The 113242-nt window shown below is 63.7% G+C and carries 109 protein-coding genes and 1 tRNA gene (1 of these 110 only partly in view); 53 read left to right on the top strand and 57 right to left on the bottom strand.

Features of this window, described 5'->3' with window-relative positions:
- Positions 1–59 precede the first annotated feature (59 nt).
- Both IVB28_RS16355 and IVB28_RS16360 read right to left on the bottom strand, forming a co-directional pair.
- Positions 60–287, bottom strand: a complete 228-nt coding sequence (locus tag IVB28_RS16355; RefSeq protein WP_247527504.1) for a hypothetical protein — start codon at positions 285–287, stop codon at positions 60–62.
- Positions 281–514, bottom strand: a complete 234-nt coding sequence (locus IVB28_RS16360) for a hypothetical protein (RefSeq protein WP_247527505.1) — start codon at positions 512–514, stop codon at positions 281–283. The genes IVB28_RS16355 and IVB28_RS16360 overlap by 7 nt, the downstream gene beginning before the upstream one ends.
- A gap of 95 nt (positions 515–609) precedes the next feature.
- On the opposite strand from IVB28_RS16360, the gene IVB28_RS16365 reads away from it, so the two are divergent.
- The 6 genes from IVB28_RS16365 (at position 610) to IVB28_RS16390 (ending at position 6251) form a co-directional block, all read left to right on the top strand.
- Positions 610–801, top strand: coding sequence for a DUF3072 domain-containing protein (locus IVB28_RS16365; RefSeq protein ID WP_247527506.1), 192 nt, complete (start codon positions 610–612; stop codon positions 799–801).
- A 58-nt stretch (positions 802–859) separates the two neighbouring features.
- The gene (locus IVB28_RS16370; RefSeq protein WP_247527507.1) at positions 860–1012 is read left to right on the top strand and encodes a hypothetical protein; all 153 of its coding nucleotides are present in this window, start codon (positions 860–862) and stop codon (positions 1010–1012) included.
- A gap of 34 nt (positions 1013–1046) precedes the next feature.
- Positions 1047–1199 carry a hypothetical protein gene (locus IVB28_RS16375; protein ID WP_247527508.1) on the top strand — a complete coding sequence of 51 codons (153 nt, stop codon included), beginning with the start codon at positions 1047–1049 and terminating at the stop codon, positions 1197–1199.
- A gap of 788 nt (positions 1200–1987) precedes the next feature.
- Positions 1988–3583, top strand: a complete 1596-nt coding sequence (locus IVB28_RS16380; RefSeq protein ID WP_247527509.1) for a tannase/feruloyl esterase family alpha/beta hydrolase — start codon at positions 1988–1990, stop codon at positions 3581–3583.
- A 166-nt stretch (positions 3584–3749) separates the two neighbouring features.
- The gene (locus IVB28_RS16385; RefSeq protein WP_247527510.1) at positions 3750–5351 is read left to right on the top strand and encodes a DUF262 domain-containing protein; all 1602 of its coding nucleotides are present in this window, start codon (positions 3750–3752) and stop codon (positions 5349–5351) included.
- Positions 5352–5579: 228 nt separating this feature from the next.
- On the top strand, positions 5580–6251 hold the full coding sequence (locus tag IVB28_RS16390) for a hypothetical protein (protein ID WP_247527511.1): 672 nt from the start codon (positions 5580–5582) through the stop codon (positions 6249–6251).
- A 14-nt stretch (positions 6252–6265) separates the two neighbouring features.
- On the opposite strand, the gene IVB28_RS29415 is transcribed toward IVB28_RS16390, so the two are convergent.
- On the bottom strand, positions 6266–6394 hold the full coding sequence (locus IVB28_RS29415) for a hypothetical protein (RefSeq protein ID WP_256466991.1): 129 nt from the start codon (positions 6392–6394) through the stop codon (positions 6266–6268).
- 621 nt (positions 6395–7015) lie between these two features.
- On the opposite strand from IVB28_RS29415, the gene IVB28_RS16395 reads away from it, so the two are divergent.
- Both IVB28_RS16395 and IVB28_RS16400 read left to right on the top strand, forming a co-directional pair.
- Complete coding sequence (locus tag IVB28_RS16395; protein ID WP_247527512.1) at positions 7016–7468, top strand: VOC family protein; 453 nt, start codon at positions 7016–7018, stop codon at positions 7466–7468.
- A 299-nt stretch (positions 7469–7767) separates the two neighbouring features.
- The gene (locus IVB28_RS16400; protein ID WP_247527513.1) at positions 7768–8406 is read left to right on the top strand and encodes a glutathione S-transferase; all 639 of its coding nucleotides are present in this window, start codon (positions 7768–7770) and stop codon (positions 8404–8406) included.
- Positions 8407–8566: 160 nt separating this feature from the next.
- Here the strand turns inward: IVB28_RS16400 and IVB28_RS16405 are convergent, their stop codons facing one another.
- From IVB28_RS16405 to IVB28_RS16415, 3 genes are read right to left on the bottom strand one after another with little or no spacing between them, the layout of a single operon-like run.
- Complete coding sequence (locus IVB28_RS16405; RefSeq protein WP_247527514.1) at positions 8567–8734, bottom strand: hypothetical protein; 168 nt, start codon at positions 8732–8734, stop codon at positions 8567–8569.
- Positions 8735–8739: 5 nt separating this feature from the next.
- On the bottom strand, positions 8740–8985 hold the full coding sequence (locus IVB28_RS16410) for a hypothetical protein (RefSeq protein ID WP_247527515.1): 246 nt from the start codon (positions 8983–8985) through the stop codon (positions 8740–8742).
- A 57-nt stretch (positions 8986–9042) separates the two neighbouring features.
- Positions 9043–9297 carry a PilZ domain-containing protein gene (locus IVB28_RS16415; protein WP_018323099.1) on the bottom strand — a complete coding sequence of 85 codons (255 nt, stop codon included), beginning with the start codon at positions 9295–9297 and terminating at the stop codon, positions 9043–9045.
- 222 nt (positions 9298–9519) lie between these two features.
- Between IVB28_RS16415 and IVB28_RS16420 the strand changes: the two genes are divergently transcribed.
- From IVB28_RS16420 to IVB28_RS16450, 7 genes are all read left to right on the top strand, one after another.
- Positions 9520–9594, top strand: a tRNA-Glu gene (locus IVB28_RS16420).
- Positions 9595–9806: 212 nt separating this feature from the next.
- A complete protein-coding gene (locus IVB28_RS16425) occupies positions 9807–10433 on the top strand; it encodes a PilZ domain-containing protein (RefSeq protein WP_247527516.1) in 627 nt (208 codons plus the stop codon).
- A gap of 120 nt (positions 10434–10553) precedes the next feature.
- A complete protein-coding gene (locus tag IVB28_RS16430; RefSeq protein ID WP_247527518.1) occupies positions 10554–11561 on the top strand; it encodes an acyl-CoA desaturase in 1008 nt (335 codons plus the stop codon).
- Positions 11562–11696: 135 nt separating this feature from the next.
- Positions 11697–11957 (top strand): hypothetical protein, encoded by a 261-nt coding sequence (locus tag IVB28_RS16435; protein ID WP_247527520.1) that lies wholly within the window; start codon positions 11697–11699, stop codon positions 11955–11957.
- Between the two features lie 294 nt (positions 11958–12251).
- Complete coding sequence (locus tag IVB28_RS16440) at positions 12252–13292, top strand: PrsW family glutamic-type intramembrane protease (RefSeq protein WP_247527522.1); 1041 nt, start codon at positions 12252–12254, stop codon at positions 13290–13292.
- Between the two features lie 69 nt (positions 13293–13361).
- Entirely contained in the window at positions 13362–13940 is a 579-nt protein-coding gene (locus IVB28_RS16445; RefSeq protein ID WP_247527525.1) for an HdeD family acid-resistance protein, read from the top strand.
- Positions 13941–14175: 235 nt separating this feature from the next.
- Positions 14176–15261 (top strand): 3-deoxy-7-phosphoheptulonate synthase, encoded by a 1086-nt coding sequence (locus IVB28_RS16450; RefSeq protein WP_346730737.1) that lies wholly within the window; start codon positions 14176–14178, stop codon positions 15259–15261.
- Positions 15262–15315: 54 nt separating this feature from the next.
- Here the strand turns inward: IVB28_RS16450 and IVB28_RS16455 are convergent, their stop codons facing one another.
- The 3 genes from IVB28_RS16455 to epmA are packed head-to-tail and all read right to left on the bottom strand — an operon-like array spanning position 15316 to position 17770.
- Positions 15316–15570, bottom strand: coding sequence for a hypothetical protein (locus IVB28_RS16455; RefSeq protein ID WP_247527526.1), 255 nt, complete (start codon positions 15568–15570; stop codon positions 15316–15318).
- A 44-nt stretch (positions 15571–15614) separates the two neighbouring features.
- Positions 15615–16709 carry a lysine-2,3-aminomutase-like protein gene (locus IVB28_RS16460; RefSeq protein WP_247527527.1) on the bottom strand — a complete coding sequence of 365 codons (1095 nt, stop codon included), beginning with the start codon at positions 16707–16709 and terminating at the stop codon, positions 15615–15617.
- The gene (epmA, locus tag IVB28_RS16465; protein ID WP_247527528.1) at positions 16706–17770 is read right to left on the bottom strand and encodes an EF-P lysine aminoacylase EpmA; all 1065 of its coding nucleotides are present in this window, start codon (positions 17768–17770) and stop codon (positions 16706–16708) included. Before epmA ends, IVB28_RS16460 begins: the two co-directional genes overlap by 4 nt.
- Before the next feature lie 162 nt (positions 17771–17932).
- On the opposite strand from epmA, the gene efp reads away from it, so the two are divergent.
- The 3 genes from efp to IVB28_RS16480 all read left to right on the top strand — a co-directional run bounded on the left by efp (position 17933) and on the right by IVB28_RS16480 (position 21213).
- Positions 17933–18499, top strand: coding sequence for an elongation factor P (efp, locus tag IVB28_RS16470; RefSeq protein WP_211375016.1), 567 nt, complete (start codon positions 17933–17935; stop codon positions 18497–18499).
- Between the two features lie 24 nt (positions 18500–18523).
- Positions 18524–20125 (top strand): M23 family peptidase, encoded by a 1602-nt coding sequence (locus IVB28_RS16475; RefSeq protein ID WP_247527529.1) that lies wholly within the window; start codon positions 18524–18526, stop codon positions 20123–20125.
- Positions 20126–20226: 101 nt separating this feature from the next.
- The gene (locus tag IVB28_RS16480) at positions 20227–21213 is read left to right on the top strand and encodes a DUF808 domain-containing protein (protein ID WP_247527530.1); all 987 of its coding nucleotides are present in this window, start codon (positions 20227–20229) and stop codon (positions 21211–21213) included.
- 31 nt (positions 21214–21244) lie between these two features.
- On the opposite strand, the gene IVB28_RS16485 is transcribed toward IVB28_RS16480, so the two are convergent.
- Complete coding sequence (locus tag IVB28_RS16485; protein ID WP_247527531.1) at positions 21245–21748, bottom strand: cupin domain-containing protein; 504 nt, start codon at positions 21746–21748, stop codon at positions 21245–21247.
- 21 nt (positions 21749–21769) lie between these two features.
- Positions 21770–22249: a carboxymuconolactone decarboxylase family protein gene (locus tag IVB28_RS16490; RefSeq protein WP_247527532.1), complete on the bottom strand. Its 480-nt coding sequence runs from the start codon at positions 22247–22249 to the stop codon at positions 21770–21772.
- Between the two features lie 54 nt (positions 22250–22303).
- Between IVB28_RS16490 and IVB28_RS16495 the strand changes: the two genes are divergently transcribed.
- The gene (locus IVB28_RS16495) at positions 22304–22831 is read left to right on the top strand and encodes a MarR family transcriptional regulator (protein ID WP_247527533.1); all 528 of its coding nucleotides are present in this window, start codon (positions 22304–22306) and stop codon (positions 22829–22831) included.
- Positions 22832–22854: 23 nt separating this feature from the next.
- Here the strand turns inward: IVB28_RS16495 and IVB28_RS16500 are convergent, their stop codons facing one another.
- From IVB28_RS16500 to IVB28_RS16510, 3 genes are all read right to left on the bottom strand, one after another.
- Positions 22855–23046, bottom strand: a complete 192-nt coding sequence (locus IVB28_RS16500; RefSeq protein ID WP_247527534.1) for a hypothetical protein — start codon at positions 23044–23046, stop codon at positions 22855–22857.
- Positions 23047–23131: 85 nt separating this feature from the next.
- Positions 23132–23383, bottom strand: coding sequence for a hypothetical protein (locus IVB28_RS16505; protein ID WP_346730746.1), 252 nt, complete (start codon positions 23381–23383; stop codon positions 23132–23134).
- 60 nt (positions 23384–23443) lie between these two features.
- Positions 23444–23704, bottom strand: coding sequence for a hypothetical protein (locus tag IVB28_RS16510; RefSeq protein ID WP_247527537.1), 261 nt, complete (start codon positions 23702–23704; stop codon positions 23444–23446).
- 146 nt (positions 23705–23850) lie between these two features.
- Between IVB28_RS16510 and IVB28_RS16515 the strand changes: the two genes are divergently transcribed.
- The gene (locus IVB28_RS16515; protein WP_247527538.1) at positions 23851–25080 is read left to right on the top strand and encodes a lytic murein transglycosylase; all 1230 of its coding nucleotides are present in this window, start codon (positions 23851–23853) and stop codon (positions 25078–25080) included.
- 56 nt (positions 25081–25136) lie between these two features.
- Here the strand turns inward: IVB28_RS16515 and IVB28_RS16520 are convergent, their stop codons facing one another.
- From IVB28_RS16520 to recJ, 3 genes are all read right to left on the bottom strand, one after another.
- On the bottom strand, positions 25137–25934 hold the full coding sequence (locus tag IVB28_RS16520; protein WP_247527539.1) for an aldolase: 798 nt from the start codon (positions 25932–25934) through the stop codon (positions 25137–25139).
- 96 nt (positions 25935–26030) lie between these two features.
- Positions 26031–26840, bottom strand: coding sequence for a glucose 1-dehydrogenase (locus IVB28_RS16525; protein ID WP_247527540.1), 810 nt, complete (start codon positions 26838–26840; stop codon positions 26031–26033).
- A 94-nt stretch (positions 26841–26934) separates the two neighbouring features.
- Entirely contained in the window at positions 26935–28776 is a 1842-nt protein-coding gene (gene recJ / locus IVB28_RS16530; RefSeq protein WP_247527541.1) for a single-stranded-DNA-specific exonuclease RecJ, read from the bottom strand.
- Positions 28777–29058: 282 nt separating this feature from the next.
- Between recJ and IVB28_RS16535 the strand changes: the two genes are divergently transcribed.
- The 7 genes from IVB28_RS16535 (at position 29059) to IVB28_RS16560 (ending at position 34200) form a co-directional block, all read left to right on the top strand.
- A complete protein-coding gene (locus IVB28_RS16535; protein ID WP_247527542.1) occupies positions 29059–30135 on the top strand; it encodes a methyl-accepting chemotaxis protein in 1077 nt (358 codons plus the stop codon).
- Positions 30136–30380: 245 nt separating this feature from the next.
- Positions 30381–30818 carry a hypothetical protein gene (locus IVB28_RS16540; RefSeq protein WP_247527543.1) on the top strand — a complete coding sequence of 146 codons (438 nt, stop codon included), beginning with the start codon at positions 30381–30383 and terminating at the stop codon, positions 30816–30818.
- Positions 30811–32043, top strand: a complete 1233-nt coding sequence (locus tag IVB28_RS16545; protein WP_247527544.1) for a biotin/lipoyl-binding protein — start codon at positions 30811–30813, stop codon at positions 32041–32043. The genes IVB28_RS16540 and IVB28_RS16545 overlap by 8 nt, the downstream gene beginning before the upstream one ends.
- 203 nt (positions 32044–32246) lie before the next feature.
- On the top strand, positions 32247–33665 hold the full coding sequence (locus IVB28_RS16550) for an OFA family MFS transporter (protein ID WP_247527545.1): 1419 nt from the start codon (positions 32247–32249) through the stop codon (positions 33663–33665).
- Between the two features lie 25 nt (positions 33666–33690).
- The gene (locus IVB28_RS16555) at positions 33691–33849 is read left to right on the top strand and encodes a hypothetical protein (RefSeq protein WP_247527547.1); all 159 of its coding nucleotides are present in this window, start codon (positions 33691–33693) and stop codon (positions 33847–33849) included.
- A gap of 4 nt (positions 33850–33853) precedes the next feature.
- Positions 33854–33979, top strand: a complete 126-nt coding sequence (locus IVB28_RS29420) for a hypothetical protein (protein WP_256466992.1) — start codon at positions 33854–33856, stop codon at positions 33977–33979.
- Positions 33980–33990: 11 nt separating this feature from the next.
- The gene (locus IVB28_RS16560; RefSeq protein WP_247527548.1) at positions 33991–34200 is read left to right on the top strand and encodes a hypothetical protein; all 210 of its coding nucleotides are present in this window, start codon (positions 33991–33993) and stop codon (positions 34198–34200) included.
- Positions 34201–34214: 14 nt separating this feature from the next.
- Here the strand turns inward: IVB28_RS16560 and IVB28_RS16565 are convergent, their stop codons facing one another.
- From IVB28_RS16565 to IVB28_RS16595, 7 genes are all read right to left on the bottom strand, one after another.
- Positions 34215–35108: a LysR family transcriptional regulator gene (locus IVB28_RS16565; RefSeq protein WP_247527549.1), complete on the bottom strand. Its 894-nt coding sequence runs from the start codon at positions 35106–35108 to the stop codon at positions 34215–34217.
- Positions 35109–35220: 112 nt separating this feature from the next.
- Positions 35221–36231: a 4-hydroxythreonine-4-phosphate dehydrogenase PdxA gene (locus tag IVB28_RS16570; RefSeq protein WP_247527550.1), complete on the bottom strand. Its 1011-nt coding sequence runs from the start codon at positions 36229–36231 to the stop codon at positions 35221–35223.
- A complete protein-coding gene (locus IVB28_RS16575) occupies positions 36228–37766 on the bottom strand; it encodes a tripartite tricarboxylate transporter permease (protein ID WP_247527551.1) in 1539 nt (512 codons plus the stop codon). The genes IVB28_RS16570 and IVB28_RS16575 overlap by 4 nt, the downstream gene beginning before the upstream one ends.
- Positions 37767–37777: 11 nt before the next feature.
- On the bottom strand, positions 37778–38260 hold the full coding sequence (locus tag IVB28_RS16580; RefSeq protein WP_247527552.1) for a tripartite tricarboxylate transporter TctB family protein: 483 nt from the start codon (positions 38258–38260) through the stop codon (positions 37778–37780).
- A 205-nt stretch (positions 38261–38465) separates the two neighbouring features.
- Positions 38466–39458, bottom strand: coding sequence for a tripartite tricarboxylate transporter substrate-binding protein (locus tag IVB28_RS16585; protein ID WP_247527553.1), 993 nt, complete (start codon positions 39456–39458; stop codon positions 38466–38468).
- Between the two features lie 63 nt (positions 39459–39521).
- Positions 39522–40781 (bottom strand): CoA transferase, encoded by a 1260-nt coding sequence (locus IVB28_RS16590; RefSeq protein ID WP_247527554.1) that lies wholly within the window; start codon positions 40779–40781, stop codon positions 39522–39524.
- Between the two features lie 9 nt (positions 40782–40790).
- Complete coding sequence (locus IVB28_RS16595) at positions 40791–41585, bottom strand: enoyl-CoA hydratase/isomerase family protein (RefSeq protein ID WP_247527555.1); 795 nt, start codon at positions 41583–41585, stop codon at positions 40791–40793.
- Positions 41586–41702: 117 nt separating this feature from the next.
- Here IVB28_RS16595 and IVB28_RS16600 point away from each other — a divergent pair, with 117 nt between their 5' ends.
- Both IVB28_RS16600 and IVB28_RS16605 read left to right on the top strand, forming a co-directional pair.
- Complete coding sequence (locus IVB28_RS16600) at positions 41703–42368, top strand: GntR family transcriptional regulator (protein ID WP_247527557.1); 666 nt, start codon at positions 41703–41705, stop codon at positions 42366–42368.
- A 304-nt stretch (positions 42369–42672) separates the two neighbouring features.
- Positions 42673–43644 carry an MBL fold metallo-hydrolase gene (locus IVB28_RS16605; RefSeq protein WP_247527558.1) on the top strand — a complete coding sequence of 324 codons (972 nt, stop codon included), beginning with the start codon at positions 42673–42675 and terminating at the stop codon, positions 43642–43644.
- Positions 43645–43713: 69 nt separating this feature from the next.
- On the opposite strand, the gene IVB28_RS16610 is transcribed toward IVB28_RS16605, so the two are convergent.
- From IVB28_RS16610 to IVB28_RS16630, 5 genes are all read right to left on the bottom strand, one after another.
- Positions 43714–44433, bottom strand: a complete 720-nt coding sequence (locus IVB28_RS16610; protein WP_247527559.1) for a haloacid dehalogenase type II — start codon at positions 44431–44433, stop codon at positions 43714–43716.
- Positions 44434–44585: 152 nt separating this feature from the next.
- The gene (gene glpX / locus IVB28_RS16615) at positions 44586–45587 is read right to left on the bottom strand and encodes a class II fructose-bisphosphatase (RefSeq protein WP_247527560.1); all 1002 of its coding nucleotides are present in this window, start codon (positions 45585–45587) and stop codon (positions 44586–44588) included.
- Between the two features lie 162 nt (positions 45588–45749).
- Positions 45750–47066, bottom strand: a complete 1317-nt coding sequence (locus IVB28_RS16620) for a homoserine dehydrogenase (RefSeq protein ID WP_247527561.1) — start codon at positions 47064–47066, stop codon at positions 45750–45752.
- A 29-nt stretch (positions 47067–47095) separates the two neighbouring features.
- Positions 47096–48316, bottom strand: coding sequence for an LL-diaminopimelate aminotransferase (locus tag IVB28_RS16625; protein ID WP_247527563.1), 1221 nt, complete (start codon positions 48314–48316; stop codon positions 47096–47098).
- A gap of 214 nt (positions 48317–48530) precedes the next feature.
- The gene (locus IVB28_RS16630) at positions 48531–48806 is read right to left on the bottom strand and encodes a hypothetical protein (protein WP_247527565.1); all 276 of its coding nucleotides are present in this window, start codon (positions 48804–48806) and stop codon (positions 48531–48533) included.
- Positions 48807–49061: 255 nt separating this feature from the next.
- Between IVB28_RS16630 and phaC the strand changes: the two genes are divergently transcribed.
- From phaC to IVB28_RS16645, 3 genes are all read left to right on the top strand, one after another.
- Positions 49062–50870, top strand: a complete 1809-nt coding sequence (gene phaC, locus IVB28_RS16635) for a class I poly(R)-hydroxyalkanoic acid synthase (protein ID WP_247527566.1) — start codon at positions 49062–49064, stop codon at positions 50868–50870.
- A 63-nt stretch (positions 50871–50933) separates the two neighbouring features.
- On the top strand, positions 50934–51332 hold the full coding sequence (locus IVB28_RS16640; protein WP_247527569.1) for an MAPEG family protein: 399 nt from the start codon (positions 50934–50936) through the stop codon (positions 51330–51332).
- A 197-nt stretch (positions 51333–51529) separates the two neighbouring features.
- The gene (locus tag IVB28_RS16645) at positions 51530–52297 is read left to right on the top strand and encodes an outer membrane beta-barrel protein (RefSeq protein WP_247527570.1); all 768 of its coding nucleotides are present in this window, start codon (positions 51530–51532) and stop codon (positions 52295–52297) included.
- Positions 52298–52431: 134 nt separating this feature from the next.
- Here the strand turns inward: IVB28_RS16645 and argC are convergent, their stop codons facing one another.
- The 3 genes from argC to IVB28_RS16660 form a co-directional block, all read right to left on the bottom strand.
- Positions 52432–53415, bottom strand: coding sequence for an N-acetyl-gamma-glutamyl-phosphate reductase (argC, locus tag IVB28_RS16650; RefSeq protein ID WP_247527571.1), 984 nt, complete (start codon positions 53413–53415; stop codon positions 52432–52434).
- Positions 53412–54077: an FMN-binding negative transcriptional regulator gene (locus IVB28_RS16655; RefSeq protein ID WP_247527572.1), complete on the bottom strand. Its 666-nt coding sequence runs from the start codon at positions 54075–54077 to the stop codon at positions 53412–53414. The genes argC and IVB28_RS16655 overlap by 4 nt, the downstream gene beginning before the upstream one ends.
- A gap of 224 nt (positions 54078–54301) precedes the next feature.
- On the bottom strand, positions 54302–54832 hold the full coding sequence (locus IVB28_RS16660) for a DedA family protein (RefSeq protein ID WP_247527573.1): 531 nt from the start codon (positions 54830–54832) through the stop codon (positions 54302–54304).
- Between the two features lie 272 nt (positions 54833–55104).
- Between IVB28_RS16660 and parE the strand changes: the two genes are divergently transcribed.
- The 4 genes from parE (at position 55105) to IVB28_RS16680 (ending at position 59550) form a co-directional block, all read left to right on the top strand.
- Positions 55105–57147, top strand: coding sequence for a DNA topoisomerase IV subunit B (gene parE / locus IVB28_RS16665; RefSeq protein ID WP_247527574.1), 2043 nt, complete (start codon positions 55105–55107; stop codon positions 57145–57147).
- A 440-nt stretch (positions 57148–57587) separates the two neighbouring features.
- Complete coding sequence (locus tag IVB28_RS16670) at positions 57588–58355, top strand: outer membrane beta-barrel protein (RefSeq protein ID WP_247527575.1); 768 nt, start codon at positions 57588–57590, stop codon at positions 58353–58355.
- Between the two features lie 217 nt (positions 58356–58572).
- Positions 58573–58758: a hypothetical protein gene (locus tag IVB28_RS16675; protein ID WP_027557870.1), complete on the top strand. Its 186-nt coding sequence runs from the start codon at positions 58573–58575 to the stop codon at positions 58756–58758.
- 21 nt (positions 58759–58779) lie between these two features.
- Positions 58780–59550: a glucose 1-dehydrogenase gene (locus IVB28_RS16680; RefSeq protein WP_247527576.1), complete on the top strand. Its 771-nt coding sequence runs from the start codon at positions 58780–58782 to the stop codon at positions 59548–59550.
- Between the two features lie 101 nt (positions 59551–59651).
- Here the strand turns inward: IVB28_RS16680 and IVB28_RS16685 are convergent, their stop codons facing one another.
- From IVB28_RS16685 to IVB28_RS16695, 3 genes are all read right to left on the bottom strand, one after another.
- Complete coding sequence (locus tag IVB28_RS16685) at positions 59652–60416, bottom strand: outer membrane beta-barrel protein (protein WP_247527577.1); 765 nt, start codon at positions 60414–60416, stop codon at positions 59652–59654.
- Between the two features lie 179 nt (positions 60417–60595).
- Positions 60596–61843 (bottom strand): FAD-dependent oxidoreductase, encoded by a 1248-nt coding sequence (locus IVB28_RS16690; RefSeq protein WP_247527578.1) that lies wholly within the window; start codon positions 61841–61843, stop codon positions 60596–60598.
- Positions 61844–62877: 1034 nt separating this feature from the next.
- The gene (locus IVB28_RS16695) at positions 62878–63267 is read right to left on the bottom strand and encodes a response regulator (protein WP_247527580.1); all 390 of its coding nucleotides are present in this window, start codon (positions 63265–63267) and stop codon (positions 62878–62880) included.
- 224 nt (positions 63268–63491) lie between these two features.
- Here IVB28_RS16695 and IVB28_RS16700 point away from each other — a divergent pair, with 224 nt between their 5' ends.
- Entirely contained in the window at positions 63492–63716 is a 225-nt protein-coding gene (locus IVB28_RS16700) for a hypothetical protein (RefSeq protein ID WP_247527581.1), read from the top strand.
- Between the two features lie 130 nt (positions 63717–63846).
- Here the strand turns inward: IVB28_RS16700 and IVB28_RS16705 are convergent, their stop codons facing one another.
- Positions 63847–65358 carry a caspase family protein gene (locus IVB28_RS16705; protein ID WP_247527583.1) on the bottom strand — a complete coding sequence of 504 codons (1512 nt, stop codon included), beginning with the start codon at positions 65356–65358 and terminating at the stop codon, positions 63847–63849.
- 701 nt (positions 65359–66059) lie between these two features.
- Between IVB28_RS16705 and IVB28_RS16710 the strand changes: the two genes are divergently transcribed.
- From IVB28_RS16710 to fabA, 3 genes are all read left to right on the top strand, one after another.
- A complete protein-coding gene (locus IVB28_RS16710; RefSeq protein ID WP_247527585.1) occupies positions 66060–67574 on the top strand; it encodes a DEAD/DEAH box helicase in 1515 nt (504 codons plus the stop codon).
- Between the two features lie 162 nt (positions 67575–67736).
- Positions 67737–68804: a GGDEF domain-containing protein gene (locus tag IVB28_RS16715; protein WP_247527587.1), complete on the top strand. Its 1068-nt coding sequence runs from the start codon at positions 67737–67739 to the stop codon at positions 68802–68804.
- 103 nt (positions 68805–68907) lie between these two features.
- Positions 68908–69438, top strand: coding sequence for a bifunctional 3-hydroxydecanoyl-ACP dehydratase/trans-2-decenoyl-ACP isomerase (gene fabA, locus IVB28_RS16720; RefSeq protein ID WP_247527589.1), 531 nt, complete (start codon positions 68908–68910; stop codon positions 69436–69438).
- 101 nt (positions 69439–69539) lie between these two features.
- Here fabA and IVB28_RS16725 read toward each other — a convergent pair whose 3' ends face one another.
- From IVB28_RS16725 to IVB28_RS16765, 9 genes are all read right to left on the bottom strand, one after another.
- The gene (locus IVB28_RS16725; protein WP_247527590.1) at positions 69540–69983 is read right to left on the bottom strand and encodes a TfoX/Sxy family protein; all 444 of its coding nucleotides are present in this window, start codon (positions 69981–69983) and stop codon (positions 69540–69542) included.
- A gap of 151 nt (positions 69984–70134) precedes the next feature.
- On the bottom strand, positions 70135–70545 hold the full coding sequence (locus tag IVB28_RS16730; RefSeq protein WP_247527591.1) for an iron-sulfur cluster assembly accessory protein: 411 nt from the start codon (positions 70543–70545) through the stop codon (positions 70135–70137).
- A 63-nt stretch (positions 70546–70608) separates the two neighbouring features.
- Entirely contained in the window at positions 70609–70980 is a 372-nt protein-coding gene (locus tag IVB28_RS16735; RefSeq protein WP_247527592.1) for an SUF system Fe-S cluster assembly protein, read from the bottom strand.
- Entirely contained in the window at positions 70977–72224 is a 1248-nt protein-coding gene (locus tag IVB28_RS16740) for a cysteine desulfurase (protein WP_247527593.1), read from the bottom strand. The genes IVB28_RS16735 and IVB28_RS16740 overlap by 4 nt, the downstream gene beginning before the upstream one ends.
- Complete coding sequence (sufD, locus tag IVB28_RS16745; RefSeq protein WP_247527594.1) at positions 72221–73525, bottom strand: Fe-S cluster assembly protein SufD; 1305 nt, start codon at positions 73523–73525, stop codon at positions 72221–72223. Before sufD ends, IVB28_RS16740 begins: the two co-directional genes overlap by 4 nt.
- Before the next feature lie 10 nt (positions 73526–73535).
- Positions 73536–74285: a Fe-S cluster assembly ATPase SufC gene (gene sufC, locus IVB28_RS16750; protein ID WP_247527595.1), complete on the bottom strand. Its 750-nt coding sequence runs from the start codon at positions 74283–74285 to the stop codon at positions 73536–73538.
- Positions 74286–74418: 133 nt separating this feature from the next.
- Entirely contained in the window at positions 74419–75915 is a 1497-nt protein-coding gene (gene sufB, locus IVB28_RS16755) for a Fe-S cluster assembly protein SufB (protein WP_247527596.1), read from the bottom strand.
- Between the two features lie 113 nt (positions 75916–76028).
- Complete coding sequence (locus IVB28_RS16760) at positions 76029–77168, bottom strand: cysteine desulfurase family protein (RefSeq protein ID WP_247527597.1); 1140 nt, start codon at positions 77166–77168, stop codon at positions 76029–76031.
- Positions 77086–78414 (bottom strand): acyltransferase family protein, encoded by a 1329-nt coding sequence (locus IVB28_RS16765; protein WP_247527598.1) that lies wholly within the window; start codon positions 78412–78414, stop codon positions 77086–77088. The genes IVB28_RS16760 and IVB28_RS16765 overlap by 83 nt, the downstream gene beginning before the upstream one ends.
- A gap of 179 nt (positions 78415–78593) precedes the next feature.
- Between IVB28_RS16765 and IVB28_RS16770 the strand changes: the two genes are divergently transcribed.
- Both IVB28_RS16770 and IVB28_RS16775 read left to right on the top strand, forming a co-directional pair.
- Entirely contained in the window at positions 78594–79433 is an 840-nt protein-coding gene (locus IVB28_RS16770; protein WP_247527599.1) for a LytTR family DNA-binding domain-containing protein, read from the top strand.
- Between the two features lie 348 nt (positions 79434–79781).
- Positions 79782–80429 (top strand): alpha/beta hydrolase, encoded by a 648-nt coding sequence (locus IVB28_RS16775; protein WP_007591562.1) that lies wholly within the window; start codon positions 79782–79784, stop codon positions 80427–80429.
- A 10-nt stretch (positions 80430–80439) separates the two neighbouring features.
- Here the strand turns inward: IVB28_RS16775 and IVB28_RS16780 are convergent, their stop codons facing one another.
- The 3 genes from IVB28_RS16780 to IVB28_RS16790 form a co-directional block, all read right to left on the bottom strand.
- Complete coding sequence (locus IVB28_RS16780) at positions 80440–80763, bottom strand: multidrug efflux SMR transporter (RefSeq protein WP_247527600.1); 324 nt, start codon at positions 80761–80763, stop codon at positions 80440–80442.
- 10 nt (positions 80764–80773) lie between these two features.
- Positions 80774–81451 (bottom strand): glutathione S-transferase family protein, encoded by a 678-nt coding sequence (locus tag IVB28_RS16785; protein ID WP_247527601.1) that lies wholly within the window; start codon positions 81449–81451, stop codon positions 80774–80776.
- Between the two features lie 96 nt (positions 81452–81547).
- Positions 81548–82651, bottom strand: coding sequence for an anhydro-N-acetylmuramic acid kinase (locus IVB28_RS16790; protein WP_247527602.1), 1104 nt, complete (start codon positions 82649–82651; stop codon positions 81548–81550).
- Positions 82652–82815: 164 nt separating this feature from the next.
- Here IVB28_RS16790 and tyrS point away from each other — a divergent pair, with 164 nt between their 5' ends.
- From tyrS to IVB28_RS16805, 3 genes are all read left to right on the top strand, one after another.
- Positions 82816–84069, top strand: a complete 1254-nt coding sequence (gene tyrS / locus IVB28_RS16795) for a tyrosine--tRNA ligase (RefSeq protein ID WP_247527603.1) — start codon at positions 82816–82818, stop codon at positions 84067–84069.
- Between the two features lie 58 nt (positions 84070–84127).
- Positions 84128–85390: an MFS transporter gene (locus tag IVB28_RS16800; RefSeq protein ID WP_247527605.1), complete on the top strand. Its 1263-nt coding sequence runs from the start codon at positions 84128–84130 to the stop codon at positions 85388–85390.
- A 221-nt stretch (positions 85391–85611) separates the two neighbouring features.
- Positions 85612–86022, top strand: a complete 411-nt coding sequence (locus IVB28_RS16805; protein WP_247527607.1) for a DoxX family protein — start codon at positions 85612–85614, stop codon at positions 86020–86022.
- Between the two features lie 64 nt (positions 86023–86086).
- On the opposite strand, the gene IVB28_RS16810 is transcribed toward IVB28_RS16805, so the two are convergent.
- A complete protein-coding gene (locus IVB28_RS16810) occupies positions 86087–89902 on the bottom strand; it encodes an AsmA-like C-terminal region-containing protein (protein WP_247527609.1) in 3816 nt (1271 codons plus the stop codon).
- A 195-nt stretch (positions 89903–90097) separates the two neighbouring features.
- Between IVB28_RS16810 and IVB28_RS16815 the strand changes: the two genes are divergently transcribed.
- Together IVB28_RS16815 and IVB28_RS16820 are read left to right on the top strand one after the other, a co-directional pair.
- Positions 90098–90787 (top strand): peroxiredoxin, encoded by a 690-nt coding sequence (locus IVB28_RS16815; protein ID WP_247527611.1) that lies wholly within the window; start codon positions 90098–90100, stop codon positions 90785–90787.
- A 111-nt stretch (positions 90788–90898) separates the two neighbouring features.
- Positions 90899–92251 carry a M23 family metallopeptidase gene (locus IVB28_RS16820; protein WP_247527613.1) on the top strand — a complete coding sequence of 451 codons (1353 nt, stop codon included), beginning with the start codon at positions 90899–90901 and terminating at the stop codon, positions 92249–92251.
- Between the two features lie 122 nt (positions 92252–92373).
- Here IVB28_RS16820 and IVB28_RS16825 read toward each other — a convergent pair whose 3' ends face one another.
- Positions 92374–93609, bottom strand: a complete 1236-nt coding sequence (locus tag IVB28_RS16825) for an ABC transporter substrate-binding protein (RefSeq protein WP_247527615.1) — start codon at positions 93607–93609, stop codon at positions 92374–92376.
- 297 nt (positions 93610–93906) lie between these two features.
- On the opposite strand from IVB28_RS16825, the gene IVB28_RS16830 reads away from it, so the two are divergent.
- From IVB28_RS16830 to IVB28_RS16840, 3 genes are read left to right on the top strand one after another with little or no spacing between them, the layout of a single operon-like run.
- A complete protein-coding gene (locus IVB28_RS16830) occupies positions 93907–95676 on the top strand; it encodes an N-acetylglutaminylglutamine amidotransferase (protein ID WP_247528567.1) in 1770 nt (589 codons plus the stop codon).
- The gene (locus IVB28_RS16835; RefSeq protein WP_247527616.1) at positions 95666–96898 is read left to right on the top strand and encodes a carboxylate-amine ligase; all 1233 of its coding nucleotides are present in this window, start codon (positions 95666–95668) and stop codon (positions 96896–96898) included. The genes IVB28_RS16830 and IVB28_RS16835 overlap by 11 nt, the downstream gene beginning before the upstream one ends.
- 24 nt (positions 96899–96922) lie before the next feature.
- Positions 96923–97813, top strand: a complete 891-nt coding sequence (locus IVB28_RS16840) for a phosphatidylserine decarboxylase (RefSeq protein ID WP_247527617.1) — start codon at positions 96923–96925, stop codon at positions 97811–97813.
- Positions 97814–97896: 83 nt separating this feature from the next.
- Here the strand turns inward: IVB28_RS16840 and IVB28_RS16845 are convergent, their stop codons facing one another.
- The 4 genes from IVB28_RS16845 to IVB28_RS16860 form a co-directional block, all read right to left on the bottom strand.
- A complete protein-coding gene (locus tag IVB28_RS16845) occupies positions 97897–98778 on the bottom strand; it encodes an NAD(P)-dependent oxidoreductase (protein WP_247527618.1) in 882 nt (293 codons plus the stop codon).
- Between the two features lie 2 nt (positions 98779–98780).
- Positions 98781–99912, bottom strand: a protein-coding gene (prfB, locus tag IVB28_RS16850) for a peptide chain release factor 2 (RefSeq protein WP_247527619.1) whose coding sequence is annotated in 2 segments (ribosomal slippage) — positions 98781–99842 and positions 99844–99912 — 1131 coding nt in all. Because the reading frame shifts where the segments join, the coding sequence is not laid out codon by codon here.
- A 206-nt stretch (positions 99913–100118) separates the two neighbouring features.
- Positions 100119–102629, bottom strand: a complete 2511-nt coding sequence (locus tag IVB28_RS16855; RefSeq protein ID WP_247527620.1) for a penicillin-binding protein 1A — start codon at positions 102627–102629, stop codon at positions 100119–100121.
- Between the two features lie 336 nt (positions 102630–102965).
- Positions 102966–104261, bottom strand: a complete 1296-nt coding sequence (locus IVB28_RS16860) for an N-acetylmuramoyl-L-alanine amidase (RefSeq protein WP_247527621.1) — start codon at positions 104259–104261, stop codon at positions 102966–102968.
- A gap of 705 nt (positions 104262–104966) precedes the next feature.
- On the opposite strand from IVB28_RS16860, the gene IVB28_RS16865 reads away from it, so the two are divergent.
- The 3 genes from IVB28_RS16865 to IVB28_RS16875 all read left to right on the top strand — a co-directional run bounded on the left by IVB28_RS16865 (position 104967) and on the right by IVB28_RS16875 (position 110923).
- Positions 104967–108065 (top strand): ribonuclease E/G, encoded by a 3099-nt coding sequence (locus IVB28_RS16865; RefSeq protein WP_247527622.1) that lies wholly within the window; start codon positions 104967–104969, stop codon positions 108063–108065.
- Between the two features lie 102 nt (positions 108066–108167).
- Positions 108168–109664 (top strand): amidase family protein, encoded by a 1497-nt coding sequence (locus IVB28_RS16870; protein WP_247527623.1) that lies wholly within the window; start codon positions 108168–108170, stop codon positions 109662–109664.
- Positions 109665–109690: 26 nt separating this feature from the next.
- The gene (locus tag IVB28_RS16875; RefSeq protein WP_247527624.1) at positions 109691–110923 is read left to right on the top strand and encodes an FAD-binding oxidoreductase; all 1233 of its coding nucleotides are present in this window, start codon (positions 109691–109693) and stop codon (positions 110921–110923) included.
- Positions 110924–111088: 165 nt separating this feature from the next.
- Here the strand turns inward: IVB28_RS16875 and dctA are convergent, their stop codons facing one another.
- From dctA to IVB28_RS16890, 3 genes are all read right to left on the bottom strand, one after another.
- A complete protein-coding gene (gene dctA / locus IVB28_RS16880) occupies positions 111089–112423 on the bottom strand; it encodes a C4-dicarboxylate transporter DctA (RefSeq protein WP_247527625.1) in 1335 nt (444 codons plus the stop codon).
- 84 nt (positions 112424–112507) lie between these two features.
- Positions 112508–113065 (bottom strand): biotin transporter BioY, encoded by a 558-nt coding sequence (locus IVB28_RS16885; protein ID WP_247528568.1) that lies wholly within the window; start codon positions 113063–113065, stop codon positions 112508–112510.
- 87 nt (positions 113066–113152) lie between these two features.
- Positions 113153–113242 carry the 3' portion of an aminotransferase class I/II-fold pyridoxal phosphate-dependent enzyme gene (locus IVB28_RS16890; protein ID WP_247527627.1) on the bottom strand. Its footprint extends 1098 nt past the window's final position, so the window shows 90 of its 1188 coding nt (coding positions 1099–1188); its start codon lies beyond the right edge, outside the window — the gene reads right to left on this strand; it ends in the stop codon at positions 113153–113155.

Genomic DNA, 113242 nt, shown 5'->3' on the forward strand with positions numbered 1-113242 from the left:
AACATGCGCGCCGGAACGGGCGACCCGCTGCTGGCAAGCGAGATCGCAGCACCATTCCCTCACGGAATGTCCGAGGCCTTTCTAGTGTCGCCGATCGAGACCGGCTTGTTCAGGAAATATTCGCGGTTGCCGGTCGCGGCTTCCGCGTACTGGTCGATGGCCACGATGATGGCCTGGACGTGGGCATAGCACCACCCTTCCCGCGTCGCCTTGCGGCGAACGTCCTCGAGCGCGGCCAGGAAGGGCGACAGCTCTCGTTCGTCGTCGAACCATCGCCTGCTCACCATGTCCTCCCGCCGAGCACCCTGCCCCTGGTCTGGCGCGGCTGCGCCGCCTTCAGCGCGTCACGCTCAGCGCAAAGACCTTCGACCTTCGCCTCCATCCGCGACAGCAGCGTTTCGGCCGAGGCCGTCCCGACGCCGGCGCGCTGCAGCTGCAGGATCTCCTTCCTCTGCCTGCCCATCTGGATACGCATCCGTTCGATCTCCCGCCTGACAGTGTCCAGGTCCGGCATGTTCGGCCTCGCGATTTGAATATGATGCCAAGAGAACAAAAACGGAACGAAGAGTCGAGTCCGACGTTGGACGGACAAGGAAAAGGAGACATGCGATGGCAGACAACACCCAGAAGGACCCGAAGGACTGGGTTTCCGGCGACGATCCGATGACGGGGGCCCAGGAATCCTACCTCAAGACCCTGGCCGAGCAGGCGCACCAGACCCCGCCGGAGCAGGACCTGACCAAGGCCGAGGCGTCGGAACTGATCGACAAGATGCGGCAAAAGGCCGGGCTGGAGCAGTGAGCCGTAGAATTGCGGAAACCCGGTACCGTGTGTATGCAAACGAAATTGGGAATCGCAGATGCCTTATTTCGTTTGCGCCCGCGATGGCGCGGGCCAGATCATTTTGAAGAGAAACACCAGGGAAGCGGCCGAGAAGAAGGCGGCCGAGCTCCGCGACATGGGCTGTTTCGAAGTCGAGATCATCGCAAAGGGTGTCGAGAAGGCCGCGTGAGGAACCGAGGCAATGTCGGCCGAGTTGGCCGTGCATGACCAGGGAATCTCTCCAGAACCAGGCCGACCGTGCCGAAGCCCTCGCCGCCCAGACGGCGGACGGCGAAATCAGAGAAGCGCTGTTGAAAGCTGCGCAGGAATATAGGGCCCAGCTCGAGAACGCTGACGACGAAGCCGAGCCGGAGTGACGCCTCGCATCAGCAACTGGCCTCGTTCAGGTCTCGACGCAGCGCCTTAGGAACAAGTCGGGCAAATCGGAATTCACTGATCAAGCGGTGCCGGCATTCTCCCCCCCTGCGTGCCGGCACCGACAGCCCCGTGGCGCCGCCGCCGCGGGGCTTTCCTTTAGGAGGCCGTCATGAGTGACCGCACAGGCAACGAACCCGCTCCGCTCGTGCTTTTCGGCGTGGCCATTCTCCCGGTCATCGCGGTGCTGGCGTGGTTCGCGTTCTGATTTTGGTGGCGATATAGCGGCTGACGCGCGGGGATCGCGATCTCCTTCCAGAGGAAGCGTCATGTCCTCACCGTGGGCATCAAAGACCCAGCAGGCCGGTGATAACAGGAATGAGGAAAAGGCGGCGATCCCGAGAAGGAGGCCGACGACAATGCGTGCGGTGCGGCCGTGAATCTTCGGATCAAGCCACGTACCGATCGCAAAGATGGCCTGTCTCAGCTAGCTACCCACGAGGGTTCTGATGAGATCGATCAGGAGCTCTGCAAGGAATCCGGCCATGGCCTTTGGTCGCCCTCGCCTCTGGCGGAGTTCAAGTGCCGAGGGTTGGCCCATCTGGGTCGGCAAGCTTCGAGATACCGCGCAAGCGTGGACTTCGGGAGCCGGCAGCCGAACGGAAACTGCGGTCACGATCCACTTGATTGACTGCCGGCGGCCAGCGTGAGTTAAGTGCGCGCAATAAAATCCAGAAAGCGGCAGGGAGGAACGATGCAGCGGAGAAGAAGTGTAGCGCTTGATGGTCAGATGGCTTGCCTTCCTCTGGTAGCGGCTATCATCGTCATGGCGATCTCGCCCGCACGCGCCGACGATTCCTTCAACATACCACCGGCACTCAAATGCGCTGACCTGACCGCCTGGAAGATGCCGGGATCGACGGCGACAGTCACCAAGGCCGAAATGGTGCCGGAGGCGCCGCCGGGGACCGTGCAGCCGTCGCCGCCGGCGCCGGCGACAATATCGGTGGCGCTGCCGCCGAACTGCCGCGCGGAGGGCGTGATTGATCAGCGCGTCGGCGTCGAGGGCAAGTCCTACGCGGTCGGCTTTGCCGTTGCCCTGCCCGATCGCTGGAACGGCCGGTTCTTGTTTCAGGGCGGCGGCGGTTTGAACGGCTCGATCCGGCCGCCGCTGGGATACCAGGCGGCCGGCGAGGTGCCGGCGCTGGCGCGCGGCTTTGCCGTGGTCTCGACCGATAGCGGTCATCAGGCCGCGGTGTTCGATGCCTCGTTCCTGAAGGACCAGGAAGCCGCGCTCAACTTCGCCAATGCTTCGGTCGGCAAGGTGACCATGGCCGCCAAGGCGATCGTCGCGCATTACTATGGCCAGCCCGCAAAGCGTTCCTATTTCACGGGGTGCTCGACCGGGGGCCGCGAAGGCATGCTGGCGTCGGCGCGATATCCCGAACAATTCGACGGCATCGTCGCTGGTGCGCCTGCGATGCGCACCGGCAACTCCAACATCGGTCTCGCCTGGGCCAACGCCGCCTTCAGCCAGATCGCGCCGAAAGATGCGTCCGGCAAGCCGGACCCCGCCAAGACGTTTTCCGCGGCCGAGCGAAAGCTGATCACGAACGCGATCCTCGATGCCTGCGACGCCAAAGACGGCGTCAAGGATGGCCTGATCTTCGACGGCAAGGCCTGTCAATTCGATCCCGCGGTCCTCACCTGCAACGGCGACAAGACGGATGACAAGACGGATTCCTGCCTGGCGCCACCGCAGGTCGATGCTTTGAAGAAGGCATTTGCCGGTCCGAAGAATTCACGCGGCACGCAGGTCTATCCGCCATTCCCGTGGGACAGCGGCGTGGCAGCCGAAGGCGTTGCCATTCCCGGCATCCTGACAACAGGCGCGCGCAGTCCGGTCGGACCGCCAGTTTGGGAAAGCATCGACGTCGATCAACTCGAAGACCGGGTCAACGCGAACGGGTTGGAACGCCTCACCAACACCGCCTACTGGACCAACCTTTCGAGCTACTTCGGCCATGGCGGCAAGATGCTGTTTTACCACGGCGTGAGCGATCCCTGGTTCTCGGCGCTCGACACCGTGAATTACTACGAGCGCATGGCGGCGGATTCCGGCGGCATGGAACTGGTGCGGGAGAAATCCAGCCGGGCCTTCCTGGTGCCCGGAATGGGTCACTGCTCGAGCGGGGCAACGCTCGATCGTTTCGATCTCCTCAGCGCCGTCGTGAACTGGGTGGAAGACGGCAAGGCGCCCGATGCGGTGGTCGCGACGGGACCAGCCTTCCCCGGCCGTACTCGGCCGCTTTGCGCCTATCCGCAACATGCGCAGTACAAGGGCCAAGGCGATCCGGAGAGCGCGGCGAATTTTGAGTGCAAGTAGCGGAGAGGGCCCGGGCAAGAAAGGCTGAGCTTTGAAGGGAATTGGCCGTGACAGCGACAAGTGCGATTGACCCCATGCCGGAGCCCTGCGGCTTGCATCAGCCTCTAACCCTTGATTCTGCCTCGCATCCCTGCAACTTCTACGTCAAGAATCGGGGGGATTCGCCTTGGCTGAGCCGCTCAATATCCGCAAAATCATCGAAGAACTTATGGCCGGGCGAATGCGCGTCCCGAACTTCCAGCGAGGCTTCGTCTGGGACCCGGAGCGGGTCGCCTACCTCATGGACAGCATCTACAAGGGGTATCCCTTCGGTTCAATCCTGCTTTGGCGAACCAAGCAAGAGTTGACCCACGAACGCGATTTAGGACCTTTCCAACTCCCTCAAAACGATCCCGAGTACCCGACAGATTACATCCTGGACGGCCAGCAGCGCATTACGTCCATTTTTGGAGCGTTCCAGACCGAGATAACCCTGCCCCAAAAACCGTTGTGGGCCAAAATCTATTACGACATGAAGGGCAGCGAGAATGCGCAGGAGTCCTCGTTTACTGCTCTTGAGGACAACGAGGTCTCGGAAAGGCATTTCCCCATCGGATGCCTCTTCGACCCTGTCCTTTACCGGAAGGAAACGGCCGACTACGACGACGCCACCATTGCCCGGCTCGACAAGATACAGGCCCGATTCAAGGAAGCCCTTATTCCAGTCCAGACCATCACAACGGAGGACAAGACCGCCGTTGCTATCGTGTTCGAACGAGTCAACCAGCGTGGCGTTGAACTCGATACCGTCCAGCTCTTAAGCGCCTGGACGTGGAGCGGCGATTTCGACCTCAACCAGCGATTTGAGGATCTGGCGAATGACCTGACGCCCTTTGGCTTCAAGGATGTTGGAGGCGACAAAGATCTCCTTCTGAGATGCTGCAGCGCCGTTATGGTGCGCGACCCTTCGCCAGACTCCTTGATTTCGCTCAATGGCTCGAAGGTACGAGAGGACTTCGATCACGTAGTAACCGGAATAAAGGGCGCAATCGACTTTCTGCGGAAGAACCTTCACGTCGAGAACCTAGATAACCTTCCTTATAACAACCTCCTTGTTCCTCTCACCGTATTTTTTGCCGGCGAGCCGTCCAAGCAGAAGAAGGTTACAAATAACCAACGCAAAGAAATACTCCGCTGGTTTTGGCATACCTGCATTCATAGGAAGTATAATAGCCAACCCATTAAGAGCCTGCGGGAAGACGTAGTTGAGTTTGCAAAACTAGCAGAAGGCAGCCTTGCAAAACTCACTCACCCAGCAAATTCCTTTACCCCACTTTTCTTTCTCACCAACACGTTTCGCTTGAATTCGGTTGTCTCAAGAACCTTTATCCTTCTGCTTGCGCAGAACGGCCCGAGGTCGTTTATCAGCGGAAACAAAATCGACCTGAGGAAAGCCCTCAAGGAATACAATCGGAATGAGTTTCATCACATACATCCCAGAAGCTTTCTGAAGACCTCGAAGAATTCGAAGCTGGACGACTCCTGCCTAGCGAATATGTGTTTCCTCTCTCGGAGCGACAACAACACAATCTCCGGGAGTGCCCCGAGCGAGTACCGAAAGAAGCTGGGCGAGGACATCGACGACATTGAAACCGCCAACTTTTTACCACCTTCGACTTGGGAAGATGATTTCGGGCAGTTCGTTAGTGCCCGCGCGACTCTTCTGTTTGACTACGCCAAGGAATTGCTCGACGGCGGCACGACACCTAAGAAGAAGAAAGGCGCTTGAACATCTCATCCGCTACGCGCGCCATTCCCTCGCACATCCACAGCGCCGGACTTACGCCCAAGGCCCATTGCCTCAGAATGCAGATACGGTGACACGTCGGTTTATGCAGGAAATGATCACAAACTTTTAGCGCTCTCCGCCCGGGAGAACGAAAACTCCAAGAAGGCCGCGTAAGTCCGATTGAGTGCAACGTAGGGTGTTGCTATACCCCACTTTTGGGGGAATTTCATGGACGAGAAATACTGGGGCGACAAAGGCATTGAAGTAGTCCGAATCCTCAAGGGCAACGGCGTCGGCGCAAGCGCGTTTCTCCTTATAGGCGGGGGAGTCTCTGCACTTACAGGTTTCATCGATAAATTCATCCAGGCCTATTTCAATCTCAACTGGGGAGACGTTGCAGAATATACGGGGTGGATTCTCCTCGCACTTGGCGTCCTGCTTCTATTGCTGAATGTGTCCCTCAAATTTTTCGAGAAGAAACCAGCCACTGCGCGGGATGAAGCGTTGATGCGCGAACTACGAATGCTCTTCACCATAAGCGTCGTTGATTGGCTGAAAACCGACAGTTTCTACGAACGATGGCTTTTTGCCCGAGTCGATTCGATCACCGAGGTGGCAGATGGCTGGACCACGGCGCACAAAGAGTTTGGTGACAAGAAACTCAATCGCCGCCTAGACCTGCTGAAAAGGCTCTGTCGCGAGTTTTCGACGCAGGAAGACTATGCCTTTTCCGAGGGCTCAAACCTTCAATTTCGTACATTCCGAAACAACGCCGACAGGAACGGGCTTACGGTAGAAACAACGCGGAAAGCCGATAACCTTCGGACCACGGCCCGAGCGCTTGCCGCTGCCTTTGAGGATATTGAGCGAGAGGCCAAGAAGCGCCTACCGGATGCGTAGCGGCTCGCAATAGCTCATGCCCGGCGCCGCACGGTGAGAACGACCGCCACAATCACCACAATGATGATGATTGCGCCGATGGCGACCCGGCCCTCAGCGTCGGCACTCATTCCCCACAGCGTGACCGATAGCTTATCCGACATAGGCAAACCTCTTCCGTGGCGCGAAGCGACATCGCGCGGGTGATTGACAGGTTGCCTGGGGAGAGCGAGAACCTTCGGTGTTGAAGCGGAGAGCCCTACGGGATCTCCTCCAGGCGTCGGGCGGTGCTCTTCCAAAGCACCGTCCGAATCCCTTCTACCGCATGGGATGGGGCACGGACACGCCGAGGCGGCCGCCGGCACCGATTATACCCGGAAAAATGATGTTCTCCCGAACAAACGGACCTGTGGCTTTTCGGTCGTTTTACCGAAAGCGGGTCAAATCCAGTGGCTTACAGTGTGGATAAGTTCTCAGTGACGGCCATTGACATTGAACAACTATTTCTGCCGATTTTGGCGCTGTCATTTATTGACGCCCGTTCGCTCCGCTCACCTTCCCGCAACCGCCCGCCCTGGGAGCTTTAGGACGATGGTAGGAAGACACGGCACATCACCGAGATGGAGGTCCGGGCAGATTCTGCGCTCCCCAGAACGAAGCATGCCTAAGCTGCACGTAACCCGCACGTATGGCAGTGCCCCGCAATGAATTTTACTGCTATTTTATACTCTCCAGTGCCCGGGGCGCACGCAAAACCCAGAAACGTTCTCACGGAGTTCAGTCAAATGCGATACCTCCACACCATGCTGCGCGTGCGCAATCTCGATGTCGCGCTGAAGTTCTACCAGGATGCGCTTGGCTTGAAGGAGGTGCGGCGGATCGAGAACGACAAGGGGCGCTTTACGCTCGTCTTCCTCTGCTCGGCAGACGATCTCGAGGCGCTGAAGAAGCAGCCGCAAACGCGCGGTGCGCCGCTGGTCGAGCTCACCTGGAATTGGGACGAAGAGAAATACGGCGAGGATCGCTTCTTCGGCCATCTCGCCTATGAGGTCGACGACATCTACGCCACCTGCGAGAAGCTGCAGAAGGCCGGCGTCACCATCAACCGCCCCCCGCGCGACGGCAACATGGCCTTCGTTCGCTCGCCTGACCTGCACTCGATCGAGCTGCTGCAGAAGGGCGATCCGAAGTCGCCGCAGGAGCCCTGGGCCTCGATGCCGAATACTGGCCACTGGTAGGCTTGCGCCGCGGGAACAAGCCGTCGCTGCCGGCGTTCACTCCTCGACAATGCAATTGGAGGAGGACGCGATGGGACGAGGACTGTTGCTGTGGATGCTTGGCGTGCCGATCCCGGTGATCATTCTGTTGTGGCTGTTCTTCGGCCGCTGAGCGACGGAATCAACTCGCCGAGTTGTTTGCAATGAAGGCTCCGCCGCGTGCGGAGCTTTTTGCATGAGAGGCGCGCCGCAATTGCATCGCGCGTTTCAGGAAATTCCGCTATCACCCGCGCAAAGCAACAACGCCGCGGGAGACGCCCATGCCTGACACCAAGCTGACGATCTGGGGCCGCGCCAATTCGGTCAACGTGCAGAAGGTGCTGTGGTGCCTGACCGAACTCGGCCTGCCCTATGAGCGCATCGACGCCGGCATGAGTTACGGCAGGACGCGCGAGGCCGACTATCTCGAGATGAACCCGAATGCGCGGATCCCGACGTTGGTCGAGGGCGACTTCGTGCTGTGGGAATCCAATTCGATCCTGCGCTATCTCTGCCTCGCGCATGGTCGCGGCACGCCAATCTATCCGGAGGCGCCGAAGCAGCGCGCCAGCGTCGACCGCTGGCTCGACTGGACGCTGTCGACCGTGCAGCCGGTCGATCGCCCCGTGTTCTGGGGCATCGTGCGCACGGCGCCCGCCGAGCGCGACATGATCCAGGTGCAGCGCGATGCCGATGCCGCCGCCGAGGTCTGGGCCATCGCCGACCGCCTGCTCTCCTCGCGCCGCTTCGTCGAGGGCGACCAGTTCACGCTCGCCGACATCGCGCTCGGCTCCTATGCGCGGCGCTGGCTCGGCGTCGAGGGCATCTCCCGGCCGGCGCAGCCGCATCTGACGCGCTGGCTCGCCGAGCTCGGCAAACGGCCGGGATTTGCGCAGTTCGTCGCGCCGCCGATGTCCTGACGAAACCGCGATCGATGCCCATGTTGCGATTATGACATCATCGCTCTTGTGTTGCCCGACGCGTCAACGTCAATTTCTCTCACTCCTAAGCACGGGAATACTGAGCCTTTGCCGTGGCTTGGCTACTGTGCATGGGGTTGTTTTCGCGTTTTTGTTTGGGCTAGCGCCAGCCGCGCTCGACCAGCAGCACGCAGACGATCAGCACCAGCGTCACCGCCGCGGTCGCCAGCCGCGCCGTCCAGCTCAGGCTGCGGCCGACCCACCACAAGAGCGCGCAGTACATCAAGACGGGAACGATGAGGTCGAGGCGCAGCAGATCCGCCGGCATGGCCGTTAGCGCCTCACGGTGGTGTCGATGCTGATCGAGCCGCCGATCTTCACGCAGGTCCCGGTGCCCTCGACCATGACGTAGCGCGGACCGTAGGTGGCGCAGGAGCCCGCGCGTGCCTTGCCGGCCGCGCCCTTCAGCGGAACGGTCGTGCCCGCCTGAGGCCGCTCGGCTGGCGGCAGACGCAGCGCCTCCGCGGCGGCGGCGGATGTAGTCAGAAGCGAGATCAGGATGAGGAGCGGCGTGCGCATGGCGGCGTTCTAGCCCGGACCGGCGCTGCGCGCCAATCGGGGCGGCCGCGGCCGCGATCAGATGAACTTGATGCCGGCCGATTTGCCGCGGCGCCAGACCACCTGGCAGCTCCGCCCCGTGCGCGCGTCGCGTGCGAAGGCGAGCCGGATCACGCCCGGGAGCTGGCTGGCGTCCTCGTCCAGCGTGATTTTGGCACCCGAATCCGAGATGTCCTGGACCAGGCAATGCCGCGCGGCGAAGCCGCCGTCGAGCGTGATCCAGGCGTGCTGCGATAGCAGCTTGCGGGCTGCGCGCTTTTTCGGCGGTGGCATTGGAAAATCTCCCACACCAGCGCTACGCAGGGAACCCTAAGAAACCGTTGAAATCGCCTCCTGATCATTCCGGGGCCGGAGGCTATCCACCGGACCAAAAGACCGGTCCCGAACGGCTTGCCGGCAGCCAGAAAGGCCACTATACGTTCGCCGCTGCAAGCCGCCGGACCCTGTTCGGCCGGCCAGTGGCCATGCCGGGAACAACGGTAGGGCCCTGTGTTTGCTCCCTTCGTCTATCGGTTAGGACGCCACCCTTTCACGGTGGAGAGAGCGGTTCGATTCCGCTAGGGAGCGCCATCAGCGCTCGCCGCCAAAAATAACAAATCCCCGCCGGCATGACCCGCCCGTCCAGACGGAGCGATAACGACCTCGTGACTTCGCGAGGTGAGTGATTGCGCGCTTGCATTTACCGGAAATTTACCCCTGCTCGTGAGCGACGGTATCATTTGCTTAGAATTTGATCGCTACCGTGGAATTACGGAAACGATCCCAAACCACGATTGGCGCGCATGTCCGTTACAGAGTTCCTGCGGCAACGAGCAGTGGAAGTCGCCGTGGCCGGCAGCTACTCGCTGCCGCGTTGGTACGATTGTGAGGGCAAGCTTCGCACCTTCGCCTGCCGGACCAAGCGCGTCTCGCCCTTCCGCATGATCGTGGACGTGCCTGTGGTCGGCAAAGTCGGCGAGCGCGTGACCTCCTATTTCCAGGACTTCGGCGAATTCCAGTGCACCATCAGCGCGACGCTGAAGTCAGGCTTCCTGATGGAGCTCGAGATGACGCGGGCGCGGCGCGCCTGGATGTCGGAAAAGCTGACCTGGCTGGAGAAAAAGCAGAAAGACGACAGCGTCCAGGAGCTGCGGCGCGACGCGCGTTTCGTTCCCCAGGTCTCCCATACCTTCCTGACCCTCGCCGACGGCAGCAGCCATTCCTGCTTCATCATCGACGCCTCCACGGCTGGCGTCGCCATATCCTGCGAGTACGACCCGGCGGTGGGAACCCCGCTGGCAGTCGGCGCCTGTGTGGGGCGGGTCGTCCGCAAATTCGACAACGGCTTCGCGGTCAAATTCGCCGAAAAGCAGTCCCGGGACGACCTGATCCGCCTGATCGTCCGGACGCCCTTGCTGCAGTCGGCCTGACGCCGGCCGGACCAATCTTAACTCTTTCTTAACTAAGTGCTGGAGGTGGACTCCCCCGCGCGATAGGGTGTGATCCAGCACGTCCGCAATCATTGCGGGCCCCATATCGGAAGTCCTGGAATGTCCATCGCCGACGCCGAGTTCGTCCCGGCTGAGACCAAACAAAACGCGTCCACAGCGCCCAAGCCGCAGCTTCCACCCGGCGTCGTCACCGAGGGGCCGCTCGTGCAAGCCAAGCTGCGCGAGAGCTATCTCCTGCTCGGCATCCTCTATGTCGGCGCTGTCGCCGGCATCATCTGGGCTGTCACGCAAGGTCTCGGCAAGGTCGAGCTGTTCACGTTCGTCTGGATGTTCGCACTGACGACGTTCGGCATCGGCGCCGGCATGCACCGCCTGTTCGTCCATCGCAGCTTCCGCACCGGACCGATCATGCGGGTCTTCTTCTGCGCCATCGCCCAGATGGCGATCCAGGGCTCGATCGCCAAATGGGTCGCCAACCACCGCCGCCACCATCTCTACGCCGATGACGTCGGCGATCCCCACAGCCCGCAATTCGACGGCTTCGGCAATCGCTATGTCAGCGCACTCAAGGGTTTCTTGCACGCCCAGGGCAGCTGGGTGTTCGACCAGGCGACCACCGACAACGAATACTATGCCAAGGACATCCTCGCCGATCCCATCGCGATGTTCTTCGTGCGAACGCGCTGGGTCTGGTACGGGATGTCGGCGGTCTTCATCCCGGGCGTGATCGGTTACACCTTCGGCGGTGTGCACACCATGATCGGCTGCGTGCTGTTCTCCGGCCTGCTCCGCGCTTATCTGCTGATCCTCACCAGCCAGCTCACCGGCTCGGTCTGCCACGCCTATGGCTATCGCCGCTTCGAAGTCGACGATGCCTCGACCAACGAGTTCGTCACCACGATCCTCACCTTCGGCGAGGGTCTGCACAACAACCATCATCGCTTTCCCCGGGACGCCTACATCTCGCACGCCTGGTGGGAGATCGATCTCAACGGCCTGATCATCCTGGGCATGGAAAAGATCGGCCTTGTCCACGACGTCTTCCACGCCTCGCACCGTCAGCTGGAGCGGGCAGCCGAAGCAGAGGCAGCCTCGACGGCGCGCTGAACCGGCAGGCGGCGGCCCTCCTCCAGCCGTCCCGCCTCCGCATCGCCGCCCTATCGCGGCCCCATTGCGGGATCAGCTTTTGCCGGTCCGAGCCTCACGCCGGACCTCATGTGCGGACTTGCGATCGGGGACCGGATGGCGGTCAACAAGATCAAAGTTGATAAGATCACTTGGGACAGGGTCGGCCGGGTCACCGAACCCGGACGCTACATGTACACGTTCGGCTGGCTCACCATCACCCCAGGCGACCTGGAGATCTGGAAGCTCTACCCCCAGGCCGCGTTCACGCTGCTGGCGCAACCGGGCGAGCCGGACGCATCTCCTGGCGATGAATTCCATCTCGGCGCCTTCGACGTCGCCCCTGGTGCGCCGCCGCCGCCCTTCACCACGCACTGAGTCCCGGCTTTCCGAACTCGCCGCCGCGATACGTGCGCAGCGAGTCGAAGAAAGCTGCGCATTTCCTTGATCTAACTTGCCAATCGCGCGCCCCATCAATCACGCGCCGGTTGCCATGGATGACGAACAGCTTCTGTCATCCAGTTGATTGCGCTTGTATTCTAGATCGCCGCGGGCGATGGCAGATCAACGAAAGCTGTCGCGCCCGTTAAGCGAACCGGCAGCGAGCGCATGACACATGGTCGCATCGGTAAATGTAGATAAGCGGACCCAAGGAACCTATTTTCGGCGCCGATGTACCTGATTGAAGCGTTGCCCACCGTCATCGGAACTGCCGCCATCGCCCCGGCGCTGCTGATGCTTTGGCTTGTCATCGCCGCAGAAGAGCGCCCTGGCCCGCCTGCCCAGGTCTGGACCGCGTTCCTGCTCGGCGCCGCCAGCATCTCGCTGCTGGGCCTTGCCCGGGCCCCCTTCGCCAAGATGGTCGCAGCCCCCGACGACCCCTGGGCGGCGCTCGCTATGCATTCGATCTTCGGCGTCGCGTTGCCCGAGGAAGCCGTCAAGGTGATCGCCATCGTGGTGGTTTCCTCGACCAAGCGGCGGACTTTTGCCAACCCGATGGACACCGTGGTCTATGGCGCCGCGGTCGGCCTCGGCTTCGCCGCCTACGAGAACCTGGCCTATCTGGTTCAGCACGCCGAGATGTGGCGCTCGCTGGCCGCGTTGCGCAGCGTGCTGACCGTGCCATTCCACGGCGCGCTCGGCATCATCGCGGGCGCTTACCTGACCATCGCGCGCGCCGGCACCGCGCTGGGCGCCAACCGCCACCATCGCGACTGGGCCCGCCTGTCCAGCCGCCTCCTGATCTTCGCAGGCCCGCTCGCGCTGCATTCGGCCTTCGATTTCCCCCTGCTCACCCTGCAGCGCATGCCGGACCTCGACTCGGGGTTACGGATGTGGCTGGGCGGCGCGAGCCTGTTGATCGGCTTCAGCTCGATCGGCTTCGCCATCCGCCTGGTCCGGCGTGTCGCCCGCCACCACGCACCCCGGACCGATGTGGCGCGGGAACGGCTCAGCCAGCTTCGCCGGATGTGGGCGTTGCTGCTTGCCGGCGGCGGCGTCGGCTTTCTCGGGCTCGCCTTCGTATTGACCTCGATCCATCACTGGCTGATCAACCCCGAACGCAATCTGACGCTGGCCCTGATCCCGATCGGTTTCGTCTCGATCCTGCTCGGCCTTGCGCTTCTGATTGTCACAACGGCGATCTACATTCTCGGCCGCAACCGCATCCGCACCAGCGCGGAAGGTTTTTTCTCGGCGCCCGGTAGCGGTTGATCCACCGCATGGCAAGCGGGCCGCGCCCATACTAGATTGAGCGCTGACGTTTCCATCTGGAGCCTGCCGATGACATCGCCCGAGGATCTTTCACGCCTGCAATCCGTCATGAGCCGAACGGTCAAGGCGCATTGGAAGGCCTTCCTGTTCGAGGGCATCCTGCTCGCCGTTCTCGGCATCGCGGCGCTGATCCTGCCGCCGCTCGCGAGCCTTGCGATCGCGATCTTCCTCGGCTGGATGTTCCTGATCAGCGGCGTCGGTGGGCTGATCGCCACCTATTGGGCACGCAGTACGCCCGGCTTCTGGTGGTCGCTGATCTCGGCTGCGCTCGCCGTGCTCGCCGGCTTGCTGCTGTTGGCCCGGCCGGTGCAGGCCGTGCTGACGCTGACCATCGTGCTCGGCGCCTACTTCCTCGCCGAGGGCGTCGCCACCATCATGTACGCGCTGGAGCACCGCCGCGAGCTCAGCAGCCGCTGGTCGTGGCTGCTGATCTCGGGCCTCGTCGACATCGCGATCTCGTTCATGGTGATCACGGGGCTGCCGAGCTCGGCAGAATGGGCCATCGGCGTTCTCGTCGGTATCAACCTGCTGTTCGGCGGCGCCAGCCTGATCGGAATGGCGTTGGCGGCGCGCAACAGCAACACCTGAGGCGCTTCGTCGCCGACCGCGCCGATTGGGGGGTGACAATCCGCCGATCGCGCGCTATATGGCTTGCCATGATCACCGTCGCCACCAGCTATTTTTGGAACTTTAGCTACGACAGCTCGCTGGCGGCAGGAGGATCGCGCTCAATCTGAAACATTGCAGCAAACGTCCGAACAAGCCGCCAGACCTGGCGGCTTTTTTATTGGCCGGCAGGTTCTCAAAATGACAGGAGCCCGCCGTGCTGAGCACGACCGACGATCTTCGCATCCGTGAACTGAAAGAACTGAGCACCCCGGAAGAGGTGATGCGGGAGATCCCGCGCACGCTCACCGCTACCCGTGTGGTGATGGCCGCACGCAACGCCGTCCATGCCATCCTCACCGGCCAGGACGACCGCCTTCTGGTCGTCGTCGGCCCGTGCTCGGTGCATGACCCCAAGGCCGCGCTCGAATATGCCGAGCGCCTCGCAAGCTTGCGCGAGGACCTCGCCGACCAGCTCGAGATCGTGATGCGGGTCTATTTCGAGAAGCCGCGCACCACGGTCGGCTGGAAGGGCCTGATCAACGATCCCAATCTCGACGGCAGCTTCGACATCAACAAGGGTCTGCGGCTGGCGCGCAACGTGCTGTCGGCGGTGAACAACCTCGGCCTGCCCGCCGGCACGGAATTCCTCGACATGACGACGCCGCAATACATCGCCGACCTCGTGTCCTGGGCCGCGATCGGCGCGCGCACGACCGAGAGTCAGATCCACCGCGAGCTGGCTTCCGGGCTGTCGTGTCCGGTCGGTTTCAAGAACGGCACCGATGGCAATGTTCGTATCGCGGCTGATGCCGTGAAATCAGCCGCGCATCCGCATCATTTCATGGCCGTTACAAAGCTCGGCCGCTCCGCGATCGCATCGACCGCAGGCAACGAGGATTGCCACATCATCCTGCGTGGCGGCAGCAAGCCGAATTACGATGCGGCAAGCGTTGCAGCGGCCTGCAACGAGCTGGCAAAATCCGGCGTCGCGCCGCTGGTGATGGTGGATGCGAGCCACGCCAATTCGAGCAAGAAGCCGGAGAACCAGCTGCTGGTGATGGCCAACATCGCCGGTCAGATCTCCGGGGGCGAAAACCGCATCATGGGCCTGATGATCGAGAGCAATCTCGTCGCCGGCCGCCAGGACGTGGTGCCCGGCAAGCCGCTCGTCTACGGCCAGAGCATCACGGACGGATGCATCGACTGGCCGACAACGGCAACCGTGCTCAAGCAGCTCGCTGACGCGGTCGAGATCCGGCGCAACTCCAAGCGCGCAGGACGGCACGAGCGCTCCGCCTGACCGAACGATTGCGGGCGGGGTGAGGCTGTCGCACCCTGCCCGCTGCTGCGGCGGCTAGCAACCGCGGCAAATGCTCTTGATCTTTTTGTCGAGCGCCTGATTTTCCTTGCTCAGGGGATCGTTCGGGTCGCTCAGGTTCTTCTCGCTGGGCAGGTCGGCGGCGCGCACCTGGCGATGCCCGACCGGAGCCTGCGGCAGCGATCCGGAGGTCGCGCCGCCTGAACCCGATCCCTTGGGGCTGCCGGTCTGCGCAACCGCCGCGCCTCCGAGCAAGACCACGAGCGATACTGCCGCCATGAACTTCTTCATGTCTCTCCCTCCATTCCTCGAGCCGGCCTCTCCATCACGACCGCTCAGGTCTCGGGCGGATAGAGATGAACGTCACCGCAATAGTCCACGATACGATAGCGCGTTTCGGCTCCGGCATCACCCGAATCGGATGCGGTATTTTGCGGCGCAAGGACGTAGCTCGGCCCCGCCGGCGACTTGCCGGCGCCGCCGGGAATGTCGATGACATAGTCCGGCTGACACAGTCCTGACACCCGCCCGCGCAACTGCCGCATCAGGTCCTGCCCCTCCGCCAGCGTCGTCCGCAGATGCGCAGTGCCCGGCGCCAGATCGCCGTGATGCAGGTAGTACGGCTTGATGCGGCATTCGACGAAAGCTCGCATCAAGTCCGACAGAGCGGCGATAGTGTCATTGACCCCGCGCAAAAGCACGGACTGACTCACCAGCGGTATTCCGGAATCGACGAGCCGCGCGCAGGCATCGCGCGCCGGCCCTGTCAACTCGCGGGCATGGTTGGCATGCACCGCCACCCAAGTGGTCGCCCCCTCGACCTTGAGCGCCGCAGCCATCTCGTCGCTGATGCGCGCGGGATCGGCCACGGGCACGCGGGTGTGAAGGCGGATGATCTTGACGTGATCGATTGCCGCCAGATCGGTCATGATCTCGCTCATCCGTCGCGGCGACAGCATCAGCGGATCGCCGCCGGTCAGGATCACCTCCCAGATTTCGCGATGCGAACGGATGTAGTCGATCGCCGCGCGATAGGCGCTATCCGACAGCGCGTTGTCCTTGCCGGGCCCCACCATCTCGCGGCGGAAGCAGAAGCGGCAATAGACCGCACAGACGTGAACAAGCTTGAACAGGACGCGATCGGGATAGCGGTGCACGATCCCGGGAACCGGCGAATGCGGATGATCGCCGATGGGATCGACATTCTCACCCGGCTGCATCTCCAACTCGGTTGCACTCGGAACGAATTGCCGCGCGATCGGATCGTCCGGGTCGGACGTATCGATCAGCTCCACCAGCGCCGGCGTGATGGCCACCGCATAGCGCGAGGCAACACGTTCGAGCGCGGGGAGCGCTGCTGCGGGAGCCAGACCTTCGGCCACGAGCTCGGCCGGTTCGCGCAGCGTGCGTGCAAGGTTCGTCTTCGTCATCTGTCACTTGATGCTTCGTTTGCGGGCGGCGTCCACACCACCTGATCAATTCGCGATGCGCCGCTCGCCAGCATCACCAGCCGGTCGAGGCCGAGTGCAACGCCGCTCGCCTCCGGCATTGCGGCAACCGCGGCCAGAAAGTCCTCGTCGAGCGGATAGGCTTCGCCGTAGCGGCGCTGCTTCTCCGTCATCGATTCCGTGAAGCGCTTGCGCTGCTCCTCGGCATCGGTCAGTTCCCCGAAGCCGTTGGCGAGCTCGACGCCGCACGCATAGACCTCGAAACGCTCGGCAACCCTGGGATCGTCAGCCTTCACCCGTGCCAGCGCCGCCTCAGGAGATGGGTATTCGAACAAAATGGTCAAACGTCCCTGCCCCAGATGCGGCTCGACGTGCTCGACCAGAACCTTGCTGAAGATGTCCGACCAGGTGTCGTCCTCGGCCACACGGATCTTGCTGGCCGCCGCCTCGGCAAGCGCGGCACGGTTACCCTCGTTGCCCGAGATTGTCGACAGAAGATCGATCCCGGCGAACCGCTCGAAGGCGCCCGCGACGGTCAGGAGCTCGGGTTCTGCGAAGGGATCGGCGGTCCGGCCGCGGAAGGAGAAGGTCTCGATGCCAGTCGCCTGCGCCGCACGGGCGATCACGACAACGCAATCGGCCATGATGGCGTCATAGGGCACGCCGGCCCGATACCATTCCAGCATGGTGAATTCGGGCAGATGAAGGTCGCCGCGCTCACGGTCCCGGAACACCCGGGCCAGCTCGAAAATCCGCGTCTCGCCCGCCGCCAGCAGCTTCTTGCAGGAGAATTCCGGCGAGGTCCGTAAGTAACGGCTGGCTCGGCTGCCGTCCGGCCGCATGATCTCGGTCTTGGGGGCGTGCAAATGGGTCTCATTGCCCGGGGAAACCTGGAGGACGGAGGTTTCGACCTCGACGAAGCCCTGCTCGGCGAAAAAGCCCCGTAGAGCCCCGGTAATGGCCCCCCTGGCCTGGAGGAACGGCCGACGGTCGAGGTGCCGCCCGGGCGACCAGAACGGCGAGATCGGCTTGTCCCCAATCATCAGCCGGCCGCCCCCGCCCCCAGCAAAAGGCTGGCATCCAACGGCAAAATCAGTATGTTGCGGCCCGAAACGGGCGCCGAGGTCCGATTTGAGGCCCCAACTCCCCCATCAATTTGACCACGTCCTGGCCCAAGCCGGGCCAAGCAAGCAGGAAATATAGCTTTGAGAGTCATCGCCAGTTCTATTCGCAAGGGCAACGTGATCGAGCAAGACGGCAAGCTTTACGTCGTCGTGAGCGCCGAGAACATCCATCCCGGCAAGGGCACCCCGGTCAGCCAGATCGAGATGCGCCGAATCTCGGACGGGGTAAAGATCTCCGAGCGCTACAAGACCACCGACCAGGTTGAAAAGGCCACGATCGAAGAGCGCAACTACACTTTCCTGTATGAAGATGGCGACGGGTACCACTTCATGAACCCGGAGACCTACGACCAAGTCCAGGTTTCGAAGGACGTCGTCGGCGACGCAGCGTCGTATCTTCAGGAGAGCATGACGGTCAAGCTGTCCCTGCACGGCACCAACCCGGTGTCGATCGCGCTGCCGCAGCGCGTGACGCTGGAAGTGGTCGAGACCGAGCCGGTCACGAAGGGCCAGACCGCATCCTCCTCCTACAAGCCAGCGGTGCTCTCCAACGGCGTGCGCACCACCGTGCCCCCGCATATCGCGGTCGGCACCCGCATCGTGGTGATGACCGAAGACGGTTCCTACTCCGAGCGCGCCAAGGACTAGCAGAGAGCGGGGCAATCGGAACAGGTGCCGCCGGGGGGCGAGACAGTGGTTGGGAAGGGTTTCCGCTTCGTCTCGCTGCTTCTGGCGTCGCTTTCGCTCCTCAATGCCGCTCCGCTCGCTGCGGATGAATTCCGCAGCCCCTCACTCACGGCCCTGCGCGTCGATTGGCGCGCAGCGCTGGACCAGTTCCGCATTGAGATCAACAGCCGCCCGCGGGTCGCGGACGATTTCATCTTCGCACCTCGCCGTTCGGTGCCGCGCTACGATCCGCGCGCCATGCCCGCGCTGGTGCAGCTGAACGCGGTCTCCTCGCGATTCTTCACCGGCATCACCCGCAGTCCCGTGCCCGTGCTGCTGCCGTTCGATGCCGCCGCGTACATCGAGGCGCAGCGCAGCGGCGCGTCGGCGTCGCTCGCGCTGTCGCGCTACCAGGCGGACTTCAATCCGGTCGATATGTTCGATGCCGGTCCCGCCGGCTACAGCGCGACCTTCTCGTTCGAGCCCGGCGCCGGTGACGGCATGCCGAGCCGGGTGTTCACAAGGCCGGTCGAAGTGCAGATCACAGGCTCGGCGCTGGTCTACGACATCGCCGATCCCTCGGCGGGCAAGGGCGAGCCAGTCAAGCCGCTCGCGACGACCTATCCGGACCTCCGCAGATTCATCCGGGAGGGCTATGTACGTTACGCTTTCACCCGTTTCGGCGCCGCTTATGTCGTGTCGATCCAATGCCTCGACAGCGTCGCCAAGCCGCGGCGGCTCGCCTGCAGGGAAGCCTATCCCGTCGCCGAGCGTTTCCTGAAGGCCCTGCGTGTCGCCGGCGGCCAGCGCATGCGGCCATTGACCGACATTGCCTCCAACGTCCTCGATCGTCCTATCGCACGCTCGGCTGATTTCAGTTACCGGCCGAGCGGCGACATCATCCCGAACACCGGCTACCGCAAGCAGGGCGGTCATCCCGACGTGATGGCCTATGCCCAGATCCGTTTCCCCCTCGAAAAGGCCCCGGCCTTCGTGCGCTCGCAGTCCTACGGCAAGCGCGACAAGAGCGAAGGTCCGACCGCCTATCCCTGGCGCGACAATTTCTGCGAGTCGCGCAGTTTCGAGGTGTGGCAATGTGGCGGAGGCTACGGACATCAGGGCGAGGACATCCGCGCCGCCGACTGCCCCTCGTCCGGTGAAGGCCGCGAGCCCTGCGACCCCAAGCAGCGCGGCGTCGTCGCCGTGCGTGACGCCATCGTGATCCGCGGAGCCAAGGACCAGGCCGCAACGCTTCAAGTCAACAGCCGCACCGAGCACATCCGCTTCCGCTACATGCATATGAACCCGCGGGCGCTGAACGCCGACGGCATGGTCAATGGCCGCTTCGTCACCGAAGGCGAGAAGATCGGCGTGATCTCGAACTATCTCGACCATCCCGCCGGAACATCGATGCACCTGCATTTCGACGTGCAAGTATTCACACGCGACGGCTGGATCTGGGTCAGCCCCTACGTCACCCTGGTCTCCGCCTATGAACGCCTGATCCGCGCCCGCGGACGCGAGATCGGCCCGGAGATCGCTGTCACGGCGCAGCCCGTGGCACACGCGCTGCCGGAAGACGTTCTCAAGCCGGATCTGCGCGAGTGATCGAGCGGCGAGGACAATTGACGGCTTGCTCGTTCCAATGCCGGGCGGCGCGACGGCATGTCGTCGCGCCCATCGCCAGCTCGAACGAAGGATAGGGGTTGATGAGTGTTGGACTGATCGGTCTTCTCGACGATATCGCGGCAATTGCAAAGGTGGCGGCAGCCTCGCTCGACGACGTGGCGAGCCAGGCCGCCAAGGCAGGCACAAAGGCGGCCGGCGTGGTCATCGACGATGCCGCCGTCACGCCGAATTACGTCATCGGCTTTGCCTCGAATCGCGAGCTGCCGATCGTCGGCAAGATTGCGGTGGGATCGCTCCGCAATAAATTGCTGATCCTGCTCCCCGTTGCCCTGCTGCTCGGATATTTCCTTCCCGCCGCGGTCACGCCGCTGCTCATGCTGGGCGGAGCCTTTCTCTGCTACGAGGGTGCCGAGAAGGTGCTCGAAGCTGTGATGCCGCATCATGCGCACCACCACGAGGCTCAGCTCCAGCCGATTGCGTTGAATGCCCGGTCGGTCGAGGACGAGAAGGTCGCAAGCGCCATCAAGACCGATTTCATCCTGTCGGCGGAGATCATGGCGATCACGCTGGCGGCTCTCCCGGCGGGCAGCATCTGGACGCAGGCACTGGTGCTGGCGCTGGTTGGCATCCTTATCACTGCCGGGGTTTACGGCGTGGTGGCTCTGATCGTGAAGGCGGACGATGTTGGCATGGCCCTCGCGCGCTATGACAGCGCCTCGATCATTGGCGGCACGATCCGCTTGCTTGGACGCGCGCTCGTCCGCGGTATGCCCGTCTTCCTGGTGGTGCTGAGCACCATCGGAACCGCCGCCATGATCTGGGTCGGCGGCGGCATCATCTTGCATGGCATCGAAAAATACGGCCCACCCGTGCTCGGCCGCACGGTCCATGCCGCAACGGAGGCGGCCGCACATGCGCTTCCACCCCTTTCCGGCATCATCGAATGGTCGGTCGATGCGGCCATCTCAGGCTTGCTTGGGCTGCTGATCGGCGCACTCGCGATTCCCGTCGTCCAATACGGTCTCTCGCCGGCATGGAAACGGTTGAAAAGATCGCGGCCGGCCTAACACGACCCCGGTCGCGGATTGCGCGAACCTGCTACTCCAAGAGCGTCGTGAGCTGCGCGCCCTCATCCGCCACGAACACCGCGATCAACTCTGCCGGCTCGGTGGCGCTGGCATTGGCGGAGACCAGATGGGTCGAGCCCGGCGGCTCGAAGAAGGACTGACCGACACCGAACGTCTCGACCGGACCGCCGCCAAGCTGGGACCGGATCTCCCCCTTGGTGATGTAGGCGGTGACGGATCCCGCGTGACGATGCGGACGCGAAAATCCGCCCGGACCATAGAACACGCGCACGATGGTGACGCGCTTGCCCGGCACGTTCGGCAGTGCGTAAGAGCCGATCGGCTCGACCTTGTCGAGCGGCGAGCTCTCGGCGGCCGTGGCGCAGAGCGGCGCCAGTGCGCCCGAGACGGCGTCCATCGTCACCGGCAGCACCTTGCCGATCGCGAGCGCGCAGGCGAGCCCACTCAGGGCGGCGATCGCCATCGAACGCGACGGCATCGGGCGCTGCGCAATGGCCAAACTCATTGCTGTCATGTCGTCCTCCCTGCGTTGCGATCAGGATGCCGCAGCATTCGCCGCCGCCGGCCGCTTGGCCGGTGTCCAGCGATAGGCCGCTCCAAACCGATTCCAGACATTGATCGAGGCGACTGCCGACGTCAGATAGGTCAGCTCGGTTTCGGAGAACTCGCCCGTCGCTTCCGAATAGACCTCCTCGCTGACGCCCCCAGGTAGCAGCGTCAATGCCTCCGCCCAGGCCAGCGCCGCGCGCTCACGCGCGGAAAAGACCGGTGCCTCGCGCCAGACCGCGACCAGATGGAGCTTGTCGGCGGGAACGCCGATCCGTTCCGACAACAGGACGTGGTGCTGCACGCAGAAGGCGCAGCCGTTGATCTGCGAGGCGCGCAGCTTCACGAGTTCGATGAGCTGCTTGTCGAGACCGGCCTTGGTTGCAAGCTGACCGAGCGCCAGAACCAGATCATAGACATCGGGCGCGATCTTCTTGAAATCCTCGTATTCACTGCGGGCGTGTGACATTGCGGCTCACCTCGTCTTATTGTACGCAGGCTTACATCTTATAAGAGCTCTTATATGTCGCGCAAGACCGCTGCCGTCACAAGATCGAAAGTCGTCCGCAAGGCGGCCGCCGACGACGGCACCGTGCGTGTTCCCGCGCCCGGCGAAGGCAAGCGCGGCGAGCAAGGTTATCTCGGCTATCTCCTGCGACAGGCCCATGCCGCGGTCCGCCTGACGATGGAGCGAACGCTTGCGGATCTCGGCGTGACATCGCCGCAATTCGCGGTGCTGACCATGCTCAATGCCTATCCGGGACTGTCAGGCGCCGACGTCGCCCGCCTCACCTTCCTGACGCCCCAGACCGTCGGAGTCATCATCCGCAATCTCGAACGCGACGGCGCGATTCTGATGACGCCGCATCCCGTCCACGGCCGCATCCAGCAATGGACGCTGAGCTCACGCGGCGCGACGCTCTTGAAGGCGTGCCGGGAACGTGTGATCGCACTCGAAAAGCGGCTGGCGAAAGGCTTGGACAGCAAGGACGAAACTGCGATCCGGCGGTGGCTAGCTGGCATTGCAGCTGATTTGAAGGAGGAGGGCTAAGCGGGCACTCGACGCAGACACACCTAGTCGCCGCCTGCGCCGTCCCCGCCTCCGTGCCCACCACCATCGCAACTGCCGAAATCAGGGAAGTCGCTACCGCCGCCGCCCTGAATGCCGCGTCCAAAGTTCTCGGCAAGGATCATCAGGATCACGACGAACAGTCCGGCGCCGAACGGCCAGGGGTTGGCACGGATGATGTCGAACAGCTCCCGCATGCGCGCATTCTGCGCAGACGGAAGCGAACCGACCGTAAAGTGACACACCTAAAAACGGGGATATCGTGCTTGGCCAACGGCGGCCCTAGCCGCCCTTCAACACTTTCTTAACCTCGCCGTCGGGCCAGCTCTCGCCCGCCGCGATCACCCGCACGCGGCTGAGGTCCGTGCCGTTCACCAGCACGTGCGAACTCACCCGCTCGCCGCTCGGCTCCAGGTGCAGATCCGTCTCGGGCTTCCAGCTCAGCGTCGTCGCGAGATCGCCGGGAAATATCTGCCATTGGGATCCGTCGTCGAGTTCGACCAAGTGGCTTTCCGCATGCGCGCGTATCTTCATTCCACCCCGAATCTCGATGAACAAAATGGGCCCCGCGCTCCGGCCGGGGCCCCTGCTCGATCAGTCGTTGTCGTGATGAATCACGGTTTTTTCGCGGTTACCGAATTCATCTTCCTTCTTGATCACCGTGGTGCGGTCGGCGGGCTCACGCTCCTTGATGACGGTGGTACGGTCGCGATCGCGGTCTCGCTCGCGATATTCATGGGACTGACCAACCGTCACGCCCGCGCCGACCGGGCCAACGTGAACACCGACCTCGTCCGCCAACGCAGGCACTGCGATGGCGCTGGCAAGCGCCGCGGCAAACAGATATTTCCTCATCTTGTTCTCCTCCGATGTGATGTGGGGGAATGCTGGAGTGCGACAGTTTGTTCCGAGGAGGAGCTGATGTGGCCGTGCACAAATCAAGCGTATTGTTGTTCCAGGAACCGACTCACACGAGCCATGTTTCCGGCTAGAATGTGCCCATGAAACACGCTGATTCCTCGCTTCGTCCAACGCGCCGCGCCCTGCTTCAATCCGCGCTCGGTGCAGCCGCTGTGCTCGCACTTCCGACACGCGTCCTCGCCGCACCTCCAGGTTTTGACGAATGGCGCGAAGCCTTTCGCGCACGTGCGATGGCGAAGGGCGTTTCTGCCGCGACCTGGCAGCGCGCGATGGCGCGGGTCGAGCCGGACATGAGCGTGTTCAAGCAGATGCGCAGTCAACCGGAATTCCACGAGCAGGTCTGGCAATATATCAACCGGCGCGTTTCCGACTGGCGCATCATCAACGGCAAGATCGCCCTGAAGAACAACGAGGCGTTGCTCGCGCGTATCGAACGCGATTTCGGGGTCGAGCGCGGTACGCTGCTGGCGCTGTGGGGCGTCGAGTCCGCCTATGGCGATCCTCTGGTGCAGCAGAACCACATGACGCCGGTGTTTCCCTCGCTTGCCGCGCTCGCCTGGAATGAGCCGCGCCGCAAGGCCTATTGGGAGACCGAGCTGATCAACGCGCTACGCATCGTCGACAAGGGCTGGAGCACGCCGGAGCAGATGCAGGGATCCTGGGCCGGCGCGATGGGGCATTCGCAATGGATGCCGGAAGTCTGGCTCAATGTCGGGATCGACTACGATGGCGACGGCAAGGTCTCGCCGTTCGGAAAGCCCGACGACGCGCTGGGCTCGACCGCCAAATATCTCGTCAATCGCGGCAAATGGTATCGCGGCGAGCATTGGGGCTATGAGGTGCGCGCCGCCGGCACTATGAGCGGCAGCCGTACCTATGCGGCATGGCAGGCGGCCGGCGTCAGCCGCGCCGACGGCCAGCCTTTCCCGCAACCGAATGCGTCCGCGCAGATGTGGACGCCGGTCGCGGGCGGACCGACCTTCTTGCTCGGGCCGAACTTCTACTCGGTGAAGAGCTACAATCCGTCGATGAACTATGCGCTGGCGATCTGCCATCTCGGCGACCGCTGCCTCGGGGCACCGCCTTTCATCCAGCCCTTCCCCGGCTCGGAGCGCGCCCTGACGCTGGCCGAGGTGCAGGAGATGCAGACGCGTCTAACAAAAGCCGGCTTCGACACCGGCGGCACCGACGGCCGTGTCGGGAACGACACCATGAAGGCGATCAAGGATTTCCAGCAACGTGCGGGGATCACGCCGGCGGACGGTTATGGCGGGCTGAAGGTGCTGGCCAAGCTGCGGCAGGGCTCGTAGGCCGCGACGTCATTCCGGGCTCACGCCAACTGGCGCGCCCCGGAATGACACTTTGTTCAATGCCGGTACTGCGGCTCCTCGGCATCGAGCTGCCGCCGGACCGCGGCAAGATGCAGCCGCGCGGATTCGGAATCGCCTTCACGCATCTGCCTGTAGGTTTCGGCCGCGATCGCGGGATCGACGGGCAGCACTTTTCGTCCCGTTGACATCGCCAGCACCTGCACCTCGGCGGCGCGCTCGAGGTAATAGAGATCGTCCCAGGCTTCCGCGATGGTCGGTGCCAGCACCATCACGCCGTGATGCTTCATGAAGATGATGTCGGCATCCCCCACAGCCGAAGCAATGCGCGCGCCCTCCTGGTTGTCGAGCGCGAGGCCGTTGTAGTCGCGGTCGACGGCAGTGCGGCCATAGAACTTCAGCGCGGTCTGGCCGGCCCAGATCAAGGGATCGCCCTCGGTCATCGACAGCGCCGTGGCATAGGGCATGTGGGTGTGGAAGGCGACCTTGGCGCGCGGCAGGCGCTTGTGCATCTCGGCATGGATGTAGAACGCGGTCGCCTCGGGTACGCCCTCGCCGTCAAGCACGTTGCCATGGAAATCGCAGATCAGAAGCTTGGACGCGGTCAGCTCGCGAAAGGCGTAGCCATAAGGATTGACGAGGAACAGATCGTCATGGCCGGGCACCACAGCCGAGAAGTGGTTGCAGATGCCTTCTTCGAAGCCATTGCGCGCCGCCATGCGGAAACAGGCGGCGAGGTCCTCGCGCGCAGTGCGGATCGCATCGGTCGCAAGGTCCGGCCGGTTCGAGCGGAATGGCGCTGATGCGGGTGAGGAAGCGTGAAGGCTGTGCGCCATGGCGGAGGACACCTCTGTCGGTCGAGAGCTGCCCGGGTTGTACAGGGGCCGCGCCTGCGCGTCAGCCCCTGCGCGTGCCGCCCTGCCCTGCGCGGCTCAGGCCCGCCGCGGCACGCCGCCCGCGTTCATGCCGCCGTCGATGACGAGTTCGCTGCCGGTGACGTAGCGCGAGGCATCGGAGGCGAGATACAGCACACCGGAAGCGATCTCCGCGGCCTGGCCGGCACGGCCGAGCGGCGTGACGACCTTCGCGCGCTCCTCCGGATCGATCGGCGCGTTCTGGCCGGCGCCCGTTGCGCCCGTCGGGATCTTGCCCCAGATCGGCGTGTCGATGATGCCGGGATGAACCGAATTGACGCGGATGCCGTCGCCCGCAGCCGCGCATTCCATCGCGATCGACTTGGCGAACAGCCGCACGCCGCCCTTGGTCGCCGAATAGGCCGACAACCCGGGCGAGCCGCGCAGGCCCGCCAGCGACGACATCATGACGATCGAGCCGCCGCCATGCTTGCGCATCAGGGGCAGGCAATGCTTGACCGAGAGAAAGACGCCGTCGAGGTTGATCGCGTTCTGCTTGCGCCAGTCGGACAGCGTCATGTCGACGATCGAAGGCACGGCAATGCCGATGCCGGCGTTGGAGACCATGATGTCGAGCCGGCCATAGCGCCTGGCAACCTCGGTGACGATCTCGATCCAGCGCTCCTCGTTGGTGACGTCCTGCGGCAGGAAGATCGCCTTGCCACCAGCTTTCGTCACTCGCTGGGCGAGTTCAGGGCCCCGCAGCTCGTCGATGTCGGTGATCACGACAGCGGCGCCCTCGCGCGCGAACAGCTCGACGATGGCTTCGCCGATGCCCGAGGCGCCGCCCGTCACCAGCGCGACCTTGCCCTCAACCTGCCCTGCCATGTTCACTCCCTTTCTTTTTGTTGTCTGAGCGCATTATTTTTCGCGCATGATCTCCGCGCAAACACGCTCCGCGTTTGTCGCGTCGGATGTAGCGCTATCTAATCACGGATGGCCCCTGGTCCGGTAGCGCGACGTCGATGACGCGGAATTGCACGCGTTCGGTGCCCTGATAGCGATCGACCGAGAGCGAGCCCGCGACATGCAGTTGCTGGCCGCGGTTGGCGAGCAGCGCGTTGCCGAGCTTCTGGCCGACCGAGCGGAACGCGATGCCGTTGACAATGGCGCCGTCGCCCGACTTGAAGCGCAGACGCAGATGCGCCTGCCCGACCTCATCTGCAAAGACGAGTTGATGCGCCGGCAACGCCAGCACGGCTTCCGGATTGCCGCTACCGAACGGACCGGCACGGTTCAGCGTCGCCGCAAGCTCCGTCGTCACCGCACGCGCAGAGACCGCGCCGTCGATATAGAGCTCGTTGACGTGGCGTGCCTCGGCGACGTCCTGCGCCAGCGCGTTCTCGAGATAGGCGCGGAATTCGGCGAGCTTCTCCTTCCGCAACGTCACGCCTGCGGCCATCGCGTGCCCGCCGCCCTTGAGCAAAATGCCGTCGGTGACCGCCTGCCGCACTGCTTTGCCGAGATCGACCCCCGCGATCGAGCGGCCCGATCCGGTGCCGATGCCGCCTGGCTCCAGCGCAATCGCAAAGGCCGGCCGCGAAAACTTCTCCTTCAGGCGGGAGGCAATGAGCCCGACGACGCCGGGGTGCCAGCCTTCCGACGCCGTGACGATCACGCCGAGCTTGTCCTCCAGCCCGATCGAGGCCAGCGCCTCGGCTTCGGCCTGCGCTTCCGCCGCATGCTCGATGACGCGTCTCTCGCTGTTGAGGCGGTCGAGTTCGGCGGCGATCCGCGCGGCCTCGACGCTGTCGCCTTCCAGCAGCAGCCGCACGCCAAGATCGGCGCGGCCGATGCGGCCGCCGGCATTGATGCGAGGGCCCAGCATGAAACCGAGATGCCAAGCCTCCGGTGGCCCGTTGAGCCGCGCCACGTCCATCAGCGCGGTATGACCGACATGATCGCGGCGCCGCATCGCGATCAAACCCTTGGCGACGAACGCGCGGTTGAGGCCGATCAGCGGCGCCACATCGGCAACCGTGCCCAGCGCAACGTGATGCAGCATGCCGAGCAGATCCGGCTCGGGCATCTCCGCGTTCCAGAACCCGCGCTGGCGCAGCTCGCGGTTGACGGCGACCAGCGTCACCAGCACGAGACCGACGGCGGCGAGATGGCCGAGGCCGGAGAGATCGTCGAGCCGGTTCGGATTGACCAGCGCGTCGACCTCCGGCAGCTCCGTGCCGACCTGGTGATGATCGATCACGACCACGGACATGCCGAGCCGCTTCGCTTCAGCCAGCGGCTCGATGCTGGTGGTCCCGCAATCGACAGTGACGAGCAGCGTGGCGCCCTTGGCCGCGAGCCCGCGAACCGCTTCGACGTTCGGGCCATAGCCCTCAAAGATGCGATCGGGAATGTGGATCAGCGGATCGAGCCCGCAATGGCGCAGATGCCAGGCCAGCAGCGCCGCCGAGGTCGCACCATCGACGTCGTAGTCCCCGAAGATCGCGACCTTCTCGCCCCTCGCCGCGGCATCCGCGATCCGCTTGGCGGCGGCTTCCATCTCCGTCACCGTGAACGGGTCCGGCAGAAGCTTGCGGATGGTCGGATCGAGGAAGTCCGCGACTGCGTCGATATCGACGCCGCGCCCCGCCAGCACGCGCGCCAGCAGCTCCGGCAATTGATGCCGCTGCACGATGGCAAGCGCCTTGGCCGCCCCACGCGCGTCGAGCCGGTCGCGCCAGAGCTTGTCGGTGAGCGAGCGCGCAACGCCGAGGAACGCCTGGGGCGCTTCGACGGGCAAGGCGGTGGCTGGCGGCGTCATGATTCGTGAGCGATCTTTGGGAACTCGGGACCCCGGACGAACACGCGGGCGTCCGGTCACTGGCGGATTGGCCGGGAATCCGCCGAACTTTGCAACGGCAGCGGCCTACAAAGCGGTGGATGGCTCTCCGACAGAGCTGAGTGACTATCATTTGAGCATACCGCGCAATAGCAAATTAAGCGGGCGTTAGGCGGAATCTTCGAAAAAGACTTTTATTCGATCTGTAATCTGTTGTTTCGGGTTCGTTGCAGATCAGACCTCATTGCCAAGGGAAATCCCCCGATGTCTGCTGCGCTGGGTCTGAAAGCCAAGCCAACCGCGCCCGAACCCGCTGACGATGATTCCGACATCTCCGCGCTGATCAACCGCCTGACTGCGGAGGTCAACCAGATCGCGGTCGACAAGACCAAGTCGATCCAGCAGATCACCAACCAGATGAAGATGCTGGCGCTGAACGCGCTGATCGAGAGCTCGCGCGCCGGCGCGCAAGGCGCGGGCTTTGCGGTGGTAGCCCAGGAGGTGCGCGGCGTCGGCCAGCAGGTGGAGACCATCGCACGCGAGCTCGAAAGCCAACTGACAAAGCGCACCGGAGATCTCGTCGCCTCGATCGAGCGCATGAGCCAACGCTCGCGCGGCGAGCGCATGATGGACTTGTCCCTGAACGCGATCGAGCTGATCGACCGCAACCTCTATGAACGAACCTGCGACGTGCGCTGGTGGGCGACCGATTCCGCCGTGGTCGATTGCGCGGCCTGCCCCGGCGCGGCGGCCGTCTCGCACGCCTCGCAGCGCCTCGGCGTGATCCTCAGGGCCTACACGGTCTATCTCGACCTCTGGCTCTGCGACCTCGATGGCAACGTCATCGCCAATGGCCGCGCCGACCGCTTTCGCGTCGTCGGCCAGAACGTCGCCCACACCAAATGGTTTCGCGAGGCGCGCAGCTTGCGCTCCGGTGACGACTATGTCGCCGGCGACGTCGAGAACCAGCCGCTGCTCGGCAACGCGCAAGTTGCGACCTATTGCGCCAGCGTTCGTGCCGGCGGCGAGGCCAACGGCGTCCCGATCGGCGTGCTCGCCATCCATTTCGACTGGGAGCCGCAGGCCCGCGCCATCGTCCAGGGCGTGCGCATCGGCGACAGCGACAGGGCCCGCGTGTTGCTGGTCGATTCGAATTTGCGCGTCATCGCGGCGTCGGACGGCCAGGGCATCCTCAGCGAGCGCATCTCGATCTCGCTGAACGGCCAGCGCTCCGGCTTCTATCGCGACCGCAACGGTTCGCTGGTCGCCTTTCACGCGACGCCGGGGTACGAGACCTATCGTGGGCTCGGCTGGTATGGTGTGATCGTCCGCGGCGCGTGAGGCGCCCCGCAACATCGGACGGGTAGCCCGCCCCACCAAACTTGCAAAAACAACCCCATGCACAGTAGCCAAGGGGTTGTCTTCGCTAGTTGTTTTGCACTCGCCAAAATTTTTTGACACGTCGGCCAAAACAGCAGCGGGCAGCCTGACACAATCCTTGCTCTTTCCCGCGTTAGGGAACAATGTCGGGCAATGTACGAGCCTCACCGTGGGCTCTCGAGCTTCTTCTGGCGGGGGGAACGAGCTTGAGCGAACAAATGCATCCAGCAGCGCCGCATCATCTGCCATTCTTCCTACCCGGACCCGACGGCTCGGACGCCCTGATGGTTGTCATGGGCATCTTCCTCATCGTCGTCTTGTTTTGGGTGGGCACGCTCTATTGGAAGCTGCACAGTCTTCCGGAGCGCATGGCGCACAAATCGCAGAAGCTGCAATTCGAGATCGTCGCCGTACTCGGCCTCATCTCGCTGTTTACGCACATGCACATCTTCTGGATCGCAGGCCTCCTGCTCGCGATGATCGACCTGCCCGACTTCTCCACGCCGCTGCGCACCATCGCCGGCTCGGTGGAGCGGATCGCCGATGCAGCGCCGCAGACGCCGCGATCAGCATCCGAAACCGAGCCGACTGGCATTTCCGGCACGAAGAATGCGTCGAACGAGGGAGTTCAAGGTCATGCTTGAGCTCCTGCTTTGCTCGCTTGTGACGATACTTCCGGACTATCTTTATCGCCACTACCGGCAGGGCAAGCGGTTCGGCAAGGAAATCACGCTCTACTCGGTCTGGTACGAGCTGAGGTGGGGCATCACCGGCTGCCTGATGCTGACCATCGCGCTGATCACCATGATCTTCTACTATCATCCCTCCACAAGTTCGGCGACGCTCTACTTCCGCACCGTGCCGATCCTGCCCGAAGTCGCCGGCCGCGTCGCCGAGGTCAACGTCGAGTACAGCGCGCCCGTGAAGAAGGGCGACGTCCTCTTCCGCCTGGACAGCGCCAAGCAGCAGGCGGCGCTCGAGACGGCAAAACGAAAGGTCGCTGAGGTCGACGCCTCGCTGATCAGCGCACGGGCCGATGTGGTCAAGGCGGAAGCCCAAATTGGAGAAGCGAAGGCGGCTTGGCAGCAAGCGCGGGACGAACTCGACAGCAAGGGCGAATTGCAGCGGCGCAATCCCGGGATCGTGCCGCAGCGCGACATCGAAAAACTCCAGGTCATAGTCGATCAGCGGCAGGCGGGCGTCGACTCCGCGAGTGCCGCAAGGGAGGCTTCGGCCCTGCGAATCTCGACGCTGCTGCCCGCCGAGAAGGCGAGCGCCGAGGCTGCAATAGCAGAGGCGCAAGTCGATCTCGACAAGACCTCCATTCGGGCCGGCGTCGATGGACGAGTGGAGCAATTCCTTCTGCGCACCGGCGATGTCGTCAACCAGATGATGCGGCCCGCTGGCGTCTTGATCCCGGCGGGCGCGGGCCGGCGCTCATTGCAGGCTGGTTTCGGTCAGATCGAAGCCCAGGTCATACGACCCGGCATGCTTGCGGAGGCGACTTGCATCTCGAAACCCTGGGTCATCATTCCGCTCGTGGTCACAGGCGTTCAGGACTACATCGCCGCCGGACAATTCAGATCGGGCGAACAGCTCATCGACCCGCAAAATCTGCGGCAGCCGGGCACGATCCTGGCGTTTCTCGAACCGCTCTATAAGGGCGGCCTCGAGGGCGTCACACCAGGCTCGACCTGCATCGTGAACGCTTATACGAGCAACCATGATGCGATAGCAGACCCCAAGACCGACGCAATCAAGGGATTTGCCCTGCATGTCGTCGATGCCACCGGGCTGGTGCACGCCCTTCTGTTGCGTATTCAAGCCCTGCTGCTGCCGGTCAAGACGCTGGTCCTGAGCGGCCACTGATCCCCGAAATCCAGGGGGAATGATCCCCTACCGATTGTCTCCTGCTCATCTTTGGCCGCACGATTTCATATCGGCTTATCCGATAGTAAGAGCCAATATTATTCGTTTGCCAAACTTGTACTCCCACGTAGCTTCTCAGGCGCGCGATCGCTCGGCAGCCGCACGGCTGGCCTCACACAGAGAGAGCGACGGGGAGGACCTGGATGACGACCACGCTCGACGCTTCGGAACTGCCTTCGCGCTCGCTGCTGTCGTTCCTCGATCGCGAGCATACGATCGCAAAGCCGGGCTACAGCCGCTGGATGGTGCCGCCTGCGGCACTGTGCGTCCATCTCTGCATCGGACAGGCTTACGCCTTCAGCGTGTTCAATCTGCCGATGACCAAGCTGATCGGCATCACCCAATCGACGCCCGCAGACTGGAAGCTCACGGATCTCGGCTGGATCTTCTCGATCGCGATGGTTTTCCTCGGCCTGTCAGCGGCGATCTTCGGGCGCTGGGTCGAGGAAGGCGGTCCACGACGGGCGATGTTCACCGCCGGGATCGCCTGGGCCAGCGCATTTATGATCTCGGCGCTCGGTGTCCATCTGCATAGTCTCTGGATCATCTATCTCGGCTATGGCGTGATCGGCGGCTGCGCGCTCGGCATCGGCTATATCTCGCCGGTCTCGACGCTGATGAAATGGTTCCCTGATCGGCCAGGCATGGCCACCGGCATGGCGATCATGGGCTTCGGGGGCGGCGCGCTGATCGCATCGCCCTTCTCGGTCTGGCTGATGAGCAAGTTTGCAGGCCCCAGCGATGTGGGCGTGCTCGGCACCTTCCTCACCCTCGGCTGCGTCTACTTCGTGTTCATGATGGTCGGCTCCGCAATCGTGCGGGTCCCGGCGGCCGGGTGGAAGCCGGAAGGCTACGTGCCTCCCGCAGCGACCACCAAACTGATCACGAAAAACGACGTGTTCGTCTACCAGGCGATCAAGACGCCGCAGTTCTGGCTGATCTGGATTGTGCTGTTCTGCAACACCACAGCAGGCATAGGCGTGCTCGGCCAAGCCTCGGCGATGAGCCAGGAGATGTTTCCGGGACAAATCACCGCGCTCGCTGCCGCCGGACTGGTCGGACTGATGAGCCTCTTCAACATGGGCGGTCGTTTCAGCTGGGCCTCGATGTCCGACTTCATCGGGCGCAAAAACACCTATTTCGTCTACATGGTGCTGGGCTTTGCCCTCTACGTGACGGTGCCTTATGCCGGCGCAAGCGGCAATGTCGTCCTGTTCGTGCTGTGCTTCCTGATCATCGTCAGCATGTATGGCGGCGGATTTTCCACCGTGCCGGCCTATCTGCGCGACATGTTCGGCACCCGCTATGTCGGCGCCATTCACGGTATCCTTCTCACCGCCTGGTCCATGGCGGGCATCGCCGGTCCGGTGCTGATCAACTACATCCGCGAATACAATGTGACGCACGGCGTGCCGAAGGCACAGGCCTACAACACCACCATGTACATCATGGCCGGGCTGCTCGTGGTCGGCTTTCTCGCCAATCTCTGCGTCCGCGCCGTCGACAGGCGCCATCACATGAAAGACGACGACACGGCAAGCCTCGAACCGGCGCGCGCTTGACGCGCGCCACGCAAAAGGAGCAACCATGACCACGACATCGCGAAGCGAAGCATCATTCTCCCAGCTGCTGCTGAGTTGGCTCGCCTATCGGCTGTCCGGGACCATGGCTGCGATCAAGCCGGCATATCGGGCCAGCGAGATCGCGGCGGCAGTCGCGGCCGGCAACAATCCCGTCGGGGCATGACATCATGCAAAACGCTCAGACGGCGAGGACCACCCCGCTGCAATTGGCGCTGGCCTGGAGCTTTGCAGGCATCCCCCTGCTCGCAGGCGTCATCCAGACCCTGCTCAACGCCATGAAGCTGTTTCAATAGGCAAGAGGCCGATGCGCCCCACGAACAGGCACGCAACGCCGCTCGGCCACGCGCGACGATTGATCTGCGACGAAGGCTTTGCCGTCTCCATGCTGGCCGCGGTGATCGCCGCCGTGGTTCTGGCCTTCGGCTTCGGCGCGACCGTGGACATCGTTGTCGCGATGCTGGCGATTGGCGCCGTGACGGCCCTCGCCGAGACCCGCCTGCACAGACGCGGGTAGCTTCGAACAGGCCGTCAGCGACGCTTGCGTGTGGCACGCACCGGCATTTCGATCATGCGGCGGGTCTGCTCGGCGGCGAGGTCCCGCATGATCGCGATCGCGCTCTGAACGTGATCGTCGGGCTGGTCGAGTGAGTGCACGACATAGGCCGGCATCGAGAATTTCGGTCCACCGGCAACTAGATGCAAGCGCCGGGCCTTGAGCAGCGGCTCCACGATCCGGTGTGGGAAGTAACCGGAGCCGCCGTTGGCGAGCACGTGCTGAAGCCCGAGCCAGCCGATGTTCGCAGTCAGCGCGGGTCCCGCAAAATTGGGAAACACGGCGCTGTGGCGGGCATAGAATTCCGGCCCCCAGTCGACATAGACGTAACCATCCTGCGGCTCCGGTTCGCTTCTGGGCTTGGTCGAGACCAGCACAAGCTGCTCCTCCATCAGCAACTCGACCTTGAGGCCCGGGCGGCTTTGCGGCGTGTACATCACGCCGATGTCGAGGCGGCCTTCGACGAGGCCCTGCATCAACTCCGGCTCCAGCGCGCTTTCCGCACGGATCGAGATCAGCGGATTGGCTTCCTGCATCCGGGGCAGCCAGAGCAAGAGAAACTCCTCCCACAAGCCGATGCGGCCACCGACCACCAGCGTCCCGCTAAAGCCCTTGGGAAGGCCCACATCGTGCCGGGCCTGCTCGACGGTGCGGACCAATGTCGAAGCGTGACGCTGAAACTGCCGTCCGGCTGCCGTCAGCGTCGCACCCGCCTTGTTGCGAACGAACAGCGTGCAGCCGAGTTGGTCTTCGAGGGTGTGAATACGGCTGCTGATAGTGGATTGGCTAACGTGAAGCCGCTCAGCCGCCGTGATGAAATTGCCCGAAGCAACTACGGTCAGAAACGTACGAGCGAGTTCGGTGTCCACGGCCTCTCTCACAGTTCGAGAAGTCCGATATGAAACGAAACAACTCTCGAAATGTCAAATTGAAGGGATCGACCAAGGAGGGACCGACCAAGGAGGGATCGACCAAGGCAAGTCAGATTCGATCGGAGTCACGCGCCGCCATTTCCGCCGCCAGCAGCAGCGCGGCACGGCTGGCGCCGATCGATGCAATGCCCTGCCCTGCGATGTCGTAGGCGGTGCCGTGTGCGGGCGTGCAGATCGGAAATGGAAAGCCGCCGAGCAAGGTCACGCCGCGATCGAAGCCCATCAGCTTCATCGCGATCTGGCCCTGGTCGTGATACATCGTCAGCACCGCATCGAAGGCGCCGCCCTTGGCGCGCAGAAATACGGTGTCGGCCGGGAATGGTCCCTCCGCGGCAATGCCCTCGCGCTGAGCGGTCGCGACCACGGGCGCGATGATGTCGATCTCCTCGCGGCCGAAATTGCCGCCGTCGCCTGCATGCGGATTGAGACCCGCAACCGCAATGCGCGGCCGCGCGAAGCCGGCCTTGCGCATGCAGCTATCGGTCAGCGTGAGCGCGCGATGGATGCGCTCGCTGGATAGCCGCCCGGCGACGTCCTTGAGCGGGATGTGGGAGGTCACCCGTGCATTCCAGAGCCGGTCGAGCACGTTGAACTCGCTCGCCGGCGTCTTGAGACCGACCACCTCGGCCGAAAACGCGATCTCGTCATCATAGTCCGCGCGGGCAAGCCGCATCGCCTGCTTGTTGAACGGCGTGAAGCAGACGGCATCGGCACGTCCGTCGCGGCCCAGTTCAAGTGCGTGTTTGTAATTCGCCAGGGCAAACTTCCCGCCGGCGAGGGTCGCAGTCTTCGGTTCGACCGCTTTGGCATCGAGATGGCCGAGATCGACAAACTGCGCCTCGCCCTGTACCGCGCGCAGATCGGCGCCCTGCTCCACTGTCTTCAGCTCCGGCTTGACCCCGGCAATGCGCGCGCCTTCGTCGAAGATGCGGCGGTCCCCGACGATGACGAGCCGAGTTTGGGCGCGGATGTCGTCCTGCACCGCGAGCTTCGCCGTCAGCTCCGGGCTGATCCCGGCGGGATCCCCCATTGCCAATGCAATCAGCGGCTTTGCGGTCATATGATCACCTTCTCCTGGGCGGTCGTTTCGGCTGCGGGCGCTGCCGGCTTGCGCCAGAGCCGCGCGAGCTGCAACACGAGCGGAAGCAGCAAAAGCGCAAGGCCGGCCACGATCAGGCACGTCACCAGCTTGTTTGCAAAAAAGATGCTGAGAGATCCCTTGGACATCAGCATCGACTGCCGGAACGCATCCTCGGCCTTGTCACCGATCACGATCGCGAGCACGAGCGGCGCCAGCGGATAGAACAGCTTCTTGAAGAGATAGCCGACGATCCCGAAGCCCAGCATCATCACGACGTCAAGATAGGAGTTCGACACCGAATAGGCGCCGACGACGCAGATGATCACGATCAGCGGCGCGATGACCACGAAGGGAATCCGCATCAAGGCGGCGAAGACCGGAACGGTCAGCAGCACCAGAGCGACGGCAACGATATTACCGACATACATCGAGGCGATCAGGCCCCAGACGAAGTCCTTCTGGTCGACGAACAGCATGGGCCCGGGATTGAGACCCCAGATCATCAGCCCGCCCATCATGACGGCCGCGGTTGCCGAGCCGGGAATGCCGAGCGAGAGCATCGGCAGTAACGCGCTGGTGCCGGCGGCATGATCGGCGGTCTCCGGCGAGATGATGCCCTCGACCTCCCCTGTGCCGAAATGCCGGCCGCGACGCGAAAAGCGACGGGCGATGCCGTAGCTCATGAATGATGCCGCGGTCGGGCCGCCCGGCGTGATCCCCATCCAGCATCCGATCGCAGCGCTGCGCAGCAGCGCAACGCTATGCCGCGGCAGGCGGCCGATCGCGCGAAACACCTCGCGCCACTCGATCTTCGAAGACACCGCGCGGGCATGAAATTCTTCCTCGACCGCGACCAGCAGTTCGCCGATGCCGAACAAGCCCATCACCGCAACGACGAAGTTCACGCCTTTGACCAGTTCGTCGACGCCCATGGTGAGGCGCACGCTGCCGGATACCGTGTCGATGCCGATCGCGGCGATCGCAAAGCCGATCGCCAGCGCCACGATTGTCTTGACCGGAGCCGCGCCGCCCATGCCGACGAAGCTGGCGAAGGCCAGGAAATAGACGGCAAAATACTCGGCCGGCCCGAAGGCGAGCGCGACCTGCGCCACCCAGGTTGCGAGGAAGGTGATCAGGATGACGCCGATCAGCGCACCGAAGGCAGCCGAGCCGAAGGCGGTCGCGAGTGCCGTGGTCGGCCGGCCGTCCCGCGCCATCGGATAACCGTCGAAGGTGGTTGCGACCGAAGACGGCTCGCCCGGGATGTTGAACAGGATCGAGGTGACGGAGCCGCCGAACAGTGCGCCCCAATACATGCTTGAGAGCAGGATGATAGCCGACACCGGCTGCATGCCGAAGGTCAGCGGCAGCAGCAGCGAGACGCCGTTCGGCGCGCCCAGCCCCGGCAGCACGCCGACGAGAATGCCGAGCAGCACGCCGACGACCATCAGAGCCAGATGGGGCACGGTGACCGCGATGGTGAAGCCGTGCCAGAGCTCTGAGAGATTCTCCATCGGCTTCTCCGTTAGAAACCGAGCGCCGCGGCGAGCGCGCCGTGCGGCAGGCTGACCTGGAACATGCGCTCGAACACCACATAGAGCGCGAGCGCGGTCGCCGCCGCCATGGCGAGCGCGCGCGGCACGGATTGGTGCCGGGGAATTGCAAGCACCGTGAAGACATAGAGCGAGGATGCGACGTACATCCCGGCGAGCGGGATCGCGGCGACGAAGATCGCGGCCGGCACGAACAGGCCGGCAAGACGGCGCAGTTCGATCGACGTGATCGCAATGGGAACATTTGCGAGCGTCGCCGCCGGCAGCACGCTCCGCACCAGATTGTAGAGACTTCCGAGCACGATGATGATGCCGGTCAGGAACGGGAACGTGCCGGCTTCGACCCCCGTGCTCGACCAGCCGATGCCATTGTCGAGGCTTGAGACGACGACGGTCACACCAAAACTGCCGGTGAGGACGGCGGTCGCAAGTTCAAGCGCGCGGCGGGAGATCATTCGGGGCTCCCGATGACGAGAGACAACGGCGCGTCATTCACCAGCCTCGTCCTGAGGGGCGCGCCCTTGCGCGCGTCTCGGACGGCCACAGGCGAGATGGCGCCCGCGGCCATCCTTCGAGACGCCCGCTTTCGCGGGCTCCTCAGGATGAGGTTCTCAGATGCGGTTTGCATCATGGAAGCGCCTGGCCCACGAACAATTCAGCTCACTTCACCAGCCAGCCCTGCTCGCCGGCGACCTGCTTGACGTGCTCGAGGTCCTCCTTGATGAACTTGTCAAACTCGGCACCGGTGAGGAACGTGTCGACCTGGGAGGTCTTCTCGATGTAGTCCTTCCACTCCGGCGTCGCCTGCACCTTCTTCATGAGGTCGACATAGAACGCGGCCTGGTCCGGCGTGACCTTGCCGGGCAGCCACACCGTGCGCGGCTGCTCATATTGCTTGATGTCGAGTCCCTGCTCGACGCAGGTCGGGATGTCGCTCCAGCCCTCGGTTGCGGTGACCTTGGGCCCCTGCGGCAGCCGCTTCGGACTGAAAACACAAAGCGGACGCTGCGTTCCGCCGCGCCATTGCCCGAGGCTCTCGCTGGGATTGTTGACGTGGGATTCGAGGTGTCCGCCGGCGAGCTGGACCGCAGTCTCGGCGCCGCTCTTGAAGGGGATATAGGTCAGCTTGACCTTGCCGGCCTTCTCGATCATGCGCGTCAGCACCTCGTCGGTGTCCTTTGACTGCGCGCCACCCATCTTGAATTCGCCCGATGCGGCGGCCTTCAGATAGTCGCCCGCCGTCTTGTAGGGCGCGTCCTGCTTGACCCAGAGCAGGAACTCGTCCTGCGCCATCGCGGCGATCGGGGTGAGATCGGTATAGTTGAAGGCGACCTTGGAGACGAGCGGCTGCTGCCAGGCGTTCGAGGTCCCGAAGATCACCTTGTAGGGATCGCCGGCGGAGGCCTTGCCGTAGACGTAGCCCTCGGCGCCGCTGCCGCCGCCCTTGTTGACGACAACGATCGGCTGCTCCACCAGCTTATGCTTGGTGATGATGTTCTGCACCGCGCGGGCGAGATTGTCGGTGCCGCCGCCGGGCCCCGCGGTGGCCACGAACTCGATCGGCTTTTGCGGCTGCCAGGCGCTGAGCGCCGGCATCGTGCCGGCGAGCACGGCTGCGGCTGCGGAGAGCAGAAGCTTTGACGTCCGACCCATGATTTCCTCCAGCTGATTTGTCTTTTATGTTTTTGTCTTTGTGCTTGTCGTCTCGAGCTCCGCTCAGGCGACGCGTTCCTCGCGTCTTCCTGATGCCAGCACAATCGCGCCTTCTTTTTCGAGCGCTTCGATCTGGTTCTGGTCGAACCCGTGCTCGGCCAGAACCTCGCTGGTGTGCTCACCATAGACCGGCGCGCCTGATCGCACTTTGCCCGGGGTCTCCGAAAATTTGACGGGAAGACCGATGGTCTTGACCGGACCGAGCGTGGAATGCTCGACCTCGACGACCATCTCGCGCGCCAGCGTCTGGGGATCACTGAGCGCTTCCAGCATGTCATGCACGGGGCCGCACGGCACGCCCTTCTCGTCCAGCGCCGCGAGCCAGTGCGCTCGCGACTTGGTGCGGAAACGCTCGCTCAGGACCGCTTCGAGCGCTTTCAGATTGGCCATGCGGTCAGCCCCGGTGACGAAGCGCGGATCGGCGGCGAGCTCGCTGGCGCCGAGCGCCTCCAGCATCAACAGCCAGTGCTTCTTGTTGGCGCCGCCGACCACAAGCCAGCCGTCGGAGGCCTCAAAGGCCTGATACGGCGCGTTGAGCGGATGGGCCGAGCCCATCGCGCGTGGTGCCGTGCCCGCGGCCAGCGCGATGGTCGACTGCCAATAGGTCTGCACCAGGGCAGCCTCATAAAGGGAAGTCTCCACCCACTGACCCTCGCCGGTCTTGAGACGGTGCGTATAGGCGGCGAGGATGCCCATGCTCGCGAGCAGACCTGCGGTGATGTCGGACAGCGGCGGACCGCATTTCACGGGCGGCCCGTCGGGACGTTCCCCGGTAAAGCTCATGATGCCACTCATCGCCTGCGCGACGAGGTCAAAACCGCGGCGATGCTTGTAGGGACCGGTGCGGCCAAAGCCCGACAGCGAGCAGTAGATCAGTGCCGGGAATGCGGCGTGCAGCTCCTCATAGCCGAAGCCGAGGCGCTCCATCGCACCGGGCGCAAAATTCTCGACCAGCACGTCGGCGTCCGCGATCAGCCGGCGCAATACCTGCTTGCCGCCGTCGGTCTTCAGGTCCAGCACGATGCCGCGCTTGTTGCGGTTCATCATCAGGAAGGAGGCCGCCTCGTCGCCGATCTTCGGCGGCACCGAGTGGCGGGTGTCGTCACCGTTCGGCGATTTCTCGATCTTGATGACGTCGGCGCCCATGTCGGCGAGCATCAGGGTGCAGGTCGGCCCAGCCATGACATGGGTGAGATCGATGACCTTGAGGCCGGCAAGCGGCCCCGAACGGCGGGGGGTTGATTGCGATCGGTCGCTTTGCATCGGCCCGTCCTATTGGCCGCGCCATTGCGGCGGGCGCTTGTTGAGGAAAGCATCGAGCCCTTCGCGAAAATCCTGGCTCGTGTAGCACATCAGGATGAGGTCTTCGCCCTCGTCCCCCGTCAGCCGCCCTTGCAGGCGCGCCACCGCCTGCTTGGTCGCATTCAGCGTCAGCGGCGCATGGCTGGCGAGGAGGCGCGCCACCTCGTCGGCGCGCCGATCGAGAGCTTCGATATCCTCGACGACCTCGCCGAGCAGCCCCACGCTTGCGGCCTCCGTGGCGCCGACGAGGCGCGCGGTGAAGATGAGATCCTTGACGCGCGCGGCGCCGATGAGCGCGGTGAGACGGCTGACATTGGACATCGACAGGCAGTTGCCGAGCGTTCGGGCGATGGGAAACCCGATCTTCGCGGTTGTCGTGCCGATGCGCAGGTCGCACGCTGCCGCAATGCCCGCCCCGCCGCCGGTGCAGAAACCGTTGATCGCCGCGATGGTCGGCACGCGGCACTGTTCGAGCGTGGTCAGCACGCGATCAATGCGGTTCTCGTAGTCGATCGCGTCCTGGGGCGTGCTGAATTCGCGGAACTGGTTGATGTCGGTGCCCGAGGCGAACGCCTTGTCGCCGGCCCCGCGTAGCACCAGCACCTTGATGGCGTGGTCGCGGTTGGCTTCCTCGCAGACCGCGGCGAGCCGCTCGTACATGGCGAAGGTGAAGGCGTTGCGGGCCTGCGGGCGGTTGAAGGTGATCCGTCCGATGCCGTCCTTGCATTCAAAAACCAGGTCGTCTGCCTCGGCTTGCAGGTCCATTTCCTCGACGTCCTTCTATTTCTTATATTTTTGAATGCAAAATCTGGGTTTTTCAAGCTGGAACTTCGAAATATCTGCGTGTAAGCTCATTTTTGAATGCAAATTGAGCTCAGACCTATGCTCCATGAAGACGTCGTCGGACGCATCCGCACCATCCTGCTCGACGGCGAAATCCCGCCGGGCGCCCGAATCCCCGAACGGGAGCTGTGCGAGCGGCTCGAGATTTCGCGCACGCCGCTGCGCGAGGCGCTCAAAGTGCTGGCTGCGGAAGGTCTCGTGCAGTTGCTGCCGCATCGCGGCTCGCGCGCGGCAAAACTGACCGACAAGGACATGCGCGACCTGTTCGAGGTCTGCCAGGGACTGGAGGCGCTCGCCGGCGAGCTCGCCTGCGAGCGCATCACTGACGGCGAGATCGACGCGATCGCCGCCATGCATGCGGACATGGTCCAGCATCATCGCGAGGGCGACCTGATCCAGTACTACCGTGGCAACCGCGCCATTCACGAAGCCATCGTCAACGCGGCCGGAAACCCCGTGCTCGCGGGGTTGTACACCTCCGTGACGGCGCGCATCCGGCGCGCGCGCTACGTCACGCCGATGACGCCGCAGCGCTGGGCGCTCGCCGTGAAGGAGCATGAGGCAATCCTGAACGCGCTCCAGAGGCGCGACGGCGCCGGCCTCTCCCATATCCTGCGTGCGCATCTGCGCCATAAGCGCGAAGAGGTGCTGCAGGCGGGCTTTGCCGAGACAGAAGGCAATGATTTTATGCCGCGAATTGCGTGAGGCGGCGTTCGCGAAGCAAAAAGAATCCTGCAATCCCGCCGCATCGCGGCCAGGAGACATAATCGCGACACAATCATTGACTGCCATCGGCCGCTCTGGTCGGAGGTGCTGACGAGAGCAACCTCGGCAAGGGACGTCTTTTGTCGCGCCGGAATTGCGCATCCAATTTTGACAAGCCGCGATTATCACCGAACCGTTTCCACTTGCTAGCTTGTTTGAACCGGCGCAGCATTCGACTCTCGGCTCAGGCCGAATGTACGCGCAAACAATCGCGCAAAACAAAAGACAAAAGCGGAGGAAACGCATGACAATCGATGTCTCACGTCGGTCCTTGTTGGCTCTTGGGGCTGGCCTTGGTGCCAGCGCAATGCTCGGCAGCAGCGCGATGGCGCGCGCTCCCAAGCTCGGCACGCAAACGCCCTACTGGCACCGCTTCGTTCTCGGCGACGCGGAAGTCACCGTCGTCTCTGACGGACCGTTGCCGCTCGGCGATCCCTCGGGCACCTTCACCGGCGTTTCCAAGGAAGAAGTGAAGAAGATGCTGTCCGACAATTTCCTGTCGCCGGACAATGTCGTGCTCGAGCAGAACTCGCCGATCGTGAACACGGGCGACAAGCTCATCCTGTTCGATACCGGCATGGGTTCCTCGAAGGCCTTCGGACCGACCACCGGGCGACAACAGAAGAGCATGACCGAGGCGGGCATCAAGCCAGGGGACATCGATGCGGTGGTCTGCTCGCATGCCCATATCGATCATATCGGCGGCATCGTGGACGAAGGCGGCAAGCCGCTGTTTCCGAACGCCCAGGTCTACATTTCCCAGACCGATTTCGATTTCTGGACCGACGAGGGCAAGCTCGGCAGCCCGGTCAAGGACTTCGTCGTCCACGCCCGCAAGAACCTGCTGCCGGTCCGCGACCGCATCGTGTTCTTCAAGGACGGCCAGGAATTCTTGCCGGGCGTGCAGGCGATTGCGGCGCCCGGTCATACCGTCGGCCACACCATCTTCATGGTGTCCTCGGCCGGCAAGTCGTTCGCCTTCCTCGGCGATCTCTCGCACCATGCCGTGCTGCTGCTCGAACGGCCGCGCATGGAATTCTCCTACGACACCGATCCGAAGCAGGCGGCGGAATCGCGCGTAAAACTGCTGACGATGCTGGCGGCGAACAAGACCCCGGTGATGTCCTATCACTTCGCCTGGCCGGGCTACGGCCATGTCGCCAAGGCCGGTGAGGGATTCCATTATTATCCCGAACCGATGCAGATGACGCTGTAGCTCGTCAAGTCCGGGCGGCGCGTGCCGCCCGGATCGACGATGCACGCGGACGTCTTGTCAAGGCCGCCGTCAGCACCCCAGCCGGTCGGCGATGCCGCCAAAGTCCTTGGCCACGATGTCCCATTGTCCCGTCGCTTCGAAATCGACCTTCTGAAGCGGCCCGTACTCTGTCGGCCGCGCCACGAAGGCGGTCTTCAGGCCGTTCTTCTGTGCGGCCGCGAGATCGCCGTTATGGGCGGCGACCATCATCACCTCGCCCGGCTCAAGGCAAAGCAGCTTTGCTGCACCGAGATAGGTCTCGGGATCTGGCTTGTAGTGCTCGAACAACTCGGCCGACATGATGAGGTCCCACGGCAGGCCTGCGAACTTCGCCATGTTGGTGAGCAGCGCGACGTTGCCGTTCGAGAGCGGCGAGATCACGAATTTCGCCTTCAGTCGCCTGAGGCCGGCGACGCTGTCGGGCCAGGGGTGCAGGCGGTGCCAGCCTTTGGTGAGATAATCGAGATCGGCGTCGGTGAGACCCTTGATCGAGAATTGATCAACCAGCTTTTCCAGCGAGCGGCGGTGCAGATCGTCGAGCATGACATAGCCGCGCTCGGGATGTTTGCGCACGTCGTCCATCGAGGCCATGTACATGCCGCGCCAGCCATCGACCAAAGCAGTCCAGTCGGCGCTGATGCCGCGCTGTTTGCCCCACCACATGAAGTCGCTGATCAGGCTGGTGCGCCAGTCCACGACCGTCCCGAACACGTCGAACACGAGGGCCTTGACGGCCGAGAGATCGGACATGCGCGTTTCCCCTGTTTATTCTTGTTGTCATTCCGGACGATGCGCAGCATCGAGCCCGGAATCCATTTCGCAGCGGGCTCTGCGACCCCATCGATTCCGGTTCTCCGGACCGCTCGCTTTGCGCGTCCCGTCGCCCCGGAATGACCGACTTCTCAGTCCAAATGAAACTTGGCCAGCTCGCGGTGCTCGGCCTTGATGTAGCGCACGGTGCCGGTGACGGAGCGCATCACCACCGTCTCGGTCTCGATCACGCCGTCCTTGCGGAATTTGACGCCCGAGAGCAGCGAGCCCGTGGTGACGCCGGTGGCGGCGAACAGGCAATCGCCGCGCGCCATATCCTCGATGCCGTAGATCATCTTGGGATCGTTGACGCCCATCTTGGCGGCGCGCTCGCGCTTCTCCTCGGAGTCCAGGATGAGGCGGCACTGCATCTGGCCGCCGATGCAGCGCAGCGCCACGGCCGCGAGCACGCCTTCGGGCGCACCGCCGGTGCCGAGATACATGTCGACGCCGGTATTGTCAGGGTCCGCGCAATGGATCACGCCGGCGACGTCGCCATCGGTGATCAGGCGCACGGCGGCGCCGGTCGAGCGCACGCTCTCGATGATGCTGGCATGGCGCGGACGATCGAGCACGAGAACGGTGATGCCGTCAGGCCTGACGCCCTTGGCCTTGGCGAGACGGCGGACATTGTCGGCCGGTGTCGCATCGAGATCGACGACCCCCTTGTCGTAACCCGGGCCGATCGCGAGCTTCTGCATGTAGACGTCGGGCGCATGCAGCAGCGTGCCGCCGTCGGCCATCGCCATCGTGGCAATCGAGCCCGGCATGTTCTTGGCGCACAGCGTGGTGCCTTCGAGCGGATCGACCGCGATGTCGACCTGCGGGCCGGCGTTCATGCCGACCTTCTCGCCGATGAAGAGCATCGGCGCCTCGTCGCGCTCGCCCTCGCCGATCACGATGGTGCCCTCGATCGGGAGCTTGTTGAGCTCGCGGCGCATCGCATCCACCGCAGCCTGGTCGGCGGCCTTCTCGTTGCCATGCCCGCGCAGCCGCGCCGACGACACCGCCGCCCGCTCCGTCACGCGCACGATCTCCAGCGTGAGAATGCGCTCGAGCAACGCTTGCGGCGGAACTGAAATATGGGTCGACATCGGCTCACTCCTTCAAAACGGTTTTGGACAGAAGTCTCTGCCCACATCAACTCTCAACGCCCACGGTTCGTTCGACGAACCACCTCATTGTTTGAGCATGACCTTTTCGGAAAACCGCTCAACACTTTGCGCTGCGCGGCCCTCCGAGTCCGAGGTCATGCCCTAGTTCTTCTCGATCCGGATCACCTGCGGTCGTCCGCTGATCACCTTGTCCTTTTGCACGGCCGCGAGCGCGCGGCGCACGGCATCCTCATGGGTGGCGTAGGTGATCAGGATGACGGGGACCGGGATCGCCTTTCCGTCCGTCGGGGTAGCGCCGCCATTGGGATGACGCTGCACGATCGACTCGATCGAGATCTTCTGTTCTGCAAGCCGCGTCGCGATCGCAGCCGCGGTGCCGGGGAAATCGCGCGCCAGAAGCCGGATATAATAGCCGCCCTCGTGGCGCTCCATCGGCGCCTTCTTGGTGTCGCGGAGTTGCGAAATCGGCCGGCCGAACGGATTGGGACGGATGCCGCGCGCGACATCGGCGATGTCGGCGACCACGGCGGATGCCGTCGCGGCGCCGCCGGCGCCGGGGCCAACCAGGGTGATCGGCGGAATGCCCTCACCGTCGATCGTGACAGCATTGGTGACACCCATCACCTGCGCGATCGAGGAGGATTTTGGGACCATGGTCGGATGCACGCGCTGCTCGATGCCCTTGTCGGTGCGCACCGCGACGCCGAGCAGCTTGACGCGGTAGCCGAGATCGGACGCCGCGCGCAGATCCTCCGGTGCGATGGATGAGATGCCTTCGACATACACCGCGCTTTGAGCAACTTTCGTGCCGAAAGCCAGGCTGGCGAGGATCGCGAGTTTTTGCGCGGTGTCGTGACCGTCCACATCGAAGGACGGATTGGCCTCGGCATAGCCGAGCCGCTGCGCGTCCTTGAGGCATTCGGCGAAGGACAGCCCCTCCTGCTCCATCCGGGTCAGGATGTAATTGCAGGTGCCGTTGAGGATACCGTAGACGCGGTTGATGCCGGTTCCGGCAAGACCCTCGCGCAACGTCTTGATGACGGGGATCGCGGCGCCGACGGCTGCCTCGTAATTCAGCGCGCCGCCGTGCTTTTCGGCTGATTTGGCGAGCTTGAGACCGTGCTTGGCCAGCAGCGCCTTGTTGGCGGTGACGACCGACTTGCCGGCGTTGAGTGCGGCCTCGACCGCCGACAGCGCAGGATCGCCGGCGCCGCCCATCAACTCGACGAAGCAATCGATGCCGGGATGGGTGGCGAGCGCGATCGGATCCCTGGCCCATTCGACGCTGCGCAGATCGACGCCGCGCTTCTTCGCCTTCGAGCGCGCGGTGACGGCAACGACACGGATGCCGCGGCCGCTACGGCCTGCGAGCACACGGGCCTGCGTTTCAATCAAACGGACCACTTCGGCGCCCACAGTGCCGAGCCCCGCTATGCCCACTTTCAGGGGTGCAACCATGATGTCTTAGAAAACCTGCCGAAGAGAACTTAGCGCCGAGTGGCGAGCGGAACGACGTTGTGCAACGTTTCGATGCCGCTTTCAAGGAAGCGTCGCACGCCGCGCGCGGCCTGCCTGATCCGTTGCTCGTTTTCCACCATGGCGATGCGGACATATCCTTCGCCATGCTCGCCGAATCCGACGCCGGGCGACACCGCGACGCCGGATTTCTCGACCATCAGGGTCGCGAACTGCATGCTGCCGACGCTGCGGAAGGCTTCCGGCAGCGGTACCCAGGCGAACATCGAAGCCTCCGGCGGCGGAATCTCCCAGCCGGCGCGGCCGAACGATTCCACCAGCGCATCACGGCGCTTGCGGTAGGTGTCGCGCATCTCCTTGATGCACTCGTCAGGGCCGTTCAGCGCGGCGGTCGCCGCGACCTGAACCGGCGTGAAAGCGCCATAGTCGAGGTAGGATTTGACGCGAGCGAGCGCCGCGATCACGCGCTCGTTGCCGACCGCGAAGCCCATGCGCCAGCCCGCCATCGAATAGGTCTTCGACATCGACGTGAACTCGACGGTGACATCCATCGCACCCGGCACCTGAAGTACCGAGGGCGGCGGATTGTTCTCGTCGAAATAGACCTCGGCGTAAGCGAGATCGGACAGGATCAGGATCTCGTGCTTCTTCGCGAACGCGACCAGGTCCTTGTAGAAATCGAGGCTCGCGACATAGGCGGTCGGATTGGAAGGATAGCAGACGACGAGCGCGAGCGGCTTCGGGATCGAATGGATGATCGCCCGCTCGGCAGCCTCGAAGAATTGCGGCGTCGGTTCGGAGGGCACCGAGCGGATGACGCCGCCGGCCATCAGGAAGCCGAAGGCGTGAATCGGATAGCTCGGGTTCGGACAGAGGATGACGTCGCCGGGCGCGGTGATCGCCTGGGCAACGTTGGCAAAGCCCTCTTTCGAGCCAAGCGTCGCCACGATCTGGGTGTCCGGGTTGAGCTTCACGCCGAAGCGGCGGGCGTAGTAGCCGGCCTGGGCCTTGCGCAGGCCGTTGATCCCGCGGGAGGCCGAGTAACGGTCGGTGCGCGGCTTGCCCAACGTCTCCTTCAGCTTCTCCAGCACATGCGCCGGGGCCGGCAGGTCCGGATTGCCCATGCCGAGGTCGATGATATCGGCGCCAGCATTCCGCGCGGCCGCCTTGGCCCGGTTGACCTGCTCGAACACGTAAGGCGGAAGGCGGCGGATGCGGTAAAATTCTTCCATGGCTCTCTGGGCTCCGGGCAACCGGTCAGGACAGAATCGACAGGACGGACGACGATTGGGACAGGCATTCAGGATCGCTATGAAAACTACTCAAAATCAAATGCTTAGAGCAATCATCGGCAACGAAGGCTGAAGTCGTTCGCCCTGACTCTGGGCTGAACCGGGATCTTTTAGCACGGCAAGGCGGGGGCGCCAGCGATTACCTTGCGGTGCCTCATTTCGCCTCCTTGCCGGCAACGGCCTGGCGATCGCGCGCGGCGGCGAGCTCAGCCTCGATCTTGGCGCGCTGCTCCAGCGGGATGGTGGCCTGACCGCGATCCGGCGGCAGGTCGTGCACCGGCAGGTAGGTACCCGGCTCCCTGGGATGCGCCTGCGCGTCCGCAGGCGTCATATCGGCGAGCTGGCTCGAGCAGCCGCCCATGGCGAGCGCCGCGATCAGCAGCACGCCGCGGATCGACAGCGTCTTTTGCAGATCCCATAACGCCAACACTTGGGAAACCCCCTACTCGTCCCAAAGCACGGCCCCGGGCAACCTTACCCAAGACCGCGCCCAAGCTCAAACCATTGCTGCCCAAATGGCGCGAGCAGTGAAAACTCCCAATGCCCACCAAGCCGAGCGATGCGGCCCGAATGTGACGGGAACCGAGAAGATTTGTCGCACTGCAACACATCTTCGAGAGTGTTTAACCCCAAACATGCGAGCTTCGCGGTGACGAATACGGAATGAATCGTTACTGTTCTGCTCATGAGTATGGCCACGACCGATACGCCCAAACCCGAGACGAAGTTCGATGCGGAAGCCTTCGCGATGAATGTCGCGCGGGCAATGGAAAGCGGAGGCAAGGCGCTTGCCGCTTACCTCAAGCCGCGCGAGAGCGGCGAAGTGCAGGATCGCCCGCCGGCCGAGCTGACCGAGGTCGTCAAGTCCTTCACCGCTGTCGCCGAATATTGGTTGTCGGATACGTCCCGCTCGTCCGATCTGCAGACCAAGCTCGCCAAGGACTATCTCGACCTCTGGGGCTCGGCGGTGCGCCGCATGGCCGGCCAGGACGCCCCGCCTGCAATCGCGCCCTCCCCGCGCGACAAGCGCTTTGCCGACCCCGAATGGAAATCGAACCAGTTCTTCGATTTCGTGATGCAGCTCTATCTGCTCACGACAAGATTTGCGCAGGAGCTGGTGCGCGACGCCGAGGGGCTCGATCCGCAGACCCGCCGCAAGGCCGAGTTCTATGTCCAGCAGGTCACCAACGCATTGTCGCCCTCCAACTTCGTGCTGACCAACCCGGAAGTGCTGCGCGCGACGCTGGCCAGCAACGGCGAAAATCTCGCGCGCGGTCTGAAGATGCTGGCCGAGGACATCGCAGCCGGCAAGGGCACGCTGAAGATCCGCCAGTCCGATCCGGACAACCTCGTCGTCGGCGTGAACATGGCGACGACGCCGGGCAAGGTGATCTACCAGAATGAGATGATGCAGCTGATCCAGTATGCGCCGACGACGGAGAACGTGCTGCGCACCCCGCTCCTGATCATCCCGCCCTGGATCAACAAGTTCTACATTCTCGATCTCAAGCCGGAGAAATCCTACATCAAATGGTGCGTCGACCAGGGCATCACCGTGTTCGTGATCTCATGGGTCAATCCCGACAAGCGGCTCGGAGCCAAGAGCTGGGAAGACTACATGAAGGAAGGCCCGCTCACGGCGATGGACGTGATCGAGAAGGTCACCGGCGAGATGAAGGTGCACACCGCCGGCTATTGCGTCGGCGGCACCATGCTCGCGACCACGCTGGCCTGGCTCGCCGAGAAGCGCCGCCAGCGCGTGGCGTCCGCAACATTCTTCGCGGCACAGGTCGACTTCACCCATGCCGGTGATTTGCTCGTGTTCGTCGACGAGGAGCAGATCGCATCCGTGGAGCAGGATATGAAGGCGGCGGGCGTGCTTGAAGGCTCGAAGATGGCGATGGCCTTCAACATGCTCCGCTCAAACGATCTGATCTGGTCCTACGTCGTCAGCAACTATCTGAAGGGCCAGCAGCCGAGCGCGTTCGACTTGTTGCACTGGAACTCCGATGCGACGCGGATGACACAGGCAAACCATTCCTATTATCTGCGCAATTGCTATCTGGAAAACCGGCTCTCGACCGGCACGTTGGTACTGGACAACACGTTGCTCGATCTCTCCAAGGTCATGGTGCCCGTCTACAATCTCGCGACCCGCGAGGACCACATCGCGCCGGCAGAATCGGTGCTGTATGGGTCGCAGTTCTTCGGCGGCCCGGTGAGATATGTGTTGTCGGGCTCGGGCCACATCGCCGGCGTGGTCAATCCGCCAGCCTCGAACAAATATCAGTACTGGACCAACGACAACATCAAGGACGTCAACGTCGCGCAGTGGCTGAAGGACGCCGTGGAGCACAAGGGCTCGTGGTGGCCGGACTGGCGCGAATGGCTGCGCGGGATCGATCCGGAGGAAGTCCCGGCGCGCAGCGTCGGCAGCGACGCCCTGCCCCCGATCGAGGACGCGCCCGGCAGCTATGTCAGGGTCCGCGCATAGCGGAATCTTCCGCACTTTTGTATAGACTCGCGCTCAACGCAGCGACGATAGAGGGATCGAACCATGACGCGCGAATTGTTCTGGCTGACACTGACGGTGATCCTGACCGGGATCCTCTGGATTCCCTACACCATCAACCGCTGCCAGGTTCGCGGTCTCAGTGGCGCGATGGCCAACCCGTCGCGCAACGACAAGCCGCAATCGGAATGGGCGAATCGCCTGATGTTCGCGCATGACAATGCCGTCGAGAACCTCGTGCTGTTCGCGCCGCTGGTGCTGATCCTCAACGCGATCGACTATTCCACAAAATGGACCGTGCTCGCCTGCGCCGTCTATTTCTGGTCGCGCGTCGCGCATCTGATCGTCTACGCGCTCGGCGTCCCGATTTTCCGCACACTGGCCTTCACCGTCGGCTTCCTCGCCCAGGCCGTGCTGGCATTGGCGATCTTCAAGGTGCTTTGAACGCGCGTCCAGGGCACGGGGGAGCGATGGCCGCGCTGCAGCACGCTCTGATGCTGCAACCAGCGGTTGGGCCACCCATGAACTGTTGCCGACGGACGACAGTTTGGGAGAATTAGGCAAAGCGCCGCTCTGCCAATACGGAAACTCGCTATCCCCAGCTATATTTGCCCATCTCAATTGATTGATTCGGGGCAGATATGAACTGGAAGATTGCATCCGCGTTTGGCGTCCTCTCGCTGGCCGCCGTCACGACCCAGACCCACGCCGCTGATCTTGCCGCCCGCCCCTACACCAAGGCGCCGCCGATGATCGCCGCGATCTACGATTGGAGCGGCTTCTACATCGGCGCCAATGGCGGCTACGGTTCGTCGCGCAAGTGCTGGGACCAGACGGTCGGCTTCTCCCCTGGCGTCGCCGAAGGCTGCCATGACGCAACTGGCGCCGTCGCCGGCGGCCAGGCCGGTTATCGCTGGCAGAGCAGCGCCTTCGTGTTCGGCCTCGAACTCCAGGGCGACTGGGCCGACCTCTACGGCCGCAATGCCAGCGCCGTGCTCGGCGTCGAGAACCGCACACGCATCAATGCGTTCGGCCTGTTCACCGGCCAGCTCGGCTATGCCTGGAACAACGCGCTGCTATATGTGAAGGGCGGTGCTGCCGTTACCAGCGATCGGTACCGCGGCGCCGGTACGGGCGGTCTGGCCGGGGCCGAGTTCGATCGTGCCGACGAGACCCGCTGGGGTGGCGCGGTCGGCGTTGGCATCGAATACGGCTTTGCTCCGAACTGGTCGGTCGGCCTCGAATACGACCACCTGTTCATGGGCCATCGTGACGTTACGCTGACGTCCAACGGCGCGCTGTTGCCGGCCGGCACGTTCTCGCGCACCGACCGTATCGGTCAGGACGTCGACCTGATCACCGCCCGCATCAACTACCGGTTCGGCGGCCCGCTCATCGCCAAGTACTGAGGTGTTGTGTCCCGGACGCGCGAAGCGCGAGCCGGGATCCAGAAAGCCACAGGCGAGCGGAGCAGGAAAAATGAGCCCCGGCTCTGCAGCGCCTCACTTAAGAAGTGCTGCGCTGCGTCCGGGGCACAAATGCGCTACTGCTCCGGCAACCCAAGCATCAGCCGCATGTTCTGCACGGCGGCGCCGGATGCACCCTTGCCGAGATTGTCGAGGCGGGCGACCAGCACGGCCTGGTGATACTTGTCGCTGGCGAAGACGTAGAGCTCGAGCATGTTGGTCTCGTTGAGCGCTTCCGGCTCGAGCTTGCCGCCCTTGGTCACCTCGTTTTGCAGCGGCATCACCGAGACGTACTTTGAGCTGGCGTAGCGTTCCGCCAACGCGGACTGCAGATCCGCACCGCTGGGCTTGCCCGGCAGCGTGTCGAGCTGGAGCGGCACCGAGACCAGCATGCCCTGCCGGTAGTTCGCGACCGACGGGATGAAGATTGGCCGCCGTGTCAGGTTCGAATAGAGCTGCATTTCCGGCAGATGCTTGTGCTCGAAGCCGAGACCATAGAGCTCGAAGGACGGCGCGCTGCCGTCCTCGAAGCTTGCGATCATCGACTTGCCGCCGCCGGAATAGCCGCTCACCGCGTTTACCGTGACCGGATAGTCAGCCGGCAACAGGCCGGCATCGACGATCGGTCGCAGCAGCGCGATCGCGCCGGTCGGATAGCAGCCGGGGTTGGAGACCTTCCTGGCGGTCTTGATCTTGCCCGCCTGGTCCGGCGTCAGCTCGGCAAAGCCATAGGCCCAGTCGGGCGCGACCCGATAGGCGGTGGAAGCGTCCAGCACTTTCGGCGCCGAACTGCCCATGCTGTCGACCAGCGCGACCGTCTCCCTGGCGGCGTCGTCGGGCAGACAGAGGATGACGAGGTCCACCTCCTCCATCAGCGCCTTCTTGGCCGCGGGATCCTTGCGCTTGTCGTCGGCGATCGTCTTCACGACGACATCGTTCTGGTGCTTGAGCCGCTCGTTGATGCCGAGCCCGGTGGTGCCGGAGCCGCCGTCGACGAAGACGGTTGCGGGTTTTTTCGCCGCGCCGGTGATCGGGGCTTTCGTGGTCTCAGCGAGGCTCATGACGCGCTCCTTTCGAGCTTGTTCGTGTCGTGTTCAAAAATCTGCGGCCTTGCCTGCCGCATCAACTGCGAGATCTGCTTGGCGGAGGCATCACCGGCGCTGAGCGCATTCGCGATCGCCGTATAATCGGCGTCGGATTTGTGCTGGTTGAGCTTGAAGCTGCCTTCGACCTCTTCAACGTTCATCACCAGGCCCACGATCGCTTTCTTCATCGCTTCGAGCCGGCCCGCCGTCATCTTGCCCGCCGTCCACGCCGTCTTCGGCAGCAGCCAGTGCTCGAACTTGTCGCTGAGCGTGTCGATCTGCACCGACAACTCGTCATCCGACAGAAGCCGCACCGGCCCGCTCAGATGCACCGACAGGTAAAGCCAGGTCGGCACCTGGTCCGGCGAGACGTACCAGTCCGGCGATACATAGGCGTCGGGGCCGTTGACCGCGAGCAACCAGAACGCATCACCGCCCGCAAGCTTTAGCAGCGGATTGTGACGCGCGACATGAAACGCGGCCTGCGGCGTCCCATCAGCGGCGTAGGTCAGATAGAACGGCAGCGGGGAAGCGACCGGCTTCTTTCCGTCAAAGGCGCACATGGTGCCGAAGCCGCGCTCTTCGGCGAACTTCAGGCTTGCGGCGCGGTCCTGCTTGAAAAAGGGTGGTGTGTACATCGTGGTCTCCTGCTGGGCCTCCTTGGGGGCCGCCGGATCAGATCGCGCTGACAGGAGAGAGAATGCCGCGGATCGGATCCAGCGGCAAAGACGATGATCTCAAACGCGATCGACCGCCCAAACCGCAAGACTGCGGCGGCGGCGACGGGCGAACAGGATGGTCGCGGCGTTGATCATGGTGCGCGGCTATAAGACGAGATCCGGTTCCCGTCAAGGTTTGGAGGTCAGATCACCCGCCAGATCCATTCCATGGCCTTGGCGATCACGTCCCCGAACAGCAGGAGCGCCGCCGACCAGACCAAGGCCGAGACGAAATTGGCAGCCTGGAAACTCCAGTAAGGCATCTCGAAGATGCCGGCGGCGAGCGGCACCGAGGCGCGCAAGGGACCGAAGAAGCGGCCGATGAAGATGCTGGGCACGCCCCAACTGCGCACGAAGGCTTCGCCCCTGGGCAGGAGTTCCGGATAGCGCGAGAGCGGCCACATCTGGGCAACCTTCTCCTTGTAGCGAAAGCCGAACCAGTAGGAGACCCAGTCACCCAGCGCCGCACCAAGGCCGCCGGCAATCCAGACCGGATAGAAGCTGATGCCGCTCGCTCCGATCAGCGCGCCAATTCCCACCAGCGCGCCCCAGGCCGGGATCAGCAGCGAGATGAAGGCGAGCGATTCTCCGAACGCGAGCAGGAACACGATCGGAGCCGCCCAGGCCTGGTGAACGCGCACGAAATCGGCCAGGGCGTGCGCAAACTGCTCCATCAAAAATAGCCTTCCCGCCCCGTCTCCAGGTGCTGCTCGATGAAAAAGACTGGTAAGCCAAGGACTTGTGTGACATCAAGTCACAAATCCAGGTTCGGCGCGGACCGGCAGGTCAATTTGCCGACAATTGCAGGGCTGCGGCGCAAAATCGCCGGGATTGGCCCCCAACCACACCGCCCGGCTCGCCCTCCGATAACCTTTCCAAGTGAGAAGTGGCATAGTCGGCCTAATCGATTCGCCGCTCATGCGGTCCTCAAAACGCATCAAGATATATGTCCAAGCAGTTGAAACCCAAAGTAAAAGACGACTTTTTCGGCGGCGACGAGCCGAAACCCCGCGCTGCCAAGCCGGCGCCGCGCGCGAGCGGCGGGGAAGCGGACTACACCGCGGCCGACATCGAGGTGCTCGAAGGCCTGGAGCCGGTGCGGCGCCGGCCGGGCATGTATATCGGCGGCACCGATGAGAAGGCGTTGCATCATCTGTTCGCCGAAGTCATCGACAACTCGATGGACGAGGCGCTGGCCGGGCACGCGACCTTCATCGGAGTCGAGCTCAGCGCAGACGGGTTCCTCACCGTCACCGATAATGGCCGCGGCATCCCGATCGATCCTCATCCGAAGTTCCCGAAGAAGTCGGCGCTTGAAGTCATCATGTGCACGCTGCATTCGGGCGGCAAGTTCGACTCCAAGGTCTACGAGACGTCAGGCGGTCTGCACGGCGTCGGCATCTCCGTGGTGAACGCCCTGTCCTCGCGTCTCGAGGTCGAAGTTGCGCGCGGCCAGAAGCTGCACCGCATGATTTTCGAGCGCGGACACCCGAAGGGCAAGCTCGAGGACCTCGGCAAGGTCAACAACCGCCGCGGCACGCGCGTGCGCTTCAAGCCCGACACCGACATCTTCGGCGCCAAGGCTGCGTTCAAGCCGCAGCGCCTGTTCAAGATGACGCGCTCGAAGGCCTATCTGTTCGGCGGCGTCGAGATCCGCTGGAACTGCGCGCCCGACCTGCTCAAGGGCATCGAGGATGTACCGGCCGAAGCGACGTTCCACTTCCCCGGCGGCCTCAAGGACTATCTGGCGGCTGCGATCCACGCCGACACCCTGGTGCATCCCGACATCTTCTCCGGCAAGTCGGGCCGCAACGGCGCGCACGGCGCCTGCGAATGGGCGGTGGCGTGGACCGCGGATGCGGATGGCTTCCTATCCTCCTACACCAACACCGTGCCGACGCCGGATGGCGGTACGCACGAATCCGGTTTGCGCAGCGCGCTCTTGCGCGGCCTGAAGGATCACGCCGAGCGCGTCGGCCAGGGCAAGCGCGCAGCCTCCATCACCTCCGAAGACGTGATGGTGGGAGCGGCCGTGATGCTCTCGGTGTTCGTCCGCGAGCCCGAATTCCAGGGCCAGACCAAGGATCGTCTCGCCACCGCGGAAGCGCAGCGCATCGTCGAGCAGGCGATGAAGGATCCGTTCGACCATTGGCTGTCGGGCAATCCGAACATGGCCAACAGGCTGCTCGACTTCGTGGTCGACCGTGCGGAGGAGCGGCTGCGCCGCCGCCAGGAGAAGGAGACCGCGCGCAAGACGGCGGGCAAGAAGCTGCGCCTGCCCGGCAAGCTCGCCGACTGCACCGACGCCGGCACCGACGGCTCAGAGCTGTTCATCGTCGAGGGTGACTCGGCCGGCGGCAGCGCCAAGCAGGCGCGTGACCGCAAGACGCAAGCCGTGCTGCCGTTGCGCGGAAAGATCCTCAACGTCGCGTCCGCCGGCAAGGACAAGCTGACGGCAAACACGCAGCTCGCCGACCTCGTGCAGGCGATCGGCTGCGGCATGCTCGCGCAGTATCGCGAAGAGGATCTGCGCTACCAGCGCATCATCATCATGACCGACGCCGACGTCGACGGCGCTCACATCGCTTCGCTGCTCATCACCTTCTTCTACCGGCAGATGCCGCGGCTGATCGACGAGGGTCACCTCTTCCTCGCGGTGCCGCCGCTCTACAAGCTGACCAACGGCACGAAGTCGGTCTACGCCCGCGATGACGCGCACAAGGAAGCGCTGATCAAGAGCGAGTTCAACGCCAACGCCAAGGTCGAGGTCAATCGCTTCAAAGGCCTCGGCGAGATGATGCCGGCGCAGCTCAAGGAAACCACCATGGATCCCGCCAAGCGGACCATGCTGAAAGTTGTTCTGCTTGCCGACGACCGCGACACCACGGCCGATTCGGTGGAGCGCCTGATGGGCACCAAGGCCGAGGCGCGCTTCGCCTTCATCTCGGACAAGGCCGAATTTGCCAGCGAAGAGTTGCTGGACGTCTGAAGCGGAAGCCGCAAGCGAAACGCCTGAGCTTCCACCTGCTGGGCGCTTCACGACGGCGCCAGATCTGCTTTCGGCACCGAATTCGGCTCCTAACATCCCAGACGGTGCTGCCGAGACAAAGAATCGGGGCGATTTGGTTGCGCAATTCCGCCTTTGACTGCGCCGCTTCCTGCCTGCAGGTAAATATGGCGGGCTCTCAAGACGGCTGCATCTTGGGCGTGCATTCGAATCGATTGCGTAAGTCGCTGTAGCATCTCTGCTTTTCGGCCGCTACATTGCTCCCTCGCCGCTGTGTCCCCCGTACAACACCGGATCGTTTTCAGTCACCTGTGTCCGCCCGGCAACAGCATTCCAGCAGAATCCGTCTATAGTCCAACCATCGAATTTGACCGGAACGGCGCTCGCGCCCGCTAAACAGAACCTAAACTGGGGATTTGAATATGAACAAGATTCTGATGGCTCTGACGGCAGTCGCCGCGATGACCGGAACGGCCTCGGCTGCTGACATGGCCGCCCGGCCCTACACCAAGGCTCCGGTGGCTGCGGCTCCGGTGGCAAGCTGGACCGGCTGCTACGTCGGTGCCGGCGGCGGCGGCGCGATCACCAAGAACGACCATAATGATTTTGTCGCGGGCTTCGGTGCAGTCGGCCCGAACCTGTCGACCGGCGCTGATGGTTGGTTCGGCACCGTGCAGGTTGGTTGCGACTACCAGTTCAACAACTGGGTTGTTGGTGTGTTCGGCGACTATGACTTCATGGACGTCAAGGGCGACATCTCGACGGCTGGCGTCGTCGGGCCGATCAGCGTTGGATCGCAGAAGCAGGACTACCAGTGGGCGGTCGGCGGTCGCGTCGGCTATCTGGTGCTGCCTCAGTTGCTGACCTACGTTTCGGGCGGCTACACCCAGGCGCACTGGAAGGCGACAACTTTGGCCGGCACCGGTGCCTTCGCGGGTACGACGAGCACTTTGCCCGGCACGACCAAGGGCGGCTGGTTCATTGGAACGGGCGACGAATATGCCCTGACCAACTTCCTGCCCGGCCTGTTCTGGAAGACCGAGTATCGTTACTCGGAATTCGACCGCTCCGACGTCGCGCTTACCGGCTTCTCGGCCGGCCTGTCGGAGACGCAGAAGTTCCGCGAGCACAGCGTGCGCAGCGAGCTGGTCTATCGCTTCAACTGGGGTGGTCCGGCGACGCGCTACTGATCTGATCGTCAGAGAGACTTCAAAAGCCCCGGCCTCGCCGGGGCTTTTTCGTTTCCGGGTTTAGCGTCCGACGGCCTGCTCCAGTCACACTCTTCGCTAAGACATAGCTGCCGACGTTGTACCGGAGCGGAAACTGAGGCTAGTCTGCAGGGAAGTTATCGTGGCCGCAGCATTTCACGCCGCGGCGCGACAGAATCAGACCGACAGGGAGGAATGCATGCGCAGATTTCTGCTTGTCGCAGGCCTGTTTGCCCTCGCCGTCGGGCTGCTCTGGATCGGACAGGGCACGGGCACGGTTCCCTGGCCGCGATCGAGCTTCATGGTCAACCAGCTGCAATGGGCCGGCTATGGCGCCGCCATGGCCGGTTTCGGGCTGGTGCTGATCTGGCAGAGCAACCAATAAAAGAAACCAGGGAATACAAGCATGACATCCAGCCGGTTCGATCTCCGCGGCAAGGTCGCGGTCGTAACAGGAGGCAATGGTGGCATCGGGCTCGGCATGGCGCGCGGCCTTGCCGATGCCGGCGCCGATATCGCCGTCGTCGGACGCAACGAGGCGAAGTCCAAAGCCGCAGTCGAGGATCTCAGGCAGCGCGGCGTCAAGGCGATCGCGGTTTCGACCGACGTTACCGACAAGGCAGCGATCGAGGCCATGATAGCGCGTGTGGTGAAGGATCTCGGCCGCATCGACATTCTCGTCAACAATGCCGGCACGAGCATCCGCAAGCCGCCGCACGAGCTCGAGCTCGACGAGTGGAACAAGGTGATCAACACCAACCTCACCAGCGCCTTCCTGTGCTCGAAACTCGCCTATCCGGCCTTGAAGGCGTCAGGCAACGGCAAGGTGATCAACATCGGCTCGATGATGTCGATCTTCGGCGCGAGCTTCGCCACCGCCTATGCGGCAAGCAAGGGCGGCATCGTGCAGTACACGCGCGCCTGCGCCAATGCCTGGGCCCCCGACAACATCCAGGTCAATGCGATCCTGCCGGGCTGGATCGATACCGACCTCACCCGCGGCGCGCGGCAGCAGGTATCGGGATTGCACGAGCGGGTGCTGGCGCGCACGCCTGCCGGACGCTGGGGCGACATCGACGATTTCGCCGGCATCGCCGTGTTCCTTGCATCGTCCGCGTCGACCTTCGTCACAGGCACCGCAATCCCCGTCGACGGCGGCTTCTCGGTGATGGCCTGAGACGGCCTCGCACCACGCAAAAAAGAAGCCCCGGACCAAGCCGGGGCTTTGAATTTTGGCAGTGCTTTTTTTGATCGTTGGTTGCGTTGCGGTCGACGTGATCAGTAGCGGGCGATGGTCGGCGCGTCGAACTTGTAGCTCGCGCGCACGACGGCCCACTGGATATCGCGCGGCTTGGCGTCGAAGGTGTAGTTACCCGAGGTGCCGCCGAGCTGGTAGGTCTGGCCGCCGAACGCCGCGTAATTGTATTCGAGGCCGACGATCCAGTTGCGGGTGACGCCGTATTCCCAGCCGGCGCCGACGGTCCAGCCGTTGGCCCAATGGGTCTGTCCGCCCGAGCCCGTCACACCGACGGTGTCACTGACCGAGAGACGGTTGTTCACACCGGCATAGCCGCCCTTGATGTAGAAGAGGTTGTTCTGCACGGCGAAGCCGGCCCGGCCGACGACGGTCGCAAGCACGTTGGCGCGCCAGGAGAACACATCGTCGCCGGCGCCAAACGCGGTGTTCGTGAACGAGCCCTTGTTGTTGAGGCCGGAGATCGTGCCTTCCATGCCGAACACGTAGTTGTTGGCTTGCCAGTTGTAGCCGATCTGGGCGCCGCCCATGATGCCCGAGTTGCGCTGACGATAGCCTTGGCCCGGGACGAGGTCGCCGAACGGCGCGCCGATCCCGTTGTTGATGAACTGCTCGTTGGTCCATGCGCCGCCGATGTGGCCGCCGACATAGAAGCCGGTCCAGTTGAACAGCGGCTCGGCGTAGGCAGGCGCCTTCGTGTAGCGCGCGCCGAGATCGGCGGCGGACGCCGCGCCCGTTGAAACCAGAGCGGTCGTGCAGGCGAAGGCGGCAATCAATTTATTACGCATGGTACACCCCGTGTCCTTTGATGAGCGCACGGTCACAGACGGGTGTTACTAAAATTCGAATCAACAAAGTTAACGCGGCGCATCGGCGCGCGTTGGTCCGAAAATCCGTGAGCGCTGTTGCACGCTCGCAACGCCGAACGCGCGATTTAACGCAACATTATCCCTACCGATTCCCTGCGCTACGATGCCGGCGCCGCCTTCGAATGCACGTGCTCGGGCCGCACGCCGAGCGCAAGCAGGCGCGCCGGAATGCCCTGGAGCCACGGCAGCGCGGTAATGAGGCGCACGATCAGCGACACTTTGAGCGGCCGGTCGCCGCCTTTCAGGGCGCCGCTGATGATCTTGTTCTGGACAATGACCTGCATGCGCTGCGTCATCTTCACCGGGAACTCGCGGCGACGCCTGACGGCGTCGAGATCGTGCTCCGACGGACAGCCGTGCTGCATCTTGTCCGCCAGCAGGTTGGCGGTCGCCACCGCATCCTGCACGGCGAGATTGACGCCGACGCCGCCGATCGGCGACATCGCATGCGCGGCGTCGCCGATGCACAGCAGGCCCGGCCGCGTCCAGCGCGCCAGGCGGTTGATCGCGACGGTCAGCAGCTTGACGTCGCCGAAGCTCTTCACCTCGGCAATGCCGGACCTGAGGATCGGCGCCATGCGCACGACGTCGTCGAGCAGCGCCTGAAGCCCCCTCGCCTTCACCGTCTCGTGCTGTCCCTTGGCGATGACATAGGCGCATTGCCAATAGTCGCCGCGATCGAAGGTGATCATCATCTTGCCGGGCTCGACGCGCGCGAACACGCTTTCGGTCTCGTCGGGTTGGCGACCGGCGCGGAACCACAGCACGTCCATCGGCGCGCCGATCTCCTCGACGGCAAGGCCCGCGCGCTCGCGCAGCGTCGAATGCCGGCCGTCGCAGGCGATGGTGAGATCGGCTTCGATGTCGATGATGCCGTCAGGCGTTTTCGCGCGCACGCCCGCGATGGTCTCGCCGCGGCGGATCAGATCGACCGCCTCCGTGCTCATCATCACCTCGAGCGAAGCAAAGCGCCGGCCGGCCTCGCGCAGGAAATTCAGGAAGTCCCATTGCGGCATGAAGGCGATGAAGGGGTATTTGGTGTGGAGCCGGCTGAGATCGGCAATGCGCACCGGCGTGCCGCCGAACAGGCCGTCCATCTTCTGCAGGCGCTGATGCGGCAGCTTCAGGAAGCCGTCGATCAGGCCGAGCTCGTCCATGACTTCAAGCGTCGAGGGATGCACGGTGTCGCCGCGGAAATCGCGGAAGAAATCCCCATGCTTCTCCAGCACCACGACCTCGATGCCGGCCCGCCCCAGGAGATATCCGAGCATCATGCCGGCCGGCCCGCCGCCGACAACGCAGCAGCGGACTTTCTTCCTACGGTTCGAGTGTTGGTCGGACGCCATTGCAGCCACGATCCCGATGCGAGTATCGATCAAGATATGGCGAACAATGTAGCGCCGATTCCGGGTGATCGGCGTCTGAATTTGGGTGCTGGATGTCGAACGCTGCCCGGCAGCTCAGGTCATGCCGACCCGTCCGATCCTGGTAGGCCCGCACCGCGCGGGCCTATCCTGGACAGGAACCAGACTATTTCTGATCTTCATTGCTGGTCCCGCTGCCCGGGCTGCCGATCGGCATCCCGTTGGGCGCATGGCCGGCACCAGAGTTCCGCGCAGCTTGCGCCGCTGTCGGCGACGTGCCGTTGGCAGTCGGCGGCTGAACGTTCGGGTTGCTCTGGCTCCTGTTGGTGTTGACGTTGGCTCCGGTGGTGGTGCCCTGCGTCCCCATTCCTGACGGAGCTGACGGCCCCGAATTGGTGCTGCTGGAGGATGTGCCCATTCCGGCACCCGAGCTGGCCGCAGAGCCCGCGCCTCCGGTACCTGTTCCAGAAGCGGCACTGGCACCGCCACCACCGCTACCCGCACCACCGCCGCCTCCTCCGCCACCACCGCCCCCTTGGGCAACGGCCATCGTCGAAAGCGCGGCACAAGCGATCGTCACGAGGAGGGCTTTGCGGATCATGGATCGTCTCCCTGGTTTGACAGACAATCCAGGCGGCCAAGCAGTTGTTCCTCTGCCGCGAATAGACGTTCGCTTTCCTTGGGGCAGCGAACTGGGATCGCGTCGAAATCGATCTTTCGAAACGGTCTGGTTGAACCTCAAGATCCGACCAGTTGAATCGTAGATCTCGTTCAGGGCGGTCCGTTGGATAGTTAATCCGGAATAGCGATCCTATGCAGGCTTCCATGGAATCGTACTCATATCCGGATGCGGACAAATCATGCGGCCGGCGGCAACGGCGTGCGATACGATCGGAAAAACCAGCAGCCCCCAACCTTAGCGGCCGAGAAGGCGGTTTCTCCGAACAAGCCATTTGCTGCTGGCAATGCTCATCCCGGCATCTCCCCGAGCTGACCACTCCTTTCAGGAGACAGCCCTACGCTGGCGGCGCGCCGGTGTTCAGAAGCTGAGCCACCGCTGCTACGACCTGCGCTGGTGCAAATGGCTTGTTCAATAGGATGCTGTTGGGCACGCCGTTGGCGGACCATTGATCGGCCGCCGCACCGGTCATGTAAATGACGGGGATATCCGGGTTTAGCTCCCTGGCGCGGTGGCCGACTTGCCAGCCATCGAGCTTGCCGAACAAATTTATATCGGTGATGATCGCGCGATACTTGGCTTGGTCACTCTGCAGAAGGGTAACTGCATCCTCACCACTGACGGCGACCTCGGCTTCAAAACCGCCATCGCCCAATGCGTCCGCCACCATGTCTCGGATAAGCTGATCGTCCTCGACAACGAGGACAACAACTAGCGACCCTTGCATGCTTTCCCCCTGCCGCACCTCGCTGTGCGTTTCGGTGTAGGGAACTCATGAGGACGGGTTATGTTCCAAAGTGAACATAAGCTTCGACCCCAATCCACGGCGATTTTGGGCTCGCGGTAGGATTGGGGCTACTCCCTTCACGGCTGAGGCGGCTCTTCTGGGGGGACGTCACCTCACTTGCAGGGCTACGCCTCTGGAAATGACTTTAGAAGGATAATCGGGAAATGCTTCTCGAGCATTTCTGGATGCTTTCCATGTATCGAATGGCAATGCTGGCTCCGTCGCCCAATGTATTCCCTTCGGGAGCGCAAAATTTGATTCCGGCAGGCAGAACCTCGCCTACAAAAACGATCGCGTCGATGGCGGCGGCGCAAGCTGCCTGCTCTTCAGTCACCCGCTCGCATGCTCAACAAATGCACGTCAGCCCGGAAGAAGTTCCTTGCCGCTAATCTCTCTCGCAAAGCCCGTGTCGTTGACATCGGGGCCATCGCCAGAACGACGAACAACAACGATCCAGCATTCGCTACCGATAAAAGGCGCCCAGCTTATCGAGCCGCCTCGCGGGCACGATCGAACCGCTCAATTATTACTCCGGTTCGCGCTGCGAAAGCTCTTGATCTCCGAGACGCTGCCGTCGCGATAGGTCAGCTCCACCGAGACGGACTGCGTCGCGGGAGCGAGCTTCATGTAGAGCGGCATGCCGGCGGTGATCGCGCTGGGATCGCGCATGTCGCAAGGCGGCATCTTCAGCACCTGGTTGGGCACGGCGCTATCGATGCCGATGCGCACCTCGCGGATGGCGCAGCGATAGGACACGAGGTGCGTGTAGTAGACCAGCAGCCCGTTGAACTCGCGGAACGACAGCCAACTCGTCGCGGTCATGTCGAGGATCTTGCGCTGGTCGCGGATCAGCGCGGCCTCGGGATCGAACCTGATCGGGAACGGCCCCTGCATGTCCCCGGACTGATCGACATAGCGGACCTCGATGGTGCCGGCCGAAGCGTCCGACGGCAGTTCGATCGACGGGTTCGGCATCCGCTTGCGCGTGCGCGGATCGAGCGTGTCGATGAAGCCGGTCTCGCGGAAATCGCCCTTGCCGGCCATGCGCCAGGAAATGCCGAGCGCGGGGTCGGCGAAGGAGAACACCACGCTCCAGCCGCCATTGTGCCGCGAGAAGCTCGCGATCGGCGCATTGGTGGCCTCCTCCTTCGGCAGCTGCGGCACTGAGACCGGCGGCAGCGCCGCAAGCTTCTGCGGAGGCGGGTCGTCCGAACGCACAACGGCATCCTTGGCGAGGCCGCTGAGGAACACGTCGTCGACCATCTGGTCGAAATAGACAGGCACCTGCCTGTGCTTCACGGTATCGGCCATCTCGCTGACGGCCCGGCGGGTGCGCTGCGCCACCTGCACGAGGTTCTCGCCGGGCTTGAGCAGCTCCTTGGCGAAGGTGCGCGTGAACACCGAATTGGGATTGGAATCGTCGTTGGACAGACGGTCGAGCGCGGTCTGGCGCGGCCCTGCCGAGAACACCGAGAACACGCCTTCAGGCAATTGCGTCATGGGGGCAAGCCCGCCGGCGCCGGCGACCGCGCGGGTGCCCTTGCGCTCGAACGGGTTGTTGCGGCAGGCGTCGAACACCAGGATAGAGGTCCGCGCCTTCTTGTTCTGAAGGCGCTCGACGATGCGGTCGGCCAGGATGGAGGCGTCGCGCACCAGCTCTTCCTGCCCCTCGCTCGCGGACGGCACATCCGTGGGCAGCAGATAGTTCTGACCCGCGATCTCGAAGCCGTGGCCCGCGAAGAAGAAGAACGCGGTATCGCCGGGCTCGATCGCCTTGTCGAAGGCGAGCAAGGTCTCGGAGAATTGCTGCCGGCTCTGGTTCTCCGCCACCATTACCGAGAAGCCGAGCTGCTTCAGCGTATCGCCCATGGTACGGGCATCGTTGACCGCCTTGAGCAGCTTCGGGACATTCCTGTAGTCGTTGTTGCCGACGACGAGCGCGACGCGCTTCTCGGCACAAGCGGGAGCTGCGAAGGCGCTCAGGCCCGCCAGGAGGCCAAGGGCCGCCAGAATTCTGAAAAGCCGCGTCATCGCAAAATTCCCGTTGCAGCGGCTCCACGCCGCTTCCTTCGAGCGGCAGTTCATTGGACCCCCTGCCGCTGTGTGATAGTCGGCCGAGGCGCAACGGCGGTTCAAGGGGCACGTCCGACATCGCCTCGGCGCCGGGCGACGCCATCTGCGTCTACCAGCAACTCGGCAGCAGGGGCTGGTTCGGCGGATGCGCGGCAGCGACTTCGCAATCGCCAATGGCAGCTTCGCCGCCAGCCATACCGACCTGCCCTACTGCACCGCTGATGCGAGGCGCCCGAGCCGCTGATCGCTGACATCGCGGCCGCCTGCGGCTTCGAGAGCCGGGCGACCTACTATCGGGCCTTCAATGCCGCCTACTGCATCGCCCTCGGTGACTGGCGGACCCGGGGCTCGGATGGCCTTAGCCGCCGTTTTGGCGGCTCCGGCCTGAAGGCGGCGCCAGACGGAAAAGCCCCGTTGCCTCCGGTATTTGGTAAATACTCGGGTTTTTTAGGGCCTTCCGGGCCTGCTCCATTGACTTTGGCCGATTCCCGCCTATGTTCCGGGGCGACGCGGCTCAGATCGAAGACCGATTCTTGAGCCTGGCGCTTTGTCCGCGTGAGTCAGCACCCCCAGCTTCTTTGAGAGCGCGCCGTTTCGGGGTGAAACGCGACAGCCTTAATCATCCTCGATTCCGAACGGCGGTTTCGACCAGAGGCTCAATGTCCTTTTCAAATCTCGGACTATCCGAAAAAGTCCTCGCCGCAGTGGCGGCCACCGGTTACACCATCCCCACCCCCATTCAGGAACAGGCGATCCCCCACGTCCTCGCACGCAAGGACGTGCTCGGCATCGCCCAGACCGGCACCGGCAAGACCGCGGCTTTCGTGCTGCCGATGCTCACCATCCTCGAGAAAGGGCGCGCCCGAGCTCGCATGCCGCGCACGCTGATCCTCGAGCCGACCCGCGAGCTCGCGGCCCAGGTCAAGGAGAACTTTGACCGCTACGGCGCCGGCCAGAAGCTCAATGTCGCGCTGTTGATTGGCGGCGTCTCCTTCGGAGACCAGGATGCCAAGCTGACGCGCGGCGTCGACGTGCTGATCGCCACCCCCGGCCGCCTGCTCGACCACACCGAGCGCGGCGGATTGCTGCTCACCGGCGTCGAGCTTCTCGTCATCGACGAAGCCGACCGCATGCTGGACATGGGCTTCATTCCCGACATCGAGCGCGTCTGCAAGCTCGTCCCGTTCACGCGGCAGACCCTGTTCTTCACCGCGACCATGCCGCCGGAGATCCGGCGCATCACCGAGACCTTCCTGCACAATCCGCAGAAGGTCGAGGTGTCCAAGCCCGCGACCACCGCCGTAACCGTCACGCAGGTCCAGGTGCCCGCCGGGCGCGAGGCGCACGAGAAGCGCGAGCTGCTGCGCCGCCTGCTGCGCGAAGCCAAGGACCTCCAAAACGCGATTATCTTCTGCAATCGCAAGCGCGACGTCGCCGTCGTTCACAAATCGCTGCAGAAGCACGGGTTCAGCGTCGGCGCGCTGCACGGCGACATGGACCAGTCGGCTCGTACGGCCGCGCTCGACCAGTTCCGCAAGGGCGAGCTGCCGCTGCTGGTCGCCTCCGACGTCGCCGCCCGCGGCCTCGACATCCCCGAGGTTAGCCACGTCTTCAATTTCGACGTCCCTCACCATCCCGACGATTATGTCCATCGCGTCGGCCGCACCGGCCGCGCAGGCCGGTCCGGCATGGCAATCTCGCTCGTGACGCGGCTCGACCAGAAGTCGATGGTGGCGATCGAGAAGCTGATCGGACAGAGCATTCCGCTCGCCGAGGGCGATTTTGAAATCCACACTGAAGCCTCCGATGGGACCGAGCGTCCGCGCGAGCCGCGTGGCCGCGAACGTTCACGCGGCGGGCGCGGCAAGCCGCAGCGCGGCCGCGACCGTGAGCGCAGCCATGAGCCGCGTGAGCCGCGTGGCGAAGCAAGTCCTTCAGCCGAAACACGGCCCGCGGCCGAGTCCAAGCCTGCACGCGAGGCGCGGCCTCCGCGTGAAGCGAGGCCATCAGCCGAGCCGCGTCGTGCCGCCCGCCAGCCGGCCAATCCGTCGCATGTGCCGTCGATCGGCCGTCCCGAGCCCCGCCGCCAACGCGAGGCCGACTCCGAGCCGGGCGATCACTCGCATCTGCCGGCGTTTCTGCTGCGGCCGGTTCGCTCCCCCGCCGGCGCCTGACGCGCGAGCGCGCTGCAGGTTCCGGTTGAGAAGACGAAGCACACGTTATAGACGCTCCGTGAACGTATATTTACGGGGTGTTCACGATCGTCCGCTAGCCTACGAACATAATTTAAGCATTGCTGCGGTCGATGGCGCACCGACCGCTGCGGGGTATGTTCCGTGGTCAAGGTTCTCGACGAACACGAACGCACGATGGCGTTCGCCGAAGTGGCGCTCGGTCAGATCCGATCGCTGCGACAGACGGCAATTCCCCGCAATTACGAGATCTGGTACGTCTACGCCACCGGCTACAACGCGCCGCTCAACAAGGTTGTCAACGAGACGCTGGCGCGCAGCGGCAAGCTGACTGAAGCCGATCTCGAACAGATCTACGAGACGTATCTCTCCCACATCAAGACCACCGACCGCATCGACAAGGTCGGCGCGCGCGTCATCGGCGAGATCGACGACGTTATGAAGGTCTTGGGCGATGCACTCGGCGTGACCGGCTCCTACGATGCCAGCCTGTCGGGCGCCACCGAAAAACTCTCGTCGGCCAAGAGCCGTGAGCAGATCAAGTCGATCGTCGAAACGCTGCTGCGTTCGACGGGCGAGATGCGCGAGACCAACAAGGCGCTGGAAGACCGGCTGATGCTATCGAAGAACGAGATCAGCAATCTGCAACAGAGCCTCGAGGCGATCCGCGCGGAGAGCCTGACCGACCCGCTCACCGGACTCGGCAACCGCAAATACTTCGATCGCATGATCGATATGGCCGTGCAGAACGCACTCGCCTCGGGTGAGCCGCTGTCGCTGCTGCTGTTCGACATCGATCACTTCAAATCGTTCAACGATTCCTACGGCCATCTGACCGGCGACCAGGTGCTGCGGCTCGTCGGCCTTTCGCTGAAGCAGACCATCAAGGGCCAGGATATCACCGCACGCTATGGCGGCGAGGAGTTCGCGGTCGTGCTGCCCAACACGGCGCTGCGTCAGGCGCTTACGGTGGCCGACCACATCCGCCGCGCGGTGATGGCGAAGGAGTTGAAGAAGAAGTCCACCGGCGAGATCCTCGGCCGCGTCACCATCTCCGTCGGCGTCTCCATGCTCAAGCAGGGCGACGACACCGATGCGCTGATCGAGCGTGCGGATGCCTGCCTCTATGCCGCAAAGCGTAACGGCCGCAACCGCGTGATCTGCGAAGCCGATCCGGAATACGCGATCGAGACGCATAGCCGCGTGGCGTGATGGAAGCCGCGCGCCAAAAAAATGTCCCGCGCTTGACTTCCTCACCTGGCGAACGACATCTTCCCCGCCGCCTCAATGCGCCTGACCGCGAGGACTTCCCGTCTTGTCCAACCCCCACGATTTCCACACGCCGCAACCGTCCTATACCAGGGACGAGCTGCTGAGATCGAGCGAAGGCGGCTATTTCGGCCCCGGCAACGCGCAATTGCCGGCACCGCCGATGCTGATGATGGATCGCATCACGGAAATCAGCATGGACGGCGGCGCGTTCGGCAAAGGCCATATCGTCGGGGAGCTCGATATCGCGGCTGGCCATTGGTTCTTCGATTGCCACTACCGCAGCGACCCGATGATGCCGGCGACCCTGGGGCTCGACGCCATGTGGCAGATGATCGGCTACTGGCTCGGCTGGTCGGGCTCACCGGGCAAAGGCCGCGCCATCGGCGTCGGCGAAGTGGAGTGCACCGGCGAGATCACACCGGACACGCGATGTGCACGCTACGAGGTCACCATGCGCCAGGTCCGGCGCGGCAAGCTGGTGCTCGGAATTGCCGACGGCCGGGTGCTTGCGGATAGCCTCAGTGTCTTCACGGCCAAAGATATGAGAGTGGGCCTTACAAAGACCGTGGACTGAACGTCCGGTCCCGCAGATTGGGCAAAGGCGCGCAGCGCCGTGCCGACCATCTCTCCAGCGCTACGATCGTGAATGGTGGGCACGCTCCCCGTTTGCCCACCCTACCGCAGTGCTCTCGCGGCTGCTTTCTTGGTCGATCTCTTCTTCGCAATCGGCTTCTTCGCTGCCGCCTTCTTCGCAGCCTTCGCGACCTTCTTCGCCGCCTTCTTCGCCTTCGGCCGCTTCTTCACCTTGGCGCGCTGCGCGGCGGCGAGTGCCGCCCTCGCCCATTGGACCAACTCCTCGGAATCGTCGAACAACCGAGCCGGCAGCTCCCAGTAGGAGTTCACCGTCACGCTCTTGGCGCGGGTCGAATATTGGAACGGCTTTGAGCCTTCGGCCTCAAAGTCCGGAATGGTCACTTCGTCGGCGCGGAAGAACAGGCCGGCGCGCAAGGCCAGCGCGAAGTTGATGCCATCGGCGGAGATGCCGTAGCCAGAGAACATTTTTCGGATGGTGACGGGACCGAAATCGGCGAACAGGTCGGTCAGGAATTCACGGTCCATATGCACGCTCTCTCGTGCCCGGGACGCAGCGCGCCGTGAACCGGTGCCCTGCTGAGCCGGGGGACTGAAAGTATAGCGCGGGTCCCGGCTCTGCGCAGCAGCGCAAGCGCGCTGCAGCGGGTCCGGGACACGGAAGAGCGTGGAGACGAAACTACCCGTCGATCTTGGCCGGCCGCAGCTCGACCGACTCGCCGCAGCCGCAGGCGGAGATCTGGTTGGGGTTGTTGAAGACAAACTGGGCCTGCATCCTGTCGGTCTTGTAGTCCATCTCGGTGCCGAGCAGGAACAGCACGGCCTTGGGATCGACCAGGATCTTGACGCCCTTGTCCTCGACGACCTCGTCGGTCGGGCGGACATCGTGGGCGTATTCGACCGTGTAGGACTGGCCGGCGCAGCCGCCGTTCTTGACGCCGACGCGCAGGCCCACGATCTCGGAATCGGCGCGCTGGGTCAGCTCCGTGATGCGCTGGGCAGCGGCGTCCGTCAGCCGCATCACCTGCGGGCGGGGCCGCCGCGGCTTCGGAGTGGATGCTGGTGTCGAGCCCGACGATATCTGTGTCATGTCAATGATGTGGTCCGTTGCCGCGCAAATTCAATGCCAAAGATCTAAAGCCAAGGTTACGCGTCACCACATGTTCAGCACGAGGCGGGCCTCGTCGCTCATGCGTTCCGGCGTCCAGGCCGGCTCCCAGACGACCTTGACGTCGACCACGCCGACGCCAGGGACGCTGGCAACCGCGTTCTCAACCATGGTCGGCAGCTCGCCGGCAGCCGGGCAATTCGGCGTCGTCAGCGTCATCTGGACATCGACCGAGCGATCGTCCTTGATCTCGACCTTGTAGATCAGCCCGAGTTCGTAGATATCGGCCGGGATTTCCGGATCGAACACGGTCTTGAGCCCGGCGATGATCTCGGTGGTCAGCCGCTCGGTCTCCTCCGGCGGCAGCGCCGACCGGGTCTCCATTGGACTAGCTTTGATTTCGGCCGTGTCACTCATGCGAACAAATCCCGCGCCTTCAACAGCGCCTGTGCCAGATGATCGACTTCTTCCCGCGTATTGTACATGCCGAACGAGGCCCGGCAGGTGGCCGTCACGTTGAAACGCTCTAAAAGGGGCATCACGCAATGGGTGCCGGCCCGCACCGCGATGCCCTGGCGGTCGATCACGGTCGCGACATCGTGGGCGTGCGCGCCTTCGAGCTCGAAGGAGATCACCGGGCCCTTGCCCCGCGCCGTCCCGATCAGCCGCAGCGAGTTGATCTCGCGCAGCCGTTCCTGGGCATAGGTGGTGAGATCGTGCTCGTGGGCGGCGATGCGCTCCTTGCCGATCGAATTGACGTAGTCGATGGCGGCGCCAAGGCCGACGGCCTCGACGATCGCGGGCGTGCCCGCCTCGAACTTGTGCGGGGGATCGCCATAGCTGATGAAGTCGCGCGAGACCTCGCGGATCATCTCGCCGCCGCCGTTGAAGGGGCGCATCGCGACAAGATGGTCATATTTGGCCCAGAGCACGCCGATGCCGGTCGGACCGTATACCTTGTGGCCGGTGAAGACGTAGAAGTCACAGCCGATGTCCTGGACGTCGATCGGCAGATGGACTGCGCCCTGGCTGCCGTCGACCAGCACGGGAATGCCGCGCGCATGGGCGATTCTGACGACCTCCTTGACCGGCACGATGGTGCCGAGCGCGTTCGACATCTGCGTGATCGCGACCAGCTTGGTCTTCGACGTCAGCAGCTTCTCGAACTCGTCGATTAGGAAATTCCCCTCGTCGTCGACCGGCGCCCATTTGATCACGGCACCCTGGCGCTCCCTGAGGAAATGCCAGGGCACGATGTTGGAGTGGTGCTCCATGATCGAGATGACGATCTCGTCGCCTTCTCCGATGTTCGGGCCACCCCACGAAGACGCGACCAGATTGATCGCCTCCGTCGCATTGCGGGTGAAGATCACCTCTTCCGTGCGGGGCGCATTGATGAACTGCGCCACCTTGGTGCGGCCGCCCTCATAGGCTTCGGTCGCGGCGTTGGCGAGGTAATGCAGGCCGCGATGCACGTTGGCGTATTCGGACTGATAGGCCTGCGTCATGCGGTCCAGCACCGCGCGCGGCTTCTGCGCCGAGGCGGCGTTGTCGAGATAGACCAGATTCTTGCCATAGACCTGCATCGCGAGCGCCGGGAAATCCTGGCGCACGCGCGTGACGTCATAGGTGCCGTTCTTGACTGCGGGATGCGTGCTCATTGGCGCCGCTCCAGCCAGCGCTCGGCAATGCCGATCACGTGCTCGCGCAAACCGTCATCGGCGATCTGCTCGATCGCCTCGCCGACGAAGGCCTGGATCAGCAGTGCCTGGGCCTGCTTCTCCGGCAGCCCGCGCGCCTTCAGATAGAACAGCAGGCTGTCGTCGAGTGCGCCCGCGGTGGCGCCGTGGCCGCAGGAGACGTCGTCGGCAAAAATCTCGAGCTCGGGCTTGTTGTCGGCCTCGGCTTCGTCCGAGAGCAGCAGCGCGCGGATCATCATCTTGCCGTCGGTCTTCTGCGCGTCGGGACGCACAATGATGCGGCCCTGGAACACCGAATGGGCGCGATCGTCGATCACGGCACGGAAGATCTCGCGGCTGACGCAGTTCGGCACCGCATGGTCGACGACCAGCGTGGTGTCGCCATGCTCGGTCTTCTGCAACAAATTGACGCCGTTGGCCGAGAGCTCGCTGCCCTCGCCCGCCAGCGTGATGAAGCCCTGCAGGCGGCTGACCGCGGCGCCGGTGGTCATGTTGAAGAAGTTGAACTTCACGTTGGCGCCGACGGTGACGAAGTGCGACGAGACGTTCATCGCGTCAGGCGCATCGTCCATCAGGCGAATATGCGCAATGTCCGAATCATCGCCGACCGAGACGAGGACGGCGTCGTTGACCTGGTAGGCCTTGGCGCCCGCCGCGACAAAAGTCTCAACGATGGTGGCGCGAGCGCCCTTCCCGACCGTGATCAGCGAGCGGGTGAACGCCGACGCCGACGAAGCGATTGCGATGTGGATGATCTGGATCGGCGCGGACAGCTTGGCACCGTCAGCGATCGACAGCACGACTCCGTCGGTCGCCATCGCCGCGTTCAGCGAGATCATGGCATCGGTAGACGCGGTCTTCAGCAGAGCGGCATCCTTCTCCAGCGTCTCGCGCAGAGTCCTGAAGCCCGCCTCGGCGACAAGCGCCTTCACGTCGGAGAGCTCGGCCGCGAACACGCCGTCGACCAGCACCAGCTTGCGGGCGCCGTCCATCGCGTGCGCCTTCACCGCGTCGGCGGCGCGCTTCAACACGGCCGCGTCGGGCGCGGCTGCCAGCGGCAGAACCTCGCCGACCAACGCACGCAGGTCCGTGTATTTCCATTCCTCGATCCGGCGGTGCGGCAGGCCGAGACGCTCATAGGTCTCGAACGCCTCGCGGCGCACTGCGGTGACGGCGGACGAACCCGGCAGCCGGCCCTCGGCGCTGGTGAAGAGATCGCTCACCGCGCGGCCCTTTCCGGTCTTTGCCACAGCAACGTTCATTGCAGATTCCTTACGCGGCCTCAAATTGAGCGTAGCCGGACGCTTCCAGCTCCAGCGCCAATTCCTTGCCGCCGCTCTTCACAACGCGGCCCTTGGACATCACGTGCACGACGTCGGGCACGATGTAATTGAGGAGCCGCTGATAGTGGGTGATGACGACCATCGCGCGCTCCGGCGAGCGGAGCGCATTAACGCCGTCGGCCGCGATGCGCAGCGCATCGATGTCAAGGCCCGAATCCATCTCGTCGAGGATGCACAGGCTCGGCTCGAACAGCGCCATCTGCAGCACTTCGTTGCGCTTCTTCTCGCCGCCGGAGAAGCCGACATTGACGCCGCGCTTGAGCATGTCCTGCGGGATGTTCAGCGACTTCGAGACCTCGCGGACCTTCCTGAGGAAGTCCGGGGTGGAGTATTCGTCCTCGCCGCGCGCCTTGCGCTGGGCGTTCAGCGCGGTGCGCAGAAAGTTCATGGTGGCGACACCGGGAATCTCGACCGGGTACTGGAACGCCAGGAACACGCCCTTGGCGGCGCGCTCATTCGGCTCCATCTCCAGCAGGTCCTCGCCCTTGAACAGGACCTGGCCGTCGGTGACCTCATAGCCGGGCTTGCCGGCGATGACGTGCGAGAGCGTCGACTTGCCGGAGCCGTTCGGCCCCATGATCGCGTGCACCTCGCCCTCGTTCACGGTCAGCGTCAGCCCGTGGAGGATCTCACGCTCCTCGACACGAACCTTCAGGTCTTTCACTTCAAGCAAAGCCATTTTGTTTTTCCATCTATCCCCTCACCCTGAGGAGCGCCGAAAGGCGCGTCTCGAAGGGCAAGGCCAACAATCTTTCCGGTATCGATCCTTCGAGACGGCCGCGTTCCGCGGCCCCCTCGGGATGAGACCGAAGCTAGCCGACCGACCCTTCCAGCGAGATCGAGATCAGCTTCTGCGCTTCCACCGCGAACTCCATCGGCAGCTGCTGCAGCACGTCCTTGACGAAGCCGTTGACGACCAGGCCGACAGCTTCTTCCTGGGTGAGGCCGCGCTGGATGCAGTAGAACAGCACGTCCTCGGAGATTTTCGACGTGGTGGCCTCGTGCTCGAACGTCGCCGACGAGTTCTTGGCCTCGATGTACGGCACGGTGTGCGCGCCGCATTTGTCGCCGATCAGCAGGGAATCGCAGGCGGTGAAGTTGCGCGCGCCGGTCGCCTTGCGATGTGCCGTCACGAGACCGCGATAGGTGTTCTGCGACCTGCCGGCGGCGATGCCCTTGGAGATGATGCGGCTCGACGTGTTCTTGCCGAGATGGATCATCTTGGTGCCGCTATCGACCTGCTGATAACCGTTCGAGATCGCAATCGAGTAGAACTCGCCCCGCGAATTATCACCGCGGAGAATGCAGCTCGGATACTTCCAGGTAATCGCCGAACCGGTCTCGACCTGGGTCCACGAGATCTTCGAATTGTTGCCGCGGCAGTCGCCACGCTTGGTGACGAAATTGTAGATGCCGCCCTTGCCTTCCGAATTGCCGGGATACCAGTTCTGAACCGTCGAATATTTGATCTCGGCGTCCTCGTGCGTGACGAGCTCGACCACGGCTGCGTGCAGCTGGTTCTCGTCACGCTGCGGCGCAGTGCAGCCTTCGAGGTAAGAGACGTACGAGCCCTTGTCCGCGATGATCAGCGTCCGCTCGAACTGGCCGGTGTTGCGCTCGTTAATGCGGAAATAGGTCGACAGCTCCATCGGGCAGCGCACGCCGGGCGGCACATAGACGAACGAGCCGTCCGAGAACACTGCCGAGTTCAGCGTCGCATAGAAATTGTCCGAGGTCGGAACCACCGATCCCAGATATTTCTGCACCAATTCAGGATGCTCGCGGATCGCCTCCGAGATCGGCATGAAGATCACGCCGGCCTTCTTCAGCTCGGCCTTGAACGTGGTCGCGACCGAGACCGAATCGAAGACCGCATCGACCGCGATCTTGCGGCGGGCCGGATCTTCCTCGCCCGGCTTCGGTTCCACGCCTTCGAGCATGGCGACTTCCCGCAAGGGGATACCGAGCTTCTCGTAGGTCTTGAGGATCTCCGGATCGATCTCGTCGAGCGAGGTGATCGTCTTCTTCGGCTTCGGCGCCGAATAGTAGTAGAGGTCCTGGAAGTCGATCTTGGGATAGTCGACACGCGCCCAGGTCGGCTCGGCCATGGTCAGCCAGCGCCGATAGGCCTCAAGCCGCCACTGGAGCATCCAGGCGGGTTCGTTCTTCTTCTCGGAAATGAACTTGACGGTCTCTTCCGACAGCCCCTTGGGGGCCTTGTCAGACTCGATCAGGGTCTCAAACCCATAACGATACTGATCGACGTCGATGCGCTTCACGCGCTCGACCGTCTCTTGTACGGCTGGCATTCTATCCTCCGCTCGCGGTTTCAAGGACCGCGGTGGATCAAACTCGGACGAGTATTACGATGTTTCAGTGCGAGAAGCACGGGCTTAGAACCGTTCAAGCCCTGTTTCATCGCCTAGTGCTTAAGTAGGCTATTACTGAGCTTTCGCCAAGCCTCCAACGCCCTATTGATGTCGTCTGGTCCCGTGGACCAGCCCAGACTGAGACGCACTGCTCCTTGGGACACCACCGGGTCATAGCCCATGGCTGAAACAACGTGGGACGGCTGGACCTTGCCTGAGGAACAGGCCGAGCCGGAGGAAACCGCGATGCCTTCCAGGTCGAAGCCAATCACGGCCGTCTCAGCCTTGAGGCCGGGCGCCGTGAACAGAACGGTATTTGGTAACCGCTCAACCTCGTCCGAGAAGATCGTTGCGCCCGCAATCCCTCGGATGCCATTTTCCAAGCGATTTCGTAGGGTTGTCGCCTGCGCTGCATCCTCCCGCAGAGCCGCAAGCGTGGCCTTCACCGCCGCGCCAAAGCCCGCAATGCCGGCAACGTTCTCGGTTCCGGCACGACGGTTGAGCTCCTGACCGCCGCCCCGCAGTACCGGCTCCAGTCCGAGGATCCCCTCGGCCACGACCAGGGCGCCGATCCCCTTGGGACCGCCGATCTTGTGCGCAGAAAAGGTCGCAAGATCGGCGCCTACGTCCCTGATATCGAACGGGATTTTGCCCAGCGCCTGGATCGCATCGACGTGCAGGAGACCCCCGGCCTCGTGGACGATCCGTGCGGCTTCAGCGACCGGTTGGAGCGCGCCCGTCTCATTGTTGGCGGCCATCAGCGAAACCAGCGCGGGCGGGCCGTCCTTGAGCAGGGCTTTCAGATGCTCAAGATCGACCAATCCGGACCGGGTGACCTGGATCATACCGATCGAGGGACCCGGGAACCGGCCGCCTGCCAGCACCGAGGCGTGCTCAATGGCCGAAACCAGCAGCCGCTCGACAGGGCCGCCGGACGGACCACGCAGACCCGGCGACAGGGCCAGCGCATTGGCCTCGGTTCCGGCCGAGGTGAAGACGACGTTCCGCGGCAACGCCCCGACGGCTAGGGCAAGTTCGGCGCGGGCCGCCTCGACCACTCGCCGAGCTTCCCGCCCCTCGGCATGGACCGACGACGGGTTGCCGATCAGGTCAAAGGCCGCAACCATCGCCGCCCGCGCCTCGGGGCGCAGCGGCGTGGTCGCGTTCCAGTCGAGATAGACACGGCTCGGCATCTCGCCGTCTTAGCACCTTTTGCCATCCGGCCAATCGGACGGCCGCGCGCATCATGCCGGCTGATGCTGCTCCATCCCGGCAACTCGTCCGCGGCATCCCCCGCAATCCGAACAGCGGCCGCAGCCAGGCGATGCGCCGGACCAGTTCATAGGTCGCGACGCAGGTGAGCGCGGTGCCAATGATGACAATGGAGGCCTCGATCCCAGCCGGGAGACCGCTGTCATGCAATGCATGTGCGATCACGATAATCGCGGTCTGATGCACGATGTAATACGGGAAGATCGCGTCGGTGAGATAGCGGCGCACCGGGCTGTCGGCCATGAAGTAGCGCCGCGCAAGGCCCAGCACGGCGAGGATCGCGAGCCATTGATAGCAACCATAGGCCGAGGCCGCGAACCACCTCAGCGCGAACGACGGGGCGAACAGACCGGCGCGAACCAGGATGAAGGCAGAGAAGCAGGCGGCTGCAGCCGCCAGTGCCGCCCAGCGCTGGCGCTCGACATTGCGCCAGATCCCCTCCTGCTTCGCCAGCAGGAAGCCGAGCAAGAAGGCCGTCGCGTGGTCCGCATGGTTGTACCAGTCGCCGAATAGCGCATGCGTCGACGGGAAAGCGGGGAACAGCAACAGGCGCCAGGCCGCAAACAGCACGCAGGGCACGATCAGAAGCCATGGTCCGGCGAGCACGACAGCCAGCTTCCGACCAAGCCAGTCAGCGCCAGCCGGCCATAGCGCGACCACGCCGATCAGGGCCACCGTGTAGACCCACAGATAGATCACGAACCACAGATGATTCCAGGTCGGCAACATGATGCACGGGTTCGGATAGAATTGCGCGCCGAAGGCAAAGTAGTGCCTGGTATAGAAATCGAAAAAGCCGGCGGGATAGCCGAGGCTTTCCACGATCTGGAGATAGGACTGCGGCGGCACGAGCACGAGCATGCCAAAGATCAGCGGGATCAGCAGCCGCGCCGACCGCGCACCGGCGAGCGAGGCCGGTGAGGACTTGCCGAGCATGAAGCGGGTGGCAACCCCGGACACCAGGAACAGCAGCGACAGCCGCCAGGGGTTGAGGAACAGCATCACTGGTTCGAGCCAGGTCAGCCGGTGCACGCTCTTGATGTGAAATCCCCAGGACACATAGAGCATGCCGACGTGGTAGAAGATCAGCAGCCCGAAGGCTAAAATCCGCACCCAATCCAGATCGATACGCCTTTCCGGGTTTTGGAATTGCTGTGGTGTTGTCATGGTTTTCTGCTCCTTGACGGGACGACAAATGCGGTTTTCGGGCCATGGCTGACACCGAAAATGCCCCGCCCACGGAGCGCGTCGAGCCGGTTTGGGATCGCAATCGGAAGCGAGGGGACGAGCCGCGGGCGGCTGGGACGAGTCGCGGGCTTTTTGGGATCAGCGGCGGCGACCGGACCATGTTCGCTGCGATTGCGGCCGTCGCGCTCGCGATCGGAATGGTCAATGCGTTTTCGGGGGCCCAGGACGCCGCCTGGCGCGGCGACAGCTACGACGTCGGCCGGCGGCTGTTCTGGGAGATGTCGAGCATCGCCGTCATCCTGCTGCTGCTGCCGATTCTGGTGCTGGCAGTCCGCCGCATCCGCCGAACACCCGGCCTCGCGGCGCGGGCAGGAATCGGGGCGATCGCCCTGCTCGGCTTCTCCGCCCTCCACATCACCGGCATGGTCTGGCTGCGAAAGCTCGTGCTCTGGCTGGCCGGAGGCGCCTACGACTTCCATTTCTCGCTGGCGACGGTCCTGTACGAATTTCGCAAGGATGCCGTGGCCGTTGTCCTGATTGCCGGCACGCTCTGGCTGTTCGAAAGCCGGCGCGAGCTGAGGAGGGCCGCGGTCACTCCATCAGCGCCGACTGCTCCGCAACGCTCGTCCTCCCCCGAATTGATCTGGCTGCGCGACGGTACGAGCCGCATTCGCGTGATGCCGCGCGACATCATCTGGGTCGCTTCCGCCGGCAACTACATCGAATACAGCCTCGCCGACGGCACCCAGCACCTGATCCGGGGCACCCTGGCAGCGGCGGAAAGCGAGCTGGCGCGCTTCGCGATCGTTCGGGTTCATCGGACCAAGCTTGCCAATCTCGACCGGGTGCGCGGCGTGGACCTTAAGGCTTCCGGGGATTTCGAGCTCGCCTTCGACAATGGGCAGACGCTCGGAGGCAGCCGGCGTTACCGGCCGGCCGTCGCCTCGCTCGGAAGCCGAACCGCGGCGGGAATCGCCTCCGCCGACGGAGATCCATAAACAGTCGTGATTCCAATCGCTTGTTCGCTACGCGACGGCACAGCGGCCGACCCCTCCCGCACCCGGCTGAATCCAGGCGGCGTCCCCATCACCTGAGGCAGGCTCGGGCATGCGCTGTGATGACCGGCTAAGCTCTTGAGCTCGTTGAGAGATGTCGAAGAAGCTTGCTTTTTGACCCGTGCCTCGTGTTAGAAGGCGCGCGTCAGTTCACCTGGGCGCCACTCGCGCATCATCCGAGGGCGCGCCGCTCCACCCTTCATTCCTGCTCTCGTCGGCGACAACGCCGATGGAGCCACAATCGGTTGATTGTACGGGGATCACCTCCAAGGGACTCAATCAGAGACATCCATGCCTGAAGTTATTTTCACCGGCCCTGCCGGCCGCCTCGAGGGCCGCTATCACCCGGCCAAGCAGAAGAACGCGCCGATCGCGATGGTCCTGCATCCGCATCCGCAGTTCCACGGCACGATGAATCATCAGATCATCTACCAGTGCTACTACGCGTTCGCGCATCGCGGCTTCTCGGTACTGCGGTTCAATTTCCGCGGCGTCGGCCGCAGCCAGGGCTCGTTCGACCACGGCACTGGCGAATTGTCGGATGCGGCGGCTGCGCTCGACTGGGCCCAGACCATCAATCCCGAAGCGCGCGCCTGCTGGGTCGCCGGCTTCTCCTTCGGCGCCTGGATCGGCATGCAGCTCTTGATGCGCCGTCCCGAGGTGGAGGGCTTCATCTCGATCGCGCCGCCGGCCAATCTCTACGACTTCTCGTTCCTTGCGCCCTGCCCGTCGTCAGGGCTGATCGTGCACGGCGAGAAGGATGCCGTGGTGCCGCCCAAGGACGTCAACACGCTGGTCGAGAAGCTGAAGACGCAGAAGGGCATCGTGATCGACCAGCAGGTCATCCCCGGCGCCAACCACTTCTTCGACGCCAAGCTCGAGCCGCTGATGGAAACCATCACGGCGTATCTGGACATGCGCCTCGCCAACGTGCGTTGACGGACGCGGCTCAAGCAAGCTTGAGCGCCACGATTCCCACCAGCACGAGCGCGATGCCCGCAAGCTTCATCGCGCTCAAGGTCTCGCCGAACAGCACGACGCCCATGATGAACGTGCCGGCCGCACCGATGCCGGTCCATACCGAATAGGCGACGCCGATCTCGAGCACTTTCAAGGCACGCCCGAGCAGGAAGACGAAGGCCGCAAGGAGCACGAGCGAGGCGATGCTCCAGCCCGGGCGCGTGTAACCTTCCGCGTATTTCATCGAGATCGCCCAGCCGACATCAAGCGTGCCGGCAATCACGAGCATCAGCCAAGCCAAGGACGGCGACATCGGAATGCGCTCAGGCTGCGAGCTTGAGCAGATGCGCGTCGTGGCGGACAAGGAAGGCGCGCAGCAACTCCGGATAATCTTGCCCAACGGCAGTACGGACGCTCGGACGTTTCGCAAGCTCGGCGCGCCACGTCCGCACCTTCGGCACATCGCGGAAGATGCCGTGCTCCGTCAGTTCGTCGAACAGGTCGAAATAGCGGAAGATCGGCGCGAACACTGCATCGACCAGGCTGAATTGCTCTCCGGCAAAGAATGGACCCGCCCCGAGCGCGGCTTCGACTCGCGCGAACTTCGACACCAGCGCCTGACGCTTGCTCTCGAAGGTCGCCGGATCATTCGTGGTTTCCAGCCCCCAGAGATCGCCAAGAATCGCCGAGCCGAACTCCATCCAGGCGCGGTGCTCCGCACGGTTCAGCGGATCAGCCGGATGCAGCTTCGCGCCGCCTTGCGTCTCCTCGATGTATTCGCAGATCACGTTGCTCTCGAACAACGCGACCTCGCCCTTGTCGGTCGTCACCACCAGCACCGGCACCTTGCCGAGCGGCGACAGCTTCAGGAACCAGTCGGGCTTGGCAGCGAGATCGATATCGATCCGCTCGAACGGGACGCCCTTCTCCTTCAGCGCGATCACGGCGCGCTGCACGTAGGGGCAAAGCTTGTGGCTGATCAGTCTGAGCGATGCGGTCATGATACGATCCCGGCGGTTTGATGCAATTGCATCCATATAGATGCATTTGCATAAACGCGTCAAGTTCGATGCATCTGCATTAATCGCCCGTGATGTTCACGGCCGTGCGATCACCCCACCCGTCATCGGCATCGGCACGCCGGTGGTGGCCGGGTAAGACAACGGCAGACCCTTCAGCCCGCGGGCGGCGAGGAAGCCGAAGGCCTGCGCCTCGATGGCGTCGGAGGCCCAGCCGAGCGTCTCCGCCGCCTCGACAGTCGCGGAGCCCACCCGCTCCCGCAGCATGCGCAGCATTGTGAGGTTACGGGCGCCACCGCCACAGACGATCCAGCTCCGTGGCCGCCGTGGCAACAACGGGATGATGCGGGCGATCGCCGCCGCGGTGAAGGCGGTGAGCGTTGCCGCCCCATCGGCCGGCGCGACGTCGCCGAGCCTAAGAGCAGCGAAGTCGTTGCGATCCAGCGATTTCGGCGGAGGCAACGCAAAGAACGGCAGCGCCAGCGCGCGGGTGATCCAGTCCTCGTCGACCTTCCCGAGTGCCGCGAACCTTCCTTCCGCATCGAACGCCTGTTTCATGGTGCGGTACATGAAGTCGTCGAGCAGTGCGTTGCCGGGGCCGGTGTCGCAGGCAATCAGCGTCTCATTGCCGTCGATGTAGGTGATGTTGGAAACGCCGCCGATATTGACCACGACGATCGGCCCTTCGCGGGCCAGCGAATGGGCGAGCGCCCGGTGGTAGACGGGCACGAAGGGCGCGCCCTGCCCGCCGGCCTCGACGTCGGCGGCACGGAAATCATGCATCACGGGAATATGGATCGCCCTGGCCAGCGCCGGCGCGTCGCCGATCTGCACCGTCAGTCGCTTCTCGGGGCGGTGCAGCACGGTCTGGCCGTGGAAGCCGACGATGTCGAGATCCTCCGGCTTCATCCGGTTCTGGGCGAGGAAGGCGGCCACCGCCTCGGCATGGGCCTGGGTCACGGCGCGCTCGGCCTCGGCCAGCACTCCCGGCCGCGCATCGCGTTGCAGCAGGTGCACGGCCTCGGCGAGCGCCTGGCGCAGCAGATGACGCTCAGCCGGGTGATAGGGCCGATAACCGGTTGGCCCGAAAGCCTTCACCTGCTTGCCATCGGTTTCGATCAGCGCGACATCCACCCCGTCCAGCGAGGTGCCGCTCATCAAACCGAGTGCCGTCAACATCATGGATCAGCGTCCTCAAAGACCCTCTCCAGCATGCCGATCTTGTGCCAGAGGGACACATCTTATAATGCCACAGCGCCAAGTGGCGGGCGGCCATCGGGTTCCCACGCAAGACCCTTAAATTGCCCCTAAAACAGTAAACCAAGAATTGTCAGGCGCGCCGACAGATGACTGCATTTAAATCGGATTTCCTCAACACCCTGCAGGAACGTGGTTTCATCCGCCAGTGCTCCGATTTCGAGGGGCTGGACGCGCTCGCCGCCAAGGGCGAAGCGACCGCCTATGTCGGCTACGATTGCACCGCCCGCTCGCTGCACATCGGCAACTATCTGACCATGATGATGCTGCACTGGCTCCAGGAGTCCGGCAACAAGCCGATCACGCTGATGGGCGGCGGAACGACCATGGTGGGCGATCCCTCCGGAAAGGACGAGACGCGCGCGATGCGCACCGTCGCCGAGATCGAGGCCAACAAGGAATCGATCCGCGGCGTGTTCGCAAAGGTGCTGCGCTATGGCGAGGGCAAGAGCGACGCCATCATGCTCGACAATGCGGAGTGGTTGACCAAGCTCAACTGGATCGAGATGCTGCGTGACGTCGGCCGCCATTTCTCGGTCAACCGCATGCTGACCATGGACTCCGTTCGGCTGCGCCTCGAGCGCGAGCAGGAGATGAGCTTCATCGAGTTCAACTACATGGTCTGCCAGGCCTACGACTTCGTCGAGCTCGCCAAGCGCACCGGGTGCAAATTGCAGATGGGCGGCTCGGACCAGTGGGGCAACATCATCATGGGCGTCGATCTCGGCCGCCGCATGGGCACGCACCAGCTGTTCGCGCTGACGACGCCGCTGCTGACGACTGCGTCGGGCGCCAAGATGGGCAAGACCGCGCAAGGCGCGGTGTGGCTCAATGCCGACCAGTTCTCGCCGTATGATTTCTGGCAGTACTGGCGCAACACCGAAGACGCCGACGTCGGCAAATTCCTCAAACTCTTCACGACGCTGCCGATCGCCGAGATCAAGAAGCTCGAGGCGCTCGGCGGCTCGGAGATCAACGAAGCCAAGAAGGTGCTCGCCACTGAAGCAACCGCGCTGCTGCATGGCCGCGATGCCGCGAACGAAGCAGCTGAAACGGCGCGCCGTACCTTCGAGGAAGGCGCGCTCGCGGAGAGTCTGCCGACGGTGGAAATTCCGCGTGGCGAGCTCGACGGCGGCCTCGGCGTGCTCAACGCCTTCGTGAGGGCGGGCCTGGTTGCGTCCAACGGCGAAGCGCGACGCCAGATCAAGGGCGGCGGCCTGCGCGTCAACGACGAGCCGGTCACCGACGAGAAGATGGCGCTCTCGGCGGCCAATCTGACGCCGGAAGGCGTGATCAAGCTCTCCTTCGGCAAGAAGAAGCACGTCCTCATCAGACCTGCATAGGCGTATGAGCTTTTCGCTGCTTGTCAGGTTGCGCTGAAGCGCGCTCCCCTGACCGGCAATGGATCAGAACACGCCTGGCAGGGAAACGAGCAAGGAACAGGTAGGAAGCGCCAAGGGTGAGGCGGTGCGCACCGCACTCGTCGTGCTCGGCCTGTGCTTCACACTGGCGGTTCTGGGCCGCGGCCTCAGCGAGAGCTTCACCGTCTTCCTCAAGCCGATTTCCGAAAGCTTCGGCTGGGATCGTGCCCAGGTCGTCTCGATCTATTCCCTGACCTGGCTCGTCAGCGGGCTGACCGCACCGCTGGTCGGGCGCCTGTTCGATCACTCCGGTCCACGCATCGTCTACGCGCTCGGCCTGGTCCTGCTCGGTTCTGCCTTCCTGTTCGCAAGCCACGCACAGGCGCTCTGGCAATTCCAGCTCTCGATCGGATTGTGCGTCGGCATCGCCGTCGCCTTCATCGGCAACGTGCCAAACTCGATCCTGCTCGGCCGTTGGTTCGGGCCGCGACTGCCGACCGCAATGGCAGTGGTCTATTCCGCCATGGGCGGCGGCGTGCTGGCGTTGCTGCCGGCCTCGCAGCTCCTGATCGATCATCTCGGCTGGCGCGAGACCTATCAGCTGTTCGGCCTCACTGCGCTCGCCTTGCTCGTGCCGCTGCTGCTCCTGCCTTGGCGCATGTTCTCGGCCGGCTCGCCCCATATAACCAAGAAGACCGATCCTGATTTCGTCGACAACGGCTGGACGCTCGCGAGCGCAATGCGCCACCACGCCTTCTGGGCGCTGTTCTCGACCTTCTTCTTCACTGCGGTCGGCATGTATGCGATCGCTGCCCAGATCGTGGCCTATCTGATCGATGCCGGCTTCCCGCCGCTCCAGGCCGCGACCGCCTGGGGCTTTTCCGGCGTCGTGCTGGTGTTCGGCATGCTCGGGGTCTCAGCGCTCGACGGGCTGATCGGTCGGCGGCCATCGGTGCTGTTGAGCTACGCGATCTCGATCCTCGGCATCGTCCTACTCTGGTTGCTTCAGTATTATCCGAACGTCATCCTCCTCACCGGCTTCGTCGTCTGCTTCGGCAGCATGATGGGCTCGCGCGGTCCGCTGATCACGGCGACCGCCATGAAGATCTTTCGCGGCAAGCGCGTAGGCACGATCTTCGGGACCATCTCGATCGGCAGCGGGTTGGGGTCGGCCTTCGGCTCCTGGAGCGGCGGCCTCATCCACGACTTCACCCACGGCTACGACCTGCTGCTTATCTTCGCACTTGCGAGCGTGATCCTCGGAATGATTCCATTCCTGATCGTCCCCGCCTTGCGGGAGTAAGTCTCCCCGACGTAACCTGCATCCCTCGATGTCACCGGGGAATTACGGAGGGCATGCGGGGCATGGCGCACGAAAAATTTCCGGGACAAGCAGCGTGAACGCACGAACTTCGGTGTTTTGTCCATCATGACAAAAATGTCAGCGCAAATCGACGCGGAGCCGCTTGCGGGGTCGAACTGAATACGGTCCAAGTCGCAGCATTGGATGGAGGGCACAAACCAATGAACTTTCCTTATCTCACTCGCTTTCAACCGGTTCTCTTGAGCCTGTTTCGTTTCATCACGGGGTTGCTGCTGTTTCAGTATGGCGTCGCAAAGCTGTTCAAGTTTCCGCCCGTACCGATGTTCGCGAAAGTCGAACTGATGTCGCTCTACGGAGCGGCCGGTACTCTTGAGCTCGTGCTCGGGGGACTCTTGATGATCGGCTTGTTTACGCGACTAGCCGCATTCATCCTCGCCGGTGAAATGGCATTCGCCTACTTCATGGGCCATATGTTCAAGGGCGAGACGCCGGTGTTCCTGCCGCTGCTCAATGGCGGCACAGCGGCGATCCTGTTCTGCTTCTCCTGCCTCTATTTATCGGCAGCCGGCGGCGGCTCGGTCAGTGCCGATGCAGCGATGGGCAAGGACTAGCTGCGCGTAAGCGCCATCATTAACCCGCAAACAGGACGGCACCGGTAGATCCGCCGGTGCCGTCTCAGCGCGCCCCTCGCGCGAGGCTGCAGCCACTCGATAGCTGACGCGGCGAGCCGGTCGAGCCATCGTTGGACTGCGACGGGAATTCCTCGAACGGCGTGTTCTGCTTGCCGGTGTTGAACTCGAAGATCTTGCGGAACATACCCGGCATCATGGCCGAGACCGGATTGACGCGCATCACGGGTGCGGCCGGCGTGCCGACGACCTCGTAGGTCACGCCGATCAGTCCCTCTTTATCGCCGCCACCCAGGAACAGCCCGAGTACCGGAATCTGTCCGAACATGTTGTTCAAGCCATACATCGGCACGAAGGTGCCGCTCATGCAGACCTGGTTGCCGGGATAGTCGATCGAGCCCTCGATGGTGGCGCCGATCATCGGGCCCTTGACCACGCCGTCGCGGATCGTGAGCGAGCCGTTCTGCCGCGTGAATTCGGCGCGAAGCGCGCTAAAGGAGACACCGCTGCCGGTGCCGTTGGGCGCGCCCGCGGCGACGCGTTCGAGCTGCGCCTCACCCTTCACGGTGAAGTCGCGGACGTTGATGAGGCCCTCGCGCGAGGTGTTCGGCTCCGACGACGGCGGCTCCATCGCCACCACCATCTGGCCGCCGACTGCCTTGGTATAGGTGTCGGTGAAGCGCAGCAGCGCGCCGGCATCGTTGGTCTGGAGGTAGATCACCTCGCGGCTGCCCTGCGCACGCCCGCCGCGCAGATCGGCCGCCACCGGCGTATCCCGGCCGATCTTGCCGCTCAGGGTAAGGGCCTTGATGGCGCCGTTGCGCTTCGACATCTTGGCATCGACGCTGCGCATCGCCTCGCCGTTGAAACCCGCGATGGCACCGAGCTTCACGTCGATGTCGAAATCGACGTTCTTCATCTTGCTCTTGGAATCGTCCTTGGAATTGCCTGAAATCGCCGACTTCAGGAAGCCGCGGCCATCGAACACGTCGCCGCGCATGGTGCCCCTGATGACGCCGTCCTGACCCCGCTCAGCCTTCAATGAGGTTTTGTCGCCGTCAGACGGCGAATAGGTCGGGAAGTTCACGTTGATGAGGTCGCCGTTGGCATCGACCTCGAGCGACCCCTTGATCGAGGCGCCGCCGCCTTCGATGACGATGTCCTCCAGACGGGTCGATTGCGCCGTCGGCACCACCTTGAAGCTGGCCTTGCCTGATTTGCCCGGCAGCTTGAGCCAGCCCGGCAGGATATTGTCGAGCTTGACCGACGTCAGGTCAGCCTCGACGCCGAGCTTCGTCGTCTGGTCGGGACCGCCGGCGATCTTGCCCGACAGCTTGATCGGCAACGATCCGCTGACGGCGGGACCAAGATCGAATCCCAACCGCGCCCGGCCGGCATCGTCCAGCGTCGCCTGCAGCCTGACATCAGCATCGCCTTCGGCCGGCTTGCGGTAGTCGAGCGAGGCCGCCTGGCCGTTGATCTTGACGTCGCCCTTGACCTGATAGCCCTGATTACTCGCGACGATCTTGAGGCTGTTGGCCTCCAGCTTCTGGTTCATCACCAGCTTGTCGGCTGAGAAGCCGTTGAGGTCGGCCGTGACGGCATAGGTCGTGTCAGACTTGGTCAGCTCGCCCTTGACCGGCAGGCCGAGCTGGATGTTCGCCGTGAACGTCCCCTTGCTGGTGTTGGGGTCGATCAGGGTCGACGACAGGTCGCTCAAGCGATCGTTGGAGAGCATTTCGGCTGCAGCGGGCACGGGTCCTTCGACGCGGAATCTGGTCCGCGAGGGCGAGGGTTTCGGCGCCATATCCGGCACTTCGAAGACGAAATCGGAAATCGTGACCTTGCGGCCGGTGGGCGTGTCGGCAATGCCCTGGCCGATATTCACGGTCGCGGTGCGGCCGGTCACGCGCGCCTTCAAATCGGCATCGTGCACGACGGGCATGCCGTCCACGGGACGGACCGCGACGCCGCTCGCCACGATGTTGACAGACAGGCCGTCATCGGGAATGGGCGGGCCCTTGCGCGGGAGATTCTTGGTCGGCGAATTGATGCCGATCTCGATGCGCTGAAGCGTACCGCGCTCGATCCGCTCGATCACCCATTCACGCAATTCGGGAACGACGAGCGTCGGCCACATCCGCTTCAGCGCGGAGGCCGACATCGGCGTTCCCGCAAAACCCAGCGTCAACCGCGGCTCGCCCGAATAGTCGATGGCACCGGTGCCGGCGACGCCGATCTCGCCGTTGCTGACGTCGGCCTGCGTCAGCAGGAAGCGCTTGTGATCCGTGTCGAAACGGAAGCCGATCGCGATGCGGTTAAAGACGAGCGGCGGCTCGTTGTCGATGCCGCCGAGCAGGATCGAACCACCGCTGAAGCCGAGCTGCCAGTCATTGACGGTGCCGTTGGGCGGCTCGAGATGGGCCAGAAGCGTCAGGCGGTTCGCGCCCGCCAGGATCTTGAACGGCGCGACGAGCACCCGGCGATTGGCGTCCCACTCGAGGTTGATCTCGGCCTGGTCGATCGCCATTGGATAGTCTGGCGAATCGGTATCGATGATACTGCCGGCGCCGACCGCGATCTTGCCGCGGAAGAATGTCGGCACGCCGTCGCGGCCGAGCTCGCCCTTGAGCTCACCCGTCAGCGGCAGATCGGCTGTATACGTGAGGTCCTTGACCCGCAGTGCCAAGAGGATGTTGGAGGTCGAGACCTTGTCGGCCTTGATATCGAGCGAGCGCACGCCGTTCTCGGCCGGCCCGATCGTGGCACGCAGCATCCACGGGCGCGCGCCCTCCTCGCCGAGGCTCAGCGTGACGCCACCGCGGCTCGGACGGCGCAGGCTGAGCGTGATGTTCTCAAACGACCATTTGCTGCCGCGCTGCTGATCGTCGACGATCAGATTGCCGTTCTTCAAACCGATCTCGTTGAGGTTCTGGCCGTCGAGACCGGTCATGCTCAGACTGTCGAGCCAGTCGAGGCCCTGAAGGATGCCGCTCTGTGCGGTCGCCTGGGGGGCGGCCTGGGCTGCGTCGGGGCCCGCAGGCTGTGGGGCAAATGGCGGCGGCGGGACGCCGTTGCGCGGGAATGTCGGCGGCAGGCCCGCATCCTTCTTCGAGGCGACGCCGGTTGCCAGCGGCTTTGCGGTATCGCCAGCGGATACGGTGACAGTGCCGTCGGGCGCGATGCGGATCGCGAGTTCGGCATCAACGAGATTGAGGCTTTCCGCACGCAGATGCCCCATCAGCAGGCCCGCACCCGACAGCTTCACCTCGGCCTTCGGCGCGCTGGCGACGATGGCGTGATCGCGGTCGCGCACGATGATGTCACGGATGCGGACGGCGATGCGGATCCGCCCGGCCCGCTCGATCTGGGTGCCTCCGATCTCGACTGTGTTGCCGTGACCGATATTGTCCTCGATCGCAGCCGCCAGCCAAGGCGTTGCGATCTCGAGATTGATGGGACCGGCACCGAGGCGCCACCACAGCGCACCGAAACAAGCGACGAAGATGACCGCGAGCGTGCCGACCACGAGGACGAAACGCTTCAGCCAGCGATCGGCGGCCAACCAGCGGCGCATCGCCCCGAACCCGTCACCGAAGCGATGAAGACCCGAATTGGAACGCGACAACAGCCGCCGCGCGCGGTTGCCCGCGGCCGCCTCCTGATCCGGGTCCCAATCGGCGTCGTCCCATTCCTGCGGCTGTTGCTCACCGCCGCGCCGATTGAAGTCCCGGTTGTAATCCTGGGGCGACTTATTCCTTGCCATTGCCTCTCGATACAGGCGCCCGTCATTGAATTGAGCGCCGCCGGGTCCGCGGCCGTCCACGGGACGCGAAGCCCCCTGGACCGGCACTGCAGCCATACCTCGAATATTCCTGCTGTTCGTCATTTCGCCCCGGGAGCGCGTTCAACGAGCAGTGGGGTAGTGCGTGGAATTCCTTGTAACCATACTCCGGCGTCATCAGACTTGCCCAGCCGAGGGCGCGATTCCGGCTCGCCGGACGAGAGCTGCAATACCGTTTCGGTTGACCCGCCGAAAGCGTCGAAAGGAAGGCGTATGTCCAAGAAATCCCGAACGAAATCGTCCAAAACGTCCTCCGGCAGTCCGACGGCTAAAAAGAAGACCCTGAAAACTTGGACCTCGACTCAAACAAGGTCCGCGACAACGCAGCGGACACCGGCGAGCAAATCAACCGGGAGCTTAGTAAAAGCAGGATCACATAAGGCCGCATCGAAACAGTTAAATTCCTCCAAATCAGCATCCGCCCCCGCGAGCGCGAAATCAGGCCTGGCCGAGGGCGCCAAGGCCCCTGCCTTCCGCTTGCCCGGCGACGGCGGCGAGGTCGTCACCCTGGCCGACTATGCCGGCCAAAAGCTGGTCCTGTTCTTCTACCCCCGCGCGGACACGCCGGGCTGCACCCGTGAAGCGATCGACTTCACCCGTCTGGCCAGCGCCTTCGCGGCGGCCGGCACCGCCGTGCTGGGGATCTCCGCCGATCCGTTAAAGGCCCAGCAGAAGTTCCGCGACAAGCACGGTCTCGGTGTCCCGCTGCTTTCGGACGAGCAACACGAGATGCTGGAAGCCTATGGCGCTTGGGGCGAAAAGTCCATGTACGGCAAGAGCTTCCTAGGAATTCTTCGTACCACGGTGCTGATCGGGGCTGATGGTAAAGTGGCCAAGGTCTGGCGCAATGTCCGGGTCGACGGGCATGCCGACGCGGTGCTGGAAGCGGCAAGAAGTCTTTAACCAGTCCTTTAAGTTCGCATCTTCCCATTTCCGGAAAATTAACCATGACCGGCCCAGATTGCTGCGACAGTTAGGGCCGTACGGACTCATCCGACCGGCGCGGGAGTGCCGATGTCGAAAAGTTCTGCCCAATTTTCGCAGTACCCCCAGCATCATCCTCACGACCACGGACGGGCCTTCCAACGCCGGCCCGGCGTCGCGGCAGCCGTAGCGATCCCCCTTCCCGCGACCGACGACGCCTACACCATCGTCCACGCCGGCAAGCAGGTCCGCTTCGGGCCCGTGGTGTTCTGGATCGTGGTCGGTACGGTGGTGCTGCTCGGGCTCTGGTCGGCGGCGACCGCCACTTATTTTGCTTTCCGTGACGACGTCCTGACCCGGCTGATCGCACGCCAGGCCGAGATGCAATACGCCTATGAGGACCGCATTGCCGAACTGCGCGCCAAGGTCGACCGCACCACCAGCCGCCAGCTGCTCGACCAGGAACAGTTCGACCAGAAACTCGACCAGATCATGAAGCGCCAGACGGCGCTGGAGTCCCGGGCGACGGCGCTTGGGGCCATGCCCGACGTGACCGGCTCAATTCCCCGCGCGACTCCGCAGCGCGGGGAATCGAGCCAGATCGCGCCAAAGCCCTCGCCGATCAGCGACACCGTAATCTTCGTGGCGCCGCCGGACCGTGAGGCGCGGCTCGAATCGCGTGCGCCGGCCGCAGCGGCTCCGCCGACTAACCAATTCGCCAAGAACCAGGGCTTCGACAACGTGTTGGTCCGGCTCACGACCTCGCTCGATCAGGTCGAGCGTCGCCAGATCGCGGCGCTCAGCGCCGTCGAGGAAGGCATGGATTCGCGCATGCGCCGGATGCGCGGCGTGGTCAGCGATCTCGGCCTCAATCTCGCCAATCTCGAAGCCGCTGTGCCGCGCACCCCGATGGGCGGCCCTTTCGTCCCCGTCAAACTGACGGCCAATGCCGGACCGTTCGAGAAGCAGCTCAACCGCATCAACATCACGCGGGCCGAGATGGACCGTCTCAACCGCACGCTGGCGCTGGTGCCCTACCGCAAACCCGTCATCGGCGAAGTCGAGTTCACCTCTGGCTTTGGCGTCCGCAGCGATCCCTTCCTTGGAAGGCCCGCGATGCATACCGGGCTCGACTTCCGCGCCGCCACCGGCGATCCGGTTCGCGTCACCGCCTACGGCAAGGTTGTTTCGGCCGGCTCGTCCGGCGGTTACGGCCGCATGGTCGAGGTCGACCACGGCAACGGGCTTTCGACCCGCTACGGCCATCTCTCAGAGATCAACGTCAAGGTCGGCGAGATCGTGAAGATCGGCCAGGTCATCGGCCTCGTGGGATCGACCGGTCGCTCCACCGGGCCGCATCTACACTACGAGACCCGCATCGAGGGCGAAGCGGTCGATCCGCAGAAGTTCTTGCGCGCCGGCGTGCGCCTCAGCGCGGGCTAAAGCGCGATGCGACTAGGATGAATCGCCATCGCGCTTTAGGTTGTTGTTTAAGCATGATCTTTTCGGAAAACCGCTGCGCACTTTTCCGGATCATGCTTTAGCGCCGGCTCACAGCGCCCCATTCACTGGCTGCGCTCGTGGCCGACCTCCCCGGTGATGACGTCGCCGAACAGCTCCCAGGCCTGCCCGTTGAAGCGCATCAGCTGCATCTGCTCGATCGGGAAATAATCGTCCGGCGAGGTGTTGACCATGATGCCGGGTAGCATCAGGTCGGTGTGAAAATCCTTCAGGTTCGCGGCCTGTTTCATGACGTTCTCACGGGTGAGATTGTCGCCGCACTGTTTCAACACCTGCGCCATAGCCTCGGCCTGGACATAGCCATAGACGTTGTTGGAATTGGCCTTGTCTCCATCAGGGTAATACTTGTCCATGAACGCGCGCCAATTCACCACGGCGGGATCCTTGTCCCAGGTCGGATCAGTCGGGTCTTTCAGATAGACCGTCGAGATGATGTCCTTGGAATAGTCGAGCCCCGCGGGCTTGAGCACCGAGGCAACCGACGTCGCGGTGTTGGCCAGGAAGAACTTCGGCTTCCAGCCCAGCTCGCCCACTTTCCGGATCGCCTGCGCCGAGCCTTTCGGCGCGGCCCATGAGAAGAAGACGTCGGCGCCGGAATCGTGCAGTGCGACGATCTGCGAGTCGACGGAGGGGTCGCTGACCTCGTAGGATTTGTCGGCGATGATCATGCCGGCCTTGTCGCCGAGCCCGTCCTTGAGACCCTTGAACTGGTCTTTGCCGGCGTCGTCGTTCTGCCAGAGCACGGCGATCTTGCTGTTCGGAAACTTGTCACGGATATATTTCGCGTAGATGCGCCCCTCGCTCTGGTAGTTGGGCTGGAATCCCATCGTCCACGGAAAGTTCTTGGGATCACCGAACTTGGTCCCTCCGGAGGCGACGAACAGCTGCGGCACCTTCTTGGCGTTCATGTATTTCATGATTGCGGAGTTCGAGGGCGTGCCGAGCGACTGGAAGATCAGCAACACCTCGTCGCTCTCGACCAGCTTGCGCGCTTGCTCGATCGCCTTCGGCGGCGAATAAGCGTCGTCATAACTGATGAAATTGATCTTGCGGCCGTTGATGCCGCCCTGATCGTTGATCATCCTGAAATAGGCGGCCTCGGTCTTGCCGATCACACCATAGGACGACGCCGGCCCGCTATAGGGCATGATGTTGCCGATCTTGATTTCGGTGTCGCTTGCGCCGGGGTCGTATTTCTTCTGCGCCAGAGCCGATGTTGTAGCCAACACTGCGGCAGCAAGCATGGCGAGGGTTGCAAGTTTATTGCGACGACCTGGCATCGTTCTCTCCCTGAGTTTTGTAGTCTTGTTTGCGGAGAGTGTCGCAATGCCGCATGCGGGTGGCAAGCACCACGATTTTCCGCACCGTGAAACCAGCGACCATCAGACGCGGTGGAACTCGACAGCGGATTCGAAGGAACCGTCCAGATCACGTCCTGATCGGATCCCGGTCCGCCTTGATTAACATCGTTCCTTTTGTTGCCGGCGGACCCGAGCGAAACTCGACAGGAACGCTCATTTACTCAAGGGGTTATCGCACGCAATACGAACTTAGGCAGTGCGGAGCTCGAGAGCTGGATGTGTGGAATTTGCGGTGAAATAAGGCTTCGGGACGACGTCTCGCTCCCGGGGCTGTCGCGCATGACGCGCTCGATGGAGGCAAGAGGACCGGACGCAACCGGGATATTCGTGCAGGGCCCGATCGGCTTCGGACATCGACGGTTGAGCATCCTCGACCTCGCGCCGGCCTCGCAGCAGCCGATGCTCGACAACGAACTCGGGCTCGGCCTGGTCTTCAATGGATGTATCTACAATTTTCGCGAGCTGAAGTCCGAGCTTCGGCAGCTGGGTTATCGCTTCTTCTCCGAAGGCGACACCGAGGTCATTCTCAAGGCTTATCACGCCTGGGGCGCGGACTGCGTCCGCCGGTTCAAGGGGATGTTTGCGTTTGCGTTGTGGGAGCGCGACACCGGGCGTGTGATGCTTGCGCGCGATCGCCTCGGCATCAAGCCGCTCTACTACACTGAAGGCGCGTCTTTCTTCCGGTTCGCGTCCACACTGCCGGCGCTGCTTGCGGCCGGCGACGTCGACACCTCGCTCGATCCGGTGGGGTTGCACCACTTCTTCAGTTTCCATGGTGCGGTGCCGCCGCCGCGAACGGTTCTCAAAGGCGTCAAGAAGCTCGAGCCCGCCACGATCCTGACCATCCAGCCGGACGGCACGCGAACCAGCCAGAAGTACTGGAGCTTCACCGTCGGCGCCTCCTCGGACGGCCCCCGGATGACGGAGCAGGAATGGGCTGATGCCGTTGCGGATGTCATGCGGGCAGCTGTCGAACGTCGCCTGGTCTCCGATGTGCCCGTCGGCGTACTCCTGTCAGGCGGCGTCGACAGCTCGCTGATCGTCTCGTTGCTGGCCGAACTCGGTCACGAAGATATCCGGACGTTCTCGATCGGCTTCGACAGCATCGGCCGGCATTCCGGCGACGAGTTCGTCTATTCCGATCTCATCGCCAGCAGGTTTGGCACCAGACACGAGCAAATCCGGATCGATGGGACGCGCGCCCTCGACGTGCTGCCGGACACGATTCGCTCAATGTCGGAGCCGATGGTGAGCCATGACGCTGTCGCGTTCCACCTGCTCTCGGAGGAAGTCTCGAAACGCGTGAAAGTCGTGCAAAGCGGCCAGGGCGCCGACGAGATCTTCGGAGGCTATAGCTGGTATCCTTCTTTCCTGACCACCAATGATGCGGCCGAGCAGTATCAGAGCGCATATTTCGACTGGAAGCATAGCGACCTGGAAAACCTGCTGACGGACGAAGTCATCTCGGAAGACTTCAGCAGGGAGTTCGTCGACTCCTTTTTCGCCAAGACGAACGCGGTGTCTGCCGTCGACAAGGCGCTTCAGATCGACGCGGAAATCATGCTTGTCGACGATCCCGTCAAACGGGTCGACAATATGACGATGGCGTTCGGCTTGGAGGCCCGCGTGCCTTTCCTCGACCATGAGGTGGTGGAATTGGCGTCCCGGATGCCGGCCCGCCTGAAGGTGAACGACGGCGGCAAGTACATCCTCAAGGAGATGTCACGGCGCTATTTGCCGAGCGAGATCATCGACCGACCGAAAGGATATTTTCCGGTGCCGTCCTTGCGGTATCTGCGCGGTCCTTTCAAGGACTACGTTCGGGACATTCTGACGTCGCGCCAAGCCTCGGAGCGAGGACTGTACCGGGCTGGTTTCGTCCATCACATGCTCGAAAATCCCGAAGCCGAGATGAGCCCCAAAGGGCATTCCCGGCTCTGGCAGGCGGCCCTCCTGGAAGCATGGTTGCAGGCACATGCAATTTGACCCGCAGATATTGAAGTTGCTCCGGCTTGACCTCAGCCGCGACGGCGGACACGTAATCATTCGGTCGGCGGCGGGCCGCGATACAGCCACGGAATATTCCTTCGGGATCGAAGAAGAATACTTCCTCGCCAATAGAGAAACGCTTGACGTCGCCATCCAGACGCCCAACGAGCTGTTCGAAGCAGCAAACTGGTCGACCGGTGGACAGGCAATGCGCGAGATGCTCCAGGCTCAGCTGGAGGTCGCCACCAATGTCCACGTCGACGTCGGCGACGCGCGGGAGGAGCTCAAATTCCTCCGCCGCGAGGTCGCAGCCGTAGCGGCACAATATGGCTTCGTCATTATGGCTTCTGGCACGCATCCCACTGCGTCATGGAGGTACTCGCGACCAAGCCCGAAGCCGCGCTACGCCGAGATGATCGAGGATCTCCGGACCATCGGACATCGCAACATGCTGTGCGGCATGCATGTCCACGTCCAGCTGCCCGATCCGGACAGGCGCTTCGCCGTGATGCGATCCATGATTCCCTATCTGCCGTTGTTCATCGCGCTGTCGACCTCATCCCCGTTCTGGAACTCCAACGAAACCGGCCTCAAAGGCTATCGCCTGGCCGCCTATGACGAGCTGCCTCGAACCGGATTGCCGGAGCTGTTCGCGAGCGAGAGAGAGTATGACGATTACGTTGCAGCGCTGGTCAAGTCCGGCGTCATGCCCGACCAGAGCTATATCTGGTGGGGAATGCGGCCTTCGTCGCGTCACCCGACGCTCGAGCTACGCGCGCCCGACGTCTGCACCTACGTCGACGACGCAATCGCAGTCGCTGCTCTCTATCGTGTTCTCGCCCGGCACCTCTACGAACGGCCGCAACTGTCACAGGAGGTGTCCGCCGTGGATCGGGCGATCGCCGTGGAGAACAAGTGGCGGGCCCAGCGTTACGGAACCGATTGCATCTTTGCCTCCAAGGACGGCCCGGTCGAAATCGACGAGATGCTCAGTTCGCTGATCGAGGAGCTCTCCGGGGACGCTGCGGCGCTGCATTGCGAGAAGGAGCTTGAGGACTGCAAGCGCATTCTGGCGCGCGGCAGCTCCGCCGACGCCCAGCTAAAGGCATTCCGCGACAGCACGCGCAATCTGACGGAGGTCAATCGCTGGATTGCCGAAACAACGGCATCCGATCAGATCGGACCGTCCCCGTCAGCATCGGAACGGGCCGTAGTGTGAACCTTTGTCCTGGAGCAGAATGCCATGAGTAAACCGATGCCCCTGCCCGTGTTCGACCGCAGATCGAACAAGCTGTTCGATGAATTCATGGAGGACAGCACTGCAACCTACGAAAGCAAGCCACGTCGTTCGGTGCTTCAGTGGGTCTCATCGTCACCGACAGTGGATTGGCTGATAGCGGCCTACCAGAATACACGATTCAGTGCCCGTAAGATCGAGCCCTTCATCCGCAAGCACAACATCGATATGTCGGAGTTCGAGTCCGGCCCATTCGACAGCTATGCCGCCTTCTTCGAGCGACGCTTCCTTCCGGGCAAGCGCCGGTTTCCCACTAGCGACCACGAGATGGGTGCGTTTGCGGAAGCCCGCTACTTCGCCTGGGAGAGGCTCACGCCGGACCAGCATTTCCCTGTCAAGGGTTCGTCGCTGAAAGCGGACACTTTGTTTGGCAACGCCGAGCGCGCCAGGGCGTTCGAAGGCGGGCCAGTCTTGCTGGCTCGCCTCTCCCCGGTCGATTACCATCATCTTCACTACGTGGACGACGGGATGACTCTGGAGACCGATCGGCTCGGATCGAGGCTGTGGACCGTCAACAAGAATGCCCTGGAGCATCAGCCCGACATCCTGTTCAGGAACGAGCGCAGCATCCAGATCCTCGAAACGACTCATTTCGGCAGGATCGGCATGGTGGAAATCGGAGCACTCACGGTCGGTCGGATCGTGCAGCAGCACGACATCGAAAAGCCGTTTAAGCGGGGCGATGAGAAAGCCACGTTCCGTTTCGGCGGTTCGGCCGTCGCGATGTTCGGCGAACCCGGCAAATGGCTTCCGAGCGATGACATGCTGGCAAATACAGAGAAGGGCGTCGAGACGCTGGTACGGCTCGGGGAGATCATAGCGCGGTCGAATCGCTGAATGTCTCACGGCCGCCCTCGTCACGGCGGCCGATGTGGTGTCGTCTCTATCTGTCCCGCTAGGTGTCGTCTCTATCTGTCCCGCTAGGACGTCTTCTTCGGCCGCGACACCAGCTCGATCATCCTGCCTTCATCATCATCCGGCATCGCAGCCTTCGCCTGCGCGTAGGACTCGACCGCAGCGCGCGAGACCAGCGGTTTGTTCGCCAGCAGGCTCTCCGCGAGCCTCACTGCGTAGGCGGCGTCCTTGTGCCGCAGCGCTGCCGTAAAGGTCGCGCCGCTGAAATCGCGGGCAACCATGCGTTTGGAATGACGCGTGACCTGCGGGCTTGCGGCAACGCCCGCCTGGATCGACTCCAGCACGAGGTTCATGTCCAGCCCGGCCTGCTCGGCGATCGCGAGGCCCTCGGCGAGGCCGGCGATCTGGATCGCGCCCATCAGATTGTTGATGAGCTTGTAGACGGTGCCGGTGCCGACCGCGCCGAAATGGCGGATGGTCGAGCCGATTGGTTCGAGATAAGGCCGCGCGCGTTCGAGATCGGCCGCGTCGGCGCCAGCCAGCAGCGTCAGCTTTCCGCTGGCGGCAGCATCCGGCAACCCGGTCACTGGGCAGTCGATGTAGATGAGCCCGCGCGCGTTCAGCTCGCGGCCCATCTCGCGCGCATGATCATAGGAGACGGTTGAGCATTCAATCGCGATGGTGCCGGCCTTGGCGGTCTTGGCCGCGCCGTTGGGGCCGAGCCAGACCGCGCGCGAGGCTTCGTCATCGGCGACCATGGTCACCACGGCGTCGGCATCGATCGCGGCATCCTCTGGCGAGGTCGCCCAATGCGCGCCGCGCGCGATCAGGTCTTCCGCTTTTGTTTTGCTGCGATTCCACAGCGTCACCGTGAACCCGGCATCGAGATAACGGCCGGCCATGCCGTGGCCCATCCGTCCAAGCCCGATGAAGGCGATTCGGGACATGATCAGTCCACGTCCTCGATGTCAGCACCGGGGGTGCCAAAGGCGCGTTGCGCCAAGGTCGCCGCCATGAACTCATCGAGTTCGCCATCGAGCACGCCCGAGGTGTCGGAGGTCTGCACGCCCGTGCGCAGGTCTTTCACCATCTGGTAGGGCTGCAGCACGTAGGAGCGGATCTGGTGACCCCAGCCGATATCGGTCTTGGCGGCCTGGTCGGCGGCGGCCTTCTCCTCGCGCCTCTTCAGCTCCATCTGGTAGAGCCGAGCACGCAGCATGTCCCAGGCCTGTGCCCGGTTCTTGTGCTGGGAACGACCAGCCTGGCAGACCACGGCAACGCCGGTCGGGATATGCGTCAGGCGCACCGCGGATTCGGTCTTGTTGACATGCTGGCCGCCGGCGCCACCCGAACGCATCGTGTCGGTGCGGACGTCGGATTCCTTGATGTCGATCTTGATGCTGTCGTCGATGACCGGAAACACCTGCACGCTCGAAAACGAGGTGTGCCGCCGTGCATTGGAATCGAACGGCGAGATGCGGACCAGGCGATGCACACCGGCTTCAGTCTTCAGCCAGCCATAGGCGTTGTGCCCGGAGATCTGGATGGTCGCGGACTTGATGCCGGCCTCTTCGCCTTCGGACTCTTCGAGATATTCGACCTTGAAGCCGTGCGTTTCGGCCCAGCGCGTGTACATGCGCAAGAGCATCTGCGCCCAGTCCTGGCTCTCGGTGCCGCCGGCGCCGGCATGGACCTCGAGATAGGAATCCAAGCGATCGGCCTCGCCCGACAGCAGCGCCTCGAGCTCGCGCCGCGCCACTTCCTTCTTGAGATTCTTCAGTGCAGCTTCAGCTTCCGCAACGACCCCGTCATCGCCCTCGGCCTCGCCGAGCTCGATCATGCCGATGTCGTCTTCGAGCTCCTGCTCGACCTTGCCGATGCCGGAGAGCGAATCCTCAAGCGAGGTCCGCTCCTGCATCAGCTTCTGGGCCTTCTGGGGATCGTTCCAGAGGTTGGGATCTTCTGCGAGCTTGTTCAGCTCAGCAAGGCGCGCCGTCGATTTCTCGACGTCAAAGATGCCTCCTCAGCAGCCCGACTGACTGCTTGATCTCTTCTACCAAACGTTCGATTTCGGCGCGCATGTCGTTCTCGTGTCTCGCGGAATTGGTCCGCGTTCGATTGCAACGGGATGTAGCGGCGGCAGCGCCAAAGCGCAACCGCCTGCGACGTCTACGGTCGGCGTTATCCGCTAAAGCATGATCCGGAAAAGTGCGCAGCGGTTTTCCGAAAAGATCATGCTTAAACAAAAACCTAAAGCGCGATGGCGATTCATCCTAATCGCATCGCTTTAGTACAGTCCGCCGGTGCCCGGCCGCATGAAGAAGCCGGAATCCGGCTGCTGCTGCTGCGAGGCCGGCATGCCGCCGCGGCCGTCGGCATCAGCAACGCCGATGACCGAGTAATTATCCGGCGGCGCCGTGCCCGGCTTGAAGGCTTCGAGGATGGTCCCGCCGGTCTCGCCGGGACCTGCGCGCATGCCCGTCTTGGAGGCGACGCGCACGAGCTTGATGCCGGCAGGCACCTTGAACGGAACCGCGGGCTTGTCGGCGAGCGCGAGCTTGAGGAAATCGCGCGCGATGGGAGCCGCCAGATGGCCGCCGGTCGCCGCATTGCCCTTACCCAGCGGACGCGGCTTGTCGTAGCCCATATAGATTGCGACGGCGACGTCGGGCGAGAAGCCGACGAACCAGGCGTCCTTGGCCTCGTTGGTGGTGCCGGTCTTGCCGGCAACCGGCTTGCCGACCTCCTTGACGACGGTCGCGGTACCAGCCTGGACCACGCCTTCCATCAGCTCGGTGATCTGATAGGCGGTCATGGAGTCCAGCACTTGCTCGCGGCGGTCGATCAGCTGCGGCTCCGGCTGGCTCTTCCAGCCGCCCGGCGCGTCGCAGCCGCGACATTCGCGCTGGTCGTGCTTGAAGATGGTGTGCCCGTAGCGGTCCTGAATCCGGTCGATCAGCGTCGGCTTCACCCGGCGGCCGCCATTGGCGAGCATCGAATAGGCCGTCACCATGCGCATCGCCGTGGTCTCGCCGGCGCCAAGCGCATAGGAGAGATAGTTCGGCAGCTCGTCATAGACGCCGAAGCGGCGGGCATATTCGCCGATCAGCGGCATGCCGATGTCCTGCGCGAGACGCACCGTCACCGTGTTGAGGGATTGCCGCAGCGCGTTGCGCAGCGTCACGGGCCCCTGGAACTTGCCCGAGGAGAAGTTTTCCGGCCGCCACACGCCTGCGCCCTGTCCTTGGTCGATTTCGATGGGAGCATCGAGCACGACGGTCGAGGGCGTATAGCCGTTATCGAGCGCAGCCGAATACACGATCGGCTTGAACGACGACCCCGGCTGCCGGTAGGCCTGCGTGGCGCGATTGAACTGGCTCTGGTCGAACGAGAAGCCGCCGACCATGGCGAGCACGCGGCCGGTCCAGGGATCCATCGCGACCATGGCGCCGGACACTTCCGGAATCTGGCGCAGCCGGTACTGGCCTTCGACCGGCTGTCCTTCCTTGCTGTAGAGCGGATCGGCATAGATCACGTCACCGGGCGCAAGCACCTGCGCCACGGACGTCGGCGTCTTGCCCCTGGCATTGCCCTGGGCCGCTCGCGCCCAACGCACGCCGTCGAGTGTGACGAGGCCGGTCTCGCGCTGCTTGCTGACGGCGCCACCGAGTTCGCGGCTCGGCTGGAAGCCGATGCGCGCCGACTGGTCGCTGGTCTCCAGCACCACCGCCATGCGCCACGGCGAGATGTCGGAGAGCGATTTGATCTCGGCGAGCTTCACGCCCCAGTCGCCCGAAATATCGAGCTTGCTCATGGCGCCGCGATAGCCCTGCTGCTCGTCATAGTTCACGAGGCCCGTGACCATGGCCTTGCGCGCCATGACCTGGATCTTCGGATCGAGCGTGGTGCGGACCGAGAGACCGCCTTCGTAGAGCTTTTTCTCGCCATAGCGCTCGAAGATGTCGCGGCGCACTTCCTCAGCGAAATATTCGCCGGCGAAGGTGTGGGCGCCGTTGGAGCGGCTGGTGACGGCCAGCGGCTCCTTGCGCGATTTGTCGGCGTCCGCCTGCTTGACCCAGCCGTTCTCGACGAGACGATCGATCACGTAATTGCGGCGCTCGATGGCGCGATCGCGGTTGCGGACGGGATGCAGCGTCGCCGGCATCTTCGGCAGCGCCGCCAGGTAGGAGGCTTCCGCAACCGTCAGCTCGTTCACCGATTTGTCGAAATAGACCAGCGAGGCGGCCGCGATGCCGTAGGCGCCGAGACCGAGATAGATCTCGTTCAGGTACAGCTCGAGGATCTTGTCCTTCGAGTAGGTCTTCTCGATCCGCATCGCCAGCAAGGCTTCCTTGATCTTGCGGGCGAAGGAGACCTCGTTGGTCAGCAGGAAGTTCTTGGCGACCTGCTGGGTGATGGTGGAAGCGCCCTGCGGACGGCGGTTAGAACCGTAGTTCTGGATGTAAACCACGCCGGCGCGCGCCATGCCGGTGTAGTCGATGCCGCCGTGCTCATAGAAATTCTTGTCTTCGGCCGCCAGGAACGCGTTGATCACGAGCTTGGGCACCGCCTGGATCGGCAAATATAGCCGCCGCTCCTTGGCATATTCGCCGAGCAGCGAGCCATCGACCGCGTGCACGCGGGTCATCACCGGCGGCTCGTAATCCTGAAGCTGAGAGTAGTCCGGCAAGTCCTTGGAGAAATGCCAGATCAGGCCTGCCACGGCCCCGACACCGACAAGGAACACCACTGTTCCCGCGGCGAACAGGAAGCCCATGAACCGCACCAGCAAGCGCATTATCTGTTTATCCGTTCAAACTCTGGATCAGCCCAGTATATCGGCCCAGTCTCGGCCCCTTGGCACCCCAAACAGGCGCCGACCTCACGTCGCGAATTCACCGGCTTACGCAATACCATCAGTGCCGGACTTAAGACGCTGCCGAGCAGGATTCTCGCCGATTCCGGTACCCCCTTGCGGGATTTTTTATAAAGCGCCCGCTGTGGCCAAACTAGGGCTTTTGCGATGGGGGTGGAAAAACCCTTTCAGTTTGAAGCCCCGCGCGTCGTCATTTGACGATCCCCCGGGTCGTCATTTGACGATCCCCGGGTCGTCAATTTGACGATCCCCGGGTCGTCAATTTGACGATCCCGCGGTGGCCAACCGTTTGGTCAAAAACCCGTCGATTGCCTGCGCCATCGAGCCCACCGCCTTGGACCGCCAGCCCTCGGAGACCAGATGCTCGAGGTCGCCCTTGTTGGAGACATAACCGATCTCGACCAGCACCGAGGGCACGTCGGGCGCCTTCAGGACCCGGAAGCCGGCCGACTTCAGGGGATGCTTGTGCATCCGCACCGTCGACTTCATTTCCCCCATCAAAAGGCGAGCGAAACGGTTTGAAAAGGTGCGGGTTTCCCGCTGCGTGAGGTCGATCAGGATGTCGGCGACGTCGGTCGGTTCCTCCGCGAGATTGAAACCGGCAATCGCATCCGCCCGGTTTTCCGCATCCGCCAGCCGCTGCGCCTCGGCGTCGGACGCCTTGTCGGACAGCGTATAGATGGTCGCGCCCTGCGCGTCGCCCTCGGTGCGAGGCAGCGCATCGGCATGAATCGAGACGAACAAAGCGGCCTTGAGGTTGCGGGCCAGCTTGGTCCGGTCATTGAGGGGAATGAAGGTGTCGTCGTCCCGCGTCATGACCACACGGTATTTGCCGGCCTTGTCCAGCCTGTCGCGCAGCGCCCGCCCAAAGGCCAGCACCAGGTTCTTCTCGCTCTCGCCGCTCGATTGCGTACCATTGTCGATGCCGCCATGGCCGGGATCGATCACGACCACCGGGCGGCCATCGGCCTTCTGCTGCGCGTTGTCCGGGGCTGTCGCCGCGGCAGCGGTTGTGGGCTGCGCCTCGGCGATGGTGGGCCGCAGTTCGGGCCGATTTTCGGCCGCGAGCGACTGCACGAAGGCGGCACGGTCGACCTCCTCCAGCTCCAGTACAAGCCTGGCCGGCTGGCCGTTGGCCGCCTCCACCACGTAGGAATTGGCGATCTTGGCCGGTCCCGTCAGGTCGAACACGATTCGCGAGCCGCCGGGCATGACAAGCCCGTAGCGAAACGCCTTGACCATTCCGCGCCCCCCCGCTCCGGTGCCCGCCGGCAGCTGGAAATTGACCTGCGGCACGTCAACGACCACCCGGTACGGGTCGGCCAGCGTGACGGCGCGGAAGGTGACGGCCCGGTCGATGTCGAGAATGAAGCGGGTCTGCTTGCCGTCGCCGGCCAGCCGGGCGGCCGAGGCAATCGGGAAATTCGCTACCGCAACAAGGGGTTGCGGCTGGCTCTCGGCCGCGCTCAGGCGCGAGGAATCACCACATGGCAATGCGGCCGCGCACAGCAGCGCGCATCCCAGCAGAACCCGTTGATTTGTGCGGCTCGCCACCGATTCCGTGCCTCCGAGCAGCCCTTTTAACGCAATAGAACCACAGGGTTAATTGATCCTTAATGACCGAAGCGCGAAACTCGCTGACTGTGACCGCCGTGCGACGCTCCCTTGCACGGATGGCTCATTCCTCGTATGTACGGAATGCTGACGGCCGATATTTCCGGTTGTGTCGCATTCAGCCTCCCGGTGCATCGCCGGAACTCTCAAGGTTTGAGAATTCCAGCGTTTTCCGTTTCCCTCAAAGACCAGCGCGGTGCGCGGCAGCGAGGTGGAACGGGTCAAGCGTCGGCGGCGGACGGTCCTGGGCTACCACTCGTGTTGCCGGGACGGTTCTGACAGCGACTTAACCCATTACCCGGTCCCTTGATCCCAAGGGAGCGGTTCATGATCCCCAAGGCGAGCGCGCTCGCGCCATGCCTGGCCAGCAGCAACTGATTGAAGGGCGGCCTCGCCGCCCAATGTTTCATACGGGCCGACGCTTGATGCGCCAGACTGTGCCGACGAATTCTGAAGGACCATTCGCGACGCTGCGGAGTGAAAATCCCGCACGCCGCCTTTGTCCTGAAGCTTCCGGTTCGGCAAGGCGCGAGAGACGGCGTTTCGGCCTTCCCCTCACCCCCGAATCAGGTGGACCGTCGCGTCACCCGGCGGCGCGATACGCGCCCACGGTGAATCGCGCCCGCCGCCGCCAAGAGTTAAGACATGCCCAACAAGATGTTGATCGATGCCACCCACCCGGAGGAGACCCGGGTCGTCGTGGTCCGCGGCAATCGCGTCGAAGAGTTTGATTTCGAGACCGCGCAACGCAAGCAACTGCGCGGGAATATCTACCTCGCCAAGGTCACGAGGGTCGAACCCTCGCTCCAGGCCGCGTTCGTCGAATATGGCGGCAACCGCCACGGCTTCCTCGCCTTCAGCGAAATCCATCCCGATTACTACCAGATCCCGGTCGCCGACCGGCAGGCGCTGATCGAGGCCGAGGAACAGGCCCATCGCGAGGCCGAGGAAGAGAGCGAGAACCGCTCCCACGGCCGCCGCCGTTCGCGCCACCGCAACTCACGCCGCCGTAGTCATGGCGAACGCGTCCGCAGCGACGTCGTCGAAGGCGGCGATCCCGCGGCCCAGCCGGTCCAGGGCGAGGCCCTGTCCGAAGGCGCTTCGCACGAGGGCGAGCACCTGCACGCCGGCGCGGAGCATCACGGCGAGCACGAGGGCCATGATCATCACGATCATGATCACGACGGACATGATCACGGCGACCATCATCATGCCCATGGTGACGATCATCACGCCCACGATCATGACGACCATGGTCATCACGGCGAGCACGATCGTCACGACCACGATCATGCCGACGAGACGCCCGCGCCGGTCGCAGCAATCGGCGCCGAGCCGGTGGTCGCCGCCGGGGTTGATGCCGGGGTTGATGCCGGACCGCAAGATGTTGCCTCCGAAGCACACGCCGAGGATCTCGCCGAGGCCGTGACGTCAGCCGCTGAACCGGCCGACGCCGTGTACGCCGCCGGCGAAAGCGCCGAGGCTCCGCATTACGAATCCGACGCGGCTGCCGGAGACGACGACGCCGAGGACGACGAAGACGACGAGGAAGCCGAAGAGGAAGTCGTCGAATCCGTCGGCGGAGACGACGTGCTGGAGGAAGTACCGGAGCGCACCTTCCGTCCGCGCCGCCAGTACAAGATCCAGGAAGTCATCAAGCGCCGCCAAGTGATGCTGGTGCAGGTCGTCAAGGAAGAGCGCGGCAACAAGGGCGCGGCGCTGACCACTTACCTGTCGCTCGCCGGCCGCTATGCCGTGTTGATGCCTAACACCGCGCGCGGCGGCGGCATCAGCCGCAAGATCACCAGCGCCCAGGACCGCTCCCGCCTGAAGGAGGTGGTGCAGGATCTCGACGTGCCCGAGGGCATGGGCATCATCCTGCGCACCGCCGGCGCCGCCCGTACCAAGCCCGAGATCAAGCGCGACTTCGAATATCTGATCCGGATGTGGGAGACGGTGCGCGATCTCACGCTGAACTCGCAAGCGCCGACCCTCGTCTACGAGGAAGGCTCGCTGATCAAGCGCTCGCTGCGCGACCTCTACAACAAGGAGATCGACGAGATCTCGGTGGCGGGTGAAGCCGGCTACCGTGAAGCGCGCGATTTCATGAAGATGCTGATGCCCGCCAATGTCAGCGCGGTGAAGCAGTATCGCGACGGCCAGCCGCTGTTTTCGCGCATGGGCGTCGAAAGTCAGCTGGATGCGATGTTCTCGCCGACCGTGCAACTGCGCTCCGGCGGTTACATCGTGATCAACCAGACCGAGGCGCTGGTCTCGATCGACGTCAACTCCGGACGATCGACGCGCGAGCACCATATCGAGGACACCGCGCTCAAGACCAATCTGGAGGCCTCCGAAGAGGTCGCCCGCCAGCTTCGTTTGCGCGACCTCGCCGGCCTGATCGTCATCGATTTCATCGACATGGACGAGAAGCGCAACAACCGTGCCGTCGAGCGCAAGCTGTCCGATTGTCTGCGGCAGGATCGCGCGCGCATCCAGGTCGGCCGCATCTCCCATTTTGGCCTGCTCGAAATGTCGCGCCAGCGCATCCGCGCCAGCGTGCTCGAGAGCTCGACCGATCCGTGCCCGCATTGCGGCGGCACCGGCCATGTCCGCTCGGTGTCCTCGGTGGCGCTCCAACTGCTGCGCGGTCTCGAAGAGACCCTGATGAAGGGCGCGACCCACAATCTCGTGGTCCGCACCCGTACCGACGTCGCGCTCTATGTGCTCAACCACAAGCGCGGCCATCTGCGCGATCTCGAGAACGGCTTCAAGGTCACGCTGTCGGTCATCGCCGATCCCAGCGTCAGCGGGCCGCAGGCCTACCTGATTGATCGCGGCGAGCAGGTGCATACGCTGGAGGCCGCCAAGGCGCTGCTGATGGCGCAGGCCGCCGCGAGCCCGCCGCCCCTGGCCGAAGAAGCTTACGAGGACGAGGAGTTCGATCCGGAGACAGAATCCGAGGTCGAGACCGAGGAGACCGAAGGCCTTACCGAGGAGCAGTCCGCAGGCGACGCCGCCTCCGAGCAGGACGGCCAGCGCCGCAAGCGTCGCCGTCGCCGCCGCGGCCGCGGTGGCCCGCGCGACGGCGAGTTGCGCGATGATGGCGCCCCCACCCTTCCCGAGGCCGCCGTGGCGGCCGGCGAAGGCGAGGACGATGCCGAAGCCGAAGCCGAAACCGAGCAGGACGGCGAGGAAGGCGAGGAGCAGGCAGCCCGTGGTGAGCAGCAGAGCAGCGGTGACCGCCGCCGCCGGCGTGGTCGCCGCGGCGGACGCCGCCGTCGCGGTGGCGGCGAAGAAGGTCTTGCCGGCTCGATCGGCGACGAACTCGGCACCAATCAGCCATCGGAAGCTGCCGAGGCGGTTGCCGATTTCGACGGCTTCGGCAGCGAGGCCGCGCCTTCGATTGCGCAAACCGAGCACAGCGCCGAGCCGCAAGTCTCGCAGCCTGAGCCGCGCGCCGAGGTGCAGACCGAGGCGCCGGCCCAGCCCGAACCCGTTGCCGCGGAGGAAGAGCCCGCCGACGACAAGGCTGCACGGCGCCGCTCCACGGTCCGCGAAAAGGTGAGCTTCCTGTCGAGCGCCCCGAGCGAGCCGGCAACGCCGGTTGCGCAAGCGGCCGAAGCCGACCCGGTCACCCCGCCGGCGCCGGCAGCTGAACCCGCGCCGGAAGCGGCAAGCGAAACGCCGGCCGCCCCGCGCCGCGCCGGCTGGTGGTCCCGCCGCTTCGGCGGCGGCGAATAAAGCCAAGCATCGAATGCAAAGCGCCCGGCACCGCCGGGCGTTTTTGTTTCGCCATTGTCCCGATGTGCTAAGCCGTTTTCGCAATCAGAAAAGGGACTGGCATTGTCAGAGCTTTGCGATTCCGGCGCCGTCGAGCTGCGCCGCCTGTTGGCCGCGCGAGCGATCTCGCCCGTCGAACTGCTGGATTCCTGCCTGTCGCGGATCGCCACCGTCAATGCCGCCGTCAATGCCGTCGTGACCCTGGACGAGCCAGGCGCACGTGCCGCTGCCAAGATGGCCGAAGCCGCCATTCTGCGCGGCGAGGATCGGGGCGCTCTGCACGGCGTCCCCGTTCTCATCAAGGACACCCAGGACACCGCCGGGATGCGGTCCACCTATGGCAGCCCGCTGCTGAAGGATAACGTCCCAGCCGCCGACCAGGGCTCGGTTGCGCGCCTGCGCGCCGCCGGCGCGGTCATCTTTGGCAAGACCAACACGCCGGAATGGGCGGCCGGCGGCAACACCCGCAATCCCGTGTTCGGCGCGACCGGCAACCCCTTCGATCCGATGCGCTCGGCGGCCGGCTCCTCCGGCGGCTCGGCGGTGGCCCTCGCTTGCGGCATGGCCCCGCTCGCCTCGGGCTCGGACACCGGCGGCTCCTTGCGCAATCCGGCCGGCTTCGCCGGCATTGTCGGCATGCGTCCGTCCTACGGCCTCGTCGCCAGCGAAAAACGTGCGTTCGGCTGGTCCAATTTGTCGACCGACGGGCCGATGGCGAGCAACGTCGCCGACGCGGCGCTGATGCTGTCGGTGATGGCGAGCGATGATGCCCGCGATCCGCTCGCCTATACGCTGCCCGGCGAGCCGCTGCGCGCGCGCGCCGAGCGCTGGGCCGCCCCGCGCCCCGCGGAGCTCGGCGGGCTGCGCCTCGCCTTCACCGAGGATTTCGGCTTCGCCCCGACCGAGCAGGCGATCCGGCGCGTGTTTCGCGCCCGAATGAAAAGGCTTGCGCCTCTCTTCGCGCAATCCCGCGAAGCAACGCCGGATTGCTCCGGCGCCGACGATGCCTTCGCCGTGCTGCGCGCGGGCATATTCCTGGCGACGCACGGCAAGAACTACAAGGAACGTCCCGAGATGCTCGGCCCCAATGTCCGGGCCAATGTCGAGGAAGGGCTCGGCTACACGCTCGAAGACCACGCGCGGGCCGCGACGACACAGACGCGGATCTATCGCGCCTATCAAAGCTTCTTCGAAACCTGCGACGTGCTGATCAGCCCGACCATTACGCTGAGCCCGCGGCCATGGTCGGAGCCCTATCCGGCAGAGATCGACGGCGCGCCGACCAAATCCTACTTCCACTGGCTCGCGCTCGCCTACGCCGTCACGCTTCCCGGTCATCCCGCCATCAGCATTCCGCTCGGGCTCGATGAAGCCGGCCTGCCCTTCGGTCTTCAGATCGTCGGCCCCCGTGGCGGCGACGCCATCGTGCTCTCGGTTGCCGCGAGCGTTGAGGCTGCGTTCGCAAGCGATGCGCAGATGCGCCGGCCGACGCCAGATCTGGCGCGCCTTGCCGCGGCGCCGCCGCTGTCCGCCGCACCCGGCTTCCTCACTTGGGAATGACGCGACCCGACAGGAGAATTCTTCCGATGCAAAGCGCAATCGTTCTCGGCGGCGGCATGATCGGCGTGAGTGCGGCGCTGCACCTGCAGCAGCGCGGCTGGGCCGTCACGCTCGTCGACCGCAGGGAGCCAGGCCGCGAGACCAGCTACGGCAATGCCGGAATGATCCAAGCCGAAGCGGTCCGCCCCTACCCGATGCCGCGCGACCTTGCGACGCTGCTGAAGATCGCGACCGGCCGCACCAACGACGTGCGCTACAGCCTGTCGTCGCTTCACCTCCATATCGAGCCCCTGCTCCGCTACTGGTGGCACTCGGCGCCAAAGCGGCATCGCGAGGCGATCGAAGCCTGGGCACGGCTGATCGCCTACGCGACCGCAGAGCACGACATCCTTATTCGCGAAGCCCATGCCGACAACCTGATCCGCCGCGCCGGCTATCGCATGCTGCATCGCGATGCCGCTTCATTCGATCTGGCGATCAAGACGGCCGAGCAAGATCAACGCGAATTCGGCGTCAATTTTCGCGTGCTCTCCGGCAGCGAGCTTGCCAAGGCCGAGCCGATCCTGCGCGACGATCTCCCCGGCGCGATCCATTGGCTCGACACCTGGACCGTGTCCGATCCAGGGGCGCTCGTCACGGCGTATGCCGAGCTGTTCGAGCGCCTCGGCGGCACCATCGTTCTCGGGAATGCCAAGAGCCTGCGGCAGACCGCGACCGGCTGGTCCCTCGATACGGACGAGGGGCGCCTCGATGCCCCGCATGCTGTCGTGACGCTCGGGCCGTGGTCGCCCGATCTGCTGCACAAGTTCGGCTATCGCATTCCGTTGGTACGCAAGCGCGGCTACCACATGCATTACAGCGGCGGCGCCTCACTCGACCTACCCCTCGTCGACAAGGGCGGCGGCTACGCCATGGGCCCCATGGCCAAGGGCATCCGCATCACCACCGGAGCCGAGCTGACGACCCCGGACGCGCTCGCAACGCCCGTGCAGCTCGCCAGCGCGGAGGGCTCCGCACGCGAGCTGATCGACCTTGGCAAGCGTGTCGAGCCCGATCCGTGGTTCGGCACCCGCCCTTGCACGCCCGACATGCTGCCGGTGCTCGGGCAAGCGCCGCGTCATCCCGGCCTCTGGATGAATTTCGGCCACGGCCACCAGGGCTTTACCCTGGGACCCGCGACCGGACGCCTGCTCGCCGAGATCATGAGCGGCGAGACGCCGGCGATCGATCCGGCGCCGTACCGGCCAGAGCGGTTCTAAAGCGCGATGCGATCAGGATGAATCGCCATCGCGCTTCAGGTTGTTGTTTAAGCATGATCTTTTCGGAAAACCGCTGCGCACTTTTTCGGATCATGCCTTAGACCCCGAAAGAAAAAGGGCTGGTCTCTCGACCAGCCCTTTTCACGTCCAAGCCCGAGGGCGCGATCAGTCCGTCGTAATCGCCGTCTCCATGTCGGTCGGATCGATCCGCTTGGCAAGGTTGGCGTTGAGCTTGTCGCGGTCGAGCTCGCCCTCCCACCAGGCGACGATCACGCAGGCGACGCCGTTGCCGCACAGATTGGTCAGCGCGCGGCACTCGCTCATGAACTTGTCGATGCCGAGCACGATCGCCATGCCCGGCACGAGGCGCGGATCGACCACGGCGAGCGTCGCCGCCAGCGTGATGAAGCCCGCGCCGGTGATGCCGGAGGCGCCCTTCGAGGTCAGCATCGCCACAACCAGGATCGTGGCCTGCTGGCTGAAGGAGAGATCGTAGCCGAGCGCCTGTGCGATGAAGAGCGTCGCCAACGTCATGTAGATATTGGTGCCGTCGAGATTGAACGAGTACCCGGTGGGTACCACGAGGCCGACCACCGACTTGGAGCAGCCGAGCCGCTCCAGCTTTTCCATCAGGGAGGGCAGCGCGCTTTCCGAGGACGAGGTGCCGAGCACGATCAGCAATTCGTCCTTGATGTAGGCCAGGAACTTGAAGATCGAGAACCCTGCGAGGCGCGCGATGATGCCGAGCACGACGAAAACGAACAGTGCCGCGGTGACATAGAACGTGGCGATCAGCCCGACCAGATTGAGGATCGCGCCGGTGCCGAACTTGCCGATCGTATAGGCCATCGCACCGAACGCGCCGATCGGCGCTGCGCGCATCACGATGGCGATCACGCCGAACACGGCATGAGCGGCGTCGTCGATGAAGCTGCGGATGGTGTGGCCGCGCTCGCCAAGGCTCATGACCGCGAAGCCGAACAGCACCGAGAACAGCAGCACCTGGAGGATTTCGCCTTGCGCGAAGGCGCCGACCACCGTGTCCGGAATGATGTGCAGCACGAAGTCGACGGACTTCTGACCGGCGGCCTGTTTGGCGTAATTTGCAACGGCCGCTTCGTTGGCCGCTCCACCGCCGAAGCCTGCGCCCGGCTTCACCAGGTTGCCGATGACGAGACCGATCACCAGGGCAAAGGTCGAGACGACCTCGAAATAGACCAGCGCCTTGACGCCGATGCGGCCGACTTTTTTGGCATCCTGGATATGGGCAATGCCGGAAACGACGGTGCAGAAGATGATCGGGGCGATCACCATCTTGATCAGCTTGATAAACCCGTCACCGAGCGCCTTGATCCATTCGTTGGTGGCGAACTGTGGCCAGAGCCAGCCGACGACGGCGCCGAGCACGATGGCGATCAGCACCTGGATGTAGAGAACCTTGTACCACGGCTTTGCTGCGGGCGGCGCGATCGGCGCCTCCGCCATCGTTGTCGTCGTCATCGTTTCACTCCCCCTCAAAACTTTGGGCCAGCCAAGATCAACTTGGCGGGCCCTGTCAATCGGAACTGCTCGCTTTTGCCGGTTTTACCTTCGGCGCTCGATCAGCTTGCGCGCGGCTGGTATCAACATCGCGCCAAGCGCGTTCTTGACCAGCGACGCAGCAACGAACGGCGCGATGCCGACCTGCCAGGATTTCGCAACGCCCAGCCCGAGGCCAAACGCCAGCCAGCCGAAGCCGGCGGCCAGAATGACAATATGGCCAACAGCCATTGCTGCAAACAAAAGCGGCACGTTGCGATCCCAGCCGCGCTCGGCGAGCCAGCCGGTCACGAAAGCAGCCGCAACGAATCCGAACAGATATCCGGCGGTCGGGCCGAACAGCGGTGCAGTGCCACCCACCGGTCCGGCAAATACCGGAGCGCCAAGCGCGCCCTCGGCGAGGTAGGCGATCATGATTGCGCTGCCAAGACGCCAGCCATAGGCAGCGCCGATCATCAGCACCACCAGCGTCTGCAACGTCATCGGGACATGGGGCAGCGGCAGGTTGACCTTGGCTGATAGCGCCATCAAGGCAGTGCCGAGCGCGATCAGTACGGCGCCGCGCACTGCGCCAACGGCTTCGCCAGGCCGGGTCGGCCACATCAATGCGGCAAGACAAAAGTGCGGCGCAGCAGCAGTCGGGGCAGATTGGCCAGACAAGATGAACTCCGAAGTGATCGAAACTGGCGGCTATTTAAGCCAGTGAGCGATCCGGTCAACTGCCTCGCGCATTTCCCCGGGCGAGCGCGCATAGGAAAGACGAATGAATGAGCGGCCGTG

Source organism: Bradyrhizobium sp. 199 (assembly GCF_023073355.1).
In the GTDB taxonomy this organism is placed as follows: Bacteria; Pseudomonadota; Alphaproteobacteria; order Rhizobiales; family Xanthobacteraceae; genus Bradyrhizobium.

Coding starts and splice junctions, on each gene's coding strand:
- IVB28_RS16655 (WP_247527572.1), bottom strand. CDS start 54,077: ATGTACACACCACCCTTTTTCAAGCAGGACCGCGCCGCAAGCCTGAAG.
- dctA (WP_247527625.1), bottom strand. CDS start 112,423: ATGACGACGACAACGATGGCGGAGGCGCCGATCGCGCCGCCCGCAGCA.
- IVB28_RS16510 (WP_247527537.1), bottom strand. CDS start 23,704: ATGAGGAAATATCTGTTTGCCGCGGCGCTTGCCAGCGCCATCGCAGTG.
- IVB28_RS16725 (WP_247527590.1), bottom strand. CDS start 69,983: ATGGACCGTGAATTCCTGACCGACCTGTTCGCCGATTTCGGTCCCGTC.
- IVB28_RS16370 (WP_247527507.1), top strand. CDS start 860: ATGCCTTATTTCGTTTGCGCCCGCGATGGCGCGGGCCAGATCATTTTG.
- IVB28_RS16740 (WP_247527593.1), bottom strand. CDS start 72,224: ATGAGCACGCATCCCGCAGTCAAGAACGGCACCTATGACGTCACGCGC.
- IVB28_RS16800 (WP_247527605.1), top strand. CDS start 84,128: ATGGATCAGAACACGCCTGGCAGGGAAACGAGCAAGGAACAGGTAGGA.
- IVB28_RS16435 (WP_247527520.1), top strand. CDS start 11,697: ATGGCGGTCAACAAGATCAAAGTTGATAAGATCACTTGGGACAGGGTC.
- IVB28_RS16585 (WP_247527553.1), bottom strand. CDS start 39,458: ATGGGTCGGACGTCAAAGCTTCTGCTCTCCGCAGCCGCAGCCGTGCTC.
- IVB28_RS16525 (WP_247527540.1), bottom strand. CDS start 26,840: ATGGCAGGGCAGGTTGAGGGCAAGGTCGCGCTGGTGACGGGCGGCGCC.
- IVB28_RS16590 (WP_247527554.1), bottom strand. CDS start 40,781: ATGCAAAGCGACCGATCGCAATCAACCCCCCGCCGTTCGGGGCCGCTT.
- IVB28_RS16390 (WP_247527511.1), top strand. CDS start 5,580: ATGGACGAGAAATACTGGGGCGACAAAGGCATTGAAGTAGTCCGAATC.
- epmA (WP_247527528.1), bottom strand. CDS start 17,770: ATGATTGGGGACAAGCCGATCTCGCCGTTCTGGTCGCCCGGGCGGCAC.
- IVB28_RS16355 (WP_247527504.1), bottom strand. CDS start 287: ATGGTGAGCAGGCGATGGTTCGACGACGAACGAGAGCTGTCGCCCTTC.
- IVB28_RS16830 (WP_247528567.1), top strand. CDS start 93,907: ATGTGTGGAATTTGCGGTGAAATAAGGCTTCGGGACGACGTCTCGCTC.
- IVB28_RS16670 (WP_247527575.1), top strand. CDS start 57,588: ATGAACAAGATTCTGATGGCTCTGACGGCAGTCGCCGCGATGACCGGA.
- IVB28_RS29420 (WP_256466992.1), top strand. CDS start 33,854: ATGCAAAACGCTCAGACGGCGAGGACCACCCCGCTGCAATTGGCGCTG.
- IVB28_RS16845 (WP_247527618.1), bottom strand. CDS start 98,778: ATGTCCCGAATCGCCTTCATCGGGCTTGGACGGATGGGCCACGGCATG.
- IVB28_RS16380 (WP_247527509.1), top strand. CDS start 1,988: ATGGCTTGCCTTCCTCTGGTAGCGGCTATCATCGTCATGGCGATCTCG.
- IVB28_RS16820 (WP_247527613.1), top strand. CDS start 90,899: ATGTCGAAAAGTTCTGCCCAATTTTCGCAGTACCCCCAGCATCATCCT.
- IVB28_RS16695 (WP_247527580.1), bottom strand. CDS start 63,267: ATGCAAGGGTCGCTAGTTGTTGTCCTCGTTGTCGAGGACGATCAGCTT.
- IVB28_RS16400 (WP_247527513.1), top strand. CDS start 7,768: ATGCCTGACACCAAGCTGACGATCTGGGGCCGCGCCAATTCGGTCAAC.
- IVB28_RS16640 (WP_247527569.1), top strand. CDS start 50,934: ATGACGCGCGAATTGTTCTGGCTGACACTGACGGTGATCCTGACCGGG.
- IVB28_RS16595 (WP_247527555.1), bottom strand. CDS start 41,585: ATGGACCTGCAAGCCGAGGCAGACGACCTGGTTTTTGAATGCAAGGAC.
- argC (WP_247527571.1), bottom strand. CDS start 53,415: ATGAGCCTCGCTGAGACCACGAAAGCCCCGATCACCGGCGCGGCGAAA.
- IVB28_RS29415 (WP_256466991.1), bottom strand. CDS start 6,394: ATGTCGGATAAGCTATCGGTCACGCTGTGGGGAATGAGTGCCGACGCT.
- IVB28_RS16865 (WP_247527622.1), top strand. CDS start 104,967: ATGCCCAACAAGATGTTGATCGATGCCACCCACCCGGAGGAGACCCGG.
- phaC (WP_247527566.1), top strand. CDS start 49,062: ATGAGTATGGCCACGACCGATACGCCCAAACCCGAGACGAAGTTCGAT.
- IVB28_RS16760 (WP_247527597.1), bottom strand. CDS start 77,168: ATGCCGAGCCGTGTCTATCTCGACTGGAACGCGACCACGCCGCTGCGC.
- IVB28_RS16550 (WP_247527545.1), top strand. CDS start 32,247: ATGACGACCACGCTCGACGCTTCGGAACTGCCTTCGCGCTCGCTGCTG.
- IVB28_RS16520 (WP_247527539.1), bottom strand. CDS start 25,934: ATGGCGCACAGCCTTCACGCTTCCTCACCCGCATCAGCGCCATTCCGC.
- IVB28_RS16785 (WP_247527601.1), bottom strand. CDS start 81,451: ATGACCGCATCGCTCAGACTGATCAGCCACAAGCTTTGCCCCTACGTG.
- IVB28_RS16360 (WP_247527505.1), bottom strand. CDS start 514: ATGCCGGACCTGGACACTGTCAGGCGGGAGATCGAACGGATGCGTATC.
- IVB28_RS16430 (WP_247527518.1), top strand. CDS start 10,554: ATGTCCATCGCCGACGCCGAGTTCGTCCCGGCTGAGACCAAACAAAAC.
- IVB28_RS16810 (WP_247527609.1), bottom strand. CDS start 89,902: ATGGCTGCAGTGCCGGTCCAGGGGGCTTCGCGTCCCGTGGACGGCCGC.
- IVB28_RS16610 (WP_247527559.1), bottom strand. CDS start 44,433: ATGTCCGATCTCTCGGCCGTCAAGGCCCTCGTGTTCGACGTGTTCGGG.
- IVB28_RS16885 (WP_247528568.1), bottom strand. CDS start 113,065: ATGTGGCCGACCCGGCCTGGCGAAGCCGTTGGCGCAGTGCGCGGCGCC.
- IVB28_RS16825 (WP_247527615.1), bottom strand. CDS start 93,609: ATGCCAGGTCGTCGCAATAAACTTGCAACCCTCGCCATGCTTGCTGCC.
- IVB28_RS16685 (WP_247527577.1), bottom strand. CDS start 60,416: ATGCGTAATAAATTGATTGCCGCCTTCGCCTGCACGACCGCTCTGGTT.
- IVB28_RS16775 (WP_007591562.1), top strand. CDS start 79,782: ATGCCTGAAGTTATTTTCACCGGCCCTGCCGGCCGCCTCGAGGGCCGC.
- IVB28_RS16490 (WP_247527532.1), bottom strand. CDS start 22,249: ATGTCACACGCCCGCAGTGAATACGAGGATTTCAAGAAGATCGCGCCC.
- IVB28_RS16375 (WP_247527508.1), top strand. CDS start 1,047: ATGACCAGGGAATCTCTCCAGAACCAGGCCGACCGTGCCGAAGCCCTC.
- IVB28_RS16425 (WP_247527516.1), top strand. CDS start 9,807: ATGTCCGTTACAGAGTTCCTGCGGCAACGAGCAGTGGAAGTCGCCGTG.
- IVB28_RS16710 (WP_247527585.1), top strand. CDS start 66,060: ATGTCCTTTTCAAATCTCGGACTATCCGAAAAAGTCCTCGCCGCAGTG.
- IVB28_RS16645 (WP_247527570.1), top strand. CDS start 51,530: ATGAACTGGAAGATTGCATCCGCGTTTGGCGTCCTCTCGCTGGCCGCC.
- IVB28_RS16500 (WP_247527534.1), bottom strand. CDS start 23,046: ATGCGGGAGCTGTTCGACATCATCCGTGCCAACCCCTGGCCGTTCGGC.
- IVB28_RS16515 (WP_247527538.1), top strand. CDS start 23,851: ATGAAACACGCTGATTCCTCGCTTCGTCCAACGCGCCGCGCCCTGCTT.
- IVB28_RS16730 (WP_247527591.1), bottom strand. CDS start 70,545: ATGACACAGATATCGTCGGGCTCGACACCAGCATCCACTCCGAAGCCG.
- parE (WP_247527574.1), top strand. CDS start 55,105: ATGTCCAAGCAGTTGAAACCCAAAGTAAAAGACGACTTTTTCGGCGGC.
- IVB28_RS16555 (WP_247527547.1), top strand. CDS start 33,691: ATGACCACGACATCGCGAAGCGAAGCATCATTCTCCCAGCTGCTGCTG.
- IVB28_RS16875 (WP_247527624.1), top strand. CDS start 109,691: ATGCAAAGCGCAATCGTTCTCGGCGGCGGCATGATCGGCGTGAGTGCG.
- IVB28_RS16415 (WP_018323099.1), bottom strand. CDS start 9,297: ATGCCACCGCCGAAAAAGCGCGCAGCCCGCAAGCTGCTATCGCAGCAC.
- IVB28_RS16445 (WP_247527525.1), top strand. CDS start 13,362: ATGACATCGCCCGAGGATCTTTCACGCCTGCAATCCGTCATGAGCCGA.
- IVB28_RS16855 (WP_247527620.1), bottom strand. CDS start 102,629: ATGCGCTTGCTGGTGCGGTTCATGGGCTTCCTGTTCGCCGCGGGAACA.
- IVB28_RS16705 (WP_247527583.1), bottom strand. CDS start 65,358: ATGACGCGGCTTTTCAGAATTCTGGCGGCCCTTGGCCTCCTGGCGGGC.
- sufB (WP_247527596.1), bottom strand. CDS start 75,915: ATGCCAGCCGTACAAGAGACGGTCGAGCGCGTGAAGCGCATCGACGTC.
- IVB28_RS16690 (WP_247527578.1), bottom strand. CDS start 61,843: ATGGCGTCCGACCAACACTCGAACCGTAGGAAGAAAGTCCGCTGCTGC.
- IVB28_RS16535 (WP_247527542.1), top strand. CDS start 29,059: ATGTCTGCTGCGCTGGGTCTGAAAGCCAAGCCAACCGCGCCCGAACCC.
- IVB28_RS16440 (WP_247527522.1), top strand. CDS start 12,252: ATGTACCTGATTGAAGCGTTGCCCACCGTCATCGGAACTGCCGCCATC.
- sufD (WP_247527594.1), bottom strand. CDS start 73,525: ATGAACGTTGCTGTGGCAAAGACCGGAAAGGGCCGCGCGGTGAGCGAT.
- IVB28_RS16605 (WP_247527558.1), top strand. CDS start 42,673: ATGACAATCGATGTCTCACGTCGGTCCTTGTTGGCTCTTGGGGCTGGC.
- IVB28_RS16395 (WP_247527512.1), top strand. CDS start 7,016: ATGCGATACCTCCACACCATGCTGCGCGTGCGCAATCTCGATGTCGCG.
- IVB28_RS16480 (WP_247527530.1), top strand. CDS start 20,227: ATGAGTGTTGGACTGATCGGTCTTCTCGACGATATCGCGGCAATTGCA.
- IVB28_RS16805 (WP_247527607.1), top strand. CDS start 85,612: ATGAACTTTCCTTATCTCACTCGCTTTCAACCGGTTCTCTTGAGCCTG.
- IVB28_RS16680 (WP_247527576.1), top strand. CDS start 58,780: ATGACATCCAGCCGGTTCGATCTCCGCGGCAAGGTCGCGGTCGTAACA.
- IVB28_RS16700 (WP_247527581.1), top strand. CDS start 63,492: ATGCTTCTCGAGCATTTCTGGATGCTTTCCATGTATCGAATGGCAATG.
- IVB28_RS16405 (WP_247527514.1), bottom strand. CDS start 8,734: ATGCCGGCGGATCTGCTGCGCCTCGACCTCATCGTTCCCGTCTTGATG.
- IVB28_RS16790 (WP_247527602.1), bottom strand. CDS start 82,651: ATGATGTTGACGGCACTCGGTTTGATGAGCGGCACCTCGCTGGACGGG.
- IVB28_RS16815 (WP_247527611.1), top strand. CDS start 90,098: ATGTCCAAGAAATCCCGAACGAAATCGTCCAAAACGTCCTCCGGCAGT.
- IVB28_RS16840 (WP_247527617.1), top strand. CDS start 96,923: ATGAGTAAACCGATGCCCCTGCCCGTGTTCGACCGCAGATCGAACAAG.
- IVB28_RS16570 (WP_247527550.1), bottom strand. CDS start 36,231: ATGACCGCAAAGCCGCTGATTGCATTGGCAATGGGGGATCCCGCCGGG.
- IVB28_RS16575 (WP_247527551.1), bottom strand. CDS start 37,766: ATGGAGAATCTCTCAGAGCTCTGGCACGGCTTCACCATCGCGGTCACC.
- recJ (WP_247527541.1), bottom strand. CDS start 28,776: ATGACGCCGCCAGCCACCGCCTTGCCCGTCGAAGCGCCCCAGGCGTTC.
- IVB28_RS16410 (WP_247527515.1), bottom strand. CDS start 8,985: ATGCGCACGCCGCTCCTCATCCTGATCTCGCTTCTGACTACATCCGCC.
- IVB28_RS16600 (WP_247527557.1), top strand. CDS start 41,703: ATGCTCCATGAAGACGTCGTCGGACGCATCCGCACCATCCTGCTCGAC.
- IVB28_RS16770 (WP_247527599.1), top strand. CDS start 78,594: ATGTTCGCTGCGATTGCGGCCGTCGCGCTCGCGATCGGAATGGTCAAT.
- IVB28_RS16835 (WP_247527616.1), top strand. CDS start 95,666: ATGCAATTTGACCCGCAGATATTGAAGTTGCTCCGGCTTGACCTCAGC.
- IVB28_RS16560 (WP_247527548.1), top strand. CDS start 33,991: ATGCGCCCCACGAACAGGCACGCAACGCCGCTCGGCCACGCGCGACGA.
- sufC (WP_247527595.1), bottom strand. CDS start 74,285: ATGGCTTTGCTTGAAGTGAAAGACCTGAAGGTTCGTGTCGAGGAGCGT.
- IVB28_RS16580 (WP_247527552.1), bottom strand. CDS start 38,260: ATGATCTCCCGCCGCGCGCTTGAACTTGCGACCGCCGTCCTCACCGGC.
- IVB28_RS16505 (WP_346730746.1), bottom strand. CDS start 23,383: ATGAAGATACGCGCGCATGCGGAAAGCCACTTGGTCGAACTCGACGAC.
- IVB28_RS16620 (WP_247527561.1), bottom strand. CDS start 47,066: ATGGTTGCACCCCTGAAAGTGGGCATAGCGGGGCTCGGCACTGTGGGC.
- IVB28_RS16780 (WP_247527600.1), bottom strand. CDS start 80,763: ATGTCGCCGTCCTTGGCTTGGCTGATGCTCGTGATTGCCGGCACGCTT.
- glpX (WP_247527560.1), bottom strand. CDS start 45,587: ATGTCGACCCATATTTCAGTTCCGCCGCAAGCGTTGCTCGAGCGCATT.
- IVB28_RS16545 (WP_247527544.1), top strand. CDS start 30,811: ATGCTTGAGCTCCTGCTTTGCTCGCTTGTGACGATACTTCCGGACTAT.
- IVB28_RS16365 (WP_247527506.1), top strand. CDS start 610: ATGGCAGACAACACCCAGAAGGACCCGAAGGACTGGGTTTCCGGCGAC.
- IVB28_RS16675 (WP_027557870.1), top strand. CDS start 58,573: ATGCGCAGATTTCTGCTTGTCGCAGGCCTGTTTGCCCTCGCCGTCGGG.
- tyrS (WP_247527603.1), top strand. CDS start 82,816: ATGACTGCATTTAAATCGGATTTCCTCAACACCCTGCAGGAACGTGGT.
- IVB28_RS16455 (WP_247527526.1), bottom strand. CDS start 15,570: ATGAAGAAGTTCATGGCGGCAGTATCGCTCGTGGTCTTGCTCGGAGGC.
- IVB28_RS16735 (WP_247527592.1), bottom strand. CDS start 70,980: ATGAGTGACACGGCCGAAATCAAAGCTAGTCCAATGGAGACCCGGTCG.
- IVB28_RS16660 (WP_247527573.1), bottom strand. CDS start 54,832: ATGGAGCAGTTTGCGCACGCCCTGGCCGATTTCGTGCGCGTTCACCAG.
- IVB28_RS16495 (WP_247527533.1), top strand. CDS start 22,304: ATGTCGCGCAAGACCGCTGCCGTCACAAGATCGAAAGTCGTCCGCAAG.
- IVB28_RS16460 (WP_247527527.1), bottom strand. CDS start 16,709: ATGACGAAGACGAACCTTGCACGCACGCTGCGCGAACCGGCCGAGCTC.
- IVB28_RS16485 (WP_247527531.1), bottom strand. CDS start 21,748: ATGACAGCAATGAGTTTGGCCATTGCGCAGCGCCCGATGCCGTCGCGT.
- IVB28_RS16765 (WP_247527598.1), bottom strand. CDS start 78,414: ATGACAACACCACAGCAATTCCAAAACCCGGAAAGGCGTATCGATCTG.
- IVB28_RS16625 (WP_247527563.1), bottom strand. CDS start 48,316: ATGGAAGAATTTTACCGCATCCGCCGCCTTCCGCCTTACGTGTTCGAG.